The organism is Bradyrhizobium sp. 1 (genome assembly GCF_023073315.1).
Classification (GTDB): Bacteria; Pseudomonadota; Alphaproteobacteria; order Rhizobiales; family Xanthobacteraceae; genus Bradyrhizobium.
In genome coordinates, this window is sequence record NZ_JADPJH010000018.1 from 495,534 (window position 1) to 606,361 (window position 110,828).

Annotated in this window: 113 protein-coding genes, 1 tRNA gene and 3 pseudogenes (1 of these 117 only partly in view); 58 read left to right on the forward strand and 59 right to left on the reverse strand. The window is 63.8% G+C overall.

Annotation, left to right across the window (positions count from 1 at the left end):
• Positions 1-279: 279 nt before the first annotated feature.
• Positions 280-364, reverse strand: a tRNA-Leu gene (locus tag IVB29_RS14800).
• A gap of 158 nt (positions 365-522) precedes the next feature.
• On the opposite strand from IVB29_RS14800, the gene IVB29_RS14805 reads away from it, so the two are divergent.
• Entirely contained in the window at positions 523-1,062 is a 540-nt protein-coding gene (locus IVB29_RS14805) for a disulfide bond formation protein B (RefSeq protein WP_247504089.1), read from the forward strand.
• A gap of 3 nt (positions 1,063-1,065) precedes the next feature.
• Here IVB29_RS14805 and IVB29_RS14810 read toward each other — a convergent pair whose 3' ends face one another.
• A complete protein-coding gene (locus IVB29_RS14810) occupies positions 1,066-2,151 on the reverse strand; it encodes an AbrB family transcriptional regulator (RefSeq protein WP_247504090.1) in 1,086 nt (361 codons plus the stop codon).
• Positions 2,152-2,247: 96 nt separating this feature from the next.
• The gene (locus tag IVB29_RS14815) at positions 2,248-2,529 is read right to left on the reverse strand and encodes a PsiF family protein (protein WP_247504091.1); all 282 of its coding nucleotides are present in this window, start codon (positions 2,527-2,529) and stop codon (positions 2,248-2,250) included.
• 203 nt (positions 2,530-2,732) lie between these two features.
• Between IVB29_RS14815 and IVB29_RS14820 the strand changes: the two genes are divergently transcribed.
• Complete coding sequence (locus IVB29_RS14820; protein ID WP_247504092.1) at positions 2,733-3,230, forward strand: hypothetical protein; 498 nt, start codon at positions 2,733-2,735, stop codon at positions 3,228-3,230.
• 47 nt (positions 3,231-3,277) lie between these two features.
• Here IVB29_RS14820 and IVB29_RS14825 read toward each other — a convergent pair whose 3' ends face one another.
• Positions 3,278-3,826 (reverse strand): TetR/AcrR family transcriptional regulator, encoded by a 549-nt coding sequence (locus tag IVB29_RS14825; protein ID WP_247504093.1) that lies wholly within the window; start codon positions 3,824-3,826, stop codon positions 3,278-3,280.
• Positions 3,827-3,927: 101 nt separating this feature from the next.
• Between IVB29_RS14825 and IVB29_RS38535 the strand changes: the two are divergent.
• The 5 genes and pseudogenes from IVB29_RS38535 to IVB29_RS14845 form a co-directional block, all read left to right on the forward strand.
• A pseudogene (locus IVB29_RS38535) lies at positions 3,928-3,996 on the forward strand (thioesterase); the annotation flags it as partial.
• A gap of 24 nt (positions 3,997-4,020) precedes the next feature.
• Positions 4,021-4,506, forward strand: coding sequence for a PaaI family thioesterase (locus IVB29_RS14830; RefSeq protein WP_247504094.1), 486 nt, complete (start codon positions 4,021-4,023; stop codon positions 4,504-4,506).
• Between the two features lie 34 nt (positions 4,507-4,540).
• Positions 4,541-4,924 (forward strand): CidA/LrgA family protein, encoded by a 384-nt coding sequence (locus IVB29_RS14835; protein ID WP_247504095.1) that lies wholly within the window; start codon positions 4,541-4,543, stop codon positions 4,922-4,924.
• Positions 4,921-5,643 carry an LrgB family protein gene (locus IVB29_RS14840; RefSeq protein ID WP_247504096.1) on the forward strand — a complete coding sequence of 241 codons (723 nt, stop codon included), beginning with the start codon at positions 4,921-4,923 and terminating at the stop codon, positions 5,641-5,643. The genes IVB29_RS14835 and IVB29_RS14840 overlap by 4 nt, the downstream gene beginning before the upstream one ends.
• 88 nt (positions 5,644-5,731) lie before the next feature.
• On the forward strand, positions 5,732-6,391 hold the full coding sequence (locus IVB29_RS14845; RefSeq protein ID WP_247504097.1) for a DsbA family protein: 660 nt from the start codon (positions 5,732-5,734) through the stop codon (positions 6,389-6,391).
• A gap of 81 nt (positions 6,392-6,472) precedes the next feature.
• Here IVB29_RS14845 and IVB29_RS14850 read toward each other — a convergent pair whose 3' ends face one another.
• The 3 genes from IVB29_RS14850 to IVB29_RS14860 form a co-directional block, all read right to left on the reverse strand.
• Entirely contained in the window at positions 6,473-6,679 is a 207-nt protein-coding gene (locus tag IVB29_RS14850) for a hypothetical protein (protein ID WP_247504098.1), read from the reverse strand.
• 81 nt (positions 6,680-6,760) lie between these two features.
• On the reverse strand, positions 6,761-7,831 hold the full coding sequence (locus IVB29_RS14855; protein WP_247504099.1) for a phospholipase: 1,071 nt from the start codon (positions 7,829-7,831) through the stop codon (positions 6,761-6,763).
• A 20-nt stretch (positions 7,832-7,851) separates the two neighbouring features.
• Positions 7,852-8,823 carry a S1C family serine protease gene (locus IVB29_RS14860; RefSeq protein WP_247504100.1) on the reverse strand — a complete coding sequence of 324 codons (972 nt, stop codon included), beginning with the start codon at positions 8,821-8,823 and terminating at the stop codon, positions 7,852-7,854.
• Between the two features lie 291 nt (positions 8,824-9,114).
• On the opposite strand from IVB29_RS14860, the gene IVB29_RS14865 reads away from it, so the two are divergent.
• The 6 genes from IVB29_RS14865 to IVB29_RS14890 all read left to right on the forward strand — a co-directional run bounded on the left by IVB29_RS14865 (position 9,115) and on the right by IVB29_RS14890 (position 16,420).
• Positions 9,115-10,533, forward strand: coding sequence for a M20 family metallopeptidase (locus IVB29_RS14865; RefSeq protein ID WP_247504101.1), 1,419 nt, complete (start codon positions 9,115-9,117; stop codon positions 10,531-10,533).
• A 261-nt stretch (positions 10,534-10,794) separates the two neighbouring features.
• On the forward strand, positions 10,795-12,588 hold the full coding sequence (locus IVB29_RS14870; RefSeq protein ID WP_247504102.1) for a peptide ABC transporter substrate-binding protein: 1,794 nt from the start codon (positions 10,795-10,797) through the stop codon (positions 12,586-12,588).
• 29 nt (positions 12,589-12,617) lie between these two features.
• Positions 12,618-13,577 (forward strand): ABC transporter permease, encoded by a 960-nt coding sequence (locus IVB29_RS14875; RefSeq protein ID WP_247504103.1) that lies wholly within the window; start codon positions 12,618-12,620, stop codon positions 13,575-13,577.
• Positions 13,543-14,460: an ABC transporter permease gene (locus IVB29_RS14880; RefSeq protein ID WP_247504104.1), complete on the forward strand. Its 918-nt coding sequence runs from the start codon at positions 13,543-13,545 to the stop codon at positions 14,458-14,460. Before IVB29_RS14875 ends, IVB29_RS14880 begins: the two co-directional genes overlap by 35 nt.
• On the forward strand, positions 14,460-15,455 hold the full coding sequence (locus IVB29_RS14885) for an ABC transporter ATP-binding protein (protein WP_247504105.1): 996 nt from the start codon (positions 14,460-14,462) through the stop codon (positions 15,453-15,455). Before IVB29_RS14880 ends, IVB29_RS14885 begins: the two co-directional genes overlap by 1 nt.
• A complete protein-coding gene (locus tag IVB29_RS14890; protein WP_247504106.1) occupies positions 15,452-16,420 on the forward strand; it encodes a dipeptide ABC transporter ATP-binding protein in 969 nt (322 codons plus the stop codon). The genes IVB29_RS14885 and IVB29_RS14890 overlap by 4 nt, the downstream gene beginning before the upstream one ends.
• Before the next feature lie 12 nt (positions 16,421-16,432).
• On the opposite strand, the gene IVB29_RS14895 is transcribed toward IVB29_RS14890, so the two are convergent.
• From IVB29_RS14895 to IVB29_RS14910, 4 genes are all read right to left on the reverse strand, one after another.
• The gene (locus tag IVB29_RS14895; RefSeq protein ID WP_247504107.1) at positions 16,433-16,654 is read right to left on the reverse strand and encodes a dodecin; all 222 of its coding nucleotides are present in this window, start codon (positions 16,652-16,654) and stop codon (positions 16,433-16,435) included.
• A gap of 120 nt (positions 16,655-16,774) precedes the next feature.
• Positions 16,775-18,031: a glycosyltransferase family 87 protein gene (locus tag IVB29_RS14900; protein WP_247504108.1), complete on the reverse strand. Its 1,257-nt coding sequence runs from the start codon at positions 18,029-18,031 to the stop codon at positions 16,775-16,777.
• A gap of 213 nt (positions 18,032-18,244) precedes the next feature.
• Positions 18,245-19,207 carry an alpha/beta hydrolase gene (locus IVB29_RS14905; protein ID WP_247504109.1) on the reverse strand — a complete coding sequence of 321 codons (963 nt, stop codon included), beginning with the start codon at positions 19,205-19,207 and terminating at the stop codon, positions 18,245-18,247.
• A gap of 24 nt (positions 19,208-19,231) precedes the next feature.
• Positions 19,232-19,390: a hypothetical protein gene (locus tag IVB29_RS14910; protein WP_247504110.1), complete on the reverse strand. Its 159-nt coding sequence runs from the start codon at positions 19,388-19,390 to the stop codon at positions 19,232-19,234.
• 329 nt (positions 19,391-19,719) lie between these two features.
• Between IVB29_RS14910 and IVB29_RS14915 the strand changes: the two genes are divergently transcribed.
• Together IVB29_RS14915 and IVB29_RS14920 are read left to right on the forward strand one after the other, a co-directional pair.
• The gene (locus IVB29_RS14915; RefSeq protein WP_247504111.1) at positions 19,720-20,721 is read left to right on the forward strand and encodes a glycoside hydrolase family 16 protein; all 1,002 of its coding nucleotides are present in this window, start codon (positions 19,720-19,722) and stop codon (positions 20,719-20,721) included.
• A gap of 2 nt (positions 20,722-20,723) precedes the next feature.
• A complete protein-coding gene (locus tag IVB29_RS14920) occupies positions 20,724-22,187 on the forward strand; it encodes a GH1 family beta-glucosidase (RefSeq protein ID WP_247504112.1) in 1,464 nt (487 codons plus the stop codon).
• A gap of 9 nt (positions 22,188-22,196) precedes the next feature.
• Here the strand turns inward: IVB29_RS14920 and IVB29_RS14925 are convergent, their stop codons facing one another.
• Positions 22,197-22,754 carry an HNH endonuclease gene (locus IVB29_RS14925; protein WP_018316280.1) on the reverse strand — a complete coding sequence of 186 codons (558 nt, stop codon included), beginning with the start codon at positions 22,752-22,754 and terminating at the stop codon, positions 22,197-22,199.
• A 257-nt stretch (positions 22,755-23,011) separates the two neighbouring features.
• Between IVB29_RS14925 and IVB29_RS14930 the strand changes: the two are divergent.
• Positions 23,012-23,892 (forward strand): annotated as a pseudogene (locus tag IVB29_RS14930) (tripartite tricarboxylate transporter substrate-binding protein).
• Between the two features lie 3 nt (positions 23,893-23,895).
• On the opposite strand, the gene IVB29_RS14935 reads toward IVB29_RS14930, so the two are convergent.
• From IVB29_RS14935 to IVB29_RS14965, 7 genes are all read right to left on the reverse strand, one after another.
• A complete protein-coding gene (locus IVB29_RS14935) occupies positions 23,896-24,873 on the reverse strand; it encodes a peptidyl-alpha-hydroxyglycine alpha-amidating lyase family protein (protein ID WP_247504113.1) in 978 nt (325 codons plus the stop codon).
• Positions 24,874-25,005: 132 nt separating this feature from the next.
• On the reverse strand, positions 25,006-26,781 hold the full coding sequence (locus IVB29_RS14940) for an NAD(P)/FAD-dependent oxidoreductase (protein ID WP_247504114.1): 1,776 nt from the start codon (positions 26,779-26,781) through the stop codon (positions 25,006-25,008).
• Between the two features lie 253 nt (positions 26,782-27,034).
• Positions 27,035-27,664: a hypothetical protein gene (locus IVB29_RS14945; protein WP_247504115.1), complete on the reverse strand. Its 630-nt coding sequence runs from the start codon at positions 27,662-27,664 to the stop codon at positions 27,035-27,037.
• Positions 27,665-27,679: 15 nt separating this feature from the next.
• Positions 27,680-28,000: a hypothetical protein gene (locus tag IVB29_RS14950; protein ID WP_247504116.1), complete on the reverse strand. Its 321-nt coding sequence runs from the start codon at positions 27,998-28,000 to the stop codon at positions 27,680-27,682.
• 463 nt (positions 28,001-28,463) lie between these two features.
• On the reverse strand, positions 28,464-29,972 hold the full coding sequence (locus IVB29_RS14955; protein ID WP_247504117.1) for an acyl-CoA synthetase: 1,509 nt from the start codon (positions 29,970-29,972) through the stop codon (positions 28,464-28,466).
• A 23-nt stretch (positions 29,973-29,995) separates the two neighbouring features.
• Positions 29,996-31,180, reverse strand: a complete 1,185-nt coding sequence (locus tag IVB29_RS14960) for an ABC transporter substrate-binding protein (protein ID WP_247504118.1) — start codon at positions 31,178-31,180, stop codon at positions 29,996-29,998.
• Positions 31,181-31,231: 51 nt separating this feature from the next.
• Entirely contained in the window at positions 31,232-32,206 is a 975-nt protein-coding gene (locus IVB29_RS14965) for a nitronate monooxygenase family protein (RefSeq protein ID WP_247504119.1), read from the reverse strand.
• 180 nt (positions 32,207-32,386) lie between these two features.
• Between IVB29_RS14965 and IVB29_RS14970 the strand changes: the two genes are divergently transcribed.
• The gene (locus tag IVB29_RS14970; protein WP_247504120.1) at positions 32,387-33,274 is read left to right on the forward strand and encodes a LysR family transcriptional regulator; all 888 of its coding nucleotides are present in this window, start codon (positions 32,387-32,389) and stop codon (positions 33,272-33,274) included.
• Here IVB29_RS14970 and IVB29_RS14975 read toward each other — a convergent pair.
• On the reverse strand, positions 33,271-33,924 hold the full coding sequence (locus tag IVB29_RS14975) for a DNA-3-methyladenine glycosylase (RefSeq protein ID WP_247504322.1): 654 nt from the start codon (positions 33,922-33,924) through the stop codon (positions 33,271-33,273). The two genes, IVB29_RS14970 and IVB29_RS14975, sit on opposite strands and share 4 nt — an antisense overlap.
• Before the next feature lie 188 nt (positions 33,925-34,112).
• Between IVB29_RS14975 and gluQRS the strand changes: the two genes are divergently transcribed.
• Together gluQRS and IVB29_RS14985 are read left to right on the forward strand one after the other, a co-directional pair.
• Positions 34,113-34,985 carry a tRNA glutamyl-Q(34) synthetase GluQRS gene (gene gluQRS, locus IVB29_RS14980; RefSeq protein WP_247504121.1) on the forward strand — a complete coding sequence of 291 codons (873 nt, stop codon included), beginning with the start codon at positions 34,113-34,115 and terminating at the stop codon, positions 34,983-34,985.
• 104 nt (positions 34,986-35,089) lie between these two features.
• Positions 35,090-36,388, forward strand: a complete 1,299-nt coding sequence (locus tag IVB29_RS14985; protein ID WP_247504122.1) for an ATP-binding protein — start codon at positions 35,090-35,092, stop codon at positions 36,386-36,388.
• Here the strand turns inward: IVB29_RS14985 and IVB29_RS14990 are convergent.
• Positions 36,315-37,208, reverse strand: coding sequence for a YihY/virulence factor BrkB family protein (locus tag IVB29_RS14990; protein WP_247504123.1), 894 nt, complete (start codon positions 37,206-37,208; stop codon positions 36,315-36,317). The genes IVB29_RS14985 and IVB29_RS14990 overlap by 74 nt on opposite strands.
• 158 nt (positions 37,209-37,366) lie before the next feature.
• Between IVB29_RS14990 and IVB29_RS14995 the strand changes: the two genes are divergently transcribed.
• The 6 genes from IVB29_RS14995 to IVB29_RS15020 all read left to right on the forward strand — a co-directional run bounded on the left by IVB29_RS14995 (position 37,367) and on the right by IVB29_RS15020 (position 41,472).
• Positions 37,367-37,561 (forward strand): twin transmembrane helix small protein, encoded by a 195-nt coding sequence (locus IVB29_RS14995; protein ID WP_247504124.1) that lies wholly within the window; start codon positions 37,367-37,369, stop codon positions 37,559-37,561.
• Between the two features lies 1 nt (position 37,562).
• A complete protein-coding gene (locus IVB29_RS15000) occupies positions 37,563-38,135 on the forward strand; it encodes a cob(I)yrinic acid a,c-diamide adenosyltransferase (protein ID WP_247504125.1) in 573 nt (190 codons plus the stop codon).
• A 140-nt stretch (positions 38,136-38,275) separates the two neighbouring features.
• Positions 38,276-39,025 carry an electron transfer flavoprotein subunit beta/FixA family protein gene (locus IVB29_RS15005; RefSeq protein ID WP_247504126.1) on the forward strand — a complete coding sequence of 250 codons (750 nt, stop codon included), beginning with the start codon at positions 38,276-38,278 and terminating at the stop codon, positions 39,023-39,025.
• Entirely contained in the window at positions 39,025-39,975 is a 951-nt protein-coding gene (locus IVB29_RS15010) for an FAD-binding protein (RefSeq protein WP_247504127.1), read from the forward strand. The genes IVB29_RS15005 and IVB29_RS15010 overlap by 1 nt, the downstream gene beginning before the upstream one ends.
• A gap of 193 nt (positions 39,976-40,168) precedes the next feature.
• Positions 40,169-41,050, forward strand: coding sequence for a 3-hydroxybutyryl-CoA dehydrogenase (locus IVB29_RS15015; RefSeq protein ID WP_247504128.1), 882 nt, complete (start codon positions 40,169-40,171; stop codon positions 41,048-41,050).
• 227 nt (positions 41,051-41,277) lie between these two features.
• The gene (locus IVB29_RS15020; protein ID WP_247504129.1) at positions 41,278-41,472 is read left to right on the forward strand and encodes a hypothetical protein; all 195 of its coding nucleotides are present in this window, start codon (positions 41,278-41,280) and stop codon (positions 41,470-41,472) included.
• Here IVB29_RS15020 and IVB29_RS15025 read toward each other — a convergent pair.
• Complete coding sequence (locus IVB29_RS15025; RefSeq protein WP_247504323.1) at positions 41,469-42,140, reverse strand: TlpA disulfide reductase family protein; 672 nt, start codon at positions 42,138-42,140, stop codon at positions 41,469-41,471. The genes IVB29_RS15020 and IVB29_RS15025 overlap by 4 nt on opposite strands.
• A 117-nt stretch (positions 42,141-42,257) precedes the next feature.
• Between IVB29_RS15025 and argH the strand changes: the two genes are divergently transcribed.
• The 3 genes from argH to lysA all read left to right on the forward strand — a co-directional run bounded on the left by argH (position 42,258) and on the right by lysA (position 45,328).
• Entirely contained in the window at positions 42,258-43,655 is a 1,398-nt protein-coding gene (argH, locus tag IVB29_RS15030; protein WP_247504130.1) for an argininosuccinate lyase, read from the forward strand.
• 92 nt (positions 43,656-43,747) lie between these two features.
• Complete coding sequence (locus IVB29_RS15035) at positions 43,748-44,038, forward strand: lipoprotein (protein ID WP_247504131.1); 291 nt, start codon at positions 43,748-43,750, stop codon at positions 44,036-44,038.
• 24 nt (positions 44,039-44,062) lie between these two features.
• Entirely contained in the window at positions 44,063-45,328 is a 1,266-nt protein-coding gene (gene lysA, locus IVB29_RS15040) for a diaminopimelate decarboxylase (RefSeq protein ID WP_247504132.1), read from the forward strand.
• A gap of 40 nt (positions 45,329-45,368) precedes the next feature.
• Here the strand turns inward: lysA and IVB29_RS15045 are convergent, their stop codons facing one another.
• The 3 genes from IVB29_RS15045 to IVB29_RS15055 all read right to left on the reverse strand — a co-directional run bounded on the left by IVB29_RS15045 (position 45,369) and on the right by IVB29_RS15055 (position 48,696).
• Positions 45,369-47,117 (reverse strand): tannase/feruloyl esterase family alpha/beta hydrolase, encoded by a 1,749-nt coding sequence (locus tag IVB29_RS15045; RefSeq protein WP_247504133.1) that lies wholly within the window; start codon positions 47,115-47,117, stop codon positions 45,369-45,371.
• A gap of 176 nt (positions 47,118-47,293) precedes the next feature.
• On the reverse strand, positions 47,294-48,202 hold the full coding sequence (locus IVB29_RS15050) for an NAD(P)-dependent oxidoreductase (protein WP_247504134.1): 909 nt from the start codon (positions 48,200-48,202) through the stop codon (positions 47,294-47,296).
• Positions 48,203-48,312: 110 nt separating this feature from the next.
• Positions 48,313-48,696 carry a carboxymuconolactone decarboxylase family protein gene (locus IVB29_RS15055; RefSeq protein ID WP_014491654.1) on the reverse strand — a complete coding sequence of 128 codons (384 nt, stop codon included), beginning with the start codon at positions 48,694-48,696 and terminating at the stop codon, positions 48,313-48,315.
• Between the two features lie 180 nt (positions 48,697-48,876).
• Between IVB29_RS15055 and IVB29_RS15060 the strand changes: the two genes are divergently transcribed.
• Together IVB29_RS15060 and IVB29_RS15065 are read left to right on the forward strand one after the other, a co-directional pair.
• On the forward strand, positions 48,877-50,814 hold the full coding sequence (locus IVB29_RS15060) for a TIGR02302 family protein (RefSeq protein WP_247504135.1): 1,938 nt from the start codon (positions 48,877-48,879) through the stop codon (positions 50,812-50,814).
• Positions 50,802-51,953, forward strand: a complete 1,152-nt coding sequence (locus tag IVB29_RS15065) for a DUF4175 family protein (RefSeq protein ID WP_247504136.1) — start codon at positions 50,802-50,804, stop codon at positions 51,951-51,953. The genes IVB29_RS15060 and IVB29_RS15065 overlap by 13 nt, the downstream gene beginning before the upstream one ends.
• A gap of 180 nt (positions 51,954-52,133) precedes the next feature.
• Here the strand turns inward: IVB29_RS15065 and IVB29_RS15070 are convergent, their stop codons facing one another.
• The gene (locus IVB29_RS15070) at positions 52,134-52,508 is read right to left on the reverse strand and encodes a response regulator (RefSeq protein ID WP_247504137.1); all 375 of its coding nucleotides are present in this window, start codon (positions 52,506-52,508) and stop codon (positions 52,134-52,136) included.
• Positions 52,509-52,556: 48 nt separating this feature from the next.
• Entirely contained in the window at positions 52,557-53,438 is an 882-nt protein-coding gene (locus IVB29_RS15075) for an MJ0042-type zinc finger domain-containing protein (RefSeq protein WP_247504138.1), read from the reverse strand.
• Between the two features lie 190 nt (positions 53,439-53,628).
• Here IVB29_RS15075 and ftsE point away from each other — a divergent pair, with 190 nt between their 5' ends.
• From ftsE to rpmB, 3 genes are all read left to right on the forward strand, one after another.
• Positions 53,629-54,288 (forward strand): cell division ATP-binding protein FtsE, encoded by a 660-nt coding sequence (gene ftsE / locus IVB29_RS15080; RefSeq protein WP_247504139.1) that lies wholly within the window; start codon positions 53,629-53,631, stop codon positions 54,286-54,288.
• Positions 54,281-55,249, forward strand: a complete 969-nt coding sequence (locus tag IVB29_RS15085) for an ABC transporter permease (protein ID WP_247504140.1) — start codon at positions 54,281-54,283, stop codon at positions 55,247-55,249. Before ftsE ends, IVB29_RS15085 begins: the two co-directional genes overlap by 8 nt.
• 341 nt (positions 55,250-55,590) lie before the next feature.
• Positions 55,591-55,902 carry a 50S ribosomal protein L28 gene (rpmB, locus tag IVB29_RS15090; protein WP_247504141.1) on the forward strand — a complete coding sequence of 104 codons (312 nt, stop codon included), beginning with the start codon at positions 55,591-55,593 and terminating at the stop codon, positions 55,900-55,902.
• Between the two features lie 147 nt (positions 55,903-56,049).
• On the opposite strand, the gene IVB29_RS15095 is transcribed toward rpmB, so the two are convergent.
• From IVB29_RS15095 to IVB29_RS15105, 3 genes are read right to left on the reverse strand one after another with little or no spacing between them, the layout of a single operon-like run.
• Positions 56,050-57,045, reverse strand: a complete 996-nt coding sequence (locus IVB29_RS15095) for a DUF2971 domain-containing protein (RefSeq protein WP_247504142.1) — start codon at positions 57,043-57,045, stop codon at positions 56,050-56,052.
• A 19-nt stretch (positions 57,046-57,064) separates the two neighbouring features.
• Complete coding sequence (locus IVB29_RS15100; protein ID WP_247504143.1) at positions 57,065-58,792, reverse strand: ATP-binding protein; 1,728 nt, start codon at positions 58,790-58,792, stop codon at positions 57,065-57,067.
• Between the two features lie 41 nt (positions 58,793-58,833).
• Complete coding sequence (locus IVB29_RS15105) at positions 58,834-59,886, reverse strand: dsDNA nuclease domain-containing protein (RefSeq protein ID WP_247504144.1); 1,053 nt, start codon at positions 59,884-59,886, stop codon at positions 58,834-58,836.
• Between the two features lie 225 nt (positions 59,887-60,111).
• On the opposite strand from IVB29_RS15105, the gene IVB29_RS15110 reads away from it, so the two are divergent.
• Both IVB29_RS15110 and IVB29_RS15115 read left to right on the forward strand, forming a co-directional pair.
• Entirely contained in the window at positions 60,112-60,348 is a 237-nt protein-coding gene (locus IVB29_RS15110) for a hypothetical protein (RefSeq protein ID WP_247504145.1), read from the forward strand.
• Positions 60,345-60,887: a hypothetical protein gene (locus tag IVB29_RS15115; RefSeq protein WP_247504146.1), complete on the forward strand. Its 543-nt coding sequence runs from the start codon at positions 60,345-60,347 to the stop codon at positions 60,885-60,887. The genes IVB29_RS15110 and IVB29_RS15115 overlap by 4 nt, the downstream gene beginning before the upstream one ends.
• A 142-nt stretch (positions 60,888-61,029) precedes the next feature.
• Here IVB29_RS15115 and IVB29_RS15120 read toward each other — a convergent pair whose 3' ends face one another.
• Genes IVB29_RS15120 through IVB29_RS15130 form a run of 3 tightly spaced genes read right to left on the reverse strand, consistent with a single transcriptional unit; the run spans position 61,030 to position 61,936 of the window.
• Positions 61,030-61,308 carry a DUF1488 domain-containing protein gene (locus IVB29_RS15120; protein WP_247504147.1) on the reverse strand — a complete coding sequence of 93 codons (279 nt, stop codon included), beginning with the start codon at positions 61,306-61,308 and terminating at the stop codon, positions 61,030-61,032.
• A 59-nt stretch (positions 61,309-61,367) separates the two neighbouring features.
• Positions 61,368-61,664, reverse strand: a complete 297-nt coding sequence (locus IVB29_RS15125) for a hypothetical protein (RefSeq protein ID WP_247504148.1) — start codon at positions 61,662-61,664, stop codon at positions 61,368-61,370.
• Positions 61,661-61,936 (reverse strand): hypothetical protein, encoded by a 276-nt coding sequence (locus tag IVB29_RS15130; protein WP_247504149.1) that lies wholly within the window; start codon positions 61,934-61,936, stop codon positions 61,661-61,663. The genes IVB29_RS15125 and IVB29_RS15130 overlap by 4 nt, the downstream gene beginning before the upstream one ends.
• Before the next feature lie 338 nt (positions 61,937-62,274).
• Here IVB29_RS15130 and IVB29_RS38395 point away from each other — a divergent pair, with 338 nt between their 5' ends.
• The 3 genes from IVB29_RS38395 to IVB29_RS15140 all read left to right on the forward strand — a co-directional run bounded on the left by IVB29_RS38395 (position 62,275) and on the right by IVB29_RS15140 (position 64,515).
• Positions 62,275-62,409 carry a hypothetical protein gene (locus IVB29_RS38395; RefSeq protein ID WP_256466885.1) on the forward strand — a complete coding sequence of 45 codons (135 nt, stop codon included), beginning with the start codon at positions 62,275-62,277 and terminating at the stop codon, positions 62,407-62,409.
• Positions 62,410-62,668: 259 nt separating this feature from the next.
• On the forward strand, positions 62,669-64,036 hold the full coding sequence (locus tag IVB29_RS15135; protein ID WP_247504150.1) for a DUF2235 domain-containing protein: 1,368 nt from the start codon (positions 62,669-62,671) through the stop codon (positions 64,034-64,036).
• A gap of 233 nt (positions 64,037-64,269) precedes the next feature.
• A complete protein-coding gene (locus IVB29_RS15140; protein ID WP_247504151.1) occupies positions 64,270-64,515 on the forward strand; it encodes a PilZ domain-containing protein in 246 nt (81 codons plus the stop codon).
• Positions 64,516-64,748: 233 nt separating this feature from the next.
• Here the strand turns inward: IVB29_RS15140 and IVB29_RS15145 are convergent, their stop codons facing one another.
• The 7 genes from IVB29_RS15145 to cobS form a co-directional block, all read right to left on the reverse strand.
• Positions 64,749-65,156 carry a hypothetical protein gene (locus IVB29_RS15145; protein ID WP_247504152.1) on the reverse strand — a complete coding sequence of 136 codons (408 nt, stop codon included), beginning with the start codon at positions 65,154-65,156 and terminating at the stop codon, positions 64,749-64,751.
• A 267-nt stretch (positions 65,157-65,423) separates the two neighbouring features.
• Positions 65,424-66,536: an NADH:flavin oxidoreductase/NADH oxidase gene (locus tag IVB29_RS15150; protein WP_247504153.1), complete on the reverse strand. Its 1,113-nt coding sequence runs from the start codon at positions 66,534-66,536 to the stop codon at positions 65,424-65,426.
• 89 nt (positions 66,537-66,625) lie between these two features.
• Positions 66,626-67,588: a tripartite tricarboxylate transporter substrate-binding protein gene (locus tag IVB29_RS15155; RefSeq protein WP_247504154.1), complete on the reverse strand. Its 963-nt coding sequence runs from the start codon at positions 67,586-67,588 to the stop codon at positions 66,626-66,628.
• Positions 67,589-67,645: 57 nt separating this feature from the next.
• The gene (locus tag IVB29_RS15160; protein WP_247504155.1) at positions 67,646-68,728 is read right to left on the reverse strand and encodes an esterase-like activity of phytase family protein; all 1,083 of its coding nucleotides are present in this window, start codon (positions 68,726-68,728) and stop codon (positions 67,646-67,648) included.
• Positions 68,725-70,632, reverse strand: a complete 1,908-nt coding sequence (gene cobT / locus IVB29_RS15165) for a cobaltochelatase subunit CobT (RefSeq protein WP_247504156.1) — start codon at positions 70,630-70,632, stop codon at positions 68,725-68,727. Before cobT ends, IVB29_RS15160 begins: the two co-directional genes overlap by 4 nt.
• Entirely contained in the window at positions 70,629-71,039 is a 411-nt protein-coding gene (locus IVB29_RS15170; RefSeq protein WP_247504157.1) for a GNAT family N-acetyltransferase, read from the reverse strand. The genes cobT and IVB29_RS15170 overlap by 4 nt, the downstream gene beginning before the upstream one ends.
• Positions 71,040-71,043: 4 nt before the next feature.
• A complete protein-coding gene (cobS, locus tag IVB29_RS15175) occupies positions 71,044-72,042 on the reverse strand; it encodes a cobaltochelatase subunit CobS (RefSeq protein WP_247504158.1) in 999 nt (332 codons plus the stop codon).
• A gap of 333 nt (positions 72,043-72,375) precedes the next feature.
• Between cobS and IVB29_RS15180 the strand changes: the two genes are divergently transcribed.
• Positions 72,376-73,032, forward strand: a complete 657-nt coding sequence (locus tag IVB29_RS15180) for a DedA family protein (RefSeq protein WP_247504159.1) — start codon at positions 72,376-72,378, stop codon at positions 73,030-73,032.
• 21 nt (positions 73,033-73,053) lie between these two features.
• On the opposite strand, the gene IVB29_RS15185 is transcribed toward IVB29_RS15180, so the two are convergent.
• Together IVB29_RS15185 and IVB29_RS15190 are read right to left on the reverse strand one after the other, a co-directional pair.
• The gene (locus tag IVB29_RS15185) at positions 73,054-73,425 is read right to left on the reverse strand and encodes a nuclear transport factor 2 family protein (protein ID WP_247504160.1); all 372 of its coding nucleotides are present in this window, start codon (positions 73,423-73,425) and stop codon (positions 73,054-73,056) included.
• Positions 73,426-73,476: 51 nt separating this feature from the next.
• Positions 73,477-74,133 (reverse strand): NAD(P)-binding domain-containing protein, encoded by a 657-nt coding sequence (locus IVB29_RS15190; RefSeq protein WP_256466886.1) that lies wholly within the window; start codon positions 74,131-74,133, stop codon positions 73,477-73,479.
• Positions 74,134-74,205: 72 nt separating this feature from the next.
• On the opposite strand from IVB29_RS15190, the gene IVB29_RS15195 reads away from it, so the two are divergent.
• Positions 74,206-75,135, forward strand: a complete 930-nt coding sequence (locus tag IVB29_RS15195) for a LysR family transcriptional regulator (RefSeq protein ID WP_247504162.1) — start codon at positions 74,206-74,208, stop codon at positions 75,133-75,135.
• A gap of 61 nt (positions 75,136-75,196) precedes the next feature.
• Positions 75,197-75,400, forward strand: a pseudogene (locus IVB29_RS15200) (DedA family protein); the annotation flags it as partial.
• A 55-nt stretch (positions 75,401-75,455) separates the two neighbouring features.
• Here IVB29_RS15200 and IVB29_RS15205 read toward each other — a convergent pair.
• Both IVB29_RS15205 and IVB29_RS15210 read right to left on the reverse strand, forming a co-directional pair.
• Positions 75,456-76,457 (reverse strand): sensor histidine kinase, encoded by a 1,002-nt coding sequence (locus tag IVB29_RS15205; protein ID WP_247504163.1) that lies wholly within the window; start codon positions 76,455-76,457, stop codon positions 75,456-75,458.
• Positions 76,458-76,471: 14 nt separating this feature from the next.
• Entirely contained in the window at positions 76,472-77,677 is a 1,206-nt protein-coding gene (locus IVB29_RS15210) for an HWE histidine kinase domain-containing protein (RefSeq protein WP_247504164.1), read from the reverse strand.
• Positions 77,678-78,426: 749 nt separating this feature from the next.
• Here IVB29_RS15210 and IVB29_RS15215 point away from each other — a divergent pair.
• A complete protein-coding gene (locus IVB29_RS15215) occupies positions 78,427-78,621 on the forward strand; it encodes a hypothetical protein (RefSeq protein ID WP_247504165.1) in 195 nt (64 codons plus the stop codon).
• A gap of 576 nt (positions 78,622-79,197) precedes the next feature.
• Here IVB29_RS15215 and IVB29_RS15220 read toward each other — a convergent pair.
• Positions 79,198-80,421: a citrate synthase family protein gene (locus IVB29_RS15220; RefSeq protein ID WP_247504166.1), complete on the reverse strand. Its 1,224-nt coding sequence runs from the start codon at positions 80,419-80,421 to the stop codon at positions 79,198-79,200.
• An 80-nt stretch (positions 80,422-80,501) separates the two neighbouring features.
• Between IVB29_RS15220 and IVB29_RS15225 the strand changes: the two genes are divergently transcribed.
• Entirely contained in the window at positions 80,502-81,596 is a 1,095-nt protein-coding gene (locus IVB29_RS15225) for a citrate synthase/methylcitrate synthase (protein ID WP_247504167.1), read from the forward strand.
• 196 nt (positions 81,597-81,792) lie between these two features.
• Here IVB29_RS15225 and IVB29_RS15230 read toward each other — a convergent pair whose 3' ends face one another.
• Positions 81,793-82,431 carry a DnaJ domain-containing protein gene (locus IVB29_RS15230; protein ID WP_247504168.1) on the reverse strand — a complete coding sequence of 213 codons (639 nt, stop codon included), beginning with the start codon at positions 82,429-82,431 and terminating at the stop codon, positions 81,793-81,795.
• A 96-nt stretch (positions 82,432-82,527) separates the two neighbouring features.
• On the opposite strand from IVB29_RS15230, the gene IVB29_RS15235 reads away from it, so the two are divergent.
• Positions 82,528-82,806 carry a BolA family protein gene (locus IVB29_RS15235; RefSeq protein WP_247504169.1) on the forward strand — a complete coding sequence of 93 codons (279 nt, stop codon included), beginning with the start codon at positions 82,528-82,530 and terminating at the stop codon, positions 82,804-82,806.
• A 155-nt stretch (positions 82,807-82,961) separates the two neighbouring features.
• Here the strand turns inward: IVB29_RS15235 and IVB29_RS15240 are convergent, their stop codons facing one another.
• From IVB29_RS15240 to IVB29_RS15250, 3 genes are read right to left on the reverse strand one after another with little or no spacing between them, the layout of a single operon-like run.
• A complete protein-coding gene (locus IVB29_RS15240; RefSeq protein ID WP_247504170.1) occupies positions 82,962-84,266 on the reverse strand; it encodes an HlyC/CorC family transporter in 1,305 nt (434 codons plus the stop codon).
• Between the two features lie 44 nt (positions 84,267-84,310).
• Complete coding sequence (aroB, locus tag IVB29_RS15245; RefSeq protein ID WP_247504171.1) at positions 84,311-85,459, reverse strand: 3-dehydroquinate synthase; 1,149 nt, start codon at positions 85,457-85,459, stop codon at positions 84,311-84,313.
• Positions 85,456-86,082 (reverse strand): shikimate kinase, encoded by a 627-nt coding sequence (locus tag IVB29_RS15250; protein WP_247504172.1) that lies wholly within the window; start codon positions 86,080-86,082, stop codon positions 85,456-85,458. Before IVB29_RS15250 ends, aroB begins: the two co-directional genes overlap by 4 nt.
• A 146-nt stretch (positions 86,083-86,228) precedes the next feature.
• On the opposite strand from IVB29_RS15250, the gene IVB29_RS15255 reads away from it, so the two are divergent.
• The 6 genes from IVB29_RS15255 (at position 86,229) to IVB29_RS15280 (ending at position 91,307) form a co-directional block, all read left to right on the forward strand.
• Positions 86,229-86,375: a histidine kinase gene (locus IVB29_RS15255; protein WP_092030859.1), complete on the forward strand. Its 147-nt coding sequence runs from the start codon at positions 86,229-86,231 to the stop codon at positions 86,373-86,375.
• Between the two features lie 17 nt (positions 86,376-86,392).
• Positions 86,393-87,367, forward strand: a complete 975-nt coding sequence (gene xerD / locus IVB29_RS15260; RefSeq protein WP_247504173.1) for a site-specific tyrosine recombinase XerD — start codon at positions 86,393-86,395, stop codon at positions 87,365-87,367.
• Between the two features lie 181 nt (positions 87,368-87,548).
• Positions 87,549-88,511: an acetyl-CoA carboxylase carboxyltransferase subunit alpha gene (locus tag IVB29_RS15265; protein WP_247504174.1), complete on the forward strand. Its 963-nt coding sequence runs from the start codon at positions 87,549-87,551 to the stop codon at positions 88,509-88,511.
• A 527-nt stretch (positions 88,512-89,038) separates the two neighbouring features.
• Entirely contained in the window at positions 89,039-90,529 is a 1,491-nt protein-coding gene (locus IVB29_RS15270) for a murein L,D-transpeptidase family protein (protein ID WP_247504175.1), read from the forward strand.
• Between the two features lie 143 nt (positions 90,530-90,672).
• Complete coding sequence (locus tag IVB29_RS15275; RefSeq protein ID WP_247504176.1) at positions 90,673-90,906, forward strand: AbrB/MazE/SpoVT family DNA-binding domain-containing protein; 234 nt, start codon at positions 90,673-90,675, stop codon at positions 90,904-90,906.
• Positions 90,903-91,307: a PIN domain-containing protein gene (locus IVB29_RS15280; RefSeq protein WP_247504177.1), complete on the forward strand. Its 405-nt coding sequence runs from the start codon at positions 90,903-90,905 to the stop codon at positions 91,305-91,307. Before IVB29_RS15275 ends, IVB29_RS15280 begins: the two co-directional genes overlap by 4 nt.
• Positions 91,308-91,309: 2 nt before the next feature.
• Here the strand turns inward: IVB29_RS15280 and IVB29_RS15285 are convergent, their stop codons facing one another.
• The 7 genes from IVB29_RS15285 to IVB29_RS15315 form a co-directional block, all read right to left on the reverse strand.
• Positions 91,310-92,005, reverse strand: coding sequence for an ABC transporter ATP-binding protein (locus tag IVB29_RS15285; protein WP_247504178.1), 696 nt, complete (start codon positions 92,003-92,005; stop codon positions 91,310-91,312).
• A complete protein-coding gene (locus IVB29_RS15290) occupies positions 91,998-92,732 on the reverse strand; it encodes an ABC transporter ATP-binding protein (protein WP_247504179.1) in 735 nt (244 codons plus the stop codon). Before IVB29_RS15290 ends, IVB29_RS15285 begins: the two co-directional genes overlap by 8 nt.
• Positions 92,719-93,825: a branched-chain amino acid ABC transporter permease gene (locus IVB29_RS15295; protein ID WP_247504180.1), complete on the reverse strand. Its 1,107-nt coding sequence runs from the start codon at positions 93,823-93,825 to the stop codon at positions 92,719-92,721. Before IVB29_RS15295 ends, IVB29_RS15290 begins: the two co-directional genes overlap by 14 nt.
• Before the next feature lie 32 nt (positions 93,826-93,857).
• Complete coding sequence (locus tag IVB29_RS15300; RefSeq protein ID WP_247504181.1) at positions 93,858-95,072, reverse strand: substrate-binding protein; 1,215 nt, start codon at positions 95,070-95,072, stop codon at positions 93,858-93,860.
• A 4-nt stretch (positions 95,073-95,076) separates the two neighbouring features.
• Positions 95,077-95,934 (reverse strand): branched-chain amino acid ABC transporter permease, encoded by an 858-nt coding sequence (locus tag IVB29_RS15305; protein WP_247504182.1) that lies wholly within the window; start codon positions 95,932-95,934, stop codon positions 95,077-95,079.
• A gap of 99 nt (positions 95,935-96,033) precedes the next feature.
• A complete protein-coding gene (locus IVB29_RS15310; protein ID WP_247504183.1) occupies positions 96,034-97,548 on the reverse strand; it encodes an amidase in 1,515 nt (504 codons plus the stop codon).
• A 163-nt stretch (positions 97,549-97,711) separates the two neighbouring features.
• Entirely contained in the window at positions 97,712-98,896 is a 1,185-nt protein-coding gene (locus IVB29_RS15315; protein ID WP_247504184.1) for a substrate-binding domain-containing protein, read from the reverse strand.
• Positions 98,897-99,075: 179 nt separating this feature from the next.
• Here IVB29_RS15315 and IVB29_RS15320 point away from each other — a divergent pair, with 179 nt between their 5' ends.
• Entirely contained in the window at positions 99,076-99,510 is a 435-nt protein-coding gene (locus IVB29_RS15320) for a MarR family transcriptional regulator (RefSeq protein ID WP_247504185.1), read from the forward strand.
• A 174-nt stretch (positions 99,511-99,684) separates the two neighbouring features.
• Here the strand turns inward: IVB29_RS15320 and secA are convergent, their stop codons facing one another.
• Positions 99,685-102,525: a preprotein translocase subunit SecA gene (gene secA, locus IVB29_RS15325; RefSeq protein ID WP_247504186.1), complete on the reverse strand. Its 2,841-nt coding sequence runs from the start codon at positions 102,523-102,525 to the stop codon at positions 99,685-99,687.
• A 353-nt stretch (positions 102,526-102,878) separates the two neighbouring features.
• Here secA and IVB29_RS15330 point away from each other — a divergent pair, with 353 nt between their 5' ends.
• Together IVB29_RS15330 and argJ are read left to right on the forward strand one after the other, a co-directional pair.
• Positions 102,879-103,811, forward strand: coding sequence for a peptidylprolyl isomerase (locus tag IVB29_RS15330; protein ID WP_247504187.1), 933 nt, complete (start codon positions 102,879-102,881; stop codon positions 103,809-103,811).
• A gap of 131 nt (positions 103,812-103,942) precedes the next feature.
• The gene (gene argJ, locus IVB29_RS15335; protein WP_247504188.1) at positions 103,943-105,184 is read left to right on the forward strand and encodes a bifunctional glutamate N-acetyltransferase/amino-acid acetyltransferase ArgJ; all 1,242 of its coding nucleotides are present in this window, start codon (positions 103,943-103,945) and stop codon (positions 105,182-105,184) included.
• A 183-nt stretch (positions 105,185-105,367) separates the two neighbouring features.
• Here the strand turns inward: argJ and IVB29_RS15340 are convergent, their stop codons facing one another.
• Positions 105,368-106,726 carry a TadE/TadG family type IV pilus assembly protein gene (locus tag IVB29_RS15340; protein ID WP_247504189.1) on the reverse strand — a complete coding sequence of 453 codons (1,359 nt, stop codon included), beginning with the start codon at positions 106,724-106,726 and terminating at the stop codon, positions 105,368-105,370.
• A 136-nt stretch (positions 106,727-106,862) separates the two neighbouring features.
• Between IVB29_RS15340 and mutT the strand changes: the two genes are divergently transcribed.
• The gene (gene mutT / locus IVB29_RS15345) at positions 106,863-107,273 is read left to right on the forward strand and encodes an 8-oxo-dGTP diphosphatase MutT (protein WP_247504190.1); all 411 of its coding nucleotides are present in this window, start codon (positions 106,863-106,865) and stop codon (positions 107,271-107,273) included.
• Between the two features lie 128 nt (positions 107,274-107,401).
• Here mutT and IVB29_RS15350 read toward each other — a convergent pair whose 3' ends face one another.
• On the reverse strand, positions 107,402-108,271 hold the full coding sequence (locus IVB29_RS15350; protein WP_247504191.1) for a methyltransferase domain-containing protein: 870 nt from the start codon (positions 108,269-108,271) through the stop codon (positions 107,402-107,404).
• Positions 108,272-108,478: 207 nt separating this feature from the next.
• Between IVB29_RS15350 and IVB29_RS15355 the strand changes: the two genes are divergently transcribed.
• The 4 genes in view from IVB29_RS15355 to IVB29_RS15370 are tightly spaced (at most 47 nt apart) and all read left to right on the forward strand, a layout consistent with a single transcriptional unit that may run on beyond the window.
• Positions 108,479-109,276, forward strand: a complete 798-nt coding sequence (locus tag IVB29_RS15355; RefSeq protein WP_247504192.1) for a ComF family protein — start codon at positions 108,479-108,481, stop codon at positions 109,274-109,276.
• A gap of 47 nt (positions 109,277-109,323) precedes the next feature.
• Positions 109,324-109,599, forward strand: coding sequence for a glutaredoxin 3 (grxC, locus tag IVB29_RS15360; RefSeq protein WP_247504193.1), 276 nt, complete (start codon positions 109,324-109,326; stop codon positions 109,597-109,599).
• Positions 109,596-110,486, forward strand: a complete 891-nt coding sequence (locus IVB29_RS15365) for a carbon-nitrogen hydrolase family protein (protein ID WP_247504194.1) — start codon at positions 109,596-109,598, stop codon at positions 110,484-110,486. Before grxC ends, IVB29_RS15365 begins: the two co-directional genes overlap by 4 nt.
• Positions 110,483-110,828 carry the 5' portion of a DUF1178 family protein gene (locus tag IVB29_RS15370; RefSeq protein WP_247504195.1) on the forward strand. 137 nt of this gene lie beyond the right edge of the window, so 346 of the gene's 483 nt are visible here — the first part of the coding sequence; the start codon lies at positions 110,483-110,485; its stop codon lies off the right edge, out of view. Before IVB29_RS15365 ends, IVB29_RS15370 begins: the two co-directional genes overlap by 4 nt.

Sequence of the window (110,828 nt, forward strand, 5' to 3'; positions counted from 1 at the left end):
ACGCTGGGAGGGATCGTCCCGGCCGAGCGTCTCGAGCTTTTGCTGGAATGTCCGAAAGGTGCGCAGGCCATGGTGCTGTTGCGAAAGCCACGCGTGCAGGTCGTTCATGTGAGCTCCTTCGAGTTACGGAAGAAGCTGCCGGTTTATACAGGAGGGATATGACGATCGGAAGGGAGGGAATGCTGAGCCAGTCCGTCTTCGCCAAGAGGCTTCGCCGGACACGCCTCGCCTTTTCGGCTCAGCGTGGCTGCGCCACGCGAAGCCCGAAAGGGCGAAGCGTGGTGCCCCTGGCCGGAATCGAACCAGCACTCCTTGCGGAACTCGATTTTGAGTCGAGCGCGTCTACCAATTCCGCCACAGGGGCTCTCGGTCGGTCCCCAGAATATGGGCCTCGCGAAGCCGGCGGACTATAGCCATGGGCAAGGCGGGGTCAACCCGCGCCAAAGTGATCCCGGCCGTTCTCGACAGCCGCATGGCACGGGGTTAGAGCCTTACAGCGCGACCCATCCGGAAGAGGCTGCCGTGACGACCCAGAGTGCCGCAATACCTGTATTCAAGCAGGCCAGCCCGAGCCCCGCTCTGACCGCCGCGCTTCTCATCACCCTGATTGCGGCCGCCACGATCGCGGGCGCCTGGTTCTTCCAGCTCGTGCTGGGGATCGTGCCGTGTCCGCTGTGCCTCGAACAGCGCTACGCCTATTATCTCGCGATCCCGCTCGGCTTGCTTATCGCGCTTGCCGCCAAGAGTGGCGCGCCACGGCCGCTGTTGCTCGCCGGCCTTGCGATCCTCGCGCTGGCGACGCTTGCCAATGCCGGCCTCGGCACCTATCACTCCGGGGTCGAATGGGGTTTTTGGAAGGGACCGACCGACTGCTCCGGCCCCGTCATCAATCTCGGCAGCGCAGCTGATCTGCTGTCGAAGCTCGATACCGTGAAGGTGGTGCGCTGCGACGAGGTGCAGTGGCGCTTCCTCGGCCTTTCGCTCGCCGGTTACAACGTGCTGATCTCGCTGTTGATGGCCGCGATCGCCGCGTGGGGATTTGTGGCGACGGCGAAGCGTTAACGGTCAATCGTCCACATCGTCCTGCGTGCGCCCGAACAGGTGCACGATGCCCGGCGTCGCGATCGTCACGAACACGAAGCGCGATAGATGATGGGCGCCGACGAAGATCGGGTCGATGTGCAGCGTCAGGGCCAGCGCCAGCATGGCGTCCATCGCCCCCGGCGCGAAGGCGACGACGACGTCTGAAAACTTCACCTGCGTGGTGAGCGCAACGATGCCGACGAAGATGGCCGAGACGGCAATCGCCACGGCAAACGAGCCCAGCGCCGCATTGATGTGGCCGGCGAGGGTCTTGATTCGCATCCGCGCAAAGCGGCTGCCGATCAGGGCGCCGATGCCGATCAGTGCCACGCCGCGCACCCAGTTCGGCAGGCCGCCATCGACCCAGCCCGCCCCATGCAGCACGCTGGAGCCGATCATCGCGCCGAACATCCAGCTCGCCGGAAATTTTATGAGCCGCAGGACGAGCGCCGCAGCGAGTGAGGCCGCGACCAGCATCGCGAGGTCGAGCGGCGAGGCGATCGCCGTCGTCAGCGTCGGTGCTGCGGTGGGCGCCACGCCCGCGACGGCCAGCACCATCGGCAGTGCCGCAGTGAGGATGATGACGCGCATGGTCTGCACCACGGCGATGCCCGGCAGGTCGGCCCCGCGCTCGACCGCCAGGATCGTGATCTGGGACAGTGCGCCGGGACTGCCCGCGAGGAAGGCCGAGGTGCGGTCCCAGCCATGGATGCGCTGGAGGTAATAGCTCGAGCCGAAGGTCGAGCAGAAGGTGGCGAGCGCAAGCAGCCCGATGGTGAGGGGATAGGCGCTGACCTGTTGAAGCAGATGGCGCGAGACCACCGAGCCCAGCGAGATGCCGAGCAGCACCAGCACGGTCTGGGTCAGGATCGGCGGCAGCGTTAGCTTGCGCCCGGCGATCGCGGCGATCCCGACCGCGATCATCGAGCCCGAGATCAGGCCGCCGGGAAGACCCGCAAGCAGAAATACCAGGCCTCCGGCGGTGCCGATGACGAGTGTCTCCACCGTGCTCAAGATTTCGGCACGGCTTGGCAATTCGAACGGCAGGGAGGCGGTGATTTGCTTCACGCCACCTTATCGCAAATCAGCAAGAGGCGCACAATTGCAGGCTCGTCATGCCGCAATGCGCGCGCCTCTCGCTGTCGCGAACCGTATGTGACGGATTTACTTCTTGTCGGCGGCGGGAGCGGCCGGCGCGGCGGTGCCGGCCTTCGCTTCTTTCTTGCACTCGCGGCGGAATTTCTTGCGCTCCTTGCCCTTCAATCCCTTGGCGTCCGCCTGCTTGGAGCACTCGAGCGACTCGGCGGATCGCTCCTTCGTTACCTTCTTGTCGGCGGTGGCAGCCGCGTCGGTCTTGGCAGCCGGCGCGGCGGTCTGCGCGAAAGTAGCGCCGATGGTGAGCAGGGAGGCGAGGGCGACGACGGCGAGGCGAGACGTGAAGGTCATGGTGTTGCACTCTTCTTGGGAGAATGGCGAAGGGTTGGGAACGTCGGCTCGTGTTGCTGAACGCGACATGAATAATCTGAACAAGGGGGATCACTATATTTTGGCGGTGGGTGCCATCGCTTCCTTGTCGCAACGCGCCGGCACGCTAGGATAGCAGTCTTCGGTTCGCTTCCCCCGGGGGAAGACCAAGGAGGAGACTAGGGATGACCATTCAATCAAAAATGTTGTGTGCAGTTGCGGTGTCGGGATTTGCCGCACTGGTGGCGGCCGCGCCGGCGCAGGCTTTGACCTCGCAGGAGTGCAGCGCGAAATATCAGGCCGCCAAGAAGGACGGCTCGCTCGGCACCACGAAGTGGAATGACTTCCGCAAGGCCCAATGCGGTGCGGATGCGACGCCCGCCGCTGCGCCGAGCGCGGCAGCTCCGGCTGCACCAGCCGCTCCTGCCGAGCCGAAGCAGGCGAAGAAGGAGGCGGCCCCCGCTGCAGCCCCGTCACCGACCCTGCCGGCCGGTCCCGCGATCTATCCGAACGCGGTCGATCCGAAATACGCGAAGGAGAGCGCCGGCAAGGGCCGCCTGCACACCTGCGTCGACCAGTACAATGCCAACAAGACCAGCAACGGCAATGGCGGCATGAAGTGGATCGAGAAGGGCGGCGGCTATTACAGCGAATGCAACAAGAAGCTGAAGGGCGCCGCCTGAGGCCTCAGGATGACGCGGAGGCCGGAGCCAGGCTCCGGCCTCTCGCTTTAGCCCAACAGCTTCTCGGCCGATTTTGCCACGAGTTGCGATCGCTTGCGCGGACCGCGCTCGACGAACAGCAGGCTCTGTCCGAAGATGAAGCAGTAGAACAGGAAGGCCTGCGCGTCGGCCTCCTCGGCCTCGAGGCCGGTCGCGCGATAGAGCTCGGCGACGTGCCTGAGCCGCGCTGCGTCTACGCTCGCCACCGCCGTCGCCGCGTTCTCGTCCGAGCGGGCCCATTGCCGGATCGCGAGCTCGATCGCCATGCCTTCCGGGTTCAGCCGCTCGGAATAGAGCTGGATCATAGCCTTCAGCCGCTCGCGGGGCGCCTCGCCGTCGAGGCTCGTCTGCTGCGCGATCGACGCTGCGCGTCCCTCACGCCAGCGTTCCAACATGGCGTCGAGCAGCGCGGCGCGGTCGGCGAAGCGGCGGTAGAAGCCGCCCTTGGTGACGCCGAGATTCTTGGCGAGCACCTCGACCCGCACCCCCTCAACCCCTGAGTGCGCGAGTTCGATAAACCCTGCCTCGATCCAGACGTCGCCGTTGCCGTTGCCCATGAAGGAAGCCTCACCGGTTCTTGATACGGTGCCGTATTGCTAGCGCGGCAAGGTCTTGATACGCTACCGTATCAAAAATCAAAAGGGCAGGGAGAACGGCGATGGAGCAGGAGGCGACCTATCGCGGCACGGTGTATCCGTGGCAGTGCGATCACGTCGGCCACATGAACACCGAGCCGGGCGAGGCCTGAGTCATGGCAGCGTTCGAGCCGAAAAACCCGGGCTATCGCGCGGCGGCCATTGCGATGTTCGATCGCCAGCCGGCGATGCACACGCTCGGCATCGTGATCGTCCGCCTTGCGCCGGGCGAAGCCGAGCTGGCCATGCTGCATTCGCCGGCCTTCACGCAGCAGAACGGTTTTGTCCATGCCGGCATCATCACGGCGGGGCTCGACAATGCTTGCGGCATTGCCGCCTTCACCCTGATGCCGCGCGAGGCCGACATCCTCACCGTCGAGTTCAAGACCACCCTGCTTGCACCCGCCCAAGGCGAACGCTTCGTCTTCAAGGCCGAGGTGGTCAAGCTTGGCCGGACGCTGACCTTCTGCGAGGCCAGGGCCTTTGCCGAGCACGAGGGCAAGACCAATCTGATCGCCACCATGACCGGAACGTTGATGGCGATGCTGCCACGCGAGGCTCCGCAGGCGCCGCGCACGTCCCCCGCGATGCGCGGCGATTGACAAGCCTGCCGTCGCATTCCTTGATGCGGCGGTCATGCTCGGAAGTCTTGGTCTCATTCTGCTCTGCCAGTTGATCGGCGAAGTGGTCGTGCACGGTCTCGGCCTGCCGCTGCCGGGTCCCGTGCTCGGTCTGCTCTTGCTCCTGATCTTGCTGCTTGCCCGCGACCGTTTTTCGCTGCTCGCGCGCGGCCCCTTGCGCAACGACGGCGTCGAGACGGCCAGCAAGGGCCTGCTCGCGCATCTGTCGCTGCTGTTCGTGCCGGCCGGCGTCGGCGTCGTGCAGAAGCTCGACCTGCTCGCGTCCCACGGCATCGCCATCATCTTCGTGCTGGCGCTCTCGGTGGTCGTCACCCTGCTTGCGACGGTGCTCACCTTCCGTCTCGTCAGCCGTCTGTTGAGGCAACAGGACGCGCAATGAAGGACAATCCGTTCTCGCTCTGGGTCTATCTCTCGCAGTCGCCGCTGTTGTGGCTGACCGTGACGCTGCTGGTTTATGCGGGCACGGATGCGGTGTCGCTGGCGACGCGTCGGCATCCGTTCGCCAATCCCGTGCTGCATGCGATGTGGATCATCGGTGCGTTCCTGCTTCTGACCCGCACCTCCTACACGACCTATTTCGCCGGCGCGCAGTTCGTGCACTTCCTGCTCGGGCCCGCGACGGTCGCGCTCGCCGTGCCGCTCTACGAGAATCGCAAGCGCGTGGTTGCCTCCATCGTGCCCATGCTGGTGGCGTTGGTCGCGGGTTCGGTCACGGCCGTGGTGTCGGTGGTGCTGCTGGCCGAGCTCGCCGGGCTTCCGCGCGAAGTGGTCCTGTCGCTGGCGCCGAAATCGGTCACAGCCGGTGTCGCCATGGGCATCGCCGAATCCCTGCACGCCGATCCCTCGCTGGCGGCGGTCGCGGTCATCCTCACCGGCATCATGGGCGCCATCATCGTGACGCCGCTGATGAACCGGACCGGCGTCACCGATTACCGGGCGCGCGGCTTTGCGGCCGGCCTCGCCGCGCACGGCATCGGGACTGCCCGTGCGTTTCAGGTCGACGAGATCGCCGGGGTCTTTTCCGGCATCGCCATGAGCCTGAATGCTTTGGTGACCTCGTTCCTGGTCCCGCTGGCGGTCACGCTGCTGGTGCGATGACATTGCCGCCGCGACGCTCTATATGATCCGTAACAATTCGCGGTTCCGACCCGTGTTTGCGGGAGATGGGACCGAAACGGGACGAGATATGGCTGCATTTATGAAGAAGGGCCTTGTGCCGACGCGGCGCGCCGCACTGACGCTGATCGGGGCGGGTGCACTCGCCGCGGGCGGGATCACCCTGGCACGAGCCGCCACCGACGATGACGAAGTGCTCACCGAAGCCAGGGTGCTGCGAGACCCCGACGTTCCCGTCGCCGGCAATCCGGATGGCAACATCAGCATCATCGAATGGTCCGACTACAACTGCCCCTATTGCCGCAAGCTCGAGCCCGAGCTGCGCCAGGTCATCCAGGACGACGGCAAGGTGCGGCTGGTGATGAAGGACTGGCCGGTCCTCGGGCCGGTTTCGGTTACCGCGGCGCGGATCGCGCTCGCGGCGAAATATCAGGACAAGTACCACAAGGCCCATGATGCCATGATGGGCGTCAGCTCGCGCCTGACCGAGCCGCGTATCAACGAGCTGCTCGCGGCTGCCGGCGTCGACATGGACCGGTTGAAGCGGGATCTTGCCGACCACGGCAAGGACATCGACGCGGTCCTCAAGCGCAACAACGAGCAGGCCGAAGCCTTCGGTTTCCGTGGCACGCCGTCCTTCATCGTCGGCAAGTACCGCGTGCCCGGCGTTCTCAGCATGGCCGAATTCGAGCAGGTCATCGCAGATGCCCGCAAAGCCAAGATGAACTGAGGGGACCGCGTTCATCGCGCTCAGCACAAAGGCGCCGCCGCGGACCCGCGACGGCGCCTTGTTCATGTCTGGTCGATCGAATTATTTCGACGAGATTCGGACCCAGTCCTTGTGCGCGCGATCTTGCAGCGCATTCCAGTCGGCCTTCGCGACATCCCAGTTCACGATGGTGCGATTGACGGTCGCGACCTCGCCATTGGCGACCGACGACGTCTGCATGGAGTCATAGACATACACGCCGCAGCCGAGCAGCAGCGCACCCAAAATCATTCCGAAAAAAGTCTGCATGGCGAACCTCCGGTGACGGGCGATAACGTCGGCCCGCAGCGATGGTTCCGCGGCCATGCGGCGCATCTAGGGAGAGCTTGTTCATTTTCCATTCAGCCATTGCAGCAGCTCCGCGTTGATCTCGCGCGGATAGGTGTGGCTGAGATCGTCAATCTCGCGATAGGTGACGTCGGCGCCGGCGGCCGAGAGCGCAGCTTGCGTCTGCCGCGCGGTCTGCACCGGAAACATCCAGTCGAGCTTGCCGTGGGTGATGAAGACGGGCAGGCCTTGCAGGCGCGCGGCATCAGCCATCTCCGCCATCAGCGGATGGAAGGTCGCCGACACCGGCGCAAGATGCGTGAATGGCGAGGCGCCGTCGAGGCCGGAGACGTAGCTGAAGGTGCCGCCGTCGCTCATGCCGGTCAGCAGCATCCGCGAGGCGTCGATGGTCCAGCGGCTGCGCACGGTCTCGAGGATGCGCATCAGGTTCGGCGTGTCGGCGTCATCGCCCATCAGTGCCCAGGTTGGGCCGGTCGCAGTCGGCGCCACCAAAATCGCGCCGAGGCTGCGGGCGTCGCGCAGCCAGCTCCACAGGAAGCTGCGGCCGTTGCCGCTGCCGCCATGCAGCGCCATCACCAGCGGCATCGCGCGATCGGGCGAATAATATTCGGGGATATAGACCGAGAAGCCGCCGCGGCTGCCGGGCTCGTTGTGGTCGTGGAAGATGCCGGTGTCGTCGCTCGCGCCGGCCTCGAGACGTGCCAACAGATCGCCATTCTCGCGATTAGCGGCGTTGAGAAAGAAATTGCTCACCGGCGGAAACTGCACCGCCAGCGGATAGAGTGCCTCCTGCGCGCGCGGTACGTGGCGCAGTGCGCGGAAGACCGCGACGAGATCACCATTGCCGCGCTCGACGTCGCGAATGCCGGCAAAGGCGGCGAGCGTCTCGTTGCAGGCGCGATCGAGCCGCTCGCGCAAGCCGGCAAACTGCTCCGGCCAATTTCCGATCGGCGCGCGCGCCGCCTGCAGCGCGTCGTCCGGCGCGCCGATCGCGTCCATCACCGAGGCGAATGCTGGCGGGTGCAATTGCCGCTGGAAGAAACCGAGTGCCTCCAGCGCATTGAGCAACGGTGGCAGCACGGCCACGATGTCGTCCACCACGGCCTCGGTCATTGCCGCTTCCTCTGCTTGGATCAGTGCAGCTTCGGCGCCTTGAGCAGCTTGAAGCGATCGGTCGAGGTCACCGTGACGTCGAAGGTGACGCCTTCATGATGCACGGTCAGTGGCACGTCGACGCCGGCAGCGCCGAGCCCCCACATCTTCTTGTAGAAGCCGGTCTGGCTCGTGACCTTCTCGCCATCCACCGCCAGGATGACGTCGCCGGTCTTGAGCTCGGCGCGGGCGGCCGGGCCATTGGCGGAGATCCCGATCACCACCACGCGGTTGTCGATCTCCGTCGAAAAGAGCCCGAGCCACGGGCGCGACGGCTTGTTGACGCGGCCGAACTTGCGCAGGTCGTCGAGGATCGGCTTCAGCAGGTCGATCGGCACGATCATGTTGACGTGCTCGGCCTTGCGTTCGCGTTCGCGCTCCAGCTGGAGCGAGCCGATACCGATCAGCTCGCCGCGCGCGTTGAGAAGCGCCGTTCCGCCCCAGTTCGGATGCGCGGGATGGGTGAAGACGGCCTCGTCCAGCAGGTACTCCCAATAGCCGGCGAATTCCTGCTTGGCCACGATCTGGCTTGCGACCGAGCGCGTGCGCCCGCCGGCGCCGCCGACCACGACGCGGTCGCCGATCCCAGTTTCCGCCGAGTTGCCGAGCGGCAAGGGCTCGACGTCGAGGTGACCGAGCGCCTGCACCAGGCCGAAGCCGGTGACGGAATCAAAGCCGAGCGCATGCCCCTCGACGACGCGTCCGTCGGCGAGGTGCAGCCATACGGATTCCGCCTCGGTGATGAGATAACCGATGGTGAGCACCAGCCCGTCGTCGATCACGACGCCGTTGCCGGCGCGTTCGGTGCCCAGCGTCTCGGCGCTGAAGGCATCCGGCGGGATGATGGCGTGCAGGCCGACGACGGATGCGAGCGCACGGTCGAGATCGAAACCGTAATCGCTCGCACGCGGCTGGTTGGCCGGCGGCACTCTCCATTCGGTCAGGGCGGGCATGGAGTTCTCCTGGCTGAGTGCATCGCCCCGTCATGGTTAGCGGAACGACGCGCGAAGCACCCATAATTTAGGCCGTAGGAGGCCGTCTTGAAAGCCTCGTTCCCCAACTATTCCGGAGAGCGGCGTGTGAAATCTTGGAAAGGCATGGGAACGCCTGCATAGGCGGCAAGCTGCCGCTGAATTCGGCTGGCACCGACCGCATGGCTGCTGTCCGGCGAGGTGCTAGGCGGGCTGCAATGAAGCTGCTAACCATTGCCGCTTCGTTTGACCAAGGGATCACGGACCGAAGCAATGGACAACCGCAGCGACATCTGGCGTGGCGTCGACACGATCAAGGCGCGTTTCATCGACCTCAGCGACAAGGTCTGGGGCATGCCGGAAGTGTGCTACACCGAAGCGCGCTCCGCCGCCGAGCATCTCGCCGAATTGCGCCACCAGGGTTTCCGCATCACCGAGAAGGTGGCGGGCATTCCGACTGCTGTGATGGGCGAATGGGGCGAGGGCGGACCGGTCATCGCCTTCATGGGTGAATATGACGCGCTGCCGGGCCTCAGCCAGGAGGCGGGCGTCGCCGAGCACCGGCCGGTCGAGACCGGCGGCCATGGCCATGGCTGCGGTCACAATCTGCTCGGCTCTGCCGCACTGCTCGCCGCAACCGCGATGAAGGACTGGCTCGCCGAGAACAAGGTGCCGGGCCGCGTGCGCTATTACGGCTGCCCCGCTGAAGAAGGCGGCGCCGCAAAGGCCTTCATGGTGCGTTCCGGTGCATTCGAAGATACCGACATCGCCATCACCTGGCATCCGCACAGCTTCTGGGAAGTGGCGGTGACACCGTCGCTCGCCAACACGCGCGCCGACTTCATCTTCACCGGCCGCACCTCGCATGCGGCGGCCTCGCCGCATCTCGGCCGCTCCGCGCTCGATGCAGTGGAATTGATGAATGTCGGCGTGAACTACATGCGCGAGCACATGCCGAGCGATGCGCGCGTGCACTACGCGCTGCTCGACACCGGCGGCATTGCGCCCAACGTGGTGCAGGCCCATGCGCGCGTGCGCTATTCGATCCGCGCCCGTGATCTTCCCGGCATGAACGAACTGGTCGGACGCGTGAGCAAGATTGCGGAAGGCGCGGCGCTGATGACCGAGACCAAGGTCGAGATGAAGATCATCTCCGCGGTCTCCAACATCCTGCCGAACACGCCGCTGGAGCAGGCGCTGCACCGGGTCATGGAAGAGCTCGGACCGCCGCATTTCGACGATGCTGACAAGGGTTTTGCCAGCGAGATCCGTGCGACGCTGAGCGACAAGGACATCGAGTCGGTCTATTACGCGATCGGCATGGAGCCGACCGATCGGCCGCTGGCCGACTTCCTGGTGCCGCTCGATGCCAAGCGCAATCCGCTGGTCGGCTCGACCGACGTCGGTGACGTGAGCTGGGTGGTGCCGACCGTGCAGGTTCACGCACCGACGGTTGCAATCGGCACGCCGTTCCACACTTGGCAGGTGGTGGCGCAGGGCAAGAGCGGACACGCCCACAAGGCGATGGTGCAGGCGGCCAAGGCGATGGCCGGTATCGGCATCAAGGCGTTGACGGATCCGGAACTGATCAAGGCAGCGAAGGCGGACCTTGCGAGGCGAACGGCCAAGACACCTTATGTCTGTCCGCTGCCGGACCACGTCGCGCCGCCGCTGAATATGTCCGTGGTGTAGAATTCCGTCTCGATACTTCGTCTGATCCGGCGAACAAATTTTCCGCAGTGCAACGTGGATTTCGGCGCGTTTTGACGCCGGATTGCCGAACGCTTGAGCTGCGGAACGCGGTTTTGCCCAACAGACAGCCAGAACACCGTTTGCATACACACGGTCGCAGTTGACGGGCGGCCTATTCAGTGTGCCATCTACTGCCGAACAAAACCCGGCGGCCGTCTCGTGGCCGCCTGCATCCATACGGGAACCAGACGGGGGACAACCATGCTGGATAAAGAACTGCGTTCGATGATCGGTGACGTGAAGGGCGGGCGGATGGATCGCCGTGCCTTCATCCAGCGCCTGGCTGCAGTCGGTCTCACCGCCCCCCTCGCCAACCAGATCCTCGCGCTTGGCGGCGTCGCCATGGCGGAAGGTGCGCAAACCTACAAGCCGACCAAGCGCGGCGGCGGCGGTGCGCTGAAGCTGCTGTGGTGGCAGGGCCCGACCCTGCTCAATCCGCATTTCGCCACCGGCACCAAGGACCAGGACGGCTCGCGCCTGTTCTATGAACCGCTCGCCTGTTGGGATCCGGACGGCAACATGAAGCTGGTTCTGGCGGCCGAAACCCCCTCGGTCCAGAACGGGCTCCTCGCGGCCGACGGAACGTCGGTCACGTGGAAGCTGAAGCCCGGCGTGAAATGGCACGACGGCAAGCCGTTCTCGGCCGACGACGTCGTCTTCACCTGGGAATACACCAAGGATCCCGCGACGGCGACCGTCACCGCCGGCACCTACCGTGACCTCAAGGTCGAGAAAATCGACGACCTCACAGTCAAGATCACCTTCCCGCAGCCGACCCCGTTCTGGGCCGATGCGTTCGTCGGCGCAGGCGCCGGCCAGATCCTGCCGAAGCATATGTTCGCCGACTATATCGGCTCGAAATCCCGCGACGCCCCGGCCAACCTCTCGCCGGTGGGCACCGGTCCCTACAAGTTCGTCGAGTTCAAGCCGGGCGATCTCATTCGCGGCGTGATCAATCCCGACTACCACATGGCGAACCGTCCCCATTTCGATTCGATCGAGATGAAGGGTGGCGGTGACGCCGTCTCGGCGGCGCGCGCGGTGATCCAGACCGGCGAATATGATTTCGGATGGAACATCCAGGTCGAGGACGACGTGCTGCTGCGCCTTGAGAAGGGCGGCAAGGGCAGGACCATCTACGCCGTGGGCGGCGACACCGAGTTCATTGCGCTTAACTTCACCGATCCGAACACCGAGGTCGACGGCGAGCGCTCCTCGATGAAGACCAAGCATCCGCTGTTCTCCGATCCGGCGGTGCGCAAGGCGCTGTCGATGCTGGTCGACCGCGACTCCATCAAGAAGGCGATCTACGGCCGCGCCGGCCGCACCACCGCCAACTTCCTCAACGGTCCCGAAAAGTTCGTCTCCAAGAACACCACCTGGGAGTTCAGCATCGAGAAGGCCTCGAAGCTGCTCGACGACGCCGGCTGGAAGCCCGGTGCGGATGGTATCCGCGAGAAGGACGGCAAGAAGCTGAAGCTGCTGTACCAGACCTCGATCAACGGTCCGCGTCAGAAGACCCAGGCGATCGTCAAGCAGGCCTGTCAGAAGGCCGGGATCGACGTCGAGCTCAAGTCGGTCGTGGCGTCGGTGTTCTTCTCCTCCGACGTTGCCAACCCCGACACCTATCCGAAGTTCTATGCCGATCTCGAGATGTTCCAGATCCCGCTGAGCCAGCCCGATCCGGCGCAGCACATGCGCCGCTATCATTCGCGCTACATCGCCGCCAAAGAGAACAAGTGGCAGGGCACGAACTTCCCGCGCTGGGTCAACAAGGACTACGACGCCGCGATCGACGCGGCGGACAAGGAGATGGATCCGGTCAAGCGCGTCGCCTTCTACGTCAAGTGCAACGACCTGCTGTGGCAGGACACCGTCTTCATCCCGGCGATGCACCGCCTGAAGGTGGAGGCCGCCGCGAACACGCTGCGTCCGGTGATCTCGGGCTGGGCCAACGAAACCGACAACATCTTCGACTGGTATCGCGAGGAATGATCCCCCAATCCTAGACGGGATCTTTCCCTATGAGTCAGTATGTCCTTCGTCGCCTGATGATCGCGGTTCCGAGCTTGCTCGGAATCTCGGTCGTGCTGTTCGTCGTGCTGGCGCTTGCGCCAGGCGATCCCTTCTCGGAACTGGCGACGAACCCGAATGTCCCGCCCGAAGTGCAGGCCGCCCTTCGGGCCAAGTTCGGCCTCGACGATCCGATCTACCTCCGTTACCTGCACTGGCTCAATGCCATGCTGCACGGTGATTGGGGTTTCTCCTTCGTCAGCCGGATGAACGTCGACACGCTGATCCTTCAGCGTCTGCCGGCGACACTCTATGTGATCGGCTCGGCGCAGATCCTGGCGCTGCTGATCGCGATTCCCGTCGGCGTTTATGCGGCCACAAAGCCCTATTCGCTATTCGACCAGATCGCGAACACGCTCGCCTTCATCGGCTTCTCGCTGCCGACCTTCTTCACCGGCCTGCTGTTCATCCTGATCTTCTCGGTGACGCTGGACTGGTTGCCCTTCGTCTATACTACCGACATCAAGGGCACCGGCATCCGCTGGGTGCTCGAGATGATCCGGCAGGCGATCATGCCGGTGGCGGTGCTTGGCCTGTTCCAGGCGGCGTCGATGACGCGCTTCGTGCGCTCGGCGATGCTGGACGTGATCCGGCTCGACTACGTCACCACGGCGCGCGCCAAGGGACTCGGGCAAGCCAAGGTCATCGTCAAGCACGTGATGCGCAACGCCATGATCCCGGTGGTGACGCTGATCGCGTTGCAGATGCCGGCGGTGTTCGGGGGCGCCATCGTCACCGAGCAGATTTTCCGTATCCCCGGGATCGGCTCGCTGCTGATCTCCTCGATCCTGTCCAACGACACGCCGGTCGTGATGGCCGTGACCTTCGTGTTTGCGTGCCTGGTCGTGCTGTTCAATCTCATCGCGGACGTCCTGTATGGCTGGCTTGACCCTCGCATCTCCCTCCGCTGAGCGGCGCACCTACTCGCCCTGGCGCGAGACGTGGCGGCGCTACAGCCGCCACAAGCTCGCCGTGGTCAGCGCGTTCCTGCTTCTGATCCTGGTGCTGGCCGTGGTGGTCGGGCCCTTCGTGTGGCGCGTGAAGATCAACGAGATCGACATCGTCGCCGGCATGCAGGGACCGTCGCTCTCCCATCCCTTCGGCACCGACGATCTCGGCCAGGACATCCTGGCGCGCATGATCTATGGCGGGCGTATCTCGCTTGCGGTCGGGCTTGCCGCGATGCTGGTCTCGGTGTTCGTCGGTACGCTGATCGGCTCGCTTGCCGGGATGTCGCGGGGCGCGCTCGGTCACGGCCTGATGTGGCTCACCGATTTGTTCCTGTCGCTGCCGCAACTGCCGCTGCTGCTGCTGCTGATCTATCTGTTCCGCGATGGGCTGAAGCAGGCGTTTGGTCCAGAAGGCGGCATTTTCGTTCTGATCGTGCTCGTCATCGGCGGCTTGCGCTGGATGCCGGTGGCACGCCTCGTGCGCGCGCAATTCCTGTCGATCCGCGAGAAGGAGTTCGTGGAAGCTGCCCGCGCGCTCGGTGCAAGTCCGGTGCGGCAGGTGATCCGTCACATCCTGCCCAATGCGCTCGGTCCGGTGATTATCGCCGGCACCATCGACGTTGCGGCCGCGATCATCGCCGAGTCCACGCTGTCCTTTCTCGGCCTCGGCTTCCCGCCGGATACCCCGACCTGGGGCCGGCTCCTGTTCGACGCCAAGGATTTTCTCGATATCGGCCCGCACTGGGCATTGTTTCCGGGCGGCGCGATCTTCATCGCGGTGGTCGCCATCAACTTCATCGGCGACGGCTTGCGTGACGCGCTCGATGCGCGACGGGTGATCTGATGGCGCCACTGCTCGAAATCAAAGGACTGAAAACCCACTTCTCCACCGACGACGGCATTTTGCAGGCCGTCGACGGCGTCGACATCTCCATCAACCGCGGCGAGACGCTCTGCGTCGTCGGTGAGTCCGGCTGCGGTAAGACCGTCACGGCGATGTCGATCCTGAAGCTGATCGCGATGCCGCCGGGCCGAATCGTGGCCGGCCAGATCATCTTCGAAGGCCGCGATCTGGTGCCGCTGACGAGCAATCAGCTGGACGAGATCCGGGCCAAGGAGATCGGCTTCATCTTCCAGGAGCCGATGACCTCGCTTAACCCGGTGCTCACCGTTGGCGAGCAGATCGCCGAGAGCCTGCGCCGGCATGAGGCGGTGACCAGGAAGCAGGCGATGGAGCGCACCATCGAGATGCTGAAGCTGGTGCAGATCCCCAACGCCGAAGGCCGCGTGCACAATTATCCGCACCAGTTCTCCGGCGGCATGCGCCAGCGCGTGATGATCGCGATGGCGCTCGCCTGCAAGCCGAAACTGATCATCGCCGACGAGCCCACCACCGCGCTCGACGTCACCATCCAGGCCCAGATCCTCGACCTCCTTCAAGATATGAAGGAGCGCTTCGGCATGGCGGTGATGCTGATCACCCATGCCATGGGCGTCGTCGCCGAGACCGCGCAGCGCGTCGTTGTGATGTATGCCGGCAAGGTGGTGGAGGAGGCGCATGTCGACGATCTCTTCGGCAATCCCGGCCATCCCTATACCCAGGGACTGATCCGCTCGATCCCGCGCATCGATCTCGACAGCGAGCACAAGGTGCGGCTGGAGGCGATCGGCGGCTCGGTGCCGATCCTGATCAATCCGCCGGTCGGCTGTCGTTTTGCTCCACGTTGTCGCCATGCCATGAGCGTCTGTACCGAGAAGGAGCCGCTGCTCCGCGAGATCTCGCCCGGCCACCGTATGGCCTGTCACCTGGGAGATACGACTCTGGGAGCCGCGTCATGAGCGAACCCTTGCTCCGCGTCAGCGGCCTGAAGAAACATTTCCCCGTGCTCGGCGGCCTGCTGTCGCGCCAGGTCGGCAGCGTCTATGCGGTCGACGGCGTGTCGTTCTCGGTCAATCGCGGCGAGACGCTCGGTCTCGTCGGCGAATCCGGCTGCGGCAAGTCGACGACGGGCCGCTGCGTGCTGCGCCTGATCGAGCCGACCGACGGCGAGGTCACTTTCGACGGCCAGGACGTACGCAAGCTCGGCGGCAATGATTTGCGCGCGATGCGGCGGAACATGCAGCTGGTGTTCCAGGATCCCTTCGCCTCGCTCAATCCGCGCATGACGGTCGGCACCATCCTCGGCGAGGCTTTCACCATCCACAAGCTCGCATCCTCCGCCAAGGAGCGTGAGGAGCGCGTCGCGGGTCTCCTGGTCAAGGTCGGCCTCAAGGCCGAGCACATGCGCCGGTACCCGCACGAATTCTCCGGCGGCCAGCGCCAGCGCATCGTGATTGCGCGCGCTCTCGCGGTCGAACCAAAATTGATTGTCTGCGACGAGCCGGTCTCTGCACTCGACGTGTCGATCCAGGCCCAGGTCATCAACCTGCTCGAAGACCTGCAGGCCGAGCTGAATCTCACTTATCTCTTCGTCGCGCACGACCTCTCGGTGGTCGAGCACATCTCCGACCGCGTCGCGGTGATGTATCTCGGCCGTATCGTCGAGCTCGCGAAAGCCAGCGACCTCTACCGCAACCCGCAGCATCCCTACACCAGGGCGCTGTTGTCAGCGGTGCCGGTGCCCGATCCGAAACTCAAGCGCGAGCGCATCCGTCTCAAGGGCGACGTGCCGAGCCCGATGAAGCCGCCCTCGGGCTGCCACTTCCACACCCGTTGTCCGATCGCCCAGCCGCGCTGTTCGGAGAGCGCGCCGGAGCTGAGGGAAGGGGCGGGCGGGCACTTTGTGGCGTGTCATCTGGCCTAAGGGGCCACCCCGCTACCCGTCCAGCGTAAAGCCGACGCGCAGCGTCACCTGATAATGGCGCACAGCGTTGTTCTCGATGTGGCCGCGCGTCTGCACCACCTCGAACCATTTCATCTCGCGGACGGTTTTGGCGGCGCGGCTGATCGCGTTCTTGATCGCATCCTCGATCGAGGTTTCGGACGATCCGACCAGCTCCAGGATCTTGTAGACGTGATCCGTCTCGGCTGTGGGCATGACGTGCCTCCCTTGGTTGCGCCGCGGCTGGTGCGTGCCGCCGCATCGCTTCCAATTGAACGAGCGCCAACCTTTTCGGTTCCGTCAGGTGCGATGGTCCGCATCGCGGACCCAAGAGAACTATTCCGCGACCGGCGCGGCCTGCGGCAGGGCCGGCGCAGGCTGCGTCCCGCGCCATAGCAGTCGCAACAGCAGAACCAGAATCGCCATCAACGCGAAGCCACCGAGGGCGGGCGCGAAATGCTGGCTGGGATCGGCCTTCTGCCCGAACTGCACCGCAAGCCGCGCCGATTGCAGCAGCCCATAGGCCCCGGCGAGCAGGATCAGCCCGTATGTCACGTCGCGCTCGCGCGGGCTCGCCACTCTGGCGAGATCGGGCAGCGCCAGCGCAAGACCGATCCCGAGGATCGGCAGGTCGTAATCATAGGCGTAGGGGCTGATCATCACCGAAATCATGACGGTGATGCCGAGCGCGAATTGGGACGATAGGCCACGGGCCACGCCGGCGAGGACGGCGAGCAGAGCCAGCCCCGCGACGGCGACCTGTCCCCAGAAGGCGGCATTCGCCGGAAAGCCGGCCATGTAGAGTGCTGCATAGGCGGAGATCATGCGGAAGAGCGGATAAAAGCCCTGCTCGAGAAAGCCCGCCGATTCCCTGATCGCCCCTGACCATGCGATCCAGATCTGCCAGCCGAACAGGAGCGTGCAGAGCAGCGAGCTCGTCAACACAACGACTGCCGCGGTCGCGAGCGCGACCCAGCGCCGCGTCGCCAGCAGGTAGACGCCGACGGCAATGGCGAGATGCGGCTTGATGACCATGGCGCCGAGTGCGAGGCCGGCGAGCCATTGCCGCCGGTCGACGTTGAGGCAAACCAGCGCGATCAGCGCGCCGGTGAGAAAGCCGTTCTGTCCGCAGCCGATGGTGATCGCGAGCGCCGGAAACAGGATGACCAGCACTTGCGCGAAATTTTTGCCGGCGATGGCGCGCAGGGTCACGAGATAGAGCGCGAGTGTTGCGGTTGTGAACAGGAGATAGCCGACGCCGACCGGCAGGAAGGCGAACGGCGCGAGCAGGAGGGCGTATTGCGGCGGATAGGTCCAGGGCATGAAGCCGGTCATGCCGCCGGCCGCCTCCATCTGCATCTTCAGCAGCGCCTCGAAATGATAGACTTGGTCGAGGTCGCCGCGCCAGACGCGCTGTGCGACGATATGGAAGGCGTCGAAATCGGCGAGTTCGCGACCCGTCCAGCCGCCCCAGCGGGCGAACCAGAACGTCTTGAACGCCACGATCACCGCCAGCGCCACCAGCACGAAGCGGACATAGGCGGTCCGCTTCGACGGTGAGGCCTGAAGCGCTTCCAGCGTCTCGGCGAACATGGATGGCAGCCTCGGACTGGTTTGGGGGCGGAATGCCGGCCCGTCAATCGCAGGCGAGATTGCCTCCAGAGGCTTAAAGGACGGTAACGAACCGGAAAGGATTTTGCGGGCGACCGGCGGCTACGGGCAGGGCTATCCGCATTGTCCCGCTTCCCTTGGTGCGGTTTCCGAACAGCAGGCCTGGAGAATTGCGCTCGAGGCCGTTTGCGCAGGCTATTCGCCGAGAAAAGCCGTGATGAGGGCCACGGCCTGGGCGGGTTGCTCTTCCATGATCCAGTGGCCGGAATTGGTGATCACGCCGCTGCGGACATTGGTGGCCGCGAAGCCGATCTCCGTCGCGAGCTGAGCACCGTAGGAATGATCGCCGCCGATCGCAAGCACGGGCATCGTCAGCTTGCCCTTCTCGGCAAGCAGCTTGGTGTTGTCGACGGCGTCCCGGGCGAATGCCGCGAATTGTCCGCCGAAGGCATTGTGGATCGCGAGCGGACGGGCGTAGAGCGCCGCATAATGTTCACGGGTCGGCTCGTCGATCCCGGCCGGGTTCGCCGACAATTCGTTGTAGAAGCGGTCAAGCAGGATGCGTTCGCGTCCGGCAACCAGACGCTCGACATCGGGACCTCGGAAATTGAAGTGCCAGACCTTCGGATTCTTCAACTGGTCGTCCCAGTGTGCCAGTCCCGGCAGCGGCGCATCCATCACAATCCAGCGCGTCGTCCGTTCCTGATACTGGACGGCGAAGGCGTAGCCGACCATGTTGCCGATGTCGTGTGTGACGAGCGCGGCCTGCTTGATGCCGAGCCGGTCCAGAATAACCGCCAGGTCGCGTGCCTGCGCCACCTTCTCGTAGCCGCCCTCGGGATGCGACGACAGGCCCATGCCACGCAGGTCGGGCACGATCACCGTATGATCCTTCATCAGCACTTCTGCGAGCGGCACCCACATGTCTCCGGTGTCGCCGAAGCCATGCAGCAGCACGACCGCGGGTCCAGTGCCGCCGATACGGACATATTGCGTGCCGCCGCTCACCGGCATCTGCTCGGCACGAACAGAGGCAGGCCAGGGCTTGACCTCCGCATGGACGGGCGTTGCGACCAGAAGTGCAACGGCCGACAGGGGGGCGGCGAGGTCGCGCGCGAGGCCGCGTGCCCATGCGGGAATGACAAAGTGCGACAACATTGGAATTCTCCTTGATCTCGGGTTTCAGGCGGCCAGCCGCGTTTTGCAGAACAGCCGCTCGATCTCAGTCTCGGCTTGCGCGACCAGAGAGGGATGCGAGAGCCACGCGACGGTCAGCGCCGAGAGGTGACGGGTGATGGCGTTGCTGCCTGGAATGCTGGAGTCGACGTGCAGGATGTTCATGATCGTCGCTCCTTATTGATGGAGCGATTGGATACGCGCACACCGCCTGATGATCGACCAGCGCGGCATATCATTGTTGCCGGACAGCGCGCAATGCCGGCGCGCAGGGTGATTTCGCCGGACGCTCCCGGTAGGGTGGAAATCCCGATAGGGCATACTCAAGTTCATGTCGCACATGCCCGATTTCGAAGGCTGGGGGATGCCTCGATTTGCGTGCGATATCGAAATGTTTCTTCGAATCCGCCGGGAGGCGGCGCATCGCCCGCTTGTCCGCGAGTGCGGGGAAGGGCTAACCTAAAGGCTGTTCCTGGCATCTTCGAAGTGCGGTGATGATCAGCCGTTGGACGAGAAGCGTTCTGGCTGCGATCGGCCTTTTGGCGTTGCCGGCATTGGGTGCCGCGCAGGACGAGCTTCATGACGCGCCTCGCAGCCTGTCGCTGCAAGTCACCACCGATCCTTCCATGATCGCGTGCCGCAGGCTGGAGAGCGTCAATCCCGCCTCGCTCGTGTTCCTGCCGTTGCGCCGGACCTTTAACGACGATTTCGACGAGCATCCGCTGTCGCACGGGCGCTGGGTGCCGCATTATGCCGGCGGCGCGGCGTGGCCGGAGGCGCGCTATTGGGGCGGCGACGGCTCCGATTTCAAGCGCAAGACCAGTGCCAATGGCGAGCAGCAGATCTATGTCGATCCGCGCTACGCGGGGCGCGCCGGGACGCCGCTCGGACTCGATCCTTTCAAGGTCAAGGACGGTGTGCTCTCGATCATCGCCAGCCGCACGCCACCGGAATTGAAGCCGGTGCTGTTCAACAACGATTACATCTCGGGGATTTTGACGACCCAGGGCACGTTCGCGCAGAAGCACGGCTATTTCGAAATCCGCGCCAAGGTGCCGGTTGGTCATGCGGTGTGGCCGGCGTTCTGGATGCTGGCGGATGACGGTGGTTGGCCGCCGGAAGTCGACGTGCTGGAAGGCCGCGGCGAGCGGCCCGGCGATCTCGTCATGACGACGCATTGGCGGATTCCGTCGACCCAGAAGATCCAGTCCTGCGGCTTCGACTTCGCGGTCGGTGATGCCTCGAACGCCTTCCACAATTACGGTGTGCTGTGGGAGGAGGATCGCCTGGTCTATTTCATCGACCGCAAGCCGGTGTCCGACATCAAGGTCCCCATCGGCTTCGACGATCCCATGTACATGATCGTCAATCTGGCGATCGGATCGAAATTCTTTCCCGGCGTCAGTCCTGTCGATGCGGAATCGCCTTCGAGCGTCGCATTTGAGATCGACAGGATTTCCGCCTATCAGATCGATATGGAGCAAGCGCGGAGATAGTGATGCCGTCTGATGTCTCGCGGCGTGATTTTGCAAGACTCGCAGGGCTTGCCGCGCTTGGCACAGCGGCGGGCGTCAAGGCTGCGGAGAATGAAACGCCCGCATCGGCCGAGCGTGGCGCGCCCTTCCCGAAGGATTTTCTCTGGGGCACGGCGACCTCATCCTACCAGATCGAAGGCGCCGTCAACGAGGACGGCCGCGGCAAGTCGATCTGGGACATTTTTAGCCACACGCCCGGCAAAATCGAGGATGGCTCCACCGGCGATCGCGCCAACGAGCATTACCATCGCTACAAGGCGGACGTCGCGCTGATCCGAGCGCTCGGCGTCAAGGCCTACCGTTTTTCAATTGCGTGGCCGCGTGTGTTTCCGGATGGAACGGGCCAGCCCAATCCGAAAGGGCTCGACTTCTATAACCGCCTCGTCGACGAGCTGCTCGCGAACGGCATCGAGCCCTATGCCACACTCTATCACTGGGACCTGCCGCAGGCGCTTCAGGACCGCGTTGGCGGATGGTCATCGAGTGATACGTCGAAGGCGTTTGCCGATTACGCGTCTTACGTCGCCGCGCGCCTGACCGATCGCGTGAAGAACGTCTTCACCGTGAACGAGGTGGGGCGCTTCTTGAACTTTGGCTATGGCTGGGGCATCGACGCACCCGGCCTCAAGCTGCCGACCGGGCAGCTAAACCAGGCCCGCCATCACGTAGCGCTGGCGCACGGGCTTGCCGTGCAGGCGATCCGCGCCTCCGGGCGGGCCGGCACCCGCGTCGGTGCGGCCGAGAATATCGCGGCCTGCGTGCCGGCGATCGCAACGCCGGATAACATCCGCGCTGCCGAGATCGCGACGCGCGAGCTCAATGCCGGCTTCCTCGGCGTGGTGCTGGAGGGCAAATACACCGACGGCTTCCTCGCCTATGCCGGCGCCGACGCGCCAAAATTCACCGCAGAGGAGTTGAAGATCATCGGCACGCCGAACGATTTCGTCGGCCTCAACATCTACGCACCGCAGTTCTACGTCACCGCCTCCGATCGCGCGCCGGGTTTCCACGTGCTGCCGTTCCCGACGTCGTTCCCGCACATGAATTCGGAATGGCTGCGGGTCGGCCCCGAGGTGATTTACTGGGCTCCGCGTCTCGCCGCAAAAATCTGGAACATCGAGAACATCTACATCAGCGAGAACGGCACCTCGTCCGAGGACAGGATCGCCGCCGACGGCCAGATCTACGACCTCGACCGCATCATGTTCCTGCGCAATTATCTGACCCAGATGCAGCGCGCGGTCGCCGAGGGCGTCCCGATCCGCGGTTATTTCCTCTGGAGCCTGATGGACAATTTCGAGTGGATTTTTGGCTACGGCAAACGCTTCGGGCTCTACCGGGTCGACTTCGAGACGCAGGCAAGGGTGCCGAAGCTGAGCGCGGCGTTCTATCGCGACGTCGTGGCAAGGAATGCGATCGGGGTGTGAGACCAGCCCCTACGGATCCAGTTCCGTATCCCAGTACAGATAGTCCAGCCAGCTGTCGTGCAAATAGTTCGGCGGGAACAGGCGGCCGTTGCGGTGGAGTTGGTGCACGGTCGGGGCGAAGGCGTGCTGGCGCGGAAACATCTTGGCCTGCACCGGGGTGAGATTGCCCTTGCGCAAGTTGCACGGCGAGCATGCCGCGACCACGTTCTCCCAGGTAGTCTGGCCGCCCTTGCTGCGCGGGATGATGTGATCGAAGGTGAGGTCTTCGGGCGAGCCGCAATATTGGCAGGCGAAACGATCGCGCAGGAAGACGTTGAACCGGGTGAAGGCCGGATGCGTGGTCGGCTTGACGAAGGATTTGAGCGAGACGACGCTCGGCAGCTGCATTTGCAGCGTGGGGCTGTGAACCGCCTGATCGTAATGCGCGACGATGTTGACGCGATCGAGAAACACCGCCTTGATCGCGTCCTGCCACGACCAGAGAGACAGCGGGTAGTAACTCAGCGGCCGGAAGTCCGCGTTCAGGACCAGCACCGGCCAACTGCCTTGCGAGACATGTGCGTTCAAGTAACGCTCCTGGCCTCCATGTACGCTGCGAAGCAGCACGTATTGACATACTACATGCAGCGTGACGGGATTGTGAAGCCCGCTGAGCGACTTATTCGGGCGCAAGCAATGCGGCAGCGGGGTGACGAAACGCTCAAAAACGCCGCGATTTGGGGGGGTCCATGCGAGGCTGGCTGGCCGCGGTGCTCGCGGCCGTGCTCGGCACGGCGCCGATCTGCGCCGCTGCGGCTGAGGATTATCCGACGCGCCCCGTCACCATGATCGTGCCGTTCCCGGCGGGCGGTGCCACCGACACCCTGGCGCGCTTCCTCGGCGAGCGCCTGAACGCCGTGCTGAAGCAGCCGATCGTGATCGAGAATGTCGGCGGCGCGGCCGGCTCGCTCGGCGTCGGCCGCGCAGTGCGCGCCGCTGCGGACGGCTACACGCTCTCGATCGGAACCTCGACCACGCACATGCTGACCGGCGGGCTCTATGCGCTGCCGTTCGATCTGCTCCGCGATCTCGAGCCGGTGATCCTGATCGGCAGCGAGCCGCTTTTGATCGTTGGCCGCAAGGATCTGCCGGCGGACGATCTCAAACATTTGATCGCGTGGTTGAGGGCCAATCCGGATAGGGCCTCGGTCGGCATCGCCGGCGTCGGCGCCACCGGCCATCTCGCCGGCATCGCGCTCCAGAAAGCGACCGGCACAAAATTTCAGTTCGTGCCTTATCGCGGCAACGCCCGGCGATGCAGGACCTCGTCGCCGGCCAGATCGACGCGATGATCGAGCCGGCCTCGAACTTCAGGGCGCTCGTCGGCGCCGGAAGCATCAAGGCGTTTGCGGTCACCAGCAAGGCGCGCTCGTCGTCCTGGCCGAACATTCCGACCGCCGACGAAGCCGGGCTCCCTGGCTATTCCGCCTCGCTCTGGTACGGCCTGTGGGTGCCGAAGGGGACGCCGCAAGACATCGCCGCAAAGCTCAACGCCGCGATGGTGCAGATTTTGGCGAGCCCGCAGGTCAAGCAACGCTTTGCAGAGCTCGGCATCCAGGTCTCGCCCCTGCTGCAGCAATCGCCGGACGCACTGCGCGTCTATCAGAAGGAAGAAGCCGAGCGCTGGTGGCCGATCATCAAGGCCTCGGGGGTGAAGGTGGATTAGCCGTCATTCCCGCACCCGTTCCAGCTTTTGCAGGCACCGGGTCGCGCGCACGATTGCTGGCATCTCCTCGTTCGGAAAACTCGTTGTCCAGTTGGTGACGCCGACTTCGCCGACATAGATGTCGCCCCTCGAATCCAGTGCGATGCCGTGCGGCGCCAGGAATTTGCCGCTGGCAACGCCTGGACCTTCTTCGCCACCGAGCCGGGCAATGCGTTTGCCTTGCGCATCGACGATCGACAGCCGCGGGCCGAGATTGGGCACATTGCGGTTGATATCGAGGCCCGGGCCGAGCTCGCCGATCACGAAGGTCGGGCTCTTGGCCCCGCCGCAGCAGCACAGCGCGCAGGGCCGGTGCAGATTGTTCCACTGCGTCTCGTATTTGCCCTCGCCGTTGAACACCTGCACGCGATGGTTCTCGCGGTCGGCGACATAGACCCAGCCGTCGGCATCGGTGGCGATGTTGTGCACGATGTTGAACTGGCCGGGATCGGTGCCCGGCTCGCCCCAGCTCTTCATCAGCTTGCCGTCGGGCGTGTATTTGTGCACGCGCGCATTGCCGTAGCCGTCGGAGACGTAGATCTCGCCTTTCGGCGACAGCGCGGTGTGGGTGCAGCGATGGAACGGCTCGCCGCTCATGAACGGCGCCGGCTTGGCCGGGATGCCAATCGTCAGCAGCACCTTGCCGTCGGTGGTACATTTGCGCACGGTGTGGTCGCCGTCATCGGTGCAATAGAGATTGTCGTCGGCGTCGATGTGCAGGCCGTGGGCGCGGGAGAACAGGCCCTCGCCAAAGCTCCGGAGGAAATTGCCCTCGCGGTCCAGCACCACCATCGGATGGGCGCCGCGATTGAAGACGTAAACGCGATCCTTGCTGTCGACCGCGACGGCAGCAACGTCGGTCAGCGTCCAGCCGTCCGGCAGCTTTGCGAAATTTTCGACGACGCGGTAGCGGTGCTCGCCGGTGCCCAGAATGGCTGGCATGTGTGGTCTCCTCATCCGTATCGGCGATGCGCGATCGTCTCCACACTGTCATTGCGAGCGCAGCGAAGCAATCCAGACTGTCTCCGTGGAAAGACTCTGGATCGCTTCGCTGCGTTCGCAATGAGGGGCGACTTAAGCAGTGCCCACCTCGCGCCCCAAAATCCCTTCCTCGATCGCCTTGATCTGGAGCGCGAGGTATTTCGAGTTGATCCGGCACTGCGCGAGGCTGCCGGCGATGAACCACAGACCGGGCTGCTGCGTGCGCGCATACATGTTCCGCAGCTCGAGCCCGCCGCCAAAGCCCCAGACCGGGCCGACGCGGTCGGCGATGCCGTCGCCGAACAGCTTCCGCACCAGATATTCCTGCGGCTTGTAGCCGGTCGAGAGCACGATCAGGTCGGCGGCGATGGTCGAGCCGTCCTTCATCCGCGCGCCGTCAGCCACAAAACCCTCGATGTCGGAAAACTGCTTGAGCTTGATCGCGCCCTCGACGATCAGGTTGGAGCAGCCGACGTTGAAATAATAGCCGCCGCCGCGGGTGAGGTATTTGAACTGCCAGCCGGTGCCGGCCTCGCCGAAGTCGAGCCTGAAGCCGACGCGGGTAAGGCCGTCGAGCAGCTCCTTGTCGAGCTGTTTCGACTGCTCGGTCAGCATCACGTGGGTTTTCTTCGCAAGGGGCGTCGGCATCGAGGTCGCGATCAGATCGTTGTCCTCGAGCGTCCCTTCATTGTAGGTCGCGTAAGCGAGCTGCGCCGAGGGCTCGATATTGGTGACCAGCGTGGGTGAGCGCTGCACCAGCGTCACTTCGGCGCCGCTGGAGCAGAGATCCTGCGCGATGTCGTGGCCGCTGTTGCCGGTGCCGATGACGATGGCGCGCTTGCCCGTCCAGTTCTCGCCGTCCTCGTAGCGGCTGGAATGCAGCAGCGTGCCCTTGAAATTGTCGAGGGTCGGAATGTGCGGAATATTGGCGATGCCGCTGACGCCGGTCGCCATGATCACGTGGCGGGGATGCATGGTGCGCTTGCTGCCGTCGGCGCGCCGCAGTGTCACCGTCCAGCTGCCTTTGGCCTCGTCATAGGCGCCGCCCTCGAACTCGGTACCGGTCCAGAAGTTCAGCTCCATGGCGTCGACATAGGCTTCGAACCAGTTGGCGAGCTTGTCCTTGGGGATATAGGTCGGCCAGTTCGGCGGGAACGGCATGTAGGGCATGTGATTGACCTGCACCTGGTTGTGCAGAGTGAGCGCGTGATAGCGTTTGCGCCAATTGTCGCCGATCCGCGTCTCGCGATCGACGATCAATGTGTCGATCTGCAACTGCTTCAGCCGCGCTGCGATCGCGAGCCCGGCCTGGCCACCGCCGACCACCAGCACAGTCGGGTCGCGATCGGCATAGTCGCGCGAGGCGTTACGCAAATCGAGCCAGTTCGGTCCGCGGAAATCGCGCGAATAGGCCTGGCCGCGCGGCCGCGACGTACCGAGTTGTTCTTCGAACCCTTTGAGCTCGTCGAGTGCAGTGAGCAGCGTCCACGCCTTCAGGCGGTCGCCATCAGCAGGATCGGGCACGAGCCGGACGATACCGCTGCCGCGGCCGAGCGCCGTCTCGAAATTGAAGATGGCTTCGATCGTGTTGGTGCCGGCGCGCGTCACCCAGCGCGGGGCCGCGCGGTTCGGTGCAATCTTGAAATGGCTTGGCGCCGCTTTGGGCGTGAGCGCCGCGAGCTCCCCCGCGATCGTATCGCGCCCGGCAAGCGTTTGCAGGTTCCAGCTCAGAGCCAGTACGTCTCGCCAAAAACTGTCGGCGAGGAAAAGGCGATCGAGAGCGGCGGGCTCGGGTTTGCCCGACGAGCGCTCGAATTCGTCGAGCCAGGCTTGTGCGGAGACGGAAATATCCTGCGTTCTGTCCAGCATGCGCGACCTCGTGGCCGTCTTCGCGGCGTTTCCTCGAAGGTCGAACGCTATACTGGAACGAGGGACGTCGAAAGCGCTTTACCCGAGCAGCGAGAGCATGTTGCCCTGCTCCGGCGGAATGCGCCCTTCGGCGTATTGGGAAAAATCCGCCGCCCTTCCGTGATTCGAGGAGGACACGCAAGAAAAGGCTCCACCTGAGTGGAGCCTTCCTTGCAGTCTTGGATTGCGGGATTCGCCGCGGCGAGCGGAGTCCTTATCTGCCCCGCGTGCCGGCGCCATACAGCTCGCGTTCCCGACCGATATCGTCAGGTGACAGCGGCGGGCTTGCGGCATCGAAGTCGTTCCAGCCGGACTTTTGCCAAGCCGTGCTTCGATCCTGCAGGTTCACGGACTTCTCCTGCAGAAGGGCATCGAAACGGGCCCGGTCTTGCTCGGCTACTCTCGCCGACACCAGCGTCCCGCCGCGACGCACGCCTTCAGCATAGCGCGACGCGTCTTCCTTCGACACCCCGGCTTGGGTCAACGCGCCGACGATGCCACCTGTCGCCGCGCCGGCTGCGGCACCCACCGCGGCCGAAGCCAGCCATCCGGCAGCAACGACCGGTCCGAGGCCCGGAATAGCGAGCAAGCCGAGTCCTGCAAGCAGGCCCGCCGCAGTGCCGAGGCCTGCGCCGATGCCAGCACCCGTGCCGGCACCTTCGGCGCGATCGTCGACGCCGTCGCGATCGCGGTCGACTTTGCCGGTGGAGGAGCCGTACCAGTTGTCGGAATTGTTCGCGACGATGCTGATGTCGGAGTGTGGCACGCCGGCGGCCTCAAGGCGGCTGACCGCACGTTCGGCATCCGAGTAGCTGTCATAGAGTCGAGAAATGGTGGTCGTCATGTTTCATCCTCCTGCTTACTTGGCGGGGTTCACGTTGCCCTGGAAGTCGACGCTGACGTCGGCTTTGGTTCCGGCCTTGTCGGCCTTGCCGCGCCAGACGCCGCTGTCGTCCTTCTGCAAGCCGGAAACATTGGAATAACCCGCGCCCTCGATCTTCGACTTCGCCTGGCCTTCGGTGAAACTGTTGCGGCCTGCGACAGGTGCGTTCGAGTTGTTGTGATCGGAGCTGTTGACCGCGTTGTTGCCCGGCCCGCTTTGCGCCTTTTGCGACTGTGCGCTTACGGGCATGGATCCCAGCAGCAGGAGAGCCGCGGCGAGCGAAATTAAACGTGACATAGTCTGTCCTCCGGCAGTTGCTTGTGCCGGTCGACAACAGATTGGATTCGAATAGGTTGCTTTGCTTATGCGATAGAAGCGCGCTTCTTACGTGCTCCAGGCATATTGAAGGGGCGTAGGAACAATTGCCACTATTTCCCGTTTTAGCAGTCACGCATACCAGGACGCGTTGTCTGTTCACATGCCTATCATCCGATATTTCGTATTCGCCGGTGGCTTGCTCGTCGCCCTTCTGACCCTGGCGGACTATTTGCTGCCTCCCGCCCCTGAGCGGAGCGCGGAGGCGAACGTCGATAGGACGATCATCCGCATCCGCTCGGTGCGAGCTTTACCCGAGAGAATTGTATTCGAGACGAGTGAGCCGGGACGAATGCCGTTGCCGCTACAGAACAATGCGATGACGGCTGCCGAAGTCAGAGAACCTCGGCTTGCATCGGTCATAGACTCAAGGTGAGCTGCCGGTTCACTTCGCCCAATAGGGATCGCGCAGCTTGCGCTTGAAGATCTTTCCGGTTGCCTCTCGCGGCAGCGCGTCCAGGAACTGGATCTCCTTCGGCACCTTGAAATTGGCCAAGCGCTCGCGCAAGAAGGCCTGCACCGCGGCGGCGGAGAGCTGCGAACCCGTCTCCGGCTCGATGCAGGCGCACAGCCGCTCGCCAAATTCCGCGTCGGGAATGCCGAACACGGCGCAATCGCGCACGCCGGGCATCGCGATCAGCACGTTCTCGATCTCGGCGGGATAGATGTTGACGCCGCCCGAGATCACCATGTCGCGCTTGCGGTCGCACAGGAACAGATAGCCGTCCGCATCGAGATAGCCGACGTCGCCGACGCTGACGAGGCCGTCGCGCCCCGCTTCGGCCCGGGCCTGCGCCTTGCCGTGATAGTCGAAATCGGGCACTGCCGTCTGGCGCATGTAGATTTCGCCGATCTCGTCGGCACCGCAGAGGCTGCCGTCGTCGCGGAAGATTTTGACGATGCCGCCCTCAATGGCGCGTCCCACCGTGCCCGGCTTCTTCAGTGCCTCCTCGGCCGAGTGCCACACCGGGATCCCGGTCTCGGTCGAGCCGAAATATTCGTTGATGACCGGTCCCCACCACGCGATCATGGCGCGCTTGATCTCGGGCGGGCAGGGCGCGGCGCCATGCACGACGAAACGCAGTGACGAGAGGTCATGGCGCTGTCTCACGGCATCGGGCAGCCGCAGCAGCCGGACGAACATGGTCGGCACCATGTGGATGTGGGTGACACGGTGGCGTTCGATCAGCGCCAGCAGTTCCTCGGCGTCGAACCGCGCCTGGAGGACGATGGTGCAGCCGCTGCGGAACGCCAGCATGCCGTAGGAGTGCGGCGCCGAGTGATACATCGGGCCGTTGATCAGCACGATTTGATTGTCCCGCGGCTTGATGCCATAGGCCATCGCGCCGACGCGTTCGGAGGCGGCCGCCTGTTCGGGCTGCATCGGCATGCGCCGCACGCCCTTTGGCATGCCCGTGGTTCCCGACGTGTAGATCATCGCCGCGGCCCGGCGCGGCGGCTGCTGTGTTTCCGGATGGCCGTCGCGCCAGCCGTCCCAATCGGTCAGTCCCGCCGGGACCTCGGTCAGATCAGGGGCAATCGCGAAGGTCGCCGCGAGCTCGGGCGGTGTCGCGACGACGAGGAGGCGGACATCCGACGGCACGCCAGAGCTGATCTGCGGCAGCAGATCGGCATGGCAGACCAGGATTTTTGCGCCGCTGTCGGTCAGGATGTAGCGGACCTCTTCGGCCTTCAGATGCCAATTGATCGGCACCACCGGACTGCCCAGCGCGGCAGACGCGGCAACTACCTCGAACAGCGCAAAATCGTTGCGCAGCATCATGGCGACCGGGGTGCCCTCGGCGAGGCCTAGCGTACGAAGCCCGCTCGCCGCCCGCCTGATGCGGGCCTGGATCTCGTCATAGCCGATCCGGCGTTCACCGCTGATGATCATGGCGTATCCTTCCCTCGTCGAGCTTAGCGATCATCCAGCACGTCGCCAAAGCCCACCCAGCTCTTGCCGTTGAAGCGCCGGAGCTGAAGCTGCTGGAACGGCAGATAGTCGTCGGGACCGGTCGTGACCGACATGCCCGGCAGCAGCAGCGGCAGCTTCACCTCTTTCAGTGAGGCCGCCTGGCGCATGATGTTGTCGCGGCTGACATCGTCCTTGCACGCCTTCAGCACCGTCATCAGCAGCGTCGCGTAATGGTAGCCGGCCGCGTAGTTGGAGTTGGAGAGGTCGGCGGTCGCCATGTATTGTTTCATGAACGCGAAGTACTCCTTCACGCCGGGATCGTTGGCCCATTGCGGGTCCATCGTGTCCTTCTGGTTGCTCGACGAGATCAGGCCGACCGCGTTGTCGAGGCCGGCCGGCTCGAGGAACGAGATCGACGACGCCGAGGTCGGCACGAAGAACAGCTCGGGCTTCCAGCCGATCTCGGCCACGCCCTTGACCATCTGCGAGGTGAACTTGCCTAGCACGACGCCGAACAGCACGTCGGCGCCTGATGCCTTCAGCGTCGAGAGCTGCGAGCTGATCGTCGGCGCGCTGGTTTCGTAGCTCGCCTCCGCAATGATCATGCTGGCGGCCTTGGCGCCCAGCGCGCGCTTGAAGCCGGCGACATAGTCGCGGCCGAAATCGTCGTTCTGGGACAGGATTGCGATCCTGGCGTCGGGCTTGGACTTCAGGATGTACTTGGCATAGACGACACCCTCGGATTCGTAGGCCGCCATGCCAGGCATCGTCCACGGGTTCTTCTGCGGATCGGCCCATTTTGTCGCGCCCGAGAGCACGAACAGCTGCGGCACCTTTTTGGCGTTGAGGTAGCGCTGCACGGCGCTGTTGGTGGCGGTCCCGAGCGAGCCGAACATCATCAGCACCTCGTCCTGTTCCACCAGCTTGCGGGTCTGCTCCACCGTCTTCGGCGGCGAGTAGGCGTCGTCCAATGTGATGAACTTGACCTTGTGCCCGTTGATGCCGCCTTCGGCATTGACCTTCTCGAAGAACGCTTCCTGCGTCCGTCCGATCGCGCCGAATCCGGAGACCGGGCCGCTATAGGGCAGGGTCTGGCCGATGCGGATCTCGTCGCTGCCTTCGGCTTGGACGCTGCCCGCGGCGAGCGTCAGCAACGACATGCCGATCAGTGCGGCTGCCAGCTTCATGATGTCCTCCCGTTGTTCTTGTCAGTCCAGTTTTCTTGCCGGACCAAGCCTTCAGGCGCTGGCGCGCATCAGGAAATCCTGTCGGGCCTGATCGAATTCCGCTTTCATCCGGCCGACCAGCTCGGCGACCGGAGGCGCGTCGGTGATTTGGCCGATGCCTTGGCCCGATCCCCAGATGTCACGCCACGCCTTGGATTTCGTGTTGCCGCCGGAGCCGAAATTCATCTTCGATTTGTCGGCGACCGGGAGATTGTCCGGATCGAGCCCGGCGGCGGCGATCGAGGGTCCGAGATAGTTGCCGTGCACGCCGGTGAACAGGTTGGTGTAGACGATATCGTGTGCGGCGTGCTGCGTCAGTGCGGATTTGTAGGCTTCGTCCGCGTTGGCTTCCTTCGTCGCGATGAAGCGCGTGCCCATATAGGCGAGGTCGGCGCCCAGCGTCAGCGCGGAGGCGATGCCAAAGCCGTCGCTGATCGCGCCCGACAGCAGGATCGCGCCGTCGAACCATTGCTTGACCTCCCGCACCAGCGCGAAGGGCGACAGCATGCCGGCATGTCCGCCCGCGCCGGCGCAGACCAGGATCAGGCCGTCGACGCCCTGCTCGGCGGCTTTGCGCGCGTGCTTGACGTTGATGACGTCGTGGAACACCAGCCCGCCATAGGAATGCGCGGCCTCGACAAGCTCCGCCGGCGGCCGCAGCGAGGTGATGATGATGGGCGCCTTGTGCTTCACACAGGTCTCCATGTCCTTCATCAGCCGGTCGTTGGAGGCATGGCAGATCTGGTTGACGGCGTAGGGCGCGACCTTCTTGCCGGGATTGCGCGACTTGTATTCCCCGAGTTCGTCCTCGATGCGGCTCAGCCACTCGTCGAGCTTCTCGACTGGGCGCGCATTGAGCGCGGGAAACGAGCCGACGATTCTGGCCTTGCACTGGGCAATCACCAGTTCCGGTCCGGAGACGATGAAGAGGGGCGAGCCGACGACGGGCAGCTCCAGATTGTTCTTGAGCAGGGCGGGCAGTGCCATCCGGTCCTCCTGACAACGCGCGTCAACGGCCTGCCGGCCGATTGTGAGCGCTTCCATGTCGATTGTCGCGCCGGCGGGATGCCCCGCCGCTTGCGCTTTGACCCCATTATAGGGTTGGACGGCGGACGGGAGATCGTTCAATATTGAACATGTGCATATTCAATTTTGAACGGATCCGGCGTGGATTGGGACCTCTGCAAGACCTTCGTCGCGGTCGCCGACACCGGCAGCTTCACTGCCGCGGCGCGGCGGCTGCACGCCAGCCACCCGACCGTCAGCCGCAAGATCGCGGCGCTGGAGGCACAGCTTGGCACCAAGCTGCTGGCGCGCGCCGCGGATGGATTGGTGCTGACCGCCGACGGGCGCACCCTGCGCGAGCATGCGGAGACGATGGCAGCAGCCGCGCTCCGGGCCGAGGCCGCGGTTGCCGCCGGCGGGCGCAAGGCGCGCGGCACGGTCAAGCTGTCGATCGGAGCGACGCTGGCCTCGCACTGGCTGATGCCCCGGCTGCGGTCCTTCCTGGGCACGCACGATCACATCCGGCTCGAGATCATCACCCATCCGTTCCCTGCCAGCGTGCGTCGCCGGGAGGCCGACGTGGTGCTGCGCCCCGTCGATAGCGGCGAGGAAAATCTGGTCGGCCGCAAGGTCGGCCGTCTTGGCACCGGCTTCTATGCCTCGCACGACTATGCCGCCGGCCGCTCCTTGCCTGAACGGAGCGGCGAATGGAAGGGGCACAGCGTCATCGGCTTTGCCGACCAGGATTCCAACGCCCAGCTGGCGCGCTGGAGCGATACGATCACGCGTCAGGGCACCATGGTGATGCGCTGCTCGTCGCAAGGCGACATGCTGGCCGCGGTGCGCGCGGGGATCGGAATCTCCGCGCTGTCCTGTTTCGTCGCAGAAAGCTATCCGGACCTGGTGCGCGTCGCGCCGCAGAAACTCGTCAGCATCGCCGATCTCTGGCTGCTCGCCCATCCCGATCTGGTCGAGCTCTCGGCGGTGCGCGCCGTGGTCGACTTCGTGGCCGAATGCGCCCGTGCCGATCGCGAGCGGCTGCGGGGCTAGGGCTGGTTGCCGATGACGCCTTCGCGCTTCTTGATGACGCGATAATAGCTCCACCACAGATGCGCGGCTGCGCCGCGCAGCGGTCGCCAGGGCTCGGCCAGAGGCGCCATCTGCTTTTCCGTCGGGCGCGCCGGGAGCCCCAGGCCAACCTTGATCCCCTCCTGCACGGCGATGTCGCCGGCCGGCCAGGCATCGCCATGGCCGAGGCAGAACAGCAGATAGACGTCGGCCGTCCACGGCCCGATGCCGGGCAACGCGATCAGCGTGTGGTGCGCGGCCTCGGCGTCTTCTTCGGCGAGCACGTCGAGGTTCAGCCGCTGCGAGGTGATCTCGCGCGCGAGATGCTTCAGCGTCTTGATCTTGGCCGCGGACAGGCCGAGCCGCCCCAGCCGGTCGGTGCGGGCGCGACGCACCGCGTCATGGTCGAACGGATCGAACGCCGCCGACAGCCGCCCCCAGATCGCCGCCGCGCTCGCCGTTGAGAGCTGCTGCCCGCAGACGATGTGGGCCAGCCCCGTAAAGCCCGGCTCGCGCCGCCGCAATGCCGGCATGCCCGCGATTTCGAGCACCGGCTTGAGCCGCGGATCGCGCTTGACCAGCGCGTGGACGGCTTCTTCGAGATCGGACTGGGTTTCGAGGTGGATGGTCATATGGATCGGCAAGCTCTCTCCGACGTCATGACCGGGCTTGTCCCGGCCATCCACGTCTTTCTAACCATGGTGGATTGTCTAGCATGAGCGATGGTCGTCGTGTTTGTCCGTGATCTTGACACGGTCGGCATGTGGTACTGAAGAACGTGGATGGCCAGGACAAGCCCGGCCATGACGAGATCTGTCGCATGGCGCCACCCGTTTTCCGATTTGCCCCCAGCCCCAATGGCCTTCTTCATCTCGGCCACGCTTATTCGGCACTGCTGAACTTCGACCGTGCGCGCGAGGCCGGCGGGCGGTTGTTGCTGCGGATCGAGGACATCGATGCGACCCGCTGCCGGCCGGAGTTCGAGACGAAGATTTGCGAGGATCTCGCCTGGCTCGGGATCGCCTGGGAGACGCCGGTGCGGCGGCAGTCGGAGCATCTTTCCGATTATCGCGCCGCGCTGGAAAAGCTCTCTGCGCTCAGCCTCGTCTATCCCGCGTTCGAAAGCCGCGCCGAGATCGCAAGGCTGGTGGCCGCGCGCGAGGCCGATGGGCCGTGGCCGCGCGATCCCGATGGTGCGCCGCTCTATCCGGGTGACGCCAAAGCGCTGCCCTCGGACGAGCGGGCGCGCCTGATCGACACTGGCGTGCCCTACGCGCTGCGGCTCGATATGGCGGCCGCCTGCCAGCGCGTCGGCGGCCTGACCTGGAACGAGCTTGGCGAGGGACCCGATGGCGAGCGAGCGACCGTTCCAGCGCGGCCCGAGGCCTGGGGCGACGTCATCCTGGCGCGCAAGGAGACGCCGACCAGCTACCATCTGTCCGTAGTCGTCGACGACGCCCTCCAGGATGTCGGCGAGGTGGTGCGCGGCCAGGACCTGTTTCACGCCACCTCGGTCCACCGCCTGCTCCAGGTCCTGCTCGGCCTGCCGGAGCCCGCCTACCGCCACCACGCCCTGATTCGCGACGAGGCGGGGCGGAAGTTGTCGAAATCGAGTCGCTCGACCGGTCTGCGGGAGTTGCGCGACGCCGGCGCCTCGCCGGCCGGTATCCGCAGGTTGGTGGGATTAGGCTAAGTTTCTCTGGGGGTTAGCAAAACGCCGCCGTGACTCCGGGCGTTCCGCCGTGCCATGCTCATCCCACGGCCCGGGGTTCGAAGCGGATACTTCGAAGGGGAGTTATGGCGGCGAAAACGCGCGCAGCGCGCACTACGCGGACGTCCAAGCGAGTGGCTCGGAAGCGGCCCGGGCCGGGCGCCCGGGTGCGTAAGCGGAGCACCAAGGCGGTCACGCCCAACGTGGTCCAGGCCGCACTTGCCGCCTTTGCCCATGAGGTCCGCACCCCCCTGACCGGAATTCTGGCGATCAGCGACCTGCTCGCGACCTCCGATCTCGGCGAGCGGGAGCGGCGCTGGGCCGATACCATCAAGGCCGGCGCCGAGCATCTGGCGAGCCTCGCCACCCTGTTCGTGGATGCCGCCCGAACCGGCAAGGGGAAGGGCGGCAGCACGCTGCGGCAGGATTTGTTCGATCTGCGGACGCTCGCCCGCAGCGCCGGCGACTCGCTGGCCGGGCGTGCCGCGGCGAAGGGCCTTCAGGCCCAGGTCGAGATCTCCGATAAGCTACCGGGGCTCGTGGTCGGCGATCCCGTCCGCTTGCGTGCGGCGCTCGAGAACCTGATCGACAATGCCGTCAAATTCACCGAGCACGGTGGCGTGGCGCTCGCGGTCGCGCCCTGGCGTCCCGCTAAAGGCAAGAGCAAAGTCAAGGCGACGGCCAAGGCAAAAGAGAAGGCAAAAGAGAAGAGTAGAGTTGGAGTCGCCTTCTCAGTTTCCGACAGCGGCATCGGCCTGAGCATGGCCGAGATCAACCGGCTGTTCCGCCCGTTCACCCAGGCTAATGTCACCATCGCCTCGCGCTTTGGCGGCGCCGGCCTCGGGCTGTCCTCGGTGAAGCAATTGGCGCGCGCGATGGGCGGCGACATCTCGGTCGCACCGCGCCGCGGCGGCGGCGCTACTTTCACATTGACGATGTCGCTGGACGCAACGGGACCGGCCAGGTCCCGCAAGTCGAAGGGCGAAGCCGTGGCGGATGCGGTCGCCGCGCTCCGCGTGCTCAGCGTCGAGGACAATCCGTTCGGTCGCGTCGTGCTCAACACCATCCTCACCGAGCTCGGCCATCATGCCGAGTTCATTGGGCGCGGCGAGGATGCGGTGAACCGGCTGGAGCGGGGCAGCTTCGACGCGGTGCTGATGGACATGGTGCTGCCGGGCATCAACGGCGTCGAGGCGATCAGGCGGATCCGGACCATGCCGGCGCCGCTGGCTCAGATCCCCATCATTGGCGTGTCCGGCCGCGGCGAGGACGAAGCGGCCTCGCGCGAGGCCGGCGCCGACGCCTTCCTGGTCAAGCCTGTGTCTCCGCGGGCTTTAGCGACTGCGCTGCTTGAAGCGAAACGCCGTGAGGAAGCCGCGACTTGATGATCGCGGCGTTGAGCTCGCCGCCGTAAACGAAGATCGCGGCGATGAAATACAGAAACACCAGCGCGATGATCACCGAGGCGAGCCCCGCATACATCGTCACGTAATTGTTGGCGAAGCGCGCCAGATACTGTCCGAACACGATGCCCGAGATCAGCGACGCCACGATGGTGAAGACGATGCCGGGTAGGATCTGGAGGAAGCCGCGCCGTCCCGCCGGCAGCCAGGCGTGCAGGATCAGCAGCGCCACCACCAGCGCGGCGACGGTGATGCCGTAGCGCAGCCATGTGAGGATGCTCTCGTTGGATTCGACGACCAGCGGGATGTGGCGCCGCGCGGCCTCGATGAAGAGCGGGCCGAGCACGATCAGGAACGCCATGGCGAGTGCGGTGATGGCCGCGACCAGCGTGTAGCCGATCGATTCCAGCCGCAGCCAGTACCAGCGGCGCATCTCGACGACCGCATAGGCGCGGTTGAGCGCGACGCGGAGCGCCTCGACGCCATTCGAGGCGAAGTAGACCGACAGCACCGCGCCGATCGTCAGCACGCCGGTGCGGGTCGTGGTGAGCACATCGTGGATCTCGCCGGAGAGCGCGTCCGCCACTTGCGTGGGCCAGACCTGAAGCAACAGGCTGGCGGCCTGATCGGCGAGTTCCTTGGAACCGAAGAAGCCGGCGAGCGAGGTCAGCACGATCAGGAACGGGAACAGCGCCATCAGCGTCGACAGCGCGATGTGGCTCGCGATCGCCCAGCCGTCATCGGCCAGGAACGTGTAGAACGCGTCCTCCACGACGTTATAGATGGCGCGGATGGCTTTCACTGCTTGACTGCTCCCTCTCCCCGATCGCCGGAAGAAGCGAACAACGCAGACAATTGGCGCAAATCGGAAATCATCTCGCTACCATCTGATATTACTGGCCTAAAATCCAGATCGGGAACGCCATGGCGCATCCGCCATCACGGTGTTATCACCCCCTGATGGCATCTATCCTGAGTACTTTCATCCTGCCGGTGGCAGCCGGCGCCGTGGCGTTGGTGCTGCTGCTCGGTCTCATCAACATGATGCGCGGCGGCTCGCCCAACACCTCGCAGAAGCTGATGCGCTGGCGCGTACTGCTTCAGTTCGTGGCGATCGTGATTGCCATGATCGCGGTCTGGGCGATGGGGCGCTAACATGGTCGTACTCAACCGCATCTATACGAAAACCGGTGACGACGGCACGACAGCGCTCGGCTCCGGCGAGCGCCGTCCGAAATATGATCTGCGCATCGAGGCCTATGGCACCGTCGACGAGACCAATGCCGCAATTGGCGTGGTGCGTCTCCATACCAATGACATGCCCGAGTTCGACGCGATGCTGGGCCGGATCCAGAATGATCTGTTCGATCTCGGCGCCGACCTCGCGGTGCCCGAGCGTGAAGGTAAAGCCGAGCGGCTCCGGGTGGTCGCAAGCCAGGTCGAGCGGCTCGAGCACGACATCGACGCGCTCAACGACAAGCTCGCGCCGCTCACCTCCTTCGTGCTGCCCGGCGGCACGCCGGCTGCCGCCCACCTCCACGTCGCCCGCACGATTTGCCGCAGGGCGGAACGGGTGATGGTGGAACTGGCGGCCCAGCCCAACGAGTCCGTTGGTAGCGCTGGCATCCAGTATATGAACCGCCTGTCGGATTTCCTGTTCGTGGCCAGTCGCGCCGCTAACCATAACGGCGCCGGTGACGTGCTCTGGGTTCCGGGCCAGAATCGCTGACCCCAAGATCGCTGGCCATTGAGATCGGTATTTCTAAGGTCTAAAATTAGGCCCTGTCGCGCGTTGACCGGGCCGGATCAGGCCTTTAGGTTCCGCGCCAGTTGAATAACCCCCTTCCCAAATTGAGTGAAAGAGGATCGATGAAGGTCTTGGTGCCGGTAAAGCGGGTGGTCGATTACAACGTCAAGGTCCGCGTCAAGAGCGATGGATCGGGCGTTGAACTCGCCAACGTCAAAATGTCCATGAACCCGTTCGATGAGATCGCGGTCGAGGAAGCCTTGCGCCTGAAAGAAGCCGGCAAGGCCACCGAGGTTGTGGTGGTCTCCATTGGACCGGCGCAGGCGTCGGAGACGATCCGTACTGGTCTTGCCATGGGCGCCGATCGCGGCATCCTGGTGAAGGCCGAGGGCACCGTCGAGCCGCTCGCTGTCGCCAAGATCCTGAAGAAGATTGCTGAAGAAGAGCAGCCGGGCTTGATCATTCTCGGCAAGCAGGCGATTGACGACGACTCGAACCAGACCGGCCAGATGCTGGCCGCGCTGCTCGGCTGGTCGCAGGCGACCTTTGCCTCGAAGCTCGAAGTCGATGGGTCTGACTTCAAGGTCATCCGCGAAGTCGACGGCGGCTTGCAGACCGTGAAGCTGAAGGGCCCGGCGATCGTCACCACTGATCTCCGTCTCAACGAGCCGCGCTACGCCTCGCTGCCCAACATCATGAAGGCCAAGAAGAAGCCGATCGCGGACAAGACCGTCGCCGATTACGGCGTCGACGTTACCGCGCGCCTCGAAGTTCTCAAGACGACTGAGCCCGCGGGCCGCAAGGCCGGCGTCAAGGTGAAGGACGTCGCCGAGCTGGTGTCGAAGCTCAAGAACGAAGCCGGGGTGCTGTGATGACGACTCTGCTGATTGCCGAACACGAACACGAGGTCCTCAAGGACTCCACCAACAAGGCGCTGACCGCGGCGTCCCAGCTCGGTGGCGACGTGCACGTACTGGTCGCCGGCGGCGGGCAGGGCACCAAGGCTGCGGCCGACGCTGCTGCCAAGCTCACCGGCGTTGCCAAGGTGCTGGTCGCCGAGGGCGAGCCCTACGCGCACGATCTCGCCGAGCCGCTGGCCGCGCTGATCGTCTCGCTGGCCCCGTCCTATGATGCGATCGTCGCGCCCGCGACCTCGCGCTTCAAGAACGTGATGCCGCGCGTCGCAGCTCTGCTCGACGTCATGCAGGTTTCGGAGATCACCAAGGTGGTCGCGCCCGACACTTATGAGCGTCCGATCTATGCCGGCAACGCCATCCAGACGGTGAAGTCGAAGGACGCCAAGAAGGTCATCACGGTCCGCACCTCGACCTTCCAGGCGGCTGCGGCCGGTGGCAGCGCTCCGGTCGAGAGTGTTCAGGCCGCGGCCGATCCGGGCCTGTCGTCCTTCCTCGGCGAGGAAGTCGCCAAGAGCGATCGTCCCGAGCTGACCTCGGCCAAGATCATCGTCTCCGGTGGCCGCGCCATGCAGAGCCGCGAGAATTTTGCCAAATACATCGAGCCGCTCGCCGACAAGCTTGGTGCCGGTGTCGGTGCCTCGCGTGCGGCGGTGGACGCCGGTTATGCGCCGAACGACTGGCAGGTCGGCCAGACCGGCAAGGTCGTGGCCCCCGAGCTCTATGTCGCGGTGGGCATTTCCGGGGCGATTCAGCATCTGGCCGGCATGAAGGACTCCAAGGTGATCGTCGCGATCAACAAGGACGAGGACGCGCCGATCTTCCAGGTCGCCGATTACGGTTTGGTCGCCGACCTCTACCAGGCGGTTCCTGAGCTCACCGAAGCTCTCGCCAAGCTCGGCAAGTAAAAACGCGGTAAAAACACCGGCCGGAGTGCTACACTCCGGCCGGTATTTCTTTTTTGAGGCGTTTTCTTGGGCGTGGGGCACGCCGGGGAAGCGATCCAATCTAGGTTTCGAGCCAAGGTTCTGGTTAAATCAGGCCTCCCGGCTCGGGGGATTAGGCAGGCGCGACATGCGCGCCGTTCCGGTGGATGACATTATGGCGGCAGTGATCAAGAAGGTCGGCGTGATCGGCGCGGGGCAGATGGGCAACGGCATCGCGCATGTCGCGGCGCTGGCCGGCTTCGACGTGGTGCTCAACGACATCTCGGCCGACCGTCTCAAGTCGGGCATGGCCACCATCAACGGAAATCTGGCGCGCCAGGTGTCCAAGAAGGGCGTGACCGAGGACGACAAGGCCCAGGCAATTGGGCGCATCACGCTCGCCGAAAAGCTGGACGGCCTCGCCGACTGCGACCTCGTAATCGAGACCGCGGTCGAGAAGGAAGAGGTCAAGCGCAAGATTTTTCACGAGCTTTGCGCGGTGTTGAAGCCGGAGGCGATCGTCGCCTCCGATACATCCTCGATCTCGATCACGCGGCTTGCTGCCGCCACCGACCGGCCCGAGCGCTTCATCGGCATTCACTTCATGAATCCCGTGCCGCTGATGGAGCTGGTCGAGCTGATCCGCGGCATCGCCACCGATGATTCCACCTTTGAGGCCTCCAAGGAATTCGTCGCCAAGCTCGGCAAGCAGGTCGCTGTCTCCGAGGATTTCCCGGCCTTCATCGTCAACCGCATTCTACTGCCGATGATCAACGAAGCGATCTACACGCTGTATGAAGGCGTCGGCAACGTCGAGGCGATCGATGCTGCGATGAAGCTCGGCGCACATCATCCAATGGGTCCTCTCGAGCTCGCCGATTTCATCGGCCTCGATACGTGTCTTTCGATCATGCAGGTCCTGCACGAAGGCCTTGCCGACTCCAAATACCGCCCGTGCCCGCTGCTGGTGAAATACGTCGAGGCCGGCTGGCTCGGCCGCAAGACCCAGCGCGGCTTCTACGATTACCGCGGCGCCAAGCCGGTTCCGACGCGGTAGGGCACTCTCGTGCCCCGGACGCGGCGCAGCGCTTCTTCAGCGGTGCGCTGCAGAGCCGGGGCCCAGGGGCCGCGCGCACGCTGAAGCATGGGTCCCGGCTCAGCGTCGCGTCATTGCATGCCGCGCCGCGTCCGGGACACGGACTGCGCCAACCCTACGCTTCGTGACAATTCATGTCGCATTAACCCATCGCCCCTAGTCTGCCGCACGTAAATAGGGTTTGCGTAATGGACATGATGGCAATGGTCAGCACCATGCTGGCCGCTCAGCAAGGCGCGCTGCAGTCGAATATCTCGGCGACGCTGATGAAGCAGAACGCAGACGCGGAGAAATCCACCGTCCTGACGCTGCTCGGCGCCGGTCAGCCCTCGCTCGCCAATGTCGGCGCTGGCGTCGGCGGCAATCTCAATATCGCGGCTTAAAACGACGCCGCGGCCGGGCTCAACGCGCCCCGGATCAGCTTCAATGCGTCATCGCTCGCCCATTCCGCCGGTCCCGCGATGGTCGCGATCTCGCATCCCTGCGGGTCGACCAGCACCGAGGTTGGCATGCCCAACGCCCGGCCTATGGCCTTAAGATCCTGGAAAACCTTGGCTTTCTGATCGGTGAAATAGCCGAGCCTGGTCAGATTGGCGTCTTTCAGGAAGGTCTTGGGCTTCTCGGCGTCGCGGGTGTCGATATTGATCGCCACCACCTCGAAATTCGGGCCCGCCAGCTTGCCCTGGAGCTCATCCAGCGCCGGCATTTCCTTCCGGCACGGCACGCACCAGGTCGCCCAGAGGTTCACCAGCAGCGTCTTTCCGCGGAAATCGGACAGTTTTTTCGGCTTGCCGTCGGCATCCTCGAAAGCGAGGTCGGGCAGCTTCAGGGGCGCGCTCGCCATGGTCAGGGCGGCCACCTCGCCATGGGCGAGCGGGGCGATCCTCGAGGCCGTCGCCACCGCCGGCTTGCAGGTCGGATCGCCTGACGGCGCCCGGCTGAGGCCCAGCCCGTACAGCGCGCCAAAGCCGGCGAGGCCCCCGACCACCACGGTGGCGATGACGACGGGGATCCGACGCGTGGCCGACCGCGCTTTCCTCTGGTCGAGCATATCGTTGGGGTCGAGCATATCGTTTGTCATCCGGTCGCAGATATGGCTATCAGAGGCCTCTTAATACGGCTGGCTGCGGCCAGCAAATGCGGCAAGGCAAGGCGTGAGCAGGGGATCATGAGCAACAAGATGTGGGGCGGCCGATTCTCGGAACGTCCCGATGAGATCATGGAAGAGATCAACGTCTCCATCGACGTCGATCGTCACCTCTTTGCCCAGGACATTGCCGCGTCCAAGGCCCACGCCGCGATGCTGGCCAGCCAGGGCATCATCACAGCCTCTGATGCGAAAAATATCGGCAAGGGTCTAGACACGATTTTGTCAGAGATCGGCAAGGGCGGCTTCACGTTCAAGCGCGCGCTCGAAGATATCCACATGAACGTCGAGAGCCGCCTGTCGGAGCTGATCGGCCCCGCCGCCGGCCGCCTGCACACGGCGCGCTCGCGCAACGACCAGGTTGCAACCGATTTCCGTCTCTATGTCCGCGACGTTCTCGACGAGACCGATGCCGCGCTTGCCGCGTTCCAGGCCGCGCTGATCAATCGCGCGCTCGAACATGCCGCGACCGTGATGCCCGGCTTCACGCATCTGCAGACCGCGCAGCCCGTCACCTTCGGTCACCACCTGCTCGCCTATGTCGAGATGGCCGCGCGCGATCGCGGCCGTTTCCAGGATGCGCGCAAGCGGCTCAATGAATCGCCGCTCGGCGCTGCCGCGCTCGCCGGCACCTCGTTCCCGATCGATCGTCATGCCACCGCAAAAGCGCTCGGCTTCGACCGTCCGATGGCGAACTCGCTCGATGCGGTCTCCGACCGCGACTTCGTGCTGGAGACCTTGTCGGCGGCCTCGATCTGCGCCGTGCACATGTCGCGTTTTGCCGAGGAGATCGTGATCTGGACCTCGCCGCTGGTCGGCATGATCCGCCTCAGCGACAAGTTCACGACGGGGTCCTCGATCATGCCGCAGAAGCGCAACCCGGACGCCGCGGAACTCGTGCGCGCCAAGACCGGCCGTGTGATCGGCGCGCTCAACGGTTTGCTGATCGTGATGAAGGGCCTGCCGCTCGCCTATCAAAAGGACATGCAGGAGGACAAGCAGGGCGCCATGGAAGGCTTTGCCGCGCTGTCGCTGGCGATCCGCGCCATGACCGGCATGGTCCGCGACCTCGAGCCCGATGAAGCGAAGATGAAAGCGGCGGCCGGCGAGGGCTATTCCACCGCGACCGATCTCGCCGACTGGCTGGTGCGGACGCTGAAGATGCCGTTCCGCGACGCCCACCACGTCACCGGCCGCATCGTCGCCAAGGCTGCCGAGGGCGGCGTGGCGCTGCACGAGCTGCCGCTGAAGGAGATGCAGGCGATCGAGCCCAAGATCACCAAGGACGCGCTCGGCGTGCTCTCGGTCGAATCGTCGGTGAAGAGCCGCACCAGCTTTGGCGGCACCGCGCCGAAGAACGTGATGTCACAGGCCAAGGCCTGGGTGAAGCGGCTGGAAAAAGAGCGAAAATTGGGCTGAGGGCAAAATTTCGCTTATGTTTCATGGTCATCCGGCTCTCGCCAGAGCGCGCCAACCTCTGTATGGTGCGCCCGCGTAGTGGGGATTTCGTCGTGACGTCAAAGTTTCGCCCGGCCGGCTCGGGGTGGGCCATCATTGTCTTGAGCCTGACGGCGCTTGCGCTGGCCGGCTGCGGCCGCAAGGGCCCGCTGGATCTGCCGCCGACCGCCTCCAGCGCGTCCACGGCTAACATCGCCCCGCCGACCGACACCGAGACCGAAGCCCAGAGGACGCCGAGCGTGTTCAATCCCACCTATGGTGCGGACGCGGCGCCTGCCGCGACCAGGGGCAAGAAAAAACCATTCATTCTCGACCCGCTCCTGGACGAAAGACCCAGCCGGTAGGCTGGAGCAACTGAGCCAAACGCCATGAACCATTTCGATTATCGCAACGGCGTGCTGCACGCCGAGGCGGTGAATTTGTCCGAGCTGGCTGCGGCCGTCGGCACGCCGTTCTATTGCTATTCGACCGCGACGCTCGAGCGGCACTATCGCGTCTTCGCAGATGCCTTCGCCGGCGAGAAGGTGCTGGTCTGCTACGCCATGAAGGCGAACTCCAACCAGTCGGTGCTGCGTACGCTGGCCAAACTGGGCGCCGGCGCCGACGTCGTCTCGGGCGGTGAGCTGAAGCGCGCGCTGGCCGCGGGCATTCCCGCCAGCAAGATCCTGTTCTCCGGCGTCGGCAAGAGCGAGACCGAGCTGCGCGCCGCGCTGGCCGCCGACATCCTCTGCCTCAACGTCGAATCCGAGCCCGAGCTCGAGCTGCTGTCGCGCCTTGCGACCGAGATGGGCAAGACCGCGCGGATCTCCATCCGCGTCAATCCCGACGTCGATGCCGGGACGCACGCAAAAATCTCGACCGGCAAGTCCGAGAACAAGTTTGGCATTCCGATCGCCTATGCACGCGAGGTCTATGCGCGCGCCGCAAAGCTTCCGGGCATCGAAGTGACAGGCACCGACGTGCATATCGGCAGCCAGATCACGGACCTCTCCAAGATGGAGATTGCGTTCCGCATCCTCTCTGAGTTCGTGCAGACGCTGCGCAGCGACGGCCACAACATCAGCCACGTCGATTTCGGCGGCGGCCTCGGCATTCCCTATTACATGGATCGCGAGGCGCCGCCGGCACCCGACGCCTATGCCGCCATGGTCAAGCGCGTCAGCCACAATCTCGGTTGCACGCTGATGTTCGAGCCGGGCCGCATGATCGTCGGCAATGCCGGCATCCTCGTCGCCAGGGTGATCTACGTGAAGCACGGCGACGGCAAGAATTTCGTCATCATCGACGCCGCGATGAACGATCTGATCCGCCCGACGCTGTACGAGGCGCACCATGACATCCTGCCGGTGACGCAGCCGGCCAAGGGCGCTGCGATGATCTCGGCCGACGTCGTCGGCCCGGTCTGCGAGACCGGCGACTATATCGCATTGGACCGCACGCTGCCGACGCCGAAGCCGGGCGATCTCATTGCGATCATGACCGCAGGCGCTTACGGCGCCGTGCAGGCCGGCACCTACAACACAAGGCCGCTGGTGCCCGAGGTGCTGGTGAAGGGCGATCAATACGCGGTCGTGCGTCCGCGCATCGAGGTCGAGCAACTCATTGCGATGGACACGCCGGCGCCGTGGCTGTGAGGACGCCGGCGAGCATGTGCGCGCCGGCGCTTCTTGTTCGTCACGGCCCGTATTTCGGAGCCGGCTTCTGATTAAAATCGTTCTCGTCGGTGACGCAGGTGAAGTTCACTGCGTTGTTGGTGTCACCGTTGCCGTTGTACTTCGCGACTTTGGGAAAGACGCAGAGCGGCCGGGTCATCTGAACCGCGGGCGGCGTATCGGCCACGAACTTCGTGGCGAGGATCGTGTCCGGCGCGACGCCGGCCTCGACCCATTTGACCAGCGGTGTGAGCGCATCGAACGTGCTGGGACCGGGCCCGCCGGCGCAATGGTACAGCCCGGGCACCATGAACAGCCGCGCGTAGCTCTGGGTCCGTCGCAGCGCCGGATTGCCGGGTCCGTTGCCGTGATCGAAGAAGCCGACCGGTTGGAACCCTTGCGGGAATCCTGGGCCCTCATTCCCCACCAGCGCCAGGAAGTAGTTGATGCTGCTCTGTGACGGGATCAGTGGGTCGGCCCAGCCGTGGTACATCAACAGCTTGCCGCCATGCCCCCTGAATTCGCCGAGATCGGTGCTGGTCGCGTTGAGCACCGCCGCAAGCTGATCATCCACCTTGTCGATGTCGCGGTGGAAATCGAAATTGGCAAAATTGGTTGCGCTTGCGGGGTAGCCGAAGCTCGGGCCGAACACCCAGTAGAACAGGCCGTCGAAGGCCGGTTCGGGAAATCGCTCCTGGAGGGCGAGGCCGAGAGCGAGGATATCGTCGGTCTCGTTGCCGCGCTGGGAGCCGGGATTGATGATCTGTCCGTTCACCGGGTCGATCGTGCCTGCGTAGTATCGCTGCATGGTCGTGACCTGATCGGAGGTCAGGCATGCGGGCGGCGCGTTGCCACCTTTGCAGAGCAGGACCTTCGGGTCGAAATGACAGTCGCGTGGATCGGTGAGGAACTGATCGGTCTTGGCGCCGCCGTCCTGGCCGACGCATTGCTTGAGCACGGCCTGGTTGATCAGCGTCATCTGGCCGGCCTGGATGAATCGGCCCGGGCTCGCATGCGTGTTCTGCCAGCCATAGAGCCCCGCCATATGCAAATGGGTGCGGTTGAATGCGGGAGCGCCGGCGAGGATGCCGTCATAATCGTTGGGGAAGCGCTGCGCCTCCATCAGGGCGTTCTGGCCGCCGGTTGAGCAACCCGCGAAATAGGCCCGTTGCGAGCGGTGGCCGTAGAATGCGTTGACGATCTCCTTGCCCCGTTCGGTCATCAGGTGGATCGCCCGGTAGCCGAAATCCTTGATCCGCTCGGGATGTCCGAACAGGCCGGTCGAAGGGGTCGCGGGATCGCCGAATTGAGCGGCGAGAGGATTGCCCATGTTGCCGGCCGAGCCGCAGAACAGCGGGTTGCATCCGGAAGATCCGGTGCCGAGATCGCTGTTGGTCGCAGCAAAGCCGGCCTGGATGCCGATGGCGAGCTCGCTGTAGGTGATCACGCCCTGGAAGCCGCCACCGCCGGTGCCGAGGAACCTGCCGTTCCACGTGCTCTCGGGCAGCCAGACCTCGATCCTGATGTTGGAATCCGAGCTGGGGATCAGCGTTGCGGTAACGCGGCAGAAAGCGGGAAGGCCGGTGATCGGGCTCGAGCCAGGCGGCACGAAGGTGCCGGACGTGTTGTCGTCCGCGGAATTGATCACCGTATGCTGCAGTTGCAAGGATCGAAGATTGGTGCACGCCGTCGCCATGGCGGGCGAGGTGATTGCGACACAGGCAAACAGGGCCATGGTCGCACCGACAAGTAAGTGTCGATGACGCTTCATTCCGTCCTCCCTGATTTTTTTTCAGTCGTGTAGGGCCCACAGGATAGCCCACAACGAATACAACTCAAGGATGAATCGTGGCGTCGCGAAATGATCGACGATCTCGCGCGTCGGTTGCGAGGAGGTAGCCCAGATGGAGCGAAGCGCAATCCGGGCTACGCAGCTGTGGAGTGCGGTTACTTCCCCGCCAATTCGCCCGTCTTCCCGCCGACAACGACGCCCGCCTTCTTCTCGATCGGCTTGATCGCCGCGGTGAAGTCTGACTCGGCGCCTTCCGCGCTGATCACGGTCTCCCATAGCCGCCCGACCGCGTCGGCGACCTCCATCGACAGGCCGAGCTGCTTCATCTCCTCGAGTGCCAGCCGTACATCCTTCACCATCAATCCGGTGGCGAAGCCGAAGTCAAAGCTGCGTGGCAGCACCGCGCGCGGAAACTTGTCGCGGCTGGCGGTGTTCATGCCCGAGCCTGAATTGATGACGTCGATCATCACCGCGGGATCGAGCCCGGCTTTCACGCCCATCACCACCGCTTCCGACGTCGCCACCATCGCGGTTGCCGACAGGAAATTGTTGGCGAGCTTCATGGTCTGCGCCGCACCCGGCTTCTCGCCGATGAAGAACACCTTTCCGATCACATCGAGTGCCGGCCTGAGCAGTTCGAACTCCGCCTTTGGCCCTGAGACCATCACCGCCAGCGTGCCCTTCTCGGCGCCGCCGACGCCGCCCGAGACGGGGCAGTCGATCTGCACGATGTTGCGCTTGGCCAGGAGGCCGTGAATCTTCGCGGCCATCGCCGAGCCGACGGTGGAGAGATCGATGAACCGTTTGGCGCGGCTCCCCTCGATGATGCCGTTCGGCCCGGTTGCGACCGCAAGCGATGCCTGGAGCGAAGGCAGGCTCGCCATGACGGTCTCGACCTGGTCGGCGACGTCCTTCGGTGACGACGCAGCAGTCGCGCCGCGCGCTACCAGCTTGTCGACGACCTCGTTGCGCGTGTCGAACACGACGAGCTTGTGTCCTGCCTCGATCAAGCGCCGTGCCATCGGAAAACCCATGTTTCCGAGGCCGATGAATCCAATGTCCATGGTGTTTCCTTGTGCTTGTTATTCGTTGTTGTGAACGATGCGCGTGCCATCCCCGCTGTCGTCCGGATCTGGCTTCGCTTGTCCGGGTCGACAGTGGAGAGAGGCTGCCCTCACGCCTTGCCGTCGATCTCCGCGAACACCTCGCGCGCGATGCGGAAGCTGTCGACGGCGGCCGGCATGCCGCCATAGATCGCGACCTGCATCAGGATCTCGCGGATCTCGTCGCGGCTGACACCGTTCGTCAACGCACCCTTCAGGTGCGCGCGAAACTCATGCTGGCGGTTGAGGATCGCGATCATCGCGATGTTGAGCATGCTGCGGGTCTTGCGCGGCAGCTCCTCGCGGCCCCACACCGTGCCCCAGCAATATTCGTTGAGCATCTCCTGGAACGGGCGGTTGAAATCGTCGACGTTCTTCAGCGCGTTGTTGACATAGGCTTCCCCCAGCACCGCTTTGCGGACTTCCAGGCCCTTGTCGTGCATTTTCTTGTCCATAGCGTTTCCTCTATTTTCCCTGCGTTTCCCTCGGGGATGGCGCGCGGAAATTACGGGGTTGCGGCGGGCCAGTCACGTCCTCGTGTTATGCGGGAAAAGGGGTCTCTCCCGTACAGGAACGGATGCCTCAGTGCTGCCGTTGTGGTACGCTTGGCTCTACCGGGCAACCTGGAGAGCTGATTGAACGGCGTCACCCCCGACCCGTCAGACCCGAACCGCGATGGCGACTCTCTGTCGCGGCTGAAGCTGGCGCAGGCCCTCGATCGGGCCATCTATGCCATCGCGTGGGAGCGTGCCTGGCCGAATCTGGCGCGGCTGCTGACCGTCGTCGGCCTGTTCCTGGTGGTGTCCTGGGCCGGGCTCTGGCTGGTGCTGCCGTTCCTCGCCCGCGCCATCGGTCTCGTCGTTTTCGCCGGCGTCGCGATTGTCGCGCTGTTCCCGTTGATTCGCTTCCGCTGGCCGAGCCGCGAGGAAGCTTTGAGCCGGCTCGACCGCGGCTCCGGCATCCGTCACCGCCCGGCCACCACCCTCACGGATACGCTGACCTCGCAGGACCCGATCGCAAAGGTGCTGTGGCAGGCGCAGCGCGAGCGCACGCTGGCCTCGCTCAAGCGCATCCGCGCGGGCCTGCCGCAGCCGCGGCTGGCTCTGCACGACCCCTGGGCGCTGCGCGCGCTGGTCATGGTGATGCTGGTTGCGACCTTCTTCGCCGCCGGCGACGAGCGCGCGATGCGGTTAGGGGCCGCCTTCGACTGGAACGGCGTGCTGGCCCCGACCAATATCCGCGTCGATGCATGGGTCACCCCGCCGCTCTACACCGGCAAGCCCCCGGTGATCCTGTCGGCCGCCAACAAGGAGGCCGCGGCGCTGCCCGCCTCCGGTCCGCTCGCCGTGCCCGCCGGCTCGACCCTGATCGTGCGCTCCTCGGGCGGCAGCCTCGATGTCGTCGTTTCCGGCGGCCTCAAGGAGGTCGCCCCCACCGAAGCCACGCCCAAGGGCACCAACGAGAAGCATTTTACCATCACCGGTAACGGCACCGCGCATGTCCGCGCGCCCTCCGGTCAGCCGCAATGGGCGTTCGCGGCGACGCCGGACCAGCCGCCGACGATCGCGCTTGCCAAGGATCCGGAGCGTCAGGCCCGCGGCGCGCTGCAGCTCTCCTACAAGATCGAGGACGATTACGGCGTCACCGGTGCCGAGGCGCAAATCGGCCTGCGCGCTGCCGATGGTGGCAAGGACGGCGCGAAGGAAGGCGATACCAAGGCTGCCGCACGGCCACTGTTCCAGCCGCCGCAATTCCCGCTGGTGCTGCCGAATGCCCGCACCCGCAACGGCGTCGGCCAGACGGTGAAGGACCTCAGCGAGGATCCCTATGCCGGCGCCGAGGTCACGCTGACGCTCACCGCCAAGGACGAGGCGGGCAATGAGGCGAAGAGCGAGCCCTTCAACATGCGCCTGCCCGAGCGGCTGTTCACCAACCCGCTCGCGCGCGCGCTGATCGAGCAGCGCCGCATCCTTGCGCTCGACGCCAACAAGAATTCCGACGTCTACGCCGCGCTCGACGCGCTGATGATCGCGCCCGAATTGTTCACGCCGGATGCCGGCTGCTATCTCGGCTTGCGCAGCCTGGCGCTCCAGCTGGAGGCGGCCCGCACCGACGACGCGATGCGCGACGTGGTGGCAAGCATGTGGGCGTTCTCGGTCACCATCGAGGACGACGGCGTCGCCGGCAGCGTCAACGCCGCGCTGCGCGGGGCTCAGGACGCGCTCAAGCAGGCGCTGGAACGCGGCGCCAGCGAGGACGAGATCAGGGTGCTGACGCAGAAGCTGCGCGAGGCCATGGCCGGCAAGGTGCGCGATCTCGCCCGGCGCGCCGAGCAAAATCCGCTTGGACCCCGGCAGCCATTCCCCGCCGAGGTTCAGCTCATCCTCGACAAGTCCGTCGAGCTGAAACAAAAGACCCAGAACGCCACGCCCGAGCAGCTCGAAGAGCTGGCGAAGCAGCAGGACGCCTTGCGCGAGCAGCTTCAGGCCTATCGCAAGTCGGCGAACAATCGGGCGAAGGCGGGCAACGACGGGGCCAACCAGTCGACGCGAGACCGTAAATGCGGAAGCTAGCACGCGCGCCAGTCTTGAAGGCGATATCGATCGCCTGCCTCGCCTTCCTGTTGGGAGGTGTTTCGCCCGTTGCTGCCCAGCAGGATCAGGATGTCGATGCCCTGCTCGATAGCGCTGAAAAGGCGATGCAGGATTCCGGCGACAGCCTCAGGCAGAAGGAATCCGGCAAGAGCCTGAACAATCAATCCGATGCCATCCAGAAGCTCGAGGACTACAAGCGGGCGACGGAACGGAGCCAGTCCTCCAATCGCGATCGCTCCGTCATCACGCAACGGGATCTCGATGACCTGCTGAAGCAGATCGAGAAAGCCGCCAAGGAAGGCAATAAAGAGGCCGCCCAGCGCATGCTCGAGCAGCTCGCGCAGATCATGGAAAATCTCCAGATGGCGCAGCCGGGTCAATCCGGCGACAGCGAGATGGAGCAGGCGCTGAACGAGCTCAGCGACATGATCCGCAAGCAGCAGCAATTGCGCGACAAGACTTTCAAGCAGGGGCAGGATTCCCGGCGTGACCGCTCGCGCGGCAAGCAGGGCGACCAGTCGATGTCGGACCTCCAGCAGGATCAGCAGTCGCTACGCGACCGCCTGAAGAAGCTGCAGGACGAGCTTGCCAAGCGCGGCCTCGCGCAGAAGGGACAAAAGGGCCAGAAAGGTCAGCAGGGACAGAAAGGCCAGCAAGGCGAGCAGGGACAGCCCGGCCAGAATGGCGACCAGGACGGGGACGACGGGGATGACGACGGCAGTCTGGACTCCGCCGACGGCGCCATGGGCGATGCCGGCTCGAAGCTCGGCGAGGGCAATGCGGATGGCGCCGTGGACTCGCAGGGCAAGGCGCTGGACGCCTTGCGCAAGGGTGCGCAGAAGATGGCCGAAGCGATGCAGAAGGGCGATGGCGACGGGCAGGGCGATGGTCCCGGCAACCGGGCCGGCCGCCAGCAGAGCGGCGGCAATCAGACCGATCCGCTCGGTCGCCCGCTTCACGGCCGCGAGTTCAGCGACGATTACACGGTCAAGATTCCCGGCGAGATCGACGCCGAGCGCGTCCGCCGCATCCTCGAAGAGCTCCGCCGTCGCCTCGGCGATCCCTCGCGCCCGCAGATCGAGCTCGATTATATCGAGCGGCTGTTGAAGGATTTTTGAGGCGAAAGCTCACTGTCATCGCCCGCCTTGTGCGCGATTGCGCACTGGGGCGGGCGATCCAGTATTCCAGAGACCGGCATTAAAGAACTCGCTCTCGCCACATCTGCCGCGACGTACTGGGCGGATTCAACCGGTCGAGCCGGGGCGTGACAGCGGCATGTATGGCTACTGTCGCCGCCGCTACGCCTTCTTCGCCGCCAGCGCGTCCGCCACCGCGGTGCGGATGTCGGCAACCGAGAACGGCTTTGTCACGACGTCATGCACCAGCGCGTTGAGGTTCGAGGCGCGCTCGCGCTGGTCGGCAAATCCGGTCATCAGCAAAATCGTCAGGGCAGGGAAATCGCGCGCGGCGGAGAGTGCCAGCGCGATGCCGTCCATCACGGGCATCTGGATGTCGGTGAGCAGGAGATCGAACGCGCCGTCCGCGCTGGTCAGGATTTCCAGCGCCTCGGCGCCGTCCTGCGCCGTGACGATCTCGTGGCCGTCCATGGCGATGGCGCGCGCCACCAACTGGCGCATCGAATCCTCGTCGTCGGCGATCAGAACTTTCGGCATGAGACCAATCTTGGGACCAACTTTCCCGTGCGGGATTCTACAAGCTGATTATACGCTGCCGCCGGCGATGTCGCGCCGGTTGAAGAAGCGAACGTCGATATTGCGGCCTTCCGGCGGCGGCGAGGCGAGGCGCGAGCGGAAGAAGGCGCGCTCGCCGGGTTGCAGCACGGTCTGTTCCAGCACGGTATTCCAGGCGTAGATCTCCGCACCTTGCGCGTCGCGTACCGCAAAGCGCAGGCGCGGAATGTCGAGGGCCTTTTTTCCCTGGCCGACGATCACGCCCTCAATCACCAGCACCTGCTTACCGTCCACGGTCTCGCTGGAGAGCTTGACGTCCTTGAAGGCCAGCCCGCGCAAATTCACGTCAAAGCCGGCCAACTTGTAGAACGCCGCCGTCTGCGGCAGCAGCCGCACCATGTCGCCGCGCCAGACAACGAGGGCCAGCACCAGCGCACCCATGGCAGCGCAGGCGGTCGGCAAACCGAAATGGGATTTTCGCGGCGCCACGGCGGGGACCTGGCGTCTCACCCGTGCCCCGCGGCGGCTGCCGAACAGGCCACGGAACCAGGACTGGTGCTGCGCGCCGACGACCTCCTCTTCGGCCTCCCGGGCGGCGGCCGACCACTCGTCCTCGATCTCCTTGGCGTCCTCGGCCGGCCAGTCGCTGGCGATTGAGGGGCTGTCCACCACCGGTGTGTCGGCGTCGCCGTCGTCCTTGGCGTAGGAGTTCCATTCCGCGGCGAGGTCGGACTGGTCGTCGGCCTGGCTGGCCGCGGCCATGGCCGGGACGGATGCCTCTTCGATGGCATCCTCGGCATGGGCGAACCAGGTCTCCTTGCAGCGGGAGCAGCGGACCGTCCGGCCGTTCGCCCCGAGGCTCGCAAGCTTGATGGCGTAGGATGTCGTACAATGGGGGCAGACGATATGCATGGGCGAGCCTTGATGCATGAACGAGGTCTTGAACGATTTTTGGGCGAGGCTTGACGATGCCCTGCGGAACCGGGCGTCCAGGATGCTACAAGGCGACCGTTAACGAACCGGAAACCATAACGGTCGCAAAAACCGTTGATTGCGTGTGGCGGTGTGCCGCGGCGCGGCCCCCTCTCGAACGGAGCTGAACTTGGTTCGGTTCGAAAATGTCGGATTGCGTTACGGTCTGGGGCCGGAGATCCTGCGCGACCTCAGCTTCCAGATTCCGGCGCATTCGTTCCAGTTCCTCACCGGCCCGTCCGGCGCCGGCAAGACCTCGCTGCTGCGCCTGTTGTTCCTGTCGCAGCGGCCGACGCGGGGCCTCGTCAACCTGTTCGGCCACGACATCTCGCAGCTCGGCAAGGACGAGATCGCCGATTTGCGCAAGCGCATCGGCATCGTGCTCCAGGATTTCCGCCTGCTCGACCACATGACGACCTATGAGAACGTCGCGCTCCCGTTCCGCGTCATGGGCCGCAGCGAGGCGAGCTACCGCAAGGAGGTCATCGACCTGCTGCGCTGGGTCGGCCTCGGCGAGCGCATGGATGCGCTGCCGCCGATCCTGTCGGGCGGCGAGAAACAGCGCGCCGCGATCGCGCGCGCGGTGATCTCGCGGCCGCAGCTTTTGCTCGCGGACGAGCCGACCGGCAGCGTCGATCCGACGCTCGGCCGCCGCCTGCTGCGGCTCTTCATCGAGCTCAACAAATCCGGCACCGCCGTCATCATCGCAACCCACGACATCGGCCTGATGGACCAGTACGAGGCGCGGCGGCTGGTGCTGCATCAGGGACGGTTGCACGTCTATGAATAGGACCGACGAGCGCGGCGTGCTGGTCGACCTCGGACAGGAGCGTCCACCGCTTCCGGCCAAGGCGCGCAACATGTCGCCGATCGTGCCGCGCGCCTCGATCCACGGCCGCGCGCTGGTCGCCGTCGTCGCCATCATGACGTTCCTGGCGTCGATGACGACAGGCACGGTGCTGCTGGTCAGCGCCTCGGCCGCGGAATGGCAGTCGGACGTCGCCAGCGAAATCACCATCCAGGTCCGTCCCCAGACCGGCCGCGATCTCGATCGCGACACCATTGCGGTGACCGAGGCCATGCGCGCGCAAGCCGGCATCGTCGAGGTCAAGCCGTTCAGCAAGGACGAAAGCGGCAAGCTGCTCGAGCCCTGGCTCGGCACCGGGCTGTCGATGGACGATCTGCCGGTGCCGCGCATGATCATCGCGCGCGTGCAGCCGGGCACGGCGCTCGACCTCGGCGCCCTGCGCGCCCGCGTGACGCAAGCGGCGCCGAGTGCCAGCGTCGACGATCACCGCGCCTGGATCGAGCGCATGCGCTCGATGACGAACGCCACTGTGCTCGCCGGTCTCGGCATCCTCGCGCTCGTCATCATCGCGACTATCATCTCGGTCTCGTTCGCGACCCGCGGCGCCATGGCGGCGAACCGTCCGATCGTCGAGGTGCTGCACTTCGTCGGCGCCGGCGACCGCTACATCGCCAACCGCTTTCTGCGGCACTTCCTGCGTCTCGGTCTCGAAGGCGGCGTGATTGGCGGCGGCGCCGCCATGCTCGTGTTCGGCTTCTCCGAGTCGATCGCCGGCTGGTTTTCGGGCACGCCCGTCGGCGACCAATTTGCCGCGCTGCTCGGCACCTTCTCGCTGCGGCCGTCCGGCTACATCGTGCTCGCGGTGCAGGCGGTGCTGATCGGCGCCATCACCGCGGTGGCCTCGCGCCAGACGCTGTTCGCGACGCTGAATGATGTGGAGTGAGCCGTGATGGATGAGCTTGCTCGCGGGTTCTTCGCCTCTCCCCGCTTGCGGGGAGAGGCCGGAATTCGCGCTGAAAGCGCGGATTCCGGGTGAGGGGGACTCTCCGCGAGTCCATCTGCCGCCGTCCCCGCGGAGAGCCCCCCTCACCCCAACCCTCTCCCCGCAAGCGGGGCGAGGGGGAACTGGCAGCGGGGCGGCCCCAAAACCCCACCCCAAATCCTTGACTACCCGTCCCTTCCCCCCTATACGTCCGCCCGCTCCCTGCAAGGACACAGAATTTGCCCCCGTGGCGCCCAGAATGGCGGCCGCAAATCGTTGGGGGACAGGACAAGGATTTAGACATGTCTCGCCGCTGCGAACTGACCGCCAAGGGTCCCCAGGTCGGCCACAAGGTCAGCCACTCCAATATCAAGACCAAGCGCCGCTTCCTGCCGAACCTCGTCAACGTGACGTTCATCAGCGAAGCCCTCGAGCGCAACGTGCGCCTGCGCGTCTCCACCAACGCGGTGAAGAGCGTCGACCACAATGGCGGCCTCGACGCCTTCCTGCTCAAGGCCAAGTCCGACCTCCTGTCGCCGCGCGCCCTCGATCTGAAGCGCGCCATCCAGAAGAAGGTCGGCCCGACCGCTGCGCCGGCGAAGAAGGCGAGCTAAGCGAATTTTGGAATTGGGCGGGGGCTTGCGCCGGGTGGCGTAGGCTTAGCTAGGTAGAGTTTTGAGTTGCGGCCGGATCGGAAGATCCGGCCATTTTTGTTTAACTCGTGGCCTCCGTCTGGAAAGGCCATGCTGAACCAAGACCAGCTACTTAAACCGATCGAATTCCACAGCGAATGTGCGTAGAGACTTTTTGCCCATCCATGCTTGAACCTCCGGGTTCAACTTCCGAGCAAGGCTAACGAGATCCTCGCAGTCTTTCTTGTCGACTCGACAGCCAAAATATATTCCTGCGAGTTCTTGAGGATTAAACTTTGTGTCCTCGAAGTCGATCTCCTTAGTCGCATGCCAAACCACCCTCCATTCTCTCTCATATTTCCAATCGATCGACTTTGTAAGAAACGACTCAAGAAAGAAGCGATCCTTATCGATAACTGCGCAGCCCGAAAGAAATTGCCGAAGCTGTTCTTGATCGAATAGAAGCGGCATGCGCTCGCGATAAGAAACGGGCCGCGCTGCGGCCCACGAGCTTGCCTCTAGTGTTGAGAACTCGAGGACTACTCCTCGATGACAATCAGCATAGTGCGCCCACATTAGGATGTTCGAGGGCATCTCCGTAAGACAGAGAACCAGCGCCTTTTCTAGTCTAGCTCTCACCCAAGAATGGAGCTCGGGCAGGCGGCGCTGCTGCTCATACAACGACTCTGTTACTCCCTTTTGCACTGCAGCTCGAAACTCCGCCTCGCTCAACCGAGGCCCCTTCACGCTCATATCTCGAACAAAGTATCCCAGGCGATTCTTCGGCTCGTACTCGCTCTGCCGCGAATAGAAAAGCCAAAGATCATTCGCAACGTCGGCAATCAGTTTTGCCTTGTCGACGTGTTCAATATGCATGTCGAACTGGATGTCGAACGGATCATTAAATTGTTTTGGAGCCGACCAGCGCAATGTACCATTCGCAAGAACAACACGGGCAGTTCCCGAGCTCATGTATTTGAAGAATTTCTTCTGAGTGTGCGTCCATCCCACCATTTCAGAGCTCCCGCCAGTACGAGCACCTAGATTACGATCGACAAACTGAACCACTCGCGGCCTGCAACTGATTTTACCGCTAAACTCAGCGACGCCATCAATCCGCGCCAAACCACAGCATCCTCAATTATCAATCAGCAGCCAGCGTCTGCTCGTGCATCGCTCCGATCCGATCATATACGTCTGCATATTGATCCCCTTGAAGCAAATGCAGCTCACTCGTGAGATGGATTCGTTTAGCGTCTTTAGGAATTATCTCGCTCGGAACCTCGTCGAAATGCAGCGTACCCAGTATCAGCTGCTGCCCCTGCAGCACGCGCGAGAAAATAAAGCCAAATATGGCTCCGATATTGTGCCGATCCTGTTCCTGCTGAAGAGGAGAATCGATAATCAGCGGACAGATCGTGGCCGGATTTAAACTTTTCATGGTGTGAAGGTAGGAAAAATGTTGCGCCAACAAAGATCGAGGCAGATCACTTCCGAGCGCATTAGCCTTGATTTGGCGATCGAACGATTTGTAGTCTTCGGTAGAAAGAACGTTCACATTTAGATTGCTCAGAAACTCCTTCATTCGGGCCTGATAAAAGTCGTTGATATCGCGCTTTCGCTTTACATCAAGCTTCAAATCATCACCGAGCTTCAGAAGGTTTGATCGAATTTCATTCTGACGTTCGGCCAACTCATTGATATCTTGCGATAAAGACCCGAGGACGTCCTTCATTCCTTCTGCAGCGATGAACTCAGCAAACGTCACCTTCTCTCGTGTCCGCCTAAGAAGGTCTTCCACAGGTCCGAGCTCTGCCGTCACATCTTGATACTTGCGGTCGACAACCTTTTCTTGCTCCAACAAATCAAGAAGCTTCTTCTTTCGTTGGTCCAAGAGATCGAAGCAGAGATCAATATCGTCGAGAATTCCAAATCGCTCCACGATAGAATTCGCTATCGCTGTTCCACATGTGGGGCACAACACCGTATCTGGTGTGCCGGAATCCTCTGCATAAGAATAGTCCGCATCTAGCTCACGTATTGCTCTTTGCAAAACAGCAATTTCATTTTCGATGCCGTGACGATCATTCCGAGCATCCTTTAGTTCCTGCCCCACCTGCTGTTGCCGAGCATAAACCCTATTGTACTGATCGACTAACTCTTCTGCTTCCTTGCGAAATACAGATGGATCGATATCCACCTGGCGCATTGCCTTTCTTCGCAGGTACGAGTCCCTCACTTTGTTCAAAGCAAGTATTTCATCTTCAATCTTGGCCTTGTCGCGCTCAAGCTCGACCTGCCTCTTTCTCGCGTCATAATAGGATTGCGGTCGAACACCGAGGTGATATTCCAACATGCTCTTTCGATAGTTGCTGAATTGCTGCAAACCAACGAATGAAGCCCAGTTCTTCGTCCAACCTTCGTCTTGATCTATGTAAAACGGAAGAAAGTAAAACGCAGGACCGGCCGAGCCTAAGGTCCCATCTTCGCTACGTTCGAGCTCCACACGAAAATTGAGCTTCGGATTTAGGAACTGCGCTACGCCCCGCTCTCCAGACACTCGAACGAATTTTCCGATCAGCTTCCCACTCGAATCAAAAACGCCGAAATATCGCTCGTCGCGAAGCACTATGTAGTCATTGGTCCCCAACGAAAAGCGCACGGAGTATATCGGCCGCGCCTTCTTCCAGCGCTCGTTCTGTAAACCTGGAACATCAGCGCCTAACGTGTGATACAAACTCTTTATAAGAGTTGACTTTCCTACGTCATTTTCGCCGGTGACTAGATTCACTCTCGGATCGAACGTCTCTCTTCTCGCCGTCTTTTCGACCTTTGAGAGGATCGATACCTCTTTGAACACTAAGTTTGTCATTAACACGCCCTTGGCGAAGATTTCGAATGAGCTGACGAAACCTAGATTTTTTCATAGTAGACCACGACACTAAATGCCCTCAGGTACGCAGCATCATATGGAGCACGCAGAGACATCAAGATTTCCTCCTCTGCTCTTGCGATGAATTCTGGAAGGGCCGCATCTGATTGCAGCGAGAACAGCTCTTCTAGTCGCTGCACGATCGCTCCTGCCTCTAAATTTGTTGCATCGGTGAGATCGGAAACCGCTTGAGGAATTTTCTTTGCCATCCGCATCAGATCCTGCGACGTCCAACCTGCAGTTTTGAGCTCAGAGTTCACCAGTGCCATGTCCGGATGGATTCGCTTCTTAGACGAAAGAAGATCAAGGCTATCTTGAATAACTTTCCTTCCGACGCATTTCTTGGAGATGAGATCATTGATCGTCGCGACCTGATCAGACGCGTAATTGTTCTTTCTGGTGATTTCACTGTGGAGCAGCCTCACCCAACTATTCACGTTGAATCCGTGATCTTCTCCAAAATTAGAATTGAAGAACTCCATTGCTTCTCCGTGCAAGAAGCTCTGCATCGATTCGATCGAGACACCTGTGACTATAAAGTGCAGCTTATCTAACTGCTCTTCCGCAAATGCAGGTATCTCGTCTTTCAACCTGTCAGCTATCTTCTCGCGGTACTTCTTTGGCAGATCAGTCGCCGAAATATTTTGGCCTGCGAATTCGAAAGCGGTATTGGACACAAGTATCACCTGCAATTGGTGATCTGCTAGCAAGCCGTCAAAATTCAGAAACATCTTACCTAGGATTGAGTTGGCTTCTTTCTGTCGAGAAAGAAGGCTCGCTAGCTTTCGAGAAGCTGCCGATTTCGACGTCTTCACCTGGTAGAATTCGGCACTGGTTGGTGTCTCGCTTGGAGATAGGAAGACAACATCATCATGAAATTCAAAGGCAACCAAGTAATCGGCGTGTTCCATATGCTTGCGTAGCATCTGACAGAAGGCCCAACTCTTTTGATAGTCGAAGCGGGCAGCGGTATCCGACCCAGAAATTTCTCGTTGCGGCTTCGCGATCAAAAAATCCAAGAGGTTCTTTTGCATTCAATCGCCCAGTGCGCCGACAATTCATCGGATGAAATCGTGAACTTGATCAGAATCTAATTTAATCTACAGGTTGTATATAGTACTTTCTGCTTCCACGCATATGGTGCAGGACGACTCGGGGCCTTTGAAAGGAAAAGCCTCGCAGCCTGTGCAAGACGAGCGGCCGCCGGGCGCACCCGCGTTGACATCTGTTAACAACTTCCGCTATCTTCAGGTTCTCGCATGGCTGATCGGCCCAGGCACCCGCACAAGGAGATCGAGGCCGTTGTCGCGCAGGCCGAGTCGATCGGCTGGCGGTGGCGCAAGATGGGGCATTGGGGACGGTTGTTCTGCGCGCATGCCGGTCGTGACGGCTGCCAGGTCGGCGTGAACGGCACGCCGAAGAATCCGGAAGACCACGCCCGGCAGGTGATGCGGGCGATCGGCCGCTGCCCGCACGGAAAGGAGGATGACAAATGAAGAAATTCGAATTCAGCATCATTGCATCCGGCCTCGATCCTGCGGCGGAGGATTTCGAGCAGCGCTTTTATGATGCCGGCTGCGACGATGCGGCGATCGCTTTCCAGAAGGGCCACATCATCGTCGACTTCACCCGCGAGGCGACATCGGTCAGCGAGGCCATCGTCACGGCGGTGCGGGACGTGAAGGCCGCCGGTGCCCGCGTCGATCGCGTCGAGCCCGACCCGCTCGTCAGTCTCTCCGACATCGCAGCCCGAAGTGGAATGACGCGTGCGGCGATGACGCAATATTCCAAGGGACAGCGAGCCAAGAACTTCCCCTCGCCGGTCGCCCGCGTGACGTCCGACAGCCCGCTATGGGATTGGGCGACGGTGGCAAAATGGCTGTTTCATCACGACAAGCTCAGCCGCGACGAGGCGATCAAGGCGGCCGCCGTGCGCGCGGCCAACGAGGCGATCGGATCGCACGCGAGCAAGCTCGAAGAGGCGCTCAAGGGAAGCCTGAAAGCCTACGAGAAGGATCTCGACCGGGCCGCGTGAGGCGCAGGACAAACTCGGCTGAGAACGAGCCTGCAGCCATCCTTCGAGACGCCCGCCTGCGGCGGGCCCTCAGGATGAGGTCTGGTTGTTACCTGCGATGGGCGCGATGACAACGAACGGCGGTCCATCGCTTCCATCGCCCCTACCCCCGAAAATCAATGCTCCGCAGCACGATCCCCGGCGGGGTCCCCTCGAACTCCGTCGCCTGATATTTCCGTCCGGTGCAGGCTTCGATGCGGTCGCGCAGGCGCATGAACTGCTCTTCGCGCTCGGCGGGGCGGGCGCGCGGGCCGCGCTCGAGATCGTCCATCGCGGAGGTCGAGATCGCGCAGGCGATCTCCTTCGTGCCGTCCTGCATCGAGAACTGGACGATGCCGCGGTCCTGGTCGTGGCCGATGAAGCGGCTGGTCGTGAGCGTCATGGGGGACTCCTTTACGCGGAGCGGGAGAGGTCGAGCGAGCCCGCCGCTTGCGGCTCGCCTCAGCTCTCGCTGCCGAGCCTGACGAAATCGTCGAACAGCGCGGCCACCAGCGCGCGGTGGCGGGTGTCCTCGGCGGGCAGGCTGGCGGCATAGAGGTTGAGCAGGTGGCGCGCCTTCACCGCGGCCTCCGGCCACGACAGCGCGGGCATCGTCATCATGCGGTTTTCGAGCTCGGCCTCGCGATCGCGCAGCTCCCTGACCTGGGCCTCGACGTCGGCCAGCGCGCGGCGCAGATCGGTCGCCTTCTGCGCGGCCATGCCGCGATGCTTGTCGAGCTCGACCGGGATGTCCGTCATGGGGCGCTCGCGTCCTCGGCTTGCGCATCGGCGGCCTGCGCATCCGCAAGGTCGATCGAGCCGATCGGCAGCATCTCGGTCGCGCCTCGCACGCCTTCGGACGGCACCGTGATCATGGTGGCGACCCGACGCCAGGACGCAAACGACAAGCCCTCGATCATCTCCTCGTCGGTGACGACATCGTAGCGGCCGGCGGGGAGCTGGCGCGCGATGCCGCGGATGCGGACCGGATGCTTGAATGTAATGGTTTCATGCCGCGAGCGGATGGTCATACGCGCCTGCCTTTTGCGAGAGGGGGCCCCAACCGACGCCGACCGGGGCGACCATGCGCTTCTTGCAGGGCAATAGCCAGCACTATCGCCGCGTGCACCGGCGCCGCGAGCAGCACGGGCTTGCGCGCGGCGTTTTTGTCCTCGCCATCGACGTGGGGCAGGCGTACGCTCGATCGCGTCAGCGCAACTCACGCAATTGCCGCAGGTCTATCGCGCTGCATGGTGTGCGTGGCGGCGATTTTCAGTGGCTCACACAAGTCGCGTGCCCTCGTCGCCGCGGCCTGCGCAGACGACAGCGCTAATCTCGCAAATTCGAAACCCCAGAGGAGACGGACGTCATGGCCAAGGGACAGCAACGCAGCAATCGCGAGACCAAGAAGCCGAAGAAGGACAAGATCAAGGCGACCGCCGCGGCGCCGAGCCGCAAGGACGCCGGCTGGCAGCCGGAGATCGGGGCGGGGAAGAAGAAGTAGGATAGAAGCCGGGCGCCGCCCGCTTACCCTCCCCTGGAGGGGGAGGGTCGGATCGCAGCGCGATAGCGGTGCGGGCCGGGGTGGGGTGACAGTCTCTCCACATTACAAACTGCCCGAGTGGAGAGATCACCCCACCCCGCTCGCGCTTCGCGCGATCGACCCTCCCCCTCCAGGGGAGGGTAAACGAAGCGCATCGTCTCTTCTCCGTCGCGCGTTTGCGCTATACTCGCCCCGGTAGCATCACCGGGAGGGGCATACCGTGGAGCACGACCACAAGACCGAGCCGAAAAACCTCGTCATCTGCTGTGACGGCACCGGCAACGAGATTTCGGAGAACATCTCCAACGTCCTGAAGCTCTATCGCTGCCTGCGCAAGACCGACAAGACGCAGCCGCGGCAGATGGTGTTTTACGATCCCGGCGTCGGCACCGTGACGGAGCCGTCGACGTGGCACCGCCTCAAGGCCAACGTCAATCTGGTGCTGGGGCTCGCCACCGGCTACGGGCTCGATGACAATGTGCTCTCGGCCTATTGCTTCCTGGTCGAGCACTATGCGCCGGGTGACCGCATCTATCTGTTTGGTTTTTCGCGCGGTGCCTACACGGTGCGCGTGCTGGCGGGGCTGATCCACAAAATCGGGCTGATCTCGCCGGAACAGGCCAACCTCGCGGGCTCCGGCCTCATCGCCTACAAGCAATATTCCGGCACCGGGCGCGGCAACGACATCGAGGACCTCAAGGACGTCGCCGTCGACGACCAGGGGCCGCTGCCGAAGGACGCATTCGACCTCGCAGCCCAGTTCGCGCGCATCACCTCGACGCGCTGGGCGACCATCCACTTCATCGGCGTCTGGGACACGGTGGCGAGCGTGATCGTGCCGCGGCGCGACGTCTTCTTCCTCGTCTTCAGCCTGGAAGAGCTCGCCTACACGCTGCGCAATCCGAGCGTGAATATCTTTCGCCAGGCGATCGCGATCGACGAGCGGCGCTGCATGTTCCGCCTCAAGGCCTATGAGGAGCCGCAGGAGTACTGGAGCCACCGCTACGTGCCCGACGAGAAGAAAGTGCCGCAGGACATCTTGCAGGTGTGGTTCGCCGGCGTGCATTGCGATGTCGGCGGCGGCTATCCGGAAGCCGAGAGTGGCGAGTCCAAATATCCGCTGATCTGGATGATCGCGGAGGCAGAAAAGGCCGGGCTGAATTTCAACAAGCGCACGGTGAACCAGCTCGCCTGGGGCGTCCAGCGCAAGAACTCGCCGTTCCAATATGTCGAGCCCGCTTACACCGGCAAGACCGGCGAGCTGCACAATTCGATGAGTGCGGCCTGGCGCGTGCTGGAATATCTGCCGAAGAGCGCGACGTACAAGGAATGGCCGGAGCGGAAGGTTGTCCTCGGCGTCTACATCCCCGATTGCGAGCCGCGCCCCATCCCCGAAGGCGCGCATGTGCATGAAAGCGTCGTGAGGAGGATGGCGGTGGAGCCGGGGTATAAGCCGGTGAATTTGCCGAAGGATTATGTGACGGTGCCGATGCCGGTGGCGCCGCATATGAGCTCGGGCGACGAAGCCGCGCTGCCACCCTCCCCTGGAGGGGGAGGGTCGGCGCACATTGAGCACAGCGAAATGTGAGACGGGGTGGGGTGACAGTCTCTCTGCATCCAACAGTGCCCGTGTGGAGAGATCACCCCACCCCGCTCGCGCTGCGCGCGATCGACCCTCCCCCTCCAGGGGAGGGTGGGCACCCCGCTACCGCAACTTTTCATTAAAATTCTAAGCCCCGCCTTAGCCGGATCGCATCGACTCCCCCGCATCATCTCGCAGACCACCCGCCGCGAGCCCTGCGGAATTGGAGGAGAGTGCCAATGCATCCGCGCCGACATGCCCGTGTCAAACCCGCAGGCCTGGTGTCCCGCCAGGCCAAGATCATCACCGACCCGCGCGCGCCCGTGATCGTCTGCACACTGATCGACTATTCGGCCGGCGGGGCCTGCGTCGATCTCGGCGGCCAGGTGAAGATCCCCGATCGCTTCGATCTGCTGCACGTCAACACCAGGAAACGCTGCCGCATCGCCTGGAAGCGCGGCACGCGGGTGGGCGTGGTGTTTTAGGGATACGTCCTTCTTCCAACTGCTGAACAAAAGCCACGCCCTCCACTCCGCTCGGCTCCCTCCCCCCTTGCGGGGGAGGGTTGGGGAGAGGGGTGGCCCAGCAAACGGTGCTGGTTAATTGCGCGGTAGCAGCAACAGAGCATCGCTCGACTCGCGAGAACTCACCGTGTGGCTTACCCCTCTCCCTAGCCCTCCCCCACAAGGGGGGAGGGAACGCAGTGTGCTTGCGGCAGCTACTTCCGGGTCCGCGCCTTTGCGCCGCCGACGATCTGCATGGCGACGCCGGCGGTCCAGCCGAGCAGTGCGAGCCAGCTCCACAGGATGTGCGGCTCGAGCCTGAGCACGATGACCGCCACCGACGCGAGCGCGGTGAGCGTGGCGCAGAGCGTGCCGGCGGCGCTCAAGAGTTCCGCGGCGTCGATGGCGCTGTGTTCCTCGTCGAAGGGCAGTTGCGGCGTGTCGATGCCGAGATAGAAGCCGACGAAGCCGAGCAGCATCATCAGCAGCAGAAAACCTTGCGTGGTCAGCGGGGCGATCGCCGAGCCGACATAGGCGCCGACGAACAGCCCGCACGCCGCACCCGCCATCGCGAGGCCCACGCGCTCGAACACATGGGCAGTCTTGCGAACACGAAACCGCATGGCCAGCCTCCGTGATGGCTTGAGTGTGCGCAGGTTAGGCCAGTTTTGGGGGGTGTGGAAGCTAGGGGGAGTTACGGATGCGTGAGCTGGGAGCTAACTCCCTCTCCCCGTTCTTACGGGGCCGCGACGAGCTTCGCTCGCGCTGAGGGGGTTGGGGTGAGGGGCCTCTCTCCACACGTGAGATGATCGCCGCACCTGTACCCCCTCACCCGGATTGCGCTTGTGCGCAATCCGACCTCTCCCCGCAAGCGGGGCGAGGTGAAGAAGCTACCGCGCCCCGAACGTGGTTCTGCCGAACAGCGCCTTTTGCGTCGACGGCTGCGAGCGCCAATATTGCGGCGGGGCCTCGACTTCGCCGCCGACTTCGGCTGCGGCGTGCCAGCCCCAGCGGGGGTCGTAGAGCATGCCGCGGGCGAGCGCGACCATATCGGCCTTGCCGGAGGCGACGATCTCTTCGGCCTGCTTGCCTTCGGTGATCAGGCCGACGGCGATGGTGGGCAAGCCTGTCTCGCGCTTGATGGCCTCGGCGAACTGCACCTGATAGCCGGGGCCGAGCGTGATCTTCTGCAACGGCGAGACGCCGCCGGAAGAAGCATCGATCCAGTCGACGCCGCGCGCCTTCAGCGCCTTGGCGAATTCGATGGTTTGCGCCAGATCCCAGCCGCCCTCGACCCAGTCGGTCGACGACACCCGCATGCCGACCGGTTTTTCGCGCGGGAATACCGCCCGGACAGCGTCGTAGATTTCGAGCGGGAAGCGCATGCGGTTTTCGAGCGAGCCGCCATATTCGTCGGTGCGCTTGTTCGAGATCGGCGACAGGAATTGATGCATGAGATAGCCGTGCGCGCCATGCAGCTCGATCGCGTCGATGCCGATGCGCTCCGCGCGTTTTGCCGAGTCGACGAAGGCGTCGCGGATGCGCTTGAGGCCGCTCGCATCCAGCGCCAGCGGCGCGGCTTCGCCCTCCTTGTGCGGCAGCGCTGACGGGGCCACCGTCTGCCAGCCGCCGTCGCTCACGGGAATCAGCTGGCCGCCGTCCCAGGGACGCGCGCTGGAGGCCTTGCGGCCGGCATGGGCGAGCTGCATCGCGATGGCCGTGGTGGAATGTTTTCGCACGGAAGACAGGATCTGCTTCAGCGCGGCTTCGGCGGCATCGCTGTAGAGCCCGAGGCAGCCCGGCGTGATGCGGCCGATCGCCTCCACGTGGGTCGCCTCGATGCAGAACATCGCCGCGCCCGACAGCGCCAGATTGTTGATGTGGGTGAAGTGCCAGTCGGTGGGAACGCCGTCTTCGGCCGAATACTGGCACATCGGCGACACCACGACACGGTTCTTCAAAGTCAGGCCGCGCAGCTTGATCGGGGAAAACAGGGCGCTCATGCTAAGGGATCCGGGCCGGAGGGAAAGTGACCGCCATGTCTAGCGAGCCGCCTCCCTCTCCTCAACCCGCCGGGATTGCAACCCTCCCCCTACGGCTTGATGCCCGCGGCCTTGATCAGTTCCAGATTGGCCGCCGTCTCGCGCTTGACGAGGTCGTCCATCTCGGCCGGCTTCATCGGCATCGGCTCAATGCCGAGCCTTTTCAGGCTCGCCTGCATCTCCGGATCGGCCAGCACCTTCTCGCCCGCCGCATGCAATTTCTCGACGATCTCGCGCGGCGTCTTCGCCGGCACGAACACGCCGAACCAGATCACGCTGTCGGCGTCCTTCAATCCGATCTCGACCGGCGTCGGTACGTCAGGCAGATCGGCGACGCGCTTTGGCGTCGAGACCACGAGCGCGCGAACCTGGCCCTCGCGGATCAGCGGCAGCGCGGTCGCGAGCGGGCAGAAGTACAGGTCGATCCGGCCGCCGAGAATGTCGGCGATCACTTCCGGGCCTGCGCGATAGGGCACATGCGTGGCCTCGATGCCGGCAGCAAAGCGGAATTTCTCCGTGCTGACATGCACGGCGCTGCCGATGCCGACCGAACCGAACGAGATCGAGCCGGGCCTGGCCTTGGCGTCGGCGATGAAGTCCTGGATGGTCTTCCAGGGCCGGGCGTTCGGCACGATCATCACATTGGCGCTGGATCCGATCATCAGCACCGAGGCAAGGTCGCGGGTGACGTCGAAGGTCGCGCTCGGAAAAATCGCCGGCGCAATCGCCAGCGCCGACGACTGGGCGAGAATGCTGTAGCCATCCGGATCGGCTTTCGCGACCAGCGCCGAACCGACCACGCCGCCGCCGCCCGCTCGGTTTTCGATCACGATCGACTGGCCGATTTCAGCGGAGAGGCGTTCGAACACCAGTCGCGGCACCACGTCGGCCGCGCTGCCGGCGCCGAACGGAATGGTCGCCTTGATCAGCCGCGACGGCCAGCCTTGTGCCTGTGCGGCAGTGGCGGCAAAAAGGCTGGTCAGGATGCAAAAAACGCGAAGGGACTGGTTCATCAAAAACCCCGGTTCGATCGCCCGGAGCGTAGCAAGAACCGTTCCGCTATTCACCGGCTACTCCACCAGCGTGAATTGCAAGAGCAGCGTGCGCTGGAGCAGCGAAAAATTATCGTCCGACACCAGCGTCAGCACGGTCTCGCCCTCCGGCGTGACGTGGGCGTCGATGCCTTCCATGTTGTCGATCTCGTGGCCGAGATCGGCGTTGAACAATGCCGGGCCGTCGACCAGCGCGTTCGGCGCGATGGATTTCAGGGGGATCGCGCGGATGCGGATGTTGACGCCGGTGAACCAGGAGAATTTGCGTTCGAGGATCAACAACTCGCCGGAGGGCAGCAGCACGGCATCGCTGATGTCGAATTTCTCGGTGCGGCGCACGCTGAACTGGCCGGGCGTGGGGCCGCCGATCAGGAACGCGACCAGATTGCCGTCGGCGTCCAGCCCGCGCTCCGAGAACGCGATCAGGGTGCCGGCGAGCGGCTGGCCCTTCGACATGTCTTTGGGAACGAACACCAGCGCTTCCAGCCCCTTGTTGGTGGGCAGTTTTCGCATCGCCGGCGGTGTCGGCAGCACCTCGCCACGAGCACGCGTGCCACCCTTGGCGAAATCGAAGCGCATGATCTGGTTGACGCGCTCGAGCCCGACATAAACGAAGGAGCCGTCGCGCGCGAGCGATTCGGTGTCGTACCAGAGCCGCTTTTCCGTGATCGGCCGCCCCTCCGCGTTGAGGATCGGCGACGCCTCGACGTCGTCGAGCCCGGCCATCTTGCCGCCGGCATAGCGGATGCTGCCGGTGAACCAGGTGCCCTGGTCGGACAGCGCGAGGAAGCGTTCGCCTTTCGCATCCACGCGGATGCCGGACAGACCGCCAAAACTCCGTGAGGGCGAGGTCAGCACGAGGCCGCTGCGATACTCCAGCGAGCCGAAGCGCGTGCGCGAACGATCGCGCGGCTCGAAATTGGGAATCGGCCGCGCGTTGACCTCGACGCTGGCGGGCTCGGTGACCGCGTGCTCGATTTGCGAGACGCGCGGCGGCGGCTCGGTCGTGGCTTGTGCCTGCGCGATCCGGGAAAATGCGAGAGTGGAAAATCCCGCCGCCGCATGGCCGATAAAGCTGCGGCGGGATCGATGGCTGCTCACGAATGCAATTTGCGTCGCGGGCGGTTTGCCGGTTGCGTCGGCGCCGTGTTGGTCTCGCTGAAGAGTTCAGCGAGTTTCTCGGTGATGGCGCCGCCGAGTTCTTCGGCGTCCACGATCGTCACCGCGCGGCGGTAGTAGCGCGTCACGTCATGGCCGATGCCGATCGCGATCAGCTCGACCGGCGAGCGGGTCTCGATCTCCTCGATGATGTGGCGCAGATGCCGCTCGAGATAATTGCCGGGATTGACCGACAGCGTGGAATCGTCGACCGGCGCACCGTCCGAGATCATCATCAGGATCTTGCGCTGCTCGGGGCGGCCAAGCAGGCGCTTGTGCGCCCAATCGAGCGCCTCGCCGTCGATGTTCTCTTTCAGCAGCCCCTCGCGCATCATCAGGCCAAGATTTTTCCGCGCACGGCGCCAGGGGGCGTCGGCGGATTTGTAGATGATGTGGCGGAGATCGTTGAGGCGGCCGGGATTGGCCGGCTTGCCGGCGGCAAGCCACGCCTCACGCGATTGCCCGCCCTTCCAGGCGCGCGTGGTGAAGCCCAAAATCTCGACCTTGACACCGCAACGCTCCAGCGTGCGGGCGAGGATGTCGGCGCAGGTCGCGGCGACGGTGATCGGACGGCCGCGCATCGAGCCGGAATTGTCGAGCAGCAACGTCACCACGGTGTCGCGGAACGTCGCCTCCTTCTCGTGCATGAAGGACAGCGGATGATAGGGATCGGTGACCACGCGCGACAGGCGCGCGGGGTCCAGGATGCCCTCTTCGAGATCGAACTCCCAGGCGCGGTTCTGCTGCGCCATCAGGCGCCGTTGCAGCCGGTTGGCGAGGCGGGCGACGATGCCTTGCAGATGCGCGAGCTGCTTGTCGAGATAAGCGCGCAGGCGCTCCAGCTCGTCATGGTCGCAGAGGTCTTCGGCGGCGATGACCTCGTCGAATTTCGGCGCGAAGGCGTGATATTCCGGCCCGCGCGGCTCATTCTTGCCGTGCGAGTTCGGACGCGTCGCCTCGCCCGGCGTCTCGTCGTCGCCGAGCTCGCCGTCATCGAACGTATCAGAGGTCGAGGCCTGCGCGCTTTCCATCGCGCTCTCGCTCATCTCTTCCGAGGACGCCTGCGCCTGGTCGGCGCTCATTTCCTGCGCGGCATCGGAATCGGGCGAGCCTTCGGCGCCGGACTGATCGTTGTCGCCGTCCTGGTTCTCGTCGTTGTCGTCATTGTCTTCGCTGTCGGCGCTGCGCTCGTCGCCGATCTCGAGCGCGGTCAGCAGATCATGCACGGCGTCGCCGAACTTGGTCTGGTCCTCGACCACGCCGTCGAGCCGGTCGAGCCGCTTGCCGATCTTGTCTTCGAGGATCGGACGCCAGAGATCGACCATCTTCTTCGCGGCCGTCGGCGGCGCCATGCCGGTCAGGCGCTCACGCACCAGCATCGCCAGCGCGTCGGCCAGCGGCGCATCGGCGCGGTCGGTGATCTCGTCGAACTTGCCGCGATGGAAATGGTCGTCGAGCATCGCGGTGAGATTCTTCGCAACGCCCGCCATGCGGCGCGCGCCGATCGCCTCGACGCGGGCCTGCTCCACCGCCTCGAACACGCCGCGTGCCTGCGGATTGCCGGGCATCAGCTTGCGATGCAGCTTTGCGTCGTGACAGGCGATCTTGAGCGCAATGGAATCGGCATGGCCGCGCACGATCGCGGCATCACGCTTTGTCATCTTGCGCGCGGGCTCGGGCAGCCGCGCCTTGCCGGGCGCAAGCCCCGGGCGCTCGGCCGCGAAGCTCACGTCGAGCTCGGGCGATTTCGCAATCGCCTTGAGGCAGGAGGCGACGGAGCGCTTGAAAGGCTCGGTCGGCGCTTCCTTGGTGTTACGGAATTTGGAATTGGATGATGATGTGCTCATAGCGACTTCGTAAACGAATGGCGCGTCACGCCGCCGGGATAACCCTTGAGGGCGCCGAATTCCTCGTACCCGCAGTTACGATAGAAGCCCGGCGCCTGGAAACTCATCGTATCGACATGGGCCTGGACCGCGCCCTGCCGTCTTGCCTCGTCCTCGATCGCCGCGATCAGCTTCGTGCCATGCCCCTTGCCGCGCTGTTTCTGGTCGATCCAGAAATACTGGATGAACAGAACCGTGGCCCAGAGATGCCCGACGATGCCACCGACGATCTTGCGGCCGTCCTTCAACGAGACCGCGATGCTTTTGACCTTCTGCTTCCCGAACTGCTCGTCGTTGTAAGCGCCGAGCCCGGCGAGCACAGCCTTCTTGGTGGTCCCAATGGTGCGCTCGACGGTAATGGAAGCCATGGGATCAGCTGAGCGCCACGTTGACCGCCGATTCCGGCAGCTCCGCATTGAAGCAGCGCTGATAGAACTCGGCGACCAGGGGACGCTCGAGCTCGTCGCATTTGTTGAGGAAGGTGACACGGAAGGCAAAGCCGATGTCGCCGAAGATGTCGGCGTTCTCAGCCCAGGTGATCACCGTGCGCGGGCTCATCACCGTCGACAGATCGCCATTGGCGAAGGCGTTACGGGAGAGATCGGCGAGGCGCACCATCTTGTTGACGATGTCGCGACCTTCCGGAGTGCGATAGTGCTTGGCCTTGGCCAGCACGATCTCCACTTCCTCGTCATGGCTGAGGTAGTTCAGTGTGGTGACGATCGACCAGCGGTCCATCTGGCCCTGGTTGATCTGTTGGGTGCCGTGATAGAGGCCCGAGGTGTCGCCGAGGCCGACCGTGTTGGCGGTCGAGAACATGCGGAACGCCGGATGCGGCTTGATCACCTTGTTCTGGTCGAGCAGCGTCAGGCGGCCCGAGACTTCGAGCACGCGCTGGATCACGAACATCACGTCCGGACGGCCGGCGTCGTATTCGTCGAACACCAGCGCGATGTTGTGCTGGAGCGCCCAGGGCAGAATGCCGTCGCGGAACTCAGTGACCTGCTTGCCGTCGCGGACCACGATCGAGTCCTTGCCAACGAGGTCGATACGGCTGATGTGGCTGTCGAGGTTGACGCGCACGCAGGGCCAGTTCAGGCGGGCCGCGACCTGCTCGATATGGGTGGATTTGCCGGTGCCGTGATAGCCTGTGACCATCACGCGACGGTTGCGGGCGAAGCCGGCGAGAATGGCGAGCGTGGTGGCACGGTCGAAGCGGTAGTCGGAATCGACTTCGGGCACATGAGGATCGACTTCGGAATAGGCCGGCACTTCGAGATCGCTGTCGATCCCGAACACCTGGCGCACCGACACCTTCATGTCGGGCATTCCGGAAACTTCCTCAACTTTGGACGTGGCGGCGGTCGTCATCAATCCTCCGAGGTCCCGGGCGATCCCGAGACCAGTTATTTGCACGTTGGCTGCGGCTGGGTGCGCCTGCGAACCTAGCAGAGACAACGTGCGGGCAGAAGCCCGCGCCCCAATCAAAGTTCCGTTGTCTTTTCATTTAGATAGGTGAGGAACGCAGTTTTTGGAGGGCTGCCTTGCGAATCACGCTTGAATTTCGGGCGGGGGAACGGCCCTGCCCATCCGAATGGCACTTTCGCCGCCCCTCCTTACTTATGTAGGGTCTAAGCCCCTTGGGGCCTGAACCCTTCTGAACCCATCTGAACCCTTGGACCCTCCGCCGACACGAAAGACGTCGTGACATCCTTCCTTGATCCCCTCATCGCCTTCGTTTCGGCCCATGCGTGGCTGGCCTATCTGACCCTGTTCCTGGCGGCGCTGCTCGAAGCCGTGCCGGTGGTGGGGTCGGTCATCCCCGGCTCGACCATCATCCTGGCGCTGAGCGCGCTGGTTCCGGGCGGGGAGCTGACACTGCAATGGGTGCTGTTGGCAGCCGCGCTCGGCGCGGTGCTGGGCGACGGCTCGGCCTTCTGGATCGGGCACCGGCAGCAGCGCGAGATCCTCAACACCTGGCCGCTGACCAATTATCCGCGCGTGGTCGCGGAGAGCGAGAGCTTCTTCCACCGCTTCGGCACCTGGGCCGTGTTCTTCGCGCGCTTCGTGCCGCCGATCCGCGCCTTCGTGCCTGTTACCGCCGGCGCGCTCGGGATGCCCCCTGCTCGCTTCTACGCGATCAACATCCCGGCGATCCTGGTCTGGGCGCCCGCGCACGTGCTGCCGGGCGTGCTGGCCGTATCGGCGCTACATGAATATGCCGGGCCGCATCACGGGCATCCGTTCAAGCACATGTGGATTTTGACCGTGGTCGGCGTCGCGATCGTGGTGGGCGTGGCGGTCTGGATCTATCGCCGGCGGAATGGCGGTGGTGTCGCGGCGGCGAAGCCGCAGATCTAACCTCGGCAAGGCGCGCTTCCCTCAAGGCCTATTGAGAAGCACCCACAGCCGCGAGATTCGACCGCTCTCGATTTCGGCCACGTCGGCCCCCGTGACCGCGACTGGACCATGCTCGGGCCCTGCGCGCCAGGCCAGATGTGCCAAGCCGTGATGCCCGACGGCCGCGCCATCGGGCACGAATCTGAACGTCGGCCCGAACTGTTTCAGAAGATCTCCAGCGACGCGCGATATGTCAGCCCGTCCCCGGACGATATTCGTCGGCTCGTACATGACGGGCTCTTCGACGAACAACTCGGCTATGGCCGCTTGCCGTTTGTCCTCGTCCCGCTCGTTGAATACGCGCTCGATATTTGACCGAAGCAGATGGTCGAAATCGATATCACCGGTTGTCATATTGCAGCCTTTCCTCACATTGTTTGTCGGGACGCGTTTTCAACGAAGCGATCAGCCGAACTTGACCAGGTTCAGCGCTGGAAGCGGGCCACCCGGAAACTGGGTCAGCCTGGCACCGATCGCGAGCAAGCCAAGATCGATGCCAAAGAATCCGAGCTGATCGATCAGCGCGCCGACAGCGGCCTTAGCCCCGGCATCGTCTCCCGAATAGAACAGCACCCGCTTGCCGCCGTCACTCGCGGGATCGGTTGCGAGGAGTTCTGCCAGCAGATGATTGAATGCCTTCACCACCCGTGAGCCGGGCACCAGATCGGCGAAGACTTCCGACGAGGCGCGACCACCGAGTTCGGCCGGCTTGAATAGCGGCGCCTCGATCGGATTGTTGGCGTCGACGACGATGCGGCCGCCGAAGGGCGGCAGGCCGGCGAGCGCGTCGGGCAGCTTCGACCAGTTGACCGCGACGAACACGATATCTTTGGCCGCTGCCTCCTCGCGGGTGCCGGCAGTCACGAGCGGACCGATCTCAGCCACAGTTGCCGCCAGACTCTCCGGACCCCGGCTGTTGGACAAGGTCACGACGATGCCCTTGCGCGCAAATGCCTGGGCGATGGCACGGCCGATATTGCCCGCGCCGATGATGCCGATAGTGGACATGGAATATCTCCGAGATGTTTTTGAATCAGATCGACTGATCGATGGCGTAGACATGGCCCCAACATTCCCCCTTGATTAGGGAGGTATTGGCAGTAAGATTTTCAACGATTACTTATGAATGAGCTGATGGAAACGCTGGCTAACCTGGAATCCTTCCTCCGCAGCGCCGAATGCGGCAGCTTTTCGGAAGCAGCTCGGCGTCTCTCGGTGACGCCTGCTGCGGTTAGCCGCAATGTCGCGATGCTGGAGCGCAATTTGGGCGTCCGGTTGTTTCACCGGTCGACGCGAAAGCTGACGCTGACCGAGGCCGGCGAAACGTTCTGCGCCGCGATCGCAGACAATCTCCAGGGGCTGCAAGCAGCGATTGCCGCGATATCGGCGGGCAGCAACGAGCCTGCAGGCCTTCTCAAAGTGAGCCTCCCGCCGACGTTTGGTGCAGCCCATATTCTGCCGCTGCTTCCTGGCTTCCTGGCCCTTTATCCGCGGATTCGCGCTGAGTGGCACTTCGAGAACCGTCAGGTCGATCTCGTCGGCGAAGGCTATGACGCCGCGATCGGAGGCGGATTCGAGTTGCCCCCCGGTGTTGTGAGCCGAACACTTGCGCCGGCGCATATCGTCGCCGTGGCGTCGCCAGCCTATATGTCGGGGCGAAAATTCCCGAACAGCCCGGACGAATTGTCCGCGCTGGACGGCATCGTCATGCGCTCGCTGCAAACCGGGCGTACCCGACACTGGTCGATGCGAGACCTTTCGGGTCGGGAAGTTCTGGCCTCGCTCTCCGAGGTGATCGTGCTCAACGATCCCGCGGCAATGCGCGAGGCGGCATTATTGGGGCTCGGGGTCGCCATGCTCGCGACCACCGACATTCTTCCCGCACTCGAAAATGGTTCGCTGCTGCGCCTCGTGCCGCGCTGGTACTGCGACGCCGGCGCGATCTCGATCTATCATGCCTCGCGCAAGCTGGTGCCCGCCAAGACCAGAGCCTTCGTGGACTGGGTAACAGATGCATTCAGGAAGAACAGGCTCGCCCAGCGCTTCGCTGGAAGCTTGAGCTAGCCCTTCGAATCCGCCATCGCAGCCCGCCGCCCCGGCGCAGGTCCCACATAGCGCGCCCGCGGCGCCGGCGCATGTGCTGCCGGGTGTGCTGGCGGTGACGGCGCTGCATGAATATGCCGGCCTGCCGCACCACGAGCATCTCGGCAAGCACATCTGGATGCTCAGCGTGGTCGGCGTCGCGATCGTTGGGGGGCTGGCGATCTGGACCTTTCGAAGAAGGCGCGGGAACGGCAGCGGCGTCGCTGCCGCGAAGCCACGGGCGTAGCGGCCCTGCAAGATCTCTATCGGCGAATCTCGACTCCGGTAGCCGTTGTGGCCATTCAGTTCGCCAGGCGATGCTTACTCATTCGCAGGGCGACGACCACGCCCTCCTCTGACCAGTCAAAAGCAATGGTGCCGCCGAGCTGGGAGGCCATACTTCGGTGCACCATCTTGCTCCCAAAGCCTTCCAGCTTTGTGGGAGGGACGACAGAGGGGCCGCCCCGTTCGGTCCACACCACCGCCACGTCGTCCTCGTGAGCGTTGCACGAGACATCCAAGGTGCCGCTCGAAATCGATAGCGCACCATATTTCGCCGAGTTCGTTGCCAGTTCGTGGATCACCAAGGCCAGCGCCGTGCTCGAAGTCTCTCCCACGTTGATCTTTGGGACCGAGACGCGAATACGAACGCTGGCTCCCTTTTCGTCATACGGCGCAAGCAGGACGGAAATGAGATCACCCAGAAGTGTGGCTCCCGTCTTCCGACCAGGGACTGGACGAATGAGATCCTGGGCGCGTTCCAAGGCCATTAGACGACTGGTCAGCTCGTGGACCATGTCTTCCTTTGTTTCTGCCGAACGTGACGTAATTTGCGTGAGAGCCGTCGCAATGGTCAGAAGGTTTTTGACCCGGTGGCCCATCTCACCCGCCAGCAATTCGTTGGCTTCCTCGGCCTGCTTGCGTTGGGTGACATCAAGGAAGATGCCGAACATAATCCGGTCCGTTATGTCGGCGTCATCGCCCTGGCCTCGAGCGGAGATCCAACGAACATCACCGTTGGATAGAACCCGAAAATCAATCTCATAAGCCCCCACGACCGCTCGCGTCGCTGCAAATGCTGACCTGACCCTTTCGAGATCGGCAGGGTGGATGTTCCTGGACAGTATTTCGAACGTGATTTTCCGTTCACTCTTGGGAACCTCCCAAAGGTCATAAGCGGCCTCATCCATGGTGATGGCGTCAGTATCAACGTTCCAGGACCACAATGCGACCCCTGCGGCGCGCGTTGCGGCCCGCAGGTGTTTTTCGTGCCATACGGGCATCATCGCGTCTGTGGGAGACATCGCGCTTGTTGCCGCTAACGTAAGGGGACTGCTTCGGGCGGCACCGCGACGGAGCCAAGCGGCACATCCAAAGAATAGATGAATCCACCCGGTTCGTAGGCGAGTTGCACCCGACCGGTCAGTTGTTGGCCGAGCGACTCCATCATTCGGGTGCCGAAGCTTCGCCGCGTCGGGGGCTCGACCGCTGGACCTCCTCTTTCCGTCCAGACCAGGCGGAGTCGCTGCTTCAGCTCGTCTATTGTCCATGCAATCTCGACGCGACCTGCGGGAACCGACAACGCCCCGAATTTGGTGGTGTTGGTGCACAGTTCGTTGAAGGTCATGGCGAGCGCGATGACCGCTGCGGAGGTGATCCTGATATCCGGTCCGTTGAAATGAAAGCGTCTGTCGCCCTGACCGTCATAGGGCTCCGTCGCGCTGCTCAGCGTGTGAGTAAGGCTGGCATCTGCCCAACTGACCTGCATCAGCAGGTCGTGGGCTCGTCCCAATGCAGCGAGCCTGCCTTCCATTGCCTTCTGTCCGTGCTCGATACTGGGGGCAGCGCGGAAGCTCTGGGACGCAATAGCGCTGACCATCGCCAGAGTATTCTTGACCCGATGATGGAGCTCGCCGAGGATCAGCTTCTGCAATTTGTCTGCGGCCTGTCGCTGCTCAGCATCGATCCCGGCCTGGACAAGGAGCGCCTGCGCGTCAATTCCGGCCTGTTCGAGTAGCAGGCGAAGGCTGTCGTTCTCCGCGGAAAGGACGGCATCCTGCGCGGGCGGGGACGCCGAATCAGCCGTCGCCGGGACGTCAAGCGCGTGATCCGTCCAGTTGGTTGGACCGGGAACGATCCTGAGTGCACCCGCGCCCACCATTTTCTGCAATTCGGCAATCATTTGTGCGACGCCGAGCGGTTTGCCGAAGAAGCGGCTGTTCTCCGGCCTTTCCGCGTCAGATGGCTTCACCTGACCTGAAACCAGTATGATCTTGATCGAAGGCCAGCGTTCGTGCACCGCATGGGCGAGTTTCAGGCCATCGATGCTTCCGGGCATCTGAATGTCTGTGAAGAGCAGCGAAATGTCGGAGCGGGACTCAAGAATCGATATTGCCTCGTCGGCATTGACGGCCTCGACCGGGTGAAAGCCGGCATCCTCCACGATGTCGACTGCGCGCATGCGCAGGACCATCTCGTCCTCGACGACAAGCACATTCGGCACCGAACCTGGATCTGCTGACATGGATGGCCTCACTCTTTCGAAGGGAGCGGATGGATTGGTCCGGAAATGTTTCGCGATTGCCGAAGACGACTTGCCTGGGCACTCTGCGGCACGGCGCGGTCCGCGATTGCTGCGTCCTGGGCACCAGAACAACAAGCATTCGCAGATTCCCTCACCGCGTCATCTTCGATGAACGGATGAGAGACTCCGGCCTATCGGCGGGCGGTCACAAGACGAGCTTCCACGATCTTGCCTCCCAAGCGCCTGTCTTGCAAACAAGGAGCTGAGAAATCGGGCCAGATCTGTGTTGAGCAATTCGAGGCTGCAGCCCGGAGTTCAAGCCGGTCCCCTTTCGCTATCGCGACGACCTCACTCGATTGCACCGTGGGGGTAAAGCCCGGTAGAGCGATAACCAAAGCTCCGAGGAGCGAGAACATCGCCATCGCCAAGAGTAATCTGACCATTTTGGGCTGCTGACTTTTTGGATCTTCGGCCCCGCCACTTTCGGGGGCCAACATGACAACAACCATAATGAATGATGGTTCCATTTGAACAACTTATATTTGTTCTGCGCATCCACCATCCTTGTTGAAGCTCAAAAGACGCGGCAACACAGCTGCGCCGCAGGCTGACATTTGCAGAGCGAACGAATTCAATGGACATCGCAACGCAACAAGCGCCTAGTTCCGCCATCACCGCGCTGCCTTATGGCTCATATCGGTGACTGAGAGTCCGGTAATGCTCCCGCCCAATGCTTGGAAGGAGTGGCTATGACCTGGCTTATCAATGAATCCCCAACACTGTACGAACGCCTTGCTGTCGAACACAAGCGCATTGAAGCGGCGATCGCCCTTCTCGCACCCGGACCGAAACGCAACGATCTTTTGCAGAAGCTTCGGCAGCTTGATGTCGCCGCGCAAACCAACGAATGGCTGTCGTCTCCAGGCTTGCGCGCCCCACTCTAAGAAAGAGTTGAGGCCGCCTCGGCAGGCGGCCTCAGCACCCTTGGCTAGCTCCTCGTCCCTCATCCGCATACTCGGTAAGACATCCCAAATTGCGCAAGCGTCTTGGGGCGGTTCTGGCCGCCGCCGGTACCGTCCGTCCCAAGTTGATCTGACTTCGGGCCTACGTCGTACTATGGCGCGAGGGAACCAAATTCCTGACCTCACCTTTGTTAGATTCAGGCGGCCCGGTTGGCTGCCGCCTGCGTGAAGCAGGGCGGCCTATGTGTAGGAAATGCGACGACATCGACCAGAGGATCGCGCGCTACCGGCGCATCGCATCGCGAATTAGCGATCAGCTTGCCCAAGACGGAATCGCTGCGCTGATCGAGAAATTGATAGCGGAGAAAGCCGCGCTTCATTCCGAAGCCAAGGAGGAATGAAGACGCCTCAGGCGGCGCTCAGCTTCCGGGCGGCCGACCGTCGCCCTTCCGCGGGAACCTTTAAAGGCGCACGGCCAGCCGCGACAGTGCGACGTCATATTCCATCAAGGGCATCGACGTGCAGGTCGATAGGTCGTCTGGACTATGGGTACATGTCCTAATCCTTGGGCGCCCCCACTCTCCGCCCCGGAGCCGGCCCCACATACCTTGCCCGCGGCCGGATCAGCTTGCCAAACTGCAATTGCTCGCTGGCGTGTGCGATCCAGCCCACGCTGCGGGCCATCGCGAACAAAGCGAGCTCGCTGCCAACCGGCAGGCGCAGCGCGTGCACGAGGACCGCGAGCGCGTAGTCGATATTGACGAGCTCGCCGGTGGCTTCGACGATTCTTTCAGGCACTTCGCGCGTGAATTTTCGCGGCGCGCCGGCGCGGGAGAGCGCGTTCAGCAGCGATTGCGCGCGGGGATCGCCGCGTTTGTAGACGCCGTGGCCGAAGCCGGCGAAACGCTCGCCGAGCGCGACGCGCTCGCGCACCATCGGTCCGACATCGCGATCGACCAGTGTCTTGACGAGCTGCGAGGCCAGTACACCGGCGCCGCCATGCTTGGGGCCTTTCAGCGCGGCGAGGCCGGCGATGACGGAGTCGTAGAGATTGAGGCCGGTCGAGGCCGCGCAGCGCGCGGTGAAGGTGGACGCGTTCAATTCGTGATCGGCGAGCAGCACCAACGTGCGCCGGATCAGATCTGGCGCGTGCTTGTTGTCGGGCGCCCAGGCTTTTGCGATCTGCTGATGCAATGGCTCAGCCGACGGCCCGGCATTGAGCATGGTCGCGACCAGCAGCCGGACGATGCGGCCGCCGACCATCGCCCGGCCGTCGGGCGCGCGCGTGAAGGCGCGGGGATCGGCGCTCGCGGCGAGCGCCAGCACGGCGATGGCGCGGTCGATCGGGGCTGCGCGTCGCGCGGCCTCACCAATCGCGCGCATCTCGTCGGAAATCTCGGGCTGATTGTCCTGGTCGAAGGGATCGACATCGGAGACGTCCCACAACAGCGTTGCCGTGTGCTCCAGCGTGTCGTTTTCGGCGAGATCGACGCAATTGACGCCCCGGTAGATCGCGCCCTCCTCGGTGATGGTCGATATCTCCGTATCCATGACCGGCAGATCGGCATCGAAGCTGCGCAGGCCGCGCGGCTCCGGCGACGGCACCCGACGCTCCTTCAGCCCGCGGACATCCTCCGCGCGGTAGCGGTTTTTGCGCGAGTCCGGCGTCGGCTCGGACCGGATCAGGCCGCGGCTGACATAGGCGTAGAGCGTAGCCGGCGAGATCGCCAGCTCGGCGGCGGCTTCCCGGGCGGAGAGGTAGAGTCCGTCGGAATTTTTCATATTGATTTATGTAATCAAGATTGATCAACCTGTCGAGAGGTCCGATTTTCCCCTGGTGCAGTGCAAAGGAGATTTGGGCCATGAACATCCACCTCACCAAAAGCCAGATCGGGCTGGACGGCGTTCCCGCGGCCGAGACCGTGCTGAGCCATGTCGACGGCGAGCGCGGCGAGCTGATCATCGCCGGCGAGCATGTCGGCCGCCTTGCCGCCAAATCGAGTTTTGAGGGCGTCACCGCCCGGCTCTGGAATGGCGCGAGCCAGAGCAGCTTAAGCGAAGCCAATGTGCGGGCGGGTCTCGGTGCGGCCCGTGAGCGCGCCTTCGCGCGGCTGGACGAGTTGCTACCGGCGACGCGCGGCATGGGCATCGTCGACGGCTTTCGCGCGGCGGTCGCCGGCCTTCGCGCCGAGCACGGCCTCGCGCACGAGGCGACCATCGTCGGCGCATTTCCGGTAATCGCCGGCGCGCTGGTCCGCCGCGCTAAAGGTCTCGATCCGGTCGCGCCAGATCCGAATGTGAGCCATGCCGCCGATACGCTGCGCATGCTCCACGGGCGCGCGCCTGAAACACGCGAGGTCACCGCGCTGGACGCCTATCTCGTCACCGCCAGCGACCACGGCATGAACGCCTCGACCTTCACCGCGCGCGTGGTGGCCTCGACGCAAGCCGATCTGTTTGCCGCGGTGACCGCGGGCTATTGCGCGCTGACCGGTCCGCTGCATGGCGGCGCGCCGGAACCGGTGCTGGAAATGCTCGATGCGATCGGCTCGCGCGAGCGCATCCAGCCCTGGGTGGATGCGGCGCTGGCACGCGGCGAGCGGATGATGGGCTTTGGCCACCGCGTCTATCGTGTGCGCGATCCGCGCGCCGACGTGCTCAAGACCGCGATCGAGGCGCTGGCGTCCAACGGAGCCGACCTGCCCTTTGCCGGCGAGGTCGAGTCCTATATCCGCAGCGCGCTGCGCAAGAAAAATCCGGAGCGGCCGCTGGAAACGAATGTGGAGTTCTTCACCGCGATCCTGCTCGATGCGCTGGCGATTCCACGGCAGGCGTTTACGCCGATCTTCGCAGTGGCACGGAGCGCGGGCTGGACCGCGCATGCACGCGAGCAGCAGCGGACGGGGCGGTTGATCCGGCCGAACTCGTCCTATGTCGGGGCGATGCCGGAGGGGTGAGGACTCGTAGGGTGGGCAAAGGCGCGCTTACGCCGTGCCCACCATCGATCCGAAATTGCAACAGAAGTGGTGGGCACGCTTCGCTTTGCCCACCCTACGATACTTTCAGTGAACACGCGGATGGAGACCCCTCATCCGGCGCTTCGCGCCACCTTCTCCCACAAGGGGAGAAGGGAAGAAGAAAGGCAGCGAGGCCCTAGGCTTCCCGCACCACCGTCTTCAGATAATTATACGCCTTGATGATCTCGATCAGGCGATCCTCGGTCGAGCGGTCGCCGCCATTGGCGTCGGGGTGGTGCTGCTTGACCAGCGCCTTGTACTTGGACTTGACGTCGGCGAGCGTGGAACTGGGGCCGAGGCCCATGACCTGGAGCGCCTTGCGCTCGGCGTTCATCACCTTGCGCGTCTCGGCCTTGGGCTCGGCGGCATCGGGACTCTTCCGCCAGCCGGTCCGGCCGTTGAGCTCCTGGAACATGCTGAACGGATCGAAGGCGCCATCGATCTCGGATTCCGCGCCCTTCTTGACGCCGCCATTGGCGCCCATCTTCCAGGTCGGACGGTGGCCGGTCAACGCGTCCTTCTGGTAGCGCGCGACGGCGTCGGCATTCATGCCGGAGAAGAAATTGTAGTTTTGGTTGTACTCGCGCACGTGGTTCAGGCAGAAGTGCCAGTACTCACGCTGGTTGTCGCGACCCTTGGGCGCACGATGCGCGCCCTTGTTCTGACACCCGGTCCATTCGCAATTGGCCACGGTGTCGCGCGGCTTCACCTCCGGCTGCTTGCCTTTCGGCTTGACCCGGATGGAGTCGAAGAACTTTGATGAATCGATCGGCATGACCAACTTTGACTACGCAATGCAAAAACCTTCAAGTCTTGACATTGCAATTAGATCGATACCCCGGGCATTGACGGGGTGTGATGACGCGCCTTAATGGCGATCATGGTTATGAAAGACACTATCAGCAACAAGTTGCAGGAAGCTTTCACGCCCGAAAGCCTGCAAGTCGTCGACGAGTCACATTTGCATGAAGGCCATGCCGGCCATCGGCCGAGCGGCGAGACGCACTTCCGCGTTTATATCGTGTCTGCCGCCTTCAAAGGGAAGAGCCGGGTCGACCGCCACCGCATGATAAATGCGGCGCTGGCCGCGGAACTCGCGGGCAGCGTGCACGCGCTGGCGATCCACGCGCAGGCGCCGGGGGAAGGATAACCGCCGTCATGCCCCGCCTAGTGCGCAATTGCGCACGGGGGCGGGGCTTCCAGTAAACACCGGCATCGAGATTCAATCGATAGGCCGCAGGGTATTGGATCATCCGCCCCAGTGCGCAAGTGTGCACAAGGCGGACGATGACAGCTTGATCTGCGTCAAAACGACGTCCCGGCCCGCCTTGGCTTGGCCTCTTCCATCTCGGCATCGCGCGGCACCGGTGAAATACGGAGCGCGGTGATGCGGTTGCGTTCGCGGCGAAGCACGCGGAAGCGGAAGCCGTGGAAGGTAAAACTCTGGCCGCGGTCGGGGATCGATTGCGCCTCGTGGATGACGAGGCCCGCGACCGTGGTTGCCTCCTGATCGGGCAGACGCCAGTCCATGGCGCGGTTGAGATCGCGGATCGGCACCGAGCCGTCGACCACGACCGAGCCGTCCGGCTGGGCGCGCACGCCCGCGACAACGACGTCATGCTCGTCGGAGATGTCGCCGACGATCTCTTCCAGAATGTCTTCCAGCGTCACGAGACCTTCCACTTCGCCGTACTCGTCGACGACGAGCGCGAAATGAGTTTTTCGGCGCCGGAAGGCCTTCAACTGCTCGGACACGGGCCGCATCTCCGGCACGAACCAGGGCGGCAGCGCGATGGTGGAGACGTCGATGCGCGAGGTATCACCGTCGGCGGCGCGGATCGCGCGCAGGAGATCCTTGGCATGGAGTACGCCGATGATGTTTTCCGGCTTCTCGCGCCAGAGCGGAATGCGGGTGTATTCGGTCGCCAGCACCTCACGCACCAGCTCCTCCGGCGGCAGATCGGCGTTGATCATCATCATCTCGGTGCGATGGATCATGACGTCGGAGACCTGGAGCTCGCGCAGGTCGAGCAGGCCGCCAAGCATGTCGCGGTCCTGCTTCTCGACCTTGCCCTCGTGATGCAACAGGTCGACCGCGCCGCGCAGGCGCTCGGTCGGCGACAGGATCGCCTGGTGCTCGCCGGCAAGGCCGAACACGCGCATCAACAGCCGCACGATGACTTCCACGATCCGCAGCAGCGGACCGAGCACGTACATCGTCAGCCGCATCGGGCGCGCGACCGCGAGCGCCATGCGGTCGGGCGCGTTGATCGCGATGGTCTTGGGCAGCACTTCGGCGAAGATGACCACCAGCACGGTCATCACGCCGGTCGCATAAAGCACGCCGACATCGCCGAACCAGGACGTGAAGATGCTGGTGGCAAGGGCGGATGCACTGATATTGGCGATGTTGTTGCCGAGCAGCAGCGCGCCGATCAGGCGCTCGCGCATATCCAGCAGTCCCGAGACCACATCGGCGTCGCGGTTGCCCTGCTTGGAGAGCCGCAACATGCTGGCGCGCGAGGCGCCGATCAGTGCGGTCTCGCTCGCGGCGAAGAAGCCCGAGACGAGCAGGCAGAGGACGACGATGGTGAAGCCAAGCCAATCCATGAATCACTCGACAGAGAATCACTCGACAGAAATTCAGCCGCGCATCACGCCTTCTGCGCCAGCTTCTCTTTCAGGAAATCGCGCACCGGGGCCGGCTCGACATCCTTCGCGATGACAGCGCGTCCGACAGCCTCCAGCAGGATGAAGGTGAGCTTGCCGCGCTTGACCTTCTTGTCCTGCGCCATCAAGGCCATCAGCGCGTCGGCATCGGCAAGCCCCTCCTGCGCGAAGCCGGCGATGTCCTGCAAACGCGTCGGCAGACCCGCTTCAACCAGATGCCGCTCGACGCGCGTGGCGTCGGCTTCGCCGATCATGCCGAGCTTTGCCGAAAACTGCGCCGCCAGCGTCATACCGATCGACACGCCCTCGCCGTGGAACAGACGGTCGGAGAACCCGGTCGCGGCTTCCAGCGCGTGCCCAAAAGTGTGGCCGAGATTGAGCAGCGCGCGCTCGCCGGTCTCGCGCTCGTCGCGCGAGACGACGCCGGCCTTGGCGCGGCACGAGGTCGCGATCGCATGCTCGCGCGCGGAGCCGCCCTTGACGATGTCGGAATGATTCTTTTCCAGCCAGGTGAAGAAGGCCTCGTCGCCGAGCACGCCGTATTTTGCGACTTCGGCATAGCCGGCACGGAATTGCCGCGGCGACAGCGTGTCGAGCACGGCGGTGTCGGCGATCACAAGCACCGGCTGGTGGAAGGCGCCGAGCAGATTCTTGCCCTGCGGCGAGTTGATGCCGGTCTTGCCGCCGACGGAGGAATCGACCTGCGCCAGCAGCGAGGTCGGCACCTGCACGAAATCGACGCCGCGGCGCAGGATCGCGGCCGCAAAGCCGGCGAGATCGCCGACCACGCCACCGCCGAGCGCGATGACGAGATCGTTGCGCTCGATCTTTGCCGCGATCAAGGCCTCGCTGACCTTTTCGAGGCCGGCATAGGTCTTCGAGATCTCGCCTTCCTCGACGACGATTCGCGAGGTCGGGATGCCGCTCGCGGCAAGCGATGCTTCAGCCGGCTCGAGCCAGTATTTCGCAACTGTGCGGTCGGTGACGATCGCGGTGCGCACGCCGGGGCGCAACGCTGCGACCCGCTCGCCGAGCGAAGCGAGCACGCCGCGGCCGATGACGATGTCATAGGCGCGATCGCCCAGCGCGACGTCGACGTTGACAGGGTCGGAATGTTTCAAGGGCGCAGTCATCGTACGGCACTCGCGACGTCGGCAGGTGGTTGGGGCGCGGCCTTTTCGCCGCAAAGATGCGCGCGCAGCGTCTCGATGGTCTCATCGACGATTCGGTCGTGCGGCACGTCGCGCGAGGCGATGGTGAGGTCGGCCTTGCCATAGACCGGCTCGCGCTCGATGAGCAGGCGCGTGACAGTTCCTTCGGGATCGGCGGTCTGGAGCAGCGGCCGATCGGCCCGGCGGCGGACGCGGCGCATGATGACGTCGTGGTCCGCCTTGAGCCAGATCGAGATCGCCTTGGCCGCGATCCGGCCCCGCGTCTCCTCGCGCATGAAAGCGCCGCCGCCGGTCGCCAGCACAATGGGCCCGCCGTCGAGCAGGCGCGCGATCACGCGGGTCTCGCCGTCACGGAAATGCGCCTCGCCATGGCGCTCGAAAATCTCCGGTATGGTCATGCCGGCCGCCGCCTCGATCTCGGTGTCGGCGTCGATGAAGGGCAGCTTGAGCCTGAGAGCCATGCGGCGGCCGATGGTGGATTTGCCCACCCCCATCATGCCGACCAGCACGATCGAGCGCGCCCCGAGCGCCGACAGGATGTCGGCCTCGGGCGAAGCTTGGATCGGCAACGCGGCGTCGGACATGGATTCGCTCAATCTGCCGCCAAAGGCGGCACCCTTTGGCCACCTATACGACCCCAAAGGGGGCCTCGCCAGAGGACTCTTGCCACGAAACGGCGAACATGTTGGATGATTTCATTGGTTAATTTGGACGCCTGAGACCTTGCCCGATGCCCAGCCTGTTCCGCTTCCTGACGGCCGTCGCCGTGATCGCCGGCATCGTCTATGGCGTGGTGTTCGCGCTGGCGAATTTCGTCAGCCCGAAGTCGCGGGAAATGACGGTGACGATCCCGCCGGATAAGTTTCTCAAGAAATAGGAGCTAGGCTGCGGGGCATGCGTGCCAGATCTTCCGCAAACAAGCCCTCAGACACGAAACTCGCCGGCCTGTTCCTCGACATGCTCGCGGCGGAACAGGGCGCCGGTCCCAACACGCTCGATGCCTACCGCCGCGACCTCACCGATTTCTCGGAGTTTCTGGGCCGCTCCGGCCACACATTTGCGGACGCGGAGACGCAGACGCTGCGCGACTATCTCGCCGATCTCGACACCCGCGGCTTCAAATCCACCAGCGTCGCGCGGCGGCTGTCGGCGATGCGGCATCTCTATCGGTTCCTGCTGAACGAGCGCATCCGCTCCGAGGATCCCGCCGCGATCCTGTCCGGTCCCAAGCGCGGCCGCGGCCTGCCAAAGGTGCTGTCGATTGCCGATGTCGACCGCATGCTCCGCCGCGCCAAGGAATTGAGCGAGGCGGAAGATGCTTCGCCCGCAAAACGGCTGCGGGCCTTGCGGCTGTATTGCCTGCTCGAGGTGCTCTACGCCACGGGCCTGCGCGTCTCCGAGCTGGTGGCGCTGCCGCGCACGGCGGCCAAGCGCGACGCGCGCATGATCGTGGTGCGCGGCAAGGGCAACAAGGAACGGCTGGTGCCGCTCAACGAGGCCTCGCGGCAGGCGATGGCGGATTACCTCAGCGCAACGGAAGCCGCGAAGACCGAGAAGAAGAAAGACAGCCTCGCCGCCTCGAAATGGCTGTTTCCCTCGTTCGGCGAGAGCGGGCATTTGACGCGGCAGCATTTTGCCCGCGACCTCAAGGAGCTCGCGGTCGCCTCGGGCTTGCAGGCCCGGCTGGTCTCCCCGCACGTGCTGCGCCATGCCTTTGCCAGCCATCTGCTCCACAACGGCGCCGATCTGCGCATCGTGCAGACCCTGCTCGGCCACACCGACATCTCGACGACGCAGATCTATACCCATGTGGTCGAGGAGCGGCTGAAGAGCCTGGTGCGCGATCTGCATCCGCTGGCGGAGAAGTAACGGTTCTCGCGGGCGAAACCGCCTTGACTTCCGCCACATCTCCGCAGAAAGAGCCGTGGCCCCACGGCTGATTTGGCGGGCTGCTCATGAGCACACAGGCCAACTCATTGACGAAGCTACACTTCTTTCCACGACCCCAACCACGCTTCGCTCTCTCGCCCCGTCCCCCTATATTGAGTTGATGCCAGATCAGATGCGCTCCTATCTCGACTTCGAAAAGCCCGTCGCCGAGCTCGACTCCAAGGTCGACGAGCTCAGGACGCTTGCGGCCAACGGCACCGACATCGCCGAGGAGATCGGGAAGATCGAGGACAAGGCGGCGCAGGCGCTGGCCGACCTCTATCTGAACCTGACGCCGTGGCAGAAGACGCTGGTCGCGCGACATCCGCAGCGGCCGCATTTCAACGATTTCATCAAGGGCCTGATCACCGAATTCACGCCGCTCGCCGGCGACCGCAAGTTCGGCGAGGACGAGGCGCTGGTCGCAGGCTTCGGCCGCTTCCGCGGCGAGGCCATCTGCGTGATGGGCCAGGAAAAGGGCGATTCCACCGAGAGCCGCATCAAGCACAACTTTGGCATGGCGCGGCCGGAAGGCTATCGCAAATGCGTACGGCTGATGGAGATGGCCGAGCGGTTCGGCCTGCCGGTGCTGTCGCTCGCCGATTCCGCCGGCGCCTATCCCGGCATCGGTGCCGAAGAGCGCGGACAAGCCGAAGCCATCGCGCGCTCCACCGATGCCTGCATGGCCTTGACCGTGCCGAACGTCGCCATCATCACCGGCGAGGGCATGTCGGGCGGCGCCATCGCCATCACCACCGCCAACAAGGTCTTGATGCTCGAGCACGCGATCTACAGCGTGATCTCGCCGGAGGCGGCGTCCTCCATCCTCTGGCGCGACGGCTCCAAGGCGCAGGAAGCCGCCAACAACATGAAGATTACCGCCCAGGACATGCTCCGCTTCGGGGTGATCGACAGCATTTTGAAGGAGCCGGTCGGCGGCGCCCACCGCGACCCCGCCGCCATGATCGCCACCACGGGCGATGCCATCGCCAAGGCTTTTGACGAGATGCGGGGCCTGGACGGCGACGCCATCCGCAAGCAGCGGCGGCAGAAATTCCTCGATATCGGCCGCAAACTGGGCTGATTCAGGCGGTTTTCCGTGTCCCGGACGCGCTGCAGTGTGAAACGCTGCTGCGCAGAGCCGGGACCCAGAATGCTCCAGAGATCGCTTCAAGCATGGGCCCCGGCTCTGCGTCGCACCGCTGACGCGCTGCGCCGCGTCCGGGGCACGAGAGACCGCCCCGGATCAGCACGGTAACCCCGCGTTAACCCTTTTTTTGCCCAAATCAGCGATCTCAGTACGGGTTTGGCCAAAAGGCCCAAGTACGGCCCAAAGTCGCGTCCATTTAGTCTTCGTTGACCATGCCACTGGGCCAACGGGCTCGTGATCCCCGCTCGGGTTGCGACCACATGACCCAGAGGTTAGAATTTTAATCAATGGCTTCAGGGCATAAGCGCTGGAGCATGGTTTCGAAAAGCCCGTCACGATGGGTCCGGATGTCCGGTCGGATCATGCTTCGAGATTGGGGTTCGCGCGATGCCCGGCACGGTGTGGGGTCCATCTTGATTTCTCGTTCGCTTGCTCGCGCGCTCTTGGCTTCGGTTGCGCTGATGACGGCCAGTGTCCTGCTGGCCGGCTGCGATACCGACCAGGTTTCGCTCGCGACCAACGCCAAGGCCAATCAGCCGGTGCCGCCGAAGCTTCTCGCCGCGATGGTCGAGAAGGACATGGATCTGCAATCGCCGATCCTGGTCCGCCTGTTCAAGCAGGAAGCCGAGCTCGAGATCTGGAAGCAGACCCGCTCCGGCCAGTTCGCGCTGCTCAAGACCTATCCGATCTGCCGCTGGTCCGGCGATCTCGGTCCGAAGGTGCGCGAGGGCGACCGCCAGGCGCCCGAAGGATTCTACTCGATCAATCCGAGCCAGATGAATCCGCAGTCGGCGTATTATCTCTCGTTCAACACCGGCTACCCGAACGCGTTCGACAAGGCTTTGGGCCGCACCGGATCGCAGCTGATGGTACACGGCGATTGCTCGTCGCGCGGCTGCTACGCGATGACGGACGAGCAGATCGCGGAGATCTATTCGCTCGGCCGCGAGTCGTTCTTCGGCGGCCAGAAGGCGTTCCAGCTGCAGGCCCTTCCGTTCAAGATGAATCCGGTGAACATGGCCAAGCACCGGAACAATCCGAACATGCCGTTCTGGAAGATGATCAAGGAAGGCTATGATCATTTCGAGGTGACGCGGCAGGAGCCGAAGGTCGATTTCTGCGAAAAGAAATACGTGTTCGACGCGGCGAAGGCGCCTGACGCGAAACGCGATCCGGTGTTCGACGCCTCGGCAAAGTGCCCGGCCTATGTGATCCCCGAGGACATCGCCAGCGCCGTGCGCGAGAAGGACCAGCGCGATCAGGCCGAGTACAACAAGCTGGTTTCGCGCGGTACGCCCGTTGCGCGCATGAACACCGGCATCGACGGCGGCATGAACAAGATCTTCGCCTCCAAGATTCCGGAAGGCTCGACCGGCCTGTCCGAGCGCGCCGAAGGCTCGACCCTGGAGATGCTGGCGATGGCGAAGGCGCCGGGCACGATCCCCGGCACCGTCAATCCGCCCAAACCGAATCTCGAAGCTATCGCGGCCGCGCCGCAGGAAGAGCCGGTCGTCGCCGTCAGCGCGCCCGCCGCCAACACCCGCGTCGCCACAGCTCAGCCTGCCGAAAAGTCCGGCGGCTTCTTCTCCAACCTCGGCCGCAAGATGGGCATGGGCACCGCCGACACCACGGCGACCGCGCCTCCGCCGCAAGCCACCGCGTCTGTTGCTCCGGCCACCACGTCCACGACGCCGCCAAGCGCGGCGTCCCGGCTGAAGGCCGCGGTCACCCGCTTCGTGCCCGGCCATGACAAGTCGAAGGATGCGCCGAAGCCGGCGGTAGCAGCCGCAAAACCCGCCGAGCCGGCGAAGCCGGATACGCGTCTTGCCGCAACGCGTCCCACGCTGAAGCCGTCGGTGTCGGATGGTGCGGGTGAAGCGACGCAGATCATGGGTGCCGCGCCGGTGGTGCAGTCGAACTCGTTCGACAGCCGATTTGGGGCGGTGAAGTAAGGGCGGCGCTCTCTCCGGCAAAGCCGGACCCGTCCGTCGTGGGCATTTCGGACTCCTTCGGTCCAATCTCTCCGGGTCACTTGCCTCAAATAATATCGTGCCTATGATATACATTCCCAGACCGGATATCATCGAGGCAAGCCATGCAGGTTTCCAAATGGGGCAACAGCCTCGCGGTCCGATTGCCCAAAGCGCTGGTTGACGAACTAGGCCTGAAGGAAGGCGACGAGCTAGAGGTCGTCGTCGCCCACAAGGGCGCGATTGAGGTCGAGACCAAGGAAGAGCGCCGCCGGCGAGCGATCGAGCAACTCGCTTCACTCAACTGGACGCTTCCTGCCGACTACAAGTTCGATCGCGACGAGGCCAACGAGCGTTGAAAGCGTTTTTCGACTCCAACATCCTCATCTATACGGCGACGTCTGACCCGAGAAAGCAACAGGCTACGGCTTGTCTGAGCGACGGCGGCTATGCCAGCGTTCAGGTGTTGAACGAGTTCGTCCACGTTGCCCGCCGGAAGCTCCGCAAAGATTGGCCGGTCATCGAATTGGCGCTCGTACAGTTTCGAGTGTCTCTGATCGACATCGTGCCCATCACGCTGAATACCCACGCAAGCGCCGTCGCGCTTGCGCGAAGCCATAATTTTTCCTTCTACGACGCTCTGATCGTAGCCGCCGCAATCGAGGCCGGCTGCGATACGCTCTATAGCGAAGACATGCAGCACGGCCGAAGCATCGATGGGCTGACGATCATCAATCCGTTTCTTGGCAGCACTCCGTGAAGCTACGGCGCCAGGTACCGCATCAGCTCCGGATTGCCCCGCACATCACCCGCCTCCCCCTGCAGCGCGACTCTTCCGCGATCCAGCACGTAGGCGTAATCCGCAACGCGCAGCGCCAAGTCGAGGTGCTGCTCGACGATGATGACGGCGATGTTTTTCGCGAGCTCGATCAGGCGTTCGGTGATCTCCTCGATGACGCCGATCCAGACGCCTTCGGTCGGCTCGTCCAGCAGCAGCAGCTTTGGATCGCCCAGCATGGCGCGGCCGATCGCCAGCATCTTGCGCTCGCCGCCGGAGAGCGTGCCGGCGGGCTGGTCGAGGCGCTGGCCGAGTTTTGGGAAGATGGCCAGCACGCGATCGACCGCATTGGCATCTCTGTTGGTGAGCGAGCCCACCGCGAGATTGTCGCGCACCGACAGGCGCGCAAACACTGAATGTTCCTGCGGCACGTAGCCGATGCCGGCGCGGACGCGCTCCTGGGTGGCGCGGCGGCTGATGTCGCGGCCGTCGAAGGCGACCTCGCCCTTCCACGCCGGCAGCTCGCCGACGATGGTCTTCATCAGCGTGGTCTTGCCGGCGCCGTTGCGTCCGAGCACAGCGACCCCGCCACGCCAGGGAATGCCGAGATTGACGTCGAACAGGACCTGGCTGCGGCCATAGCCGGCGTCGAGATGCTTGATGTCCAAAAATTCAGGCACGGCGCAGATAAATCTCCTGGACGGCTTTGTTGGCCTGGATCTCGGACACCGTGCCCGACGCCAGCACCTTGCCCTGGTCGAGCACCGTGAGGCGATCGCAGATGTCGCGGATGAAATCGAGGTCGTGCTCGACGATGACGAGCGAGCAGTGTTGTTTGATCGGCTGCAGCAGTTCGCCGGTGACGCGGCGCTCCTCCAGGCTCATGCCGCCGGTCGGCTCGTCCAGCAGCAACAGTTTTGGCTTGCCGGCGAGCGCCATCGCGATCTCCAGCCATTGCTGCTGGCCGTGCGACAGCGCAGCCGCCGCATCGAAGGCCCGATCGGCGAGGCGAAACTGCGTCAGCATGGTCATGACCTGATCATGCAGCGCGCCGCGCGTGCGCGAGAACACGAGGTCGAACAGTGAAGACTGCGCCTGGAGCGCGAGCAGGATGTTGTCGTAGAGCGTCAGCGACGGCAGCACCGACGTGATCTGGAATTTCAGGCTCATGCCGGCCCGCGCACGCTCGGTCGGCGTGAACGCGGTGATGTCAGTGTTGATGAAGGAGACCTTGCCCTGCGTCGGCACTTCGGCGCCGGCGATGCACTTCATCAGCGTGCTCTTGCCGGAACCGTTGGGGCCAATCAGGCCGTGAAACTCATTCTCGCCAACGGTGAGCGCGGCGCCATCGAGCGCAGTGAGCTTGCCGAAGATCTTTTTGATGCCGGCGGCTTCAAGGAGCGGCATTGCGCTTCTCCTTGACCTTCTGCTTGGCTTTGGCACCGAAGCTGCCAACCCGCTCGCGCTCGCCGAGCACAAAGCTGATCAGGCCGAGCGGCCGGAACAGGATCACGAGCAGCAGCAGCAATCCCAGAATGATCGGCCAGATGTCGCGATAGTTGTCCGAGAGCCAAAAGCTGACGCCCTCGACGATGACGGCGCCGATGACGGCGCCGATCAGCGTACCGGAGCCGCCGAACAGCACATAGAGCACCACTTGCGTCGAGACGACGACGCCGACCATGTTGGGCCAGACAAAACCTTCGTGGAAGGCATAGAGGCTGCCGGCGAGGCCCGCGACGGCGCCGCCGATCGCGAAGATGATCGCCTTGAGATGCTGCACCTTGTAGCCGAAGAAGGCGATGCGCTGCTCGTTCTCGCGCAGGCCCGCCAGCGCCAGCCCGAACTGCGAGCGCACCAGGAAGCGGCAGAGCAGATAGACGACGACGAGGATACCGAGCACGAGATAGTAGAAGGGCGGCCCTTCCGAGAATTCGTAGCCACTGAGCGTCATCGGCGCGATCGAGGGGATGCCATTCTGGCCGCCGAGATAATACCAGCCGCGCGCGAGCCGGTCGGCCGCGTAGGAGCCGGTCAGCGTGCCCAACGAGACGAAGATCACGCTGGAGGGATGCCGCCCCAGTAGCAGGAAGCCGCCGAGCAGCAGCGCGAAGGTGAGGCCGATCAGCGTGCCCGCCGGCAGCACCAGGAAGATGTTGGTGATGTCCAGATCGCGCGCGAGCAGCGCGACACCGTAGCCGGCCGAGCCGAAGAACAGCGCCTGACCAAAGCTCATGATGCCGGCATAGCCCCAGACCAGGTCGAAGGACAGCGCGAACAGCGCGAGGATGATCACGCGCGTCGCGAACACCGTGAGGTAGTCTTGCAGCACCAGCGGCACGAGGAGCGCGGCGACGAGCACCACACCCTCCACGATCGGCAGGATTTTTCGTCCCGCGACGGCCTGTGCCGCCGCTCCGCTGCTACCCATGACGGCGTCCGCCTCCCCGCCGATCTCGGCGGGGATCGCCTGTTTCACTGCGCCCATCGAATTCGGCATTCTACCTTAGCATTCCTTCTCAGCATTCCTGCTCAGCATTCCTTGGGATCGACGAGACCGTCGCTACGTCCGACGATCTCGTAATTCCCGCCCTTGGCCACGGCAGTGTACATCTTCATCTTGCAGTGCCGCTTGCCCGGCACCATCTCGGCCGGTCCGCCCGGCCCTTCGGCGATCTTGGCGTGATCGAGCGCGGCGGCAACCGAGTCGCGATCGACCTTGCCGGCTTCCTTGACCGCGGCTTCCCACAGCTTGAGGCCGCGGTACGTGCCGGTCGCAGCACTGCCGGCGGCGAACAGGAAGTTGCCGGGGAAATCCTTCTCATAGGCGGCCTGGATTTTTGCGTTGAATGCATCCTCCTTGGTGAGCACCTTGAAATAATCGAGACAGCTTGCGAGCCCCTCGATCTCGGCGGCCTGATTGATGTTGAGCGTGTTCTCGTCATAGTAGACGCAGGCGAGCCGGCCGCCGTTCTTGAGGAAGCCCGCTTCATAGAGCTGCTTGAAGAATGGGCCGACGCCCGGCGGGATGACTGTGTTGAAGACCACATCGACCTTGTTCGAGATGATGCGGTTGACGGTCGCGGAGAAATCGACCTGGTCGAGCGGATAATATTCCTCGAACACGACCTCGCCGCCGTTCGCCTCGATCACCTTCCGGGCGTAGACATTGAGCGTGTGCGGCCAGACATAGTTGGCGCTGGGCAGGGCAAATTTCTTGCCGCCGTTCTTGATCAGCCAGGGGATGAATTCGTCGCACTGCTGCGCCGGGGTCGGCCCGGTGCAGAACAGATAGGGCGTGCACTCCTTGCCTTCGTAGAGCTGCGGATAGATGTAGAGCGTCTTGCCGCGCGCGACGATCGGATCCTTGATCGCGTTGCGCATCGACGAGGTGATGCCGCCGAGCACCATGTCGACCTTGTCGCGCTGGATCAGTTTTCGGACATTGCCGACGGCGACGGATTCGTTCGACGCGGTGTCCTCGATGTAGAGTTCGAGCGGCCGGCCCAACAGGCCGCCGGCGGCGTTCATCTCCTTGATCAGCATCTTGGCGACGTTGGCGTCAGCCGTGCCGGCATAGGCGATCGGACCGGTGAGGTCGGTGGCGATGCCGACCTTGATCGGGGCTTCGGCCGCATTGGCCCAGGGCGCCGGAATTACCCAACTGCCGACACCGGTTGCGACCGCACCGGACGCAAAGGCGACATTGGAGAGAAAACGGCGGCGTGAGAGCTGACGATCGAACATATGACTAAACCCCTTTTCCAGCGATGAGGCCCTGTGGCCGGAATTTGATGAAGACAATGGCGAGAACGAAGACGAGGACGTCGGCGACGACAGGCGCCATTACCCATGGCAACGCGGCGCTGAGCGTGCCGATGACGCCGGCGCCGGCGACCGGACCGATGAAGGAGCCGACGCCTCCGACCATGACCGCGACAAAGCCCTGGATCAGGAAGCGCAGGCCGAGATCGGCGTAGAGGCTGAACACCGGCACGATCAGCGCACCGGCAAGGCCGGCGAGCGCGGACCCGAACGCAAAGGTGGCGCCGTACATCAAGGGCGTGGAAATGCCCGACGCGCGCGCCAGCGACGGATTTTCCAACGTGGCGCGCATGCGCAATCCAAAGCTCGTACGCGACAGCAGGAGATAGCAGCCCGCCATCACCAGCAGCGTGATAACGATGATGGTGAAGCGCCAGGCGGAGATGTGCATCGCGCCAAGATCGATCGAGCCGCCGATCGGCTCGGGCACGGTGAGATAGAAGCCGCCGATCAGGCCGCGCACGGATTCGCGGATGATGAGGCCGAGGGCATAGGTGCCGAGCATGGCAACGATGGGTGCGGCGTAGAAGCGGCGGATGATCAGCGCCTCCAGCACGAAGCCGAGCGCGCCGACCACGAAGGGCGCCGCGACCATGCCGGTCCAGATCGGCATGCCCTTGGCGTAGGCGAGATAGGTGATGTAGGCCCCGAGCAGGACGAACTCGCCCTGCGCGAAGTTGAAGATGCCCATCATGCTGGCAATGATCCCGAGCCCCAGCACGATCAGGACGATGATCGCGCCGAAGCTCAAAATCTCGAACGCCGCGACGAACGCGTTAGCCATGCGATGGATTCTTGTTTTGACGCGTTTTCTTGAGGCGAAGCGGTATCCACTTCGCTCGAAAACGCTCTGGTCTTCCGTCCGTCTGCATCAATGCCTCGCTCACATCTTCTTCCAGTCGCCGATCTGCTCGAAAGCATGGGCGGCGCGGTAGATCGTGGATTCCTCGAACATGCGGCCGACCAGCATCAGGCCGACGGGCAGGCCGTCGACCATGCCGCAGGGTAGCGACATCGCGGGATGATGGGTGATGTCGAACGGCGCGGTGTTGGAGATCATTTCCAGCGCACGCGCGACGTAGTCTTCGCGGCTGGCGGTCGGCTCCGGCAGCTTGGTCGCCTTCATCGGCGTCGTCGGCAGCAGCAGCAGGTCGTAGTCTTTGAATGCCTTGTCGTAGGCCGCGGTCAGGCGTCGCGAGATGTTGAGCGCCTTGCCGTAATAGCGCGGACCAAAATTGTTGTTGATGTAGGTGCCGAGCAGCAGGAACAGTTTTGTGGTCTCGGACAACGAGTCCGCCTGCCGGCGCCAGCCGCGATGGAAATCCATCAGCGTGGTCGAGTAAAGGTCGGACCGGCTCAGGCCATAGCCGTCGCCATACATCATGGTCTGGGTCATGCCCTCGGTGCCAATCGGCGTCCAGATCGCGGGTCCCGCGAGATGCATCGGGATCGAGACGATCTCGACGCTCGCGCCCAGATCCTTGAAACGCTTTGCGGCCTCGCGAACGCTTTCGTTAACGGCGGCTTCCGCATTCGCCTGCTCAAAACCTTCCTTCAGAATGCCGATCTTCATGCCCTTGACGCCCTGGCCGAGCGCCTTGGTGTAGTCCTCGACCTTCGGGGCCTTGATGCGCGGATCGTAGCCGTCGTCGCCGGCGAGCACTTCGAGCAGCAGCGCGTTGTCGGCAACCGTCGCCGTCATCGGGCCGGTGTGATCGACGAAGACCTCGATCGGCATGATGCCGGTGTAGGGCACGAGGCCCCAGGTCGGCTTCATGCCGTAGGTGCCGCAGAACGAGGACGGCATGCGGATCGAGCCGCCCTGGTCGCCGCCGATCGCCATGTCGACCTCACCGAGGGCTACGACGACGCCTGAGCCCGACGACGAGCCGCCGGCTGAATAACCCATCTTGTGGGGATTGTGCACGGCGCCGACCGCATTGGTGTGGCTGCCGCCGGACATGCAGAAGGACTCGCAGTGCACTTTGCCGGCGATCTCGGCGCCGGCATCGAGCATGCGCGTGACGATGGTGGCGTCGAAATCGGGGACGTAGCCCTCCAGCGTCGCCGAGCCGTTCATCATGGGAACGCCGGCGAGCATGATGTTGTCTTTCAGCGCGACGGTCTTGCCCTTGAGCTTGCCGCCGGCCGCGCCCTTCACCGTCGACTTGCGATACCAGGCGTTGCGCGGGTTCTCTTCCGGCGAGGGCCGATAGCCCGGCGTGCGCGGATATTTGACCTCCGGCACCTCGTCCGGCATCGCGCCGACGAGATTGTAGGCGTCGATCGAGCCCTGCATCAGGCCGCGGAACGAGGCGACATCGTCGTCGGTCAGTGAAAGGCCGCACTGGTCGGCGACGTCGAGAAGTTGGGCGGGCGTTGGAAGGACAACAGTCACGGCACTCTCCTGAGGCTTCTTGATCCCTGGCGTTGAACGGAAGCCGCCCGGTCGCGCCTGCACGGCGCGGGCCAACCGGCTCCGCCTCGATATTACAGACGGAAATATTTTCCTTTTCAAGTATTATTTCGTAGCTCGGCTGCTCGGGATGCGTAACTGAGGCTCAGAGCTGTTTGATCAGCTTGAAGTCGAGGCCATCGGCCTCGGCGAGATACATCGGCATCTCGGCGCGGCCATCGCGAAGGGTCACCGGACCGCGGCCGGCCGAATAGACGGTGTTGCGCGCAGCCTTGAGCAGCGGACGAAACGCCAGCGAGCCGGCGCGATTAGCGACGGACTCCAGGAACCGCAGTCCCTCATAGTTCGACTGGCCGACCGAGCCGACCGGCGGCGCGTGCGGGCCGAACATGGCCTGGTAGCCACCGAGGAACTCGTCATTGGCGCGCGAGATCATGCAGTTGAAATAGCCGGAGGCGCAGAACAAATTCTCGGTGTTGTCGGCGCCGATGCCGAGCAGCACGGTCTCGTCCATCGCGCCGGCAAGCCGCAGCGTCGAGGGGCTAAGGCCCGCTTCCGCGAAGGCGCGGTTGAAGGTGATGCTGTCGGTGCCGATCAGCGAGATCAGCACCACGTCCGGCTTGGCGGCACGAATCCGCGCCAGATGCGGCTCGTGATTGTCCTCACCGACGGGGACGAACTCCTCGCCGACGACCTGGCCGCCGGCTTCCTTGATGTAGCGCTTCACTGAGCGATGCGACTGCCACGGCCAGACGTAATCGCTGCCGATCAGATACCAGCGCGCTGCCTTCTTGACGTCGGCGAGCCATTGGATCGCAGGCCGGCTCTGCCAGAGCGGCGTCTCGCCGATCGCCATCACACCAGGTGTGCGCTCGCCGCCTTCATAGACCGGCGTGTAGATGTAGGGGATCCGGTTGCCGGTGACCTTGCGCAGCGCGACGCGGACCGCGCTGATATGCGAGCCCATGATGAGATCGACTTCGTCGAAGGCGATCGCCTGCTCGGCACGCCGCACCACATCGTCGATCGGACCGCCTGAATCATAGATCGACAGCTCGAGCTCGCGGCCCAAAATGCCGCCGCGCTTGTTGATCTCGGCGACCGCGAGCATCGCGCTGTTGGTAGAGGTCGGGCCCCAGATCCCGGGCGAGCCGGTGAAGGTGAGGAAATTGCCGATGCGCAGCTTGTTGCGCGCGCCGCGGCGCTTCATGAAATGCGAATCGAGCGGGGACAGGTCGAAGTCAGCCGCCGACGACGGCAGATTCCTGAACAGCAAGGACGGCGGCAACGCCGGGCCGCCGTGAGCCGGGAAGTTCACCGTCGCGCGCACGCCAACTCCTGTCTGGCACCAGACCTGAAAGCACATTGAGCAGGCGGCCGCGGCATCCGCCCTTTTGTTGTGCAATCATCCTATTTTGAAAATATTGAATATTCAAGAATTGAAGTGCATATAGATGCAGCATCGATTGCAAGACATTCACTCATTTGGGTCAAGACGAAGTCTTAGCCGTGGCAAAACCGAACACCCCGATCACCGAACATCTCGCTTATCTGCTCGCGCAGGCCAACCGGGAGATCAACCGGCAGCTGGAACTGCGCTTGAGCAAGGAAGGCGTTCCCGTCGAGCAATGGCGCATCCTGAAGGTGCTGTCGGATGGCGACGGCCATTCGATGGGCGAGCTCGCGGATGCGGTGCTGCTCAATCATCCGACGCTGACCAAGATGATCGACCGCATGGTCTCCGACACGCTGGTCTATCGCGTGCAGGACCCGAACGACCGCCGCAAGGTGCTGATGTTCATCTCCGACCGCGGCAAGGTGCTGAGCAAGAAGCTCAACTCGCTCGCGGTGGACCAGGAGGAGCACATCCTGGAGAGCTACGGCGACAAGTCGACGAGCGAATTGAAGCGGCTGCTGGAGAGCTTAATCGACAGCTCGAATTGATGATTGAGTGAGCCTCAGCTTTCGCGACGCACTCAACTGTCATCGCCCGACTCGTGCGCAACCGCGCACTGGATCGGGCGATCCGGTATTCCAGAGACAGCTGTGGTTGACTCGAGAGGCCGCGGCGTACTGGGTCGCCCGGTTAAACCGGGCGACGACAGCGGAATTTAACGGCTAAGCATACCGCCCGTGGCAGTGCTTGTACTTCTTGCCGCTTCCGCACGGGCAGTCCTCGTTGCGGCCGATCTTGCCCCAGCTTGCCGGGTTCTTCGGGTCACGCAGCGCTGCGTCGGTCGTCTGCGGGGCCAGCGAGACGTTGGCGATGGCCATTTCGTCTTCGCCGGTGTTCGGATCGAACTTGTGCGCTTCCATCTGCGGCAGGACAGGTGCTTCCTGTTCCGGCGGGACGATCTCGACGCGCATCAGTTGCGCCGTGACGGCCTCGCGCAGATGCGCGCTCATCTCCTGGAAGAGGTTGAAGGCTTCGGTCTTGTACTCTTGCAAAGGATCGCGCTGGCCGTAGCCGCGGAGGCCAATGACCTGGCGCAGATGGTCGAGCATGATCAAATGCTCGCGCCAGAGATGGTCGAGCGTCTGCAGCAGAATGGTCTTCTCGACGTAACGCATCACGTCGGGGCCCCACTGCCCGACCTTGGCCGCCATGTGCTCGTCGGCCTTGGTCTCGATGCGGGTGAGCAGCTCCTCGTCGGCGATGCCCTCTTCCTTGGCCCAGTCCTCGACCGGCAGGTCGAGATCGAGCACGCGCCGCAGCTCTTCCTTCAGGCCGGCGACGTCCCACTGCTCGGCATAGGCATGCTCGGGCACGTGCTTGGCGACGAGATCGTCGATGAAGGCGTGGCGCATGTCGGAGACGGTCTCGGCAACGCTGTCGTCCTTCATCAGGTCGACGCGTTGGTCGAAGATCACCTTGCGCTGGTCGTTCTGGACGTTGTCGAACTTGAGCAAATTCTTGCGGATGTCGAAGTTGCGCGCTTCGACCTTCTGCTGCGCCTTCTCGAGCGCCTTGTTGATCCAGGGATGGATGATGGCCTCGCCCTCTTGCAGGCCGAGACGCTGGAGCATGCTGTCGAGGCGATCCGAGCCGAAGATGCGCATCAGATCGTCTTCCAGCGACAGGAAGAATTTTGAGCGACCGGGGTCGCCCTGACGGCCGGAGCGGCCGCGGAGCTGGTTGTCGATGCGGCGGGATTCGTGACGCTCGGAGCCCATGATGTAGAGGCCGCCGGGCTTCTTCACGATCTTGGCGGGCTTGGAGCCCTTCGCCGGCTCGATCTCGACCTCTTCCTCGGCCTTCAGCACGATGTCGCGGAAATGCTCGATGTCGGCCTTGATCTGCTCGATCTTCTTCGCCTTCTCGGCCTCGTCCTCGATGCCCCCAGTCTCCTGCTGGATGCGCATCTCGAGCGAGCCGCCGAGCTTGATGTCGGTACCGCGTCCCGCCATGTTGGTCGCGATCGTGATCGCGCCGGGCACGCCGGCCTCGGCGACGATATAGGCTTCCTGCTCGTGGAAGCGCGCGTTCAGCACCGCGAACAGCTTTGCCGGCTTGCCGGCGCGGGCAGCCGCGTACAGCTTCTGCATCGAATTTTCGTTGCCGAAATCGATCTGCCGGTAGCCGTGCTTCTTCAGGTACTCGGCGATCACTTCCGATTTTTCGATCGAGGCCGTGCCGACCAGCACCGGCTGCAGCCGCGCATTGGCGCGCTCGATCTCGGCGAGGATCGCGGCGTATTTCTCGTTCTGGGTGCGATAGACCTCGTCGTCCTCGTCCAGGCGGCCCACCGGCACGTTGGTCGGGATCTCCACGACTTCGAGCTTGTAGATGTCGAACAATTCGTCGGCTTCGGTCAGCGCCGTACCGGTCATGCCGGCGAGCTTCTCGTACATCCGGAAATAGTTCTGGAAGGTGATCGAAGCCAGCGTCTGGTTCTCGGGCTGAACCTGGACGTGCTCCTTGGCTTCCAGCGCCTGGTGCAGGCCTTCGGAATAGCGTCGGCCGGCCATCATGCGTCCGGTGAATTCGTCGATGATCACGACCTCGTCGTCGCGGACGATATAGTCCTTGTCGCGGGTGAACAGCGTGTGGGCCCGCAGCGCCTGATTGATGTGATGCACGACGGAGACGTTCTCGACGTCGTAGAGCGATTCACCCTTGAGCTGACCGGCATCGCGCAGCAGCCCTTCGATCTTCTCCATGCCGGCTTCGGTCAGCGTCACGGTGCGCTGCTTCTCGTCGACGTCGTAGTCGGTCTTGTCGAGCTTGGGCAGGAAGCCGTCGATGGTGTTGTAGAAGTCGGAGCGGTCGTCGAGCGGACCGGAGATGATCAGCGGCGTGCGCGCTTCGTCGATCAGGATGGAATCGACCTCGTCGACGATGGCGTAGAAGTGCGGCCGCTGGACCATGTCCTCGAGCCGGTACTTCATGTTGTCGCGCAGATAGTCGAAGCCGTATTCGTTGTTGGTGCCGTAGGTGATGTCGCAGGCATAGGCCGCCTTGCGCTCGGCATCGTCCAGACCGTGCACGATCACGCCGGTGGTCAGGCCGAGGAAGCTGTAGACCTGGCCCATCCAGGCGGAGTCGCGGCTGGCGAGGTAGTCGTTGACGGTGACGACGTGGATGCCTTTGCCGGCGAGCGCATTGAGGTAGACCGCAAGCGTTGCGACCAGCGTCTTGCCTTCGCCGGTCTTCATCTCGGCGATGTCGCCCTCGTGCAGCACCATGCCGCCGATCAGCTGGACGTCGAAATGGCGCTGGCCGAGCGTGCGCTTGGCGGCCTCGCGCACGGTGGCGAAGGCGGGGACCAGCAGGTCGTCGAGCGTCTTGCCTTCGGCGAGCTGCTTCTTGAACTCGGCGGTGCGGGCCTTGAGCTCGTCGTCGGAGAGCTTGACGATCTCGGGCTCCAGCGCGTTGATCGCGCTGACGCGGGACTGATATCCCTTCACCCGCCGGTCGTTGGCGGAGCCGAAAAACTTGCGGGCGAGCGCGCCGATCATGCCTAGTTCCTGTGTTCGCGATTCAACCGCGTTGCAGCCAAGAAGTTGTCACCCGCCTGCCTATCAACTCACCGTGACGCCCGATGGCGTCAGAGCCCGGACTGCGGGGGTCATCCGCCATATGGGTGGGAATTGGACAAGTCTGGGTTCAACGGCCAAAAACGCAGCAAAATAAACGCCATCGCCATGGTCGCGACCGGGCAGAGATATGGCCCGGTCAGGGCCTTGTCAACGGCGGCCGTATTGCGGCTAATTCATCATTTTGACAGACTTTTCGCGTTGCCAAGCCCCCCTGAATTGGGCGAGTGTCCGCCCGCTTCGAGCAGCCCCCTGCTTCAACAAAAGGATTTTCCATGACCACCTCGTTCCCGGTAACCAAAACCGGCCTGCGCTTCGGCCTCGCCACCGCCTTCGTGGGCTGCCTTGCGCTGGCGCTGATCGCGGGTCCCGGCCGGGCTGCCGACGATCCGGTGCTGGCGAAGGTCAATGGCACTGAAATCAAGAAGAGCGACGTCGCCATGGCCGAGGAGGAACTCGGACCGAGCCTCGCCCAGATGGACCCGGCGACCAAGGAAGAGAACGTCCTGTCCTTCCTCATCGACATGAAGATCGTCGGCAAGGCCGCCGAGGACAAGAAGATCGCGGACGGCGAGGAGTTCAAGAAGCGCATGGCGTTCGCCCGCAACCGCCTGCTGATGGACAATTTGCTGGCCCAGGAAGGCAAGGCCGCCACCACCCCCGACGCCATGAAGAAGGTCTATGAAGAGGCCTCCAAGCAGATCACCGGCGAGCAGGAAGTGCGCGCCCGCCACATCCTGGTCGAGACCGAGGACGAGGCCAAGGCGGTGAAGGCCGAGCTCGACAAGGGCGCCGATTTCGCCGAGCTCGCCAAGAAAAAGTCCAAGGATCCGGGCTCGGCCGATGGCGGCGACCTCGGCTTCTTCACCAAGGAGCAGATGGTGCCGGAATTCTCGGCGGTCGCCTTCGCGCTGGAGCCGGGCAAGATCTCCGACCCCGTGAAGTCGCAGTTCGGCTGGCACATCATCAAGGTCGAGGAAAAGCGCAGCCGCAAGGCGCCCGATTTCGAGCAGGTCAAGGCCCAGATCGAGCAGTATGTCACCCGCAAGGCCCAGGCCGACTACGTCGCCAAGCTGCGCGCGGAAGCCAAGGTCGAGCGGATGGACCAGCCGGCGGCGGACGCGAAGTCGGATGCCAAGCCGGCCGATGCGGCCAAGACCGACGCCAAGCCCTCCGACAGCAAGATGGCGCCGCCCGCAAAGAAGTAAGAATTCGCTGTCACTTCGGTGACGTGAAGAGTATCTAAGCCTTCGTGATGCCCGGCCCTAAGCGCGAAGCGTGTCTTCGCCAAGAGGGCCGGGCATCTGCATATCCAGACCTCATCAAGGCGCGCCCTCCGATGTCCTCCTCCGTCTCCCCGCTCGCCCCCAAATCTGTTCCCGACATGCCCACCATCGCGGGCATCCGTCTCGCGACGGCCGAGGCCGGCATCCGCTACAAGAACCGCACCGACGTGCTGCTGGCGGTGATGGACAAGGGCACCGCGGTCGCCGGCGTCTTCACCAAGTCGAAGTGCCCCTCCGCGCCGGTCGAATGGTGCCGTGCTAAACTGAAGGGCGGCAAGGCGCGCGCGCTGGTGGTCAATTCCGGCAATGCCAACGCCTTCACCGGCAAGACCGGCCGCAGCTCCACCGCGCTGACCGCGAAGATCGCGGCCAAGGCCGTCGGGTGCAGCGAGGGTGAAATCTTCCTGGCCTCGACCGGCGTGATCGGCGAGCCGCTGGATGCAACCAAGTTCGACGGCGTGCTCGGCCGCCTCGCCGAGACCACCGAGCCCGGCGACTATCTCGCTGCGGCCAAGGCGATCATGACCACGGACACCTTCCCGAAGGTCGCGACCGCGACCGTCAAGCTCGGCAAGGCCAAGGTCACCATCAACGGCATGGCCAAGGGCGCCGGCATGATCGCGCCGGACATGGCGACGATGCTGTGCTTTATCTTCACCGACGCGCCGATTGCGCCCGCCGCGCTGCAGGCGCTGCTCAAGGCCGGCGTTGAGGACACGTTTAACGCAGTGACGATCGACGGCGACACCTCGACGTCGGACACGCTGCTCGCGTTTGCAACCGGCGCTGCCGCCGAACACGGCGCGCCAAAGATCAGCCGCGCCAGCGATCCCAGGCTGAAGGCCTTCGTCAAAGCCTTCAACCAGGTGCTCGCCAATCTGTCCGAGCAAGTCGCCCGCGACGGCGAAGGCGCGCGAAAACTGGTCGAGATCACCGTCGAGGGCGCCAAGACCAAGGCTTCCGCCCGCAAGATCGCGATGTCGATTGCGAACTCGCCACTGGTCAAGACCGCGATCGCCGGCGAGGACGCCAATTGGGGCCGCGTCGTGATGGCGGTCGGCAAGGCCGGCGAGCCTGCCGATCGCGACAAGCTGTCGATTTCCTTCAACGGCATCCGCGTCGCCAAGAGTGGCGCGCGCGATCCGTCCTATGACGAAGCCCAGGTGTCGGAAGCGATGAAGGCGCCGGAGATCGCGATCAAGGTCTCGCTCGGCCTCGGCAAGGGCCGCGACCGCGTGCTGACCTGCGACCTCACCAAGGAATATATCGCGATCAACGGGGACTACAGGTCGTAGCGTCCGCTGCTCTCTAACCGTCATCCTGAGGTGCGAGTGGCGCGATGCGAAAGCATCGCGCCGGGAGCCTCGAAAGATGCACGGCCACGCCGCCGCCGTACGGAGAAAGCCCGGCTTGTCGCCCTTCGAGGGCCGCTAAGAAGCGGCCGCCTCGGGGTGACGGTGATGGAGCTTTGCTTCAAATCACCCCGCGATCCGCGCGTCGGCGACCGCCTTCTTGAACAGCGCGTTCATCGCGTCCGAAATACCCTGGGTAGGGCTGACCTCGAAATAGAATCCCGGCGAAGCGCAGCTCTGCATGTTCTGCGCGATCTTGCTGTTCGGAGACGGCCCCCACGTCCCGGCGTTGAAGGGCGATATCCACGTGTTGTACCAGTTGTCAGTAGGGGGCTGGTACGTCGTGTACAGCACCGCGATCTTGATACCGCGGTTCTTGATCGTCGTGCAGAGCGCCGGGTTGATCGGCGACTGACAGCGGTTCGTTGGCGTGTAAAGAGGATACGAAGCCGATGATACGCTGCACATCGTCGTGCCCGAGTTGGTTTCGTCGGCGACGCCATCGGATACAAAGAACAGATATTTCAGCGGTGACGCGGATGTGCCAGCTCCCGGCGAGGCGATTGCGCTATTGATCGCAGGAAAAATAGTGGTGAAGGGCGTGTCTTTGTCGGCCGTATACGAATCATTCTGACCAGCGACCGCCATCAGGTCGATGCTTCCCGCCGCGGTCTTGGCGGACGTCAGGCTCGACGAGAGCGAAAACAGATTTCTCAATCCGATCGTCGCTGACGCAGCGCCGAAATCGTAGATCGCCATTCTGAACTGGCTGGTATAGGTCTGCGTGTTCTGGGCTGTGTCCATCAAGTTCGCGCTCGCCTGGCGCACCACGTCGATTCGGGTGGTGATGCCATTTGCCTTGGCTATGTCGTAGTTGCTCGTGCCCGCGCTCTTGGATGTGTCGTGACACGCGAATGCGCATCCGCCCGTCTTTGCCTGCATATTCGTGATGTCGGTCGGTGTCGCTGCGACACCCATCGACGGCGAATTGTCCAGGAGGAGATAGAAGTCGACATAGAGCGGCATGTTGGCCGTTGACGTCGACGTGCCGCTCATGGTCAGCGCGGTCTGGCCGATCAGGCCGAGAAACATGGTGTTGATGGTGGCGGTGAACGAGACGGTCGCGTTGACGGTCGAGCCGGTCTTGACGACGGTCGGGGTGACGCTGTTGAGCGTATAGCCGGTCAGATTGGCGCGATTGGCGTCGAAGATGTTCTGGGCGTCGGTGACACCAACGGAAATCGAACCATCCGACGTCATCGTACCCGCGGCGATAAAGGCCGGCGAGGCCTTGGCAATCGCACCGACGCTGGCCGCGTCGGCCGCGGCTTGCAGCTTGGATCGGACCTGCGTCGCGCGGGAGTAATCGACCGCATAGCCAACCATCGCGATCAGCGGAACGCAGCAGATTGCGAAGATCACCGCGACATTGCCGCGCTGGTCGCGGGCAAATCGGCGCGAGAAGGTTTGAAGCGCAGCGCGCATAGGTTGGGCCCGGAGTGGTTGTGCGGTTCCACCCTAGGAACAGTCGATTAAATATGACTTATGGAGACCGTAGAAACGCGAGCCGTGACGAGGTTAACAAGGCGTTGCGGACGATCTTCAGCGAGCGACATCACTTATGGCCGATCTCAAACTGACACTGGTGGTGGCCTGCGCGCTGGTCGACGCCGATAACCGCGTCCTGATCGCGCAGCGCCCCGAGGGCAAGGCGCTGGCCGGCCTCTGGGAATTTCCCGGCGGCAAGTGCGAACCCGGCGAGCGGCCGGAGCAGAGCCTGATCCGCGAGCTCCACGAAGAGCTCGGCATCACCGTTGCCGAGCCGTGCCTGGCCCCGCTGACGTTTGCGAGCTACGGCTACGAGACCTTCCACCTGTTGATGCCGCTCTACATCTGCCGGCGCTGGGAGGGGCAGGTGGCGGGCCGCGAAGGCCAAAACCTCGCCTGGGTTCGCGCCAACAAGCTGCGCGACTACCCGATGCCGCCGGCGGATATTCCGCTGATCCCGCATTTGATTGATTTGCTGATGTGAGTTCGCGCTGTGCCCCGGACGCAGCGTAGCGCTCCTTCAGCGGTGCGCCGCTGAGCCGGGGCCCGCAGCAGCGTACTGGACGATGCTTCGCATTGCCAGGGAACGCTGCAGCGCGTCCGGGACACGCGTCACTCTTTCCCCGCCTTCTTCACCGCCTCCGCCAGACTGGCTTTTGCCGACCCCGGCTTGAGCGGCTGCTGCTGGCTCGCATGCGGGGCCCAGCCTGAGAGCCAGATGATGTCGAATGTCGCGCGGATGCGGCCGTCGGCATCGGCGAAGCGCTCGGCATAGATTTCGGCCATGCGCAGCAGGGTCGCGCGCCGGCTCGGCGTGCGCCTCCGCTCGATCAGCACATTGGCTGCACCCATGCGGCGGAGATCCTGCATCAGCGCAAACGCATTGGAATAACGCACCACGACGCGATCGACGTCGGTGACCGGCAGCGCAAAGCCCGCCCGCTGCAACAGCGCGCCGATGTCTCTGAGATCAGCGAACGGCGCGACGCGTGGCGACACGCCGCCCTCGCATTCGGCTTCCGCCGCGGCAAAGGCCTGGCGCAGCTCGGTCAGGCTGTCGCCGCCGATCATCGCGGCCAGCAGCAGCCCGTCCGGCCTCAGCGCACGGCGGATTTGCGCGAACACGCCGGGCAGATCGTTGACGAATTGCAGCGCTAGCGCCGAGACGACGAGATCGAGGCTTTCCGGCGCGAACGGCAATTTTTCCGCGCCCGCCGCATCGAGTACGATCCGTTCGATGGAACGCAGCCGCGTGCGCAAAACCGCGAGCCCTTCACCCGGCGTCCAGAGATCAGCGGCGGCATTAAACTCGCGCATCACGGCAGCCAACCGGTCGGACATATCCTCGGCAACACGATCGAGCAGGAATGTCACCTCGCCTTGCGCATGCGCGCGGCGCTGCCGCGCATGTAGCAGCGCGCGATCGAACAAAGCGGGCGGGGTTTGCGGGGTCTGGACCATGCCGCTGGTTACGCCGATCATGGCCGCGATTGCAATCTCCTCTCTCGTGTCCCGGACGCGGTGCGGCACGAAGTGACGCTCCGCAGAGCCGGGCCCCAGAGGGCGACACGGTGCGATGCGGCGAGATGGGCCCGGCTCTGCAGCGCACCGCTGAAGGAGCGCTGCGCTGCGTCCGGGGCACGAGACCGTGGCTTGAGCGGATTGTCGGCTAACGCTAGCCTCTCTTCCATGTCATCCGACACCGCCCCCACCCGCTCCATCGCCGCGCCGCTCCGTGCCGCGTGGACGGCAGGCCGCCACGTCCTGACGCGGGCAGCACGGCTCGCGCTCGACATCGCGCTGCCGACGCTGTGCGTATCCTGTCGCGAGCCGGTCGACGGCGAGGGCGTTTGCGCGGCATGCTGGGCAAAACTGTCGTTCATTGAACGGCCTTATTGCCCACGCCTCGGCATTCCCTTCGTGTATGATCCCGGCCCCGACATGCTGTCGATGGAGGCGATCGCGAGCCCGCCGGCTTACCAGCGGGCACGCGCGGCGGTGCGCTATGACGATGTTGCGCGCACGCTGGTGCATGCACTGAAATACCAGGACCGCACCGATCTGGCGCCGGCCATGGGCCGCTGGATGGCGCGCGCGGGCGGCGAGCTGCTCGCCGGCGCCGACATGCTGATTCCCGTTCCCCTGCATTGGCGGCGGGCCTGGCGCCGCCGCTACAACCAGTCCGGGGCGCTGGCGCGAATCATCGAGCGGCAGAGCGGGGTCAAGGTGCGGGGCGAGGTGCTGCGCCGGGTGCGCGCCACCGAGCAGCAGATCGGCCTGTCGCGAGCCCAGCGCGCCACCAATGTGCAGGGCGCATTCCAGGTATCCCCCGACCGTCAGGCCGAGGTCCAGGGCCGGCGGATCGTCCTGATCGACGATGTCCTGACCTCAGGTGCGACGCTGGATGCCTGCGCGCGGGCCTTGCTCCGCGCCAAAGCGGCCCAGGTCGACGTGCTGGTCTTCGCCCGGGTTGTCGAGAGCCGGTGAAGTCCCATATAATTCAATGAATTCATGACATGAGAGCGCCAGACAACATGACCGCTGCTGTCGAGATCTACACCAGGCCGGGCTGCGGCTATTGTTCCGCCGCCAAATCGCTGCTGACCCGCAAGAAGGTTAATTTCACGGAGTTCGACGTCGCCCGGAACGCGTCCTGGCGCGACGAGATGTACGATCGTGCCGGCGAAGGTTCGACCTTCCCGCAGATCTGGATCGGCGGCACCCATATCGGCGGTTGTGACGACCTCTACGCGCTCGACCGCGAAGGCAAGCTCGACGGCATGCTCGAAAGCGTGAAGGCGGTGTCATGAGCCAGGATCAAGCTCAAGACAGGACCTTCACCGCCGCCATGATTCAGATGCGCACCGGTCTGATGCCGGAGCCGAGCCTGGCGCAGGCCACCAGGCTGATCCGTCAGGCAGCAGCCAACGGCGCCGACTACGTGCAGACTCCCGAAGTCAGCAACATGATGCAGCTCAACCGCAAGGCGCTGTTCGAGCACCTCCAGAGCGAACAGGACGACACCTCGCTGAAGGCCTATCGCGCGCTCGCGGCCGAGCTGAAGATCCACATCCATGTCGGCTCGCTGGCGCTGCGGTTCTCAGAGGAAAAAGCGGTCAACCGTTCCTTCCTGATCGGGCCCGAGGGCAATGTGCTCGCGAGCTACGACAAGATTCACATGTTCGACATCGAGCTGCCGGACGGCGAGAGCTATCGCGAATCCGCCAACTACCAGCCGGGCGAGACCGCCGTGATCTCCGACCTGCCCTGGGGCCGCGTGGGCTTAACGATCTGCTACGATGTGCGCTTCCCCGCGCTCTATCGTGCGCTGGCCGAAAGCGGTGCGTATTTCATCACGGTGCCGTCCGCCTTCACCCGCAAGACCGGCGAGGCGCACTGGCACATCCTGCTGCGCGCACGCGCGATCGAGACCGGCTGCTTCATCTTTGCCGCCGCACAGGCCGGCACCCACGAGAACAAGCGCGAGACGTTCGGCCATTCGCTGATCATCGACCCCTGGGGCGAGATCCTCGCCGAGGGCGATGTCGAGCCCGGCATCATCATGGCCAAGATCGACCCGGCCAAGGTCGAGACGGCGCGCCGCGCGATCCCGTCGCTCCAGCACGGCCGCCGCTTCGGCGTCGCCGATCCCAAGGCCGGGCCGGACCATCTGCATTTGGTGCGGGGATCGGCATGATCCGCTACGCGCTCCACTGCGACCACAACCACGAGTTCGAGAGCTGGTTCCAGAGCTCGTCGGCCTACGATTCGCAGGTGAAGCGCAAGCTCGTGACCTGTCCGATCTGCGGTTCGGCCAAGGTCGACAAGGCGATCATGGCCCCGCGCATCGTCGGCAAGAAGGGCCGTGGCCGCGCAACGCCGCCGCCGGAGCCGGCGACAACCGCCGCGCCCGAGACTGCGCCGTCCGAGTCGACCTCTCTGATGATGGCGCAGGAGAAAGAGCTCCGCACCAAGCTGAAGGAGCTGCGCGATCACATCGTCAAGAACGCCGACAATGTCGGCGAGCGCTTTGCGAATG

Bases quoted from the DNA above. Each gene is read 5' to 3' on its own strand.
- IVB29_RS14815 (WP_247504091.1), bottom strand. From the start codon at position 2,529: ATGACCTTCACGTCTCGCCTCGCCGTCGTCGCCCTCGCCTCCCTGCTC.
- IVB29_RS14820 (WP_247504092.1), top strand. From the start codon at position 2,733: ATGACCATTCAATCAAAAATGTTGTGTGCAGTTGCGGTGTCGGGATTT.
- IVB29_RS14825 (WP_247504093.1), bottom strand. From the start codon at position 3,826: ATGGGCAACGGCAACGGCGACGTCTGGATCGAGGCAGGGTTTATCGAA.
- IVB29_RS14830 (WP_247504094.1), top strand. From the start codon at position 4,021: ATGGCAGCGTTCGAGCCGAAAAACCCGGGCTATCGCGCGGCGGCCATT.
- IVB29_RS14835 (WP_247504095.1), top strand. From the start codon at position 4,541: ATGCTCGGAAGTCTTGGTCTCATTCTGCTCTGCCAGTTGATCGGCGAA.
- IVB29_RS14840 (WP_247504096.1), top strand. From the start codon at position 4,921: ATGAAGGACAATCCGTTCTCGCTCTGGGTCTATCTCTCGCAGTCGCCG.
- IVB29_RS14845 (WP_247504097.1), top strand. From the start codon at position 5,732: ATGGCTGCATTTATGAAGAAGGGCCTTGTGCCGACGCGGCGCGCCGCA.
- IVB29_RS14850 (WP_247504098.1), bottom strand. From the start codon at position 6,679: ATGCAGACTTTTTTCGGAATGATTTTGGGTGCGCTGCTGCTCGGCTGC.
- IVB29_RS14855 (WP_247504099.1), bottom strand. From the start codon at position 7,831: ATGACCGAGGCCGTGGTGGACGACATCGTGGCCGTGCTGCCACCGTTG.
- IVB29_RS14860 (WP_247504100.1), bottom strand. From the start codon at position 8,823: ATGCCCGCCCTGACCGAATGGAGAGTGCCGCCGGCCAACCAGCCGCGT.
- IVB29_RS14865 (WP_247504101.1), top strand. From the start codon at position 9,115: ATGGACAACCGCAGCGACATCTGGCGTGGCGTCGACACGATCAAGGCG.
- IVB29_RS14870 (WP_247504102.1), top strand. From the start codon at position 10,795: ATGCTGGATAAAGAACTGCGTTCGATGATCGGTGACGTGAAGGGCGGG.
- IVB29_RS14875 (WP_247504103.1), top strand. From the start codon at position 12,618: ATGAGTCAGTATGTCCTTCGTCGCCTGATGATCGCGGTTCCGAGCTTG.
- IVB29_RS14880 (WP_247504104.1), top strand. From the start codon at position 13,543: ATGGCTGGCTTGACCCTCGCATCTCCCTCCGCTGAGCGGCGCACCTAC.
- IVB29_RS14885 (WP_247504105.1), top strand. From the start codon at position 14,460: ATGGCGCCACTGCTCGAAATCAAAGGACTGAAAACCCACTTCTCCACC.
- IVB29_RS14890 (WP_247504106.1), top strand. From the start codon at position 15,452: ATGAGCGAACCCTTGCTCCGCGTCAGCGGCCTGAAGAAACATTTCCCC.
- IVB29_RS14895 (WP_247504107.1), bottom strand. From the start codon at position 16,654: ATGCCCACAGCCGAGACGGATCACGTCTACAAGATCCTGGAGCTGGTC.
- IVB29_RS14900 (WP_247504108.1), bottom strand. From the start codon at position 18,031: ATGTTCGCCGAGACGCTGGAAGCGCTTCAGGCCTCACCGTCGAAGCGG.
- IVB29_RS14905 (WP_247504109.1), bottom strand. From the start codon at position 19,207: ATGTTGTCGCACTTTGTCATTCCCGCATGGGCACGCGGCCTCGCGCGC.
- IVB29_RS14910 (WP_247504110.1), bottom strand. From the start codon at position 19,390: ATGAACATCCTGCACGTCGACTCCAGCATTCCAGGCAGCAACGCCATC.
- IVB29_RS14915 (WP_247504111.1), top strand. From the start codon at position 19,720: ATGATCAGCCGTTGGACGAGAAGCGTTCTGGCTGCGATCGGCCTTTTG.
- IVB29_RS14920 (WP_247504112.1), top strand. From the start codon at position 20,724: ATGCCGTCTGATGTCTCGCGGCGTGATTTTGCAAGACTCGCAGGGCTT.
- IVB29_RS14935 (WP_247504113.1), bottom strand. From the start codon at position 24,873: ATGCCAGCCATTCTGGGCACCGGCGAGCACCGCTACCGCGTCGTCGAA.
- IVB29_RS14940 (WP_247504114.1), bottom strand. From the start codon at position 26,781: ATGCTGGACAGAACGCAGGATATTTCCGTCTCCGCACAAGCCTGGCTC.
- IVB29_RS14945 (WP_247504115.1), bottom strand. From the start codon at position 27,664: ATGACGACCACCATTTCTCGACTCTATGACAGCTACTCGGATGCCGAA.
- IVB29_RS14950 (WP_247504116.1), bottom strand. From the start codon at position 28,000: ATGTCACGTTTAATTTCGCTCGCCGCGGCTCTCCTGCTGCTGGGATCC.
- IVB29_RS14955 (WP_247504117.1), bottom strand. From the start codon at position 29,972: ATGATCATCAGCGGTGAACGCCGGATCGGCTATGACGAGATCCAGGCC.
- IVB29_RS14960 (WP_247504118.1), bottom strand. From the start codon at position 31,180: ATGAAGCTGGCAGCCGCACTGATCGGCATGTCGTTGCTGACGCTCGCC.
- IVB29_RS14965 (WP_247504119.1), bottom strand. From the start codon at position 32,206: ATGGCACTGCCCGCCCTGCTCAAGAACAATCTGGAGCTGCCCGTCGTC.
- IVB29_RS14975 (WP_247504322.1), bottom strand. From the start codon at position 33,924: ATGACCATCCACCTCGAAACCCAGTCCGATCTCGAAGAAGCCGTCCAC.
- gluQRS (WP_247504121.1), top strand. From the start codon at position 34,113: ATGGCGCCACCCGTTTTCCGATTTGCCCCCAGCCCCAATGGCCTTCTT.
- IVB29_RS14985 (WP_247504122.1), top strand. From the start codon at position 35,090: ATGGCGGCGAAAACGCGCGCAGCGCGCACTACGCGGACGTCCAAGCGA.
- IVB29_RS14995 (WP_247504124.1), top strand. From the start codon at position 37,367: ATGGCATCTATCCTGAGTACTTTCATCCTGCCGGTGGCAGCCGGCGCC.
- IVB29_RS15000 (WP_247504125.1), top strand. From the start codon at position 37,563: ATGGTCGTACTCAACCGCATCTATACGAAAACCGGTGACGACGGCACG.
- IVB29_RS15005 (WP_247504126.1), top strand. From the start codon at position 38,276: ATGAAGGTCTTGGTGCCGGTAAAGCGGGTGGTCGATTACAACGTCAAG.
- IVB29_RS15010 (WP_247504127.1), top strand. From the start codon at position 39,025: ATGACGACTCTGCTGATTGCCGAACACGAACACGAGGTCCTCAAGGAC.
- IVB29_RS15015 (WP_247504128.1), top strand. From the start codon at position 40,169: ATGGCGGCAGTGATCAAGAAGGTCGGCGTGATCGGCGCGGGGCAGATG.
- IVB29_RS15020 (WP_247504129.1), top strand. From the start codon at position 41,278: ATGGACATGATGGCAATGGTCAGCACCATGCTGGCCGCTCAGCAAGGC.
- IVB29_RS15025 (WP_247504323.1), bottom strand. From the start codon at position 42,140: ATGCTCGACCAGAGGAAAGCGCGGTCGGCCACGCGTCGGATCCCCGTC.
- argH (WP_247504130.1), top strand. From the start codon at position 42,258: ATGAGCAACAAGATGTGGGGCGGCCGATTCTCGGAACGTCCCGATGAG.
- lysA (WP_247504132.1), top strand. From the start codon at position 44,063: ATGAACCATTTCGATTATCGCAACGGCGTGCTGCACGCCGAGGCGGTG.
- IVB29_RS15045 (WP_247504133.1), bottom strand. From the start codon at position 47,117: ATGAAGCGTCATCGACACTTACTTGTCGGTGCGACCATGGCCCTGTTT.
- IVB29_RS15050 (WP_247504134.1), bottom strand. From the start codon at position 48,202: ATGGACATTGGATTCATCGGCCTCGGAAACATGGGTTTTCCGATGGCA.
- IVB29_RS15055 (WP_014491654.1), bottom strand. From the start codon at position 48,696: ATGGACAAGAAAATGCACGACAAGGGCCTGGAAGTCCGCAAAGCGGTG.
- IVB29_RS15065 (WP_247504136.1), top strand. From the start codon at position 50,802: ATGCGGAAGCTAGCACGCGCGCCAGTCTTGAAGGCGATATCGATCGCC.
- IVB29_RS15070 (WP_247504137.1), bottom strand. From the start codon at position 52,508: ATGCCGAAAGTTCTGATCGCCGACGACGAGGATTCGATGCGCCAGTTG.
- IVB29_RS15075 (WP_247504138.1), bottom strand. From the start codon at position 53,438: ATGCATATCGTCTGCCCCCATTGTACGACATCCTACGCCATCAAGCTT.
- IVB29_RS15085 (WP_247504140.1), top strand. From the start codon at position 54,281: ATGAATAGGACCGACGAGCGCGGCGTGCTGGTCGACCTCGGACAGGAG.
- rpmB (WP_247504141.1), top strand. From the start codon at position 55,591: ATGTCTCGCCGCTGCGAACTGACCGCCAAGGGTCCCCAGGTCGGCCAC.
- IVB29_RS15100 (WP_247504143.1), bottom strand. From the start codon at position 58,792: ATGACAAACTTAGTGTTCAAAGAGGTATCGATCCTCTCAAAGGTCGAA.
- IVB29_RS15105 (WP_247504144.1), bottom strand. From the start codon at position 59,886: ATGCAAAAGAACCTCTTGGATTTTTTGATCGCGAAGCCGCAACGAGAA.
- IVB29_RS15110 (WP_247504145.1), top strand. From the start codon at position 60,112: ATGGCTGATCGGCCCAGGCACCCGCACAAGGAGATCGAGGCCGTTGTC.
- IVB29_RS15115 (WP_247504146.1), top strand. From the start codon at position 60,345: ATGAAGAAATTCGAATTCAGCATCATTGCATCCGGCCTCGATCCTGCG.
- IVB29_RS15120 (WP_247504147.1), bottom strand. From the start codon at position 61,308: ATGACGCTCACGACCAGCCGCTTCATCGGCCACGACCAGGACCGCGGC.
- IVB29_RS15125 (WP_247504148.1), bottom strand. From the start codon at position 61,664: ATGACGGACATCCCGGTCGAGCTCGACAAGCATCGCGGCATGGCCGCG.
- IVB29_RS15130 (WP_247504149.1), bottom strand. From the start codon at position 61,936: ATGACCATCCGCTCGCGGCATGAAACCATTACATTCAAGCATCCGGTC.
- IVB29_RS38395 (WP_256466885.1), top strand. From the start codon at position 62,275: ATGGCCAAGGGACAGCAACGCAGCAATCGCGAGACCAAGAAGCCGAAG.
- IVB29_RS15140 (WP_247504151.1), top strand. From the start codon at position 64,270: ATGCATCCGCGCCGACATGCCCGTGTCAAACCCGCAGGCCTGGTGTCC.
- IVB29_RS15145 (WP_247504152.1), bottom strand. From the start codon at position 65,156: ATGCGGTTTCGTGTTCGCAAGACTGCCCATGTGTTCGAGCGCGTGGGC.
- IVB29_RS15150 (WP_247504153.1), bottom strand. From the start codon at position 66,536: ATGAGCGCCCTGTTTTCCCCGATCAAGCTGCGCGGCCTGACTTTGAAG.
- IVB29_RS15155 (WP_247504154.1), bottom strand. From the start codon at position 67,588: ATGAACCAGTCCCTTCGCGTTTTTTGCATCCTGACCAGCCTTTTTGCC.
- cobT (WP_247504156.1), bottom strand. From the start codon at position 70,632: ATGAGCACATCATCATCCAATTCCAAATTCCGTAACACCAAGGAAGCG.
- IVB29_RS15170 (WP_247504157.1), bottom strand. From the start codon at position 71,039: ATGGCTTCCATTACCGTCGAGCGCACCATTGGGACCACCAAGAAGGCT.
- cobS (WP_247504158.1), bottom strand. From the start codon at position 72,042: ATGACGACCGCCGCCACGTCCAAAGTTGAGGAAGTTTCCGGAATGCCC.
- IVB29_RS15185 (WP_247504160.1), bottom strand. From the start codon at position 73,425: ATGACAACCGGTGATATCGATTTCGACCATCTGCTTCGGTCAAATATC.
- IVB29_RS15190 (WP_256466886.1), bottom strand. From the start codon at position 74,133: ATGTCTACGCCATCGATCAGTCGATCTGATTCAAAAACATCTCGGAGA.
- IVB29_RS15195 (WP_247504162.1), top strand. From the start codon at position 74,206: ATGGAAACGCTGGCTAACCTGGAATCCTTCCTCCGCAGCGCCGAATGC.
- IVB29_RS15205 (WP_247504163.1), bottom strand. From the start codon at position 76,457: ATGTCTCCCACAGACGCGATGATGCCCGTATGGCACGAAAAACACCTG.
- IVB29_RS15210 (WP_247504164.1), bottom strand. From the start codon at position 77,677: ATGTCAGCAGATCCAGGTTCGGTGCCGAATGTGCTTGTCGTCGAGGAC.
- IVB29_RS15215 (WP_247504165.1), top strand. From the start codon at position 78,427: ATGACCTGGCTTATCAATGAATCCCCAACACTGTACGAACGCCTTGCT.
- IVB29_RS15220 (WP_247504166.1), bottom strand. From the start codon at position 80,421: ATGAAAAATTCCGACGGACTCTACCTCTCCGCCCGGGAAGCCGCCGCC.
- IVB29_RS15225 (WP_247504167.1), top strand. From the start codon at position 80,502: ATGAACATCCACCTCACCAAAAGCCAGATCGGGCTGGACGGCGTTCCC.
- IVB29_RS15230 (WP_247504168.1), bottom strand. From the start codon at position 82,431: ATGCCGATCGATTCATCAAAGTTCTTCGACTCCATCCGGGTCAAGCCG.
- IVB29_RS15235 (WP_247504169.1), top strand. From the start codon at position 82,528: ATGGCGATCATGGTTATGAAAGACACTATCAGCAACAAGTTGCAGGAA.
- IVB29_RS15240 (WP_247504170.1), bottom strand. From the start codon at position 84,266: ATGGATTGGCTTGGCTTCACCATCGTCGTCCTCTGCCTGCTCGTCTCG.
- aroB (WP_247504171.1), bottom strand. From the start codon at position 85,459: ATGACTGCGCCCTTGAAACATTCCGACCCTGTCAACGTCGACGTCGCG.
- IVB29_RS15250 (WP_247504172.1), bottom strand. From the start codon at position 86,082: ATGTCCGACGCCGCGTTGCCGATCCAAGCTTCGCCCGAGGCCGACATC.
- IVB29_RS15255 (WP_092030859.1), top strand. From the start codon at position 86,229: ATGCCCAGCCTGTTCCGCTTCCTGACGGCCGTCGCCGTGATCGCCGGC.
- xerD (WP_247504173.1), top strand. From the start codon at position 86,393: ATGCGTGCCAGATCTTCCGCAAACAAGCCCTCAGACACGAAACTCGCC.
- IVB29_RS15265 (WP_247504174.1), top strand. From the start codon at position 87,549: ATGCCAGATCAGATGCGCTCCTATCTCGACTTCGAAAAGCCCGTCGCC.
- IVB29_RS15270 (WP_247504175.1), top strand. From the start codon at position 89,039: ATGACGGCCAGTGTCCTGCTGGCCGGCTGCGATACCGACCAGGTTTCG.
- IVB29_RS15275 (WP_247504176.1), top strand. From the start codon at position 90,673: ATGCAGGTTTCCAAATGGGGCAACAGCCTCGCGGTCCGATTGCCCAAA.
- IVB29_RS15290 (WP_247504179.1), bottom strand. From the start codon at position 92,732: ATGCCGCTCCTTGAAGCCGCCGGCATCAAAAAGATCTTCGGCAAGCTC.
- IVB29_RS15295 (WP_247504180.1), bottom strand. From the start codon at position 93,825: ATGCCGAATTCGATGGGCGCAGTGAAACAGGCGATCCCCGCCGAGATC.
- IVB29_RS15300 (WP_247504181.1), bottom strand. From the start codon at position 95,072: ATGTTCGATCGTCAGCTCTCACGCCGCCGTTTTCTCTCCAATGTCGCC.
- IVB29_RS15305 (WP_247504182.1), bottom strand. From the start codon at position 95,934: ATGGCTAACGCGTTCGTCGCGGCGTTCGAGATTTTGAGCTTCGGCGCG.
- secA (WP_247504186.1), bottom strand. From the start codon at position 102,525: ATGATCGGCGCGCTCGCCCGCAAGTTTTTCGGCTCCGCCAACGACCGG.
- IVB29_RS15330 (WP_247504187.1), top strand. From the start codon at position 102,879: ATGACCACCTCGTTCCCGGTAACCAAAACCGGCCTGCGCTTCGGCCTC.
- argJ (WP_247504188.1), top strand. From the start codon at position 103,943: ATGTCCTCCTCCGTCTCCCCGCTCGCCCCCAAATCTGTTCCCGACATG.
- IVB29_RS15340 (WP_247504189.1), bottom strand. From the start codon at position 106,726: ATGCGCGCTGCGCTTCAAACCTTCTCGCGCCGATTTGCCCGCGACCAG.
- mutT (WP_247504190.1), top strand. From the start codon at position 106,863: ATGGCCGATCTCAAACTGACACTGGTGGTGGCCTGCGCGCTGGTCGAC.
- IVB29_RS15350 (WP_247504191.1), bottom strand. From the start codon at position 108,271: ATGATCGGCGTAACCAGCGGCATGGTCCAGACCCCGCAAACCCCGCCC.
- IVB29_RS15355 (WP_247504192.1), top strand. From the start codon at position 108,479: ATGTCATCCGACACCGCCCCCACCCGCTCCATCGCCGCGCCGCTCCGT.
- grxC (WP_247504193.1), top strand. From the start codon at position 109,324: ATGACCGCTGCTGTCGAGATCTACACCAGGCCGGGCTGCGGCTATTGT.
- IVB29_RS15365 (WP_247504194.1), top strand. From the start codon at position 109,596: ATGAGCCAGGATCAAGCTCAAGACAGGACCTTCACCGCCGCCATGATT.